Source organism: Enterococcus sp. DIV1224 (assembly GCF_050555455.1).
Taxonomy (GTDB): Bacteria; Bacillota; Bacilli; order Lactobacillales; family Enterococcaceae; genus Enterococcus_B; species Enterococcus_B lactis.
Window position 1 is genome coordinate 2117844 of the sequence record NZ_CP187859.1, and the last position, 115343, is coordinate 2233186.

Below are 115343 nucleotides of genomic sequence, written 5' to 3' on the forward strand. Positions count from 1 at the left end.
GCCAGACACACCTTTTATTACTAATGATAAGATTCCCCAAGCAATAAACAGACTTAGGTTGGGCATGATCATCTCATTCAAGTGGTGTCCGGCTTTTCTCAGTTGTTTCGTAAACACTCGACTGCTGCCGTTTGCTTTCCATTTGTATTCCATCTTTTTCACCATACTTCTATTTATTGATAGACGGATTTTATGTAGAAAAAGCAGCAAACGAAAACCGTCTGCCGCTTTCAGCTATCTGGGAACTATTTGCCTGGTTCAGACGCAATGATTGCTAGTTCACCTTGGACCGTCCACTCAGAAACGCCACTTGGAATGATACAGCTTGTTCCTTTTTCTAATGGATATGTTTTTCCGTCAACAACAAGGTCTCCTGCTCCTTCAATCACTGTCATCAACGTATAAGGGGCTTGTTTTTTGAAAGATGTGATTCCTTTAATATCCCACTCATATACATTGAAAAACTCAGTTTCTAAATAAGTGACGATCGATGAATTCCCTTTTCGGACTTCTTTGATTTGTAATTCTGGTGTTTTGGCAGGGACAGTTGTTACATCAATCGATTGTTGGATATGCAGCTCTCTTGTTTGTCCTTGCGCATCTTTTCTGTCATAGTCATACACGCGATAAGTCGTATCGGAGCTTTGTTGTGTTTCTAAAATCATGATCCCTTTACCAATAGCATGGATCGTTCCGCTTGGTACATAAAAGAAATCACCTTTTTTAACTGGTACTTTCTTCAAAAGGTCATCCCAGCGCCCCTCTTTGATCATCTCAGCTAGTTCTTCTCTTGTCTTTGCATGATGACCGTAGATAATTTCTGCACCAGGTTCAGCATCGATGATATACCAGCATTCAGTTTTTCCTAATTCACCTTCATGTTTCATCCCATAGGCATCATCTGGATGTACTTGTACAGATAGATCATCTTCTGCATCTAAGATCTTGATCAACAATGGAAACACTGGTTCTGAAGGATGGCCAAACAATTCCTTGTGTTCTGACCATAGTTCATCTAATCTTTTCCCTTTGAATTCGCCATTTTCTACTACACTGACACCATGAGGATGCGCGCTGATCGCCCAATCTTCTCCGATTTTATCGTTAGGGATATCAAAACCGAAGACTGAACGTAAACGGCTTCCTCCCCAAATTTTTTCTTGAAAAACTGGTTTTAAAAACATAGGTTCCTGCATAATTCAAACTCCTCTCATTTTTCATAGCTATTATAGCATTATTTCTGTAATACCGCTTTCTCTTTCAAAAAATTTTCAACAATTTCATCTCGACATATGAGATACTCCGCACGATGATCGACAGGATGTACGCGATTGGACAGAAATATCAACGCTTCTTGTGTTTTTATATCAATCAAGAAAAACGTACCTGTATAACCAGTATGAAAAAGAATCGCATGACCGTCTCCTACATCTTTTTTTAGATCCCACCCTAGAGAACGATAGCCATTTCTTTCTGGAGTTTGATCTTGTAGCAAAGAATCAATCGTTTCTTCTTCTAAAAACCGACCATTACTGATTTTTCCCTTGTTCAAATACATTTGGACAAAAGTAATGCTGTCGTTCAAATCGATAAAGAGCCCAGCATTTCCTGCATGTTCAGCTAAAACTCTTGCTTTCGGATCATGAGTTTGTCCACACAAAACCTCACCCGAAGGCAGTTGTTCTGTGGGAACGATTTTTTTGGAAGGAAAAGGAAGAAATAAGCTGTTCATCATTCCTAATGGTTCCAATACTTGTTCTTGAAAGATTTCCACTGCAGTTTCTTGGTAAATTTTTTCCAGCATCAATCCAAGAAGAATCGTTCCGGCATCTGTATATTTCACTTCTTTTCCTAGTTGCTCACCTGGTTCTAGCTTCAAATAAGCGGCAATCAATTCTTCCTGAGATAGCTCATCTCTGTTTGGTATCCATGTTTTGATATCAGAAGTATGTGTCAGTAAATGACGCAAAGTGATTGTCTGATTTTCAAATTCAGAAAGATATTTATGCAGTGGTTGATCGAGTTCTATTTTTCCATCTTCTAATAGACGCAAAACTAATGAAGTGGTTGCAACGACTTTCGTCAGTGATGCTGCATCAAACAACAGATCTTCTGTCATCGGCTGTTTTTCAGGAACGACTTGGGCAAAGCCAGCTGTAAATGATTCTACTTGATTTTCTTTGATGAAGGCGGCTGCTACACCTGGATAAAATCCTTCTTCCATTTTTTTCAAAATAAGCTGTTTCGTTTGTGGGTACATCTTCTTCTCCTGCTTTTCTGTCAAATTCTTACAGTCCAAGCTTAAAGCTTAATCTATGAGGAATCAACCTTTTTACACAAAAAAAACTGCGCGGAAAACCACGCAGTTTCATTCGGTATACCGTTTGCTCTTTCTATCTCTAGAACAAGTAATAGTATGACCGTTCATAAAATGACGAGACATGCGACAATCGTTAAGAAATAAAAAGTTAAGCGTCGCATCGAATGTCAGTTTTATTCTTTTCTTTTGGCTCACTGACGAACCACCATTCGATTCCTATGGCATCATAGATTGTGAGTACTGTATGCTTTTTGTCCAAGAAGAAATTGACTGATAATTGCTGCAAGTGAGCAATCAGTCCTTCCATGCTTTCAGTATCAATCATGAATTTCAGAAAATCAAGGCCAATCACTTCATCTGTAGGCAAATCGATGGCACCACCACTTGCTTCTGTCAATCCAACATGGAAGTCTCCTTCATTCAATACATGGATGCCCTCTTCTTCATTATGTACCTTTAAACCAAGGACACGATTAAGAAATTGGCGTTCTTTTGCTAAATCAGTAACATTTAAATGGATTTTCTCAAAAAAAGATCCTGCTGATAGTTTACTGAATTTTTCTTCAGATTTTCTTAACAACGCTTCTTGATCCATCGTCTCTGGAACTTCTCTTTGGTCACTCTTATTCTCTTCATGGTAAATTTCTAATTCATTCTCTTCTGGGTCTACGAGTAAAATCCCCATACGACCATGATCTTCTAAAGCTTCTTTGATTGGATAATTCATTTTACGAATACGGCAAAGAATATCTGCCATTTCTTCTGTGCTAGGGATAATCAATGAGAAACGGTTCAGCTTTTTGATCTCCCCCATGTGATCATTCGCTCTAGGACTTTCTTCCAGCAGCAACATTTCACTTCCAGCTTCTTCTGTTCCTAAAATGGCTAATTCGTTTTCTTCTCTTTTCAAATCAAAGCCAACAACGTTCTTGTAAAAATCAATCATTTTATCTCGGTCTTTCACCCGAATGGCTACACTTTTTAAATAGGTGGCAGCCCCCAATTGAAAATCTCTCATATTTCTTGCTCCCCTCTACGTCAAGCTTTATTTTAACGATGGATTCTTCTTCTTTCAAGCAATAACTTTGATTTTGTTAAAAAAAGTGTGAGAAACTTCGCATTTTACTTGTTTTTTATAAATAAATGAGTAAAAAACCACATGAAACTCATTTTCTTGAAATGTGCTTCATGCGGTAAAGAAAAATAATAAATTTGTACGTTTCTATGAAGCTTCTTCTTCAGAAAACTGACTGTTATAAAGATCTGCATAGAATCCGTCTTTTTCCATCAATGTATCGTGGTTTCCAGTTTCTACGATCGAACCATGATTCATCACAATAATGTTGTCTGCATCGCGTATTGTAGACAAGCGGTGAGCGACAACAAAACTTGTTCGGTTTTCCAATAGGCGATTCATCGCTTTTTGAATCAGTATTTCTGTTCGTGTATCTACACTAGATGTTGCTTCATCAAGGATCAGGACATCCGGATTTGCTAAGAATGCTCGCGCAATAGTGATCAGCTGACGCTGCCCTTGCGAAATATTGCTTGCATCCTCGTTTAATACAGTGTTATATCCTTCTGGCAATTTACGAACAAAATCATCTACGTGAGCGGCTTTAGCAGCTTCAATGACTTGTTCATCTGTTGCATCGTCGTTCCCATATTTGATATTGTCATAGATACTTCCTGTAAACAGCCAAGTATCTTGCAGTACCATTGAAAACTGTGCGCGCAATTCATCACGTGAAAGGTCACGGGTATCTACACCATCGTAACGAATACTGCCTCCAGAAACATCGTAAAACCGTTCAAGAAGGTTGATCAGTGTCGTCTTTCCTGCACCGGTTGGCCCTACAATAGCGACCATCTCACCAGGTTTGACATCCAAGTTGAAATCAGTCATTAGCAAGTTATCTGGTGTGTAGCCGAATTGAACATTTTCAAAACGAACTTTGTATGGTGTATCTTTTTCTTCTGGAAGGCCAGATTTTTCATTGGACATCTCTTCTTCATCCAACACTTCAAATACCCGTTCGGCTGAAGCAACTGTTGATTGGATAGTGTTCATCAAACTTGCAAGTTGAGTGATTGGTTGAGAGAACTGTGTCGTATATTGTAAGAATGCTTGAACATCCCCTAATGTCATGTTCCCATTTGCAACTTTTACTCCGCCTAGTACAGCGACGAACACATAGCCTAGATTTTTAACGAAATTCATCAACGGCATGATGATTGCCGAAATAAATTGAGCTTTCCAACCAGCGGCATACAGATTCTGATTTTCTTTTTCAAATACTTCCTGATCTTTTTCAGTATGATTGAATGTTTTAACAATCGTATGACCACCATATGTTTCTTCTACTTGGTTATTCAATAAACCTAAACTTTTTTGCTGATCTGCGAAAAACACTTGTGATTTTGGCGCAACGACCATAACGATGATCAAGCTTAAAGGAATCATCAATAACGCGACTAACGTTAATTGCCAGCTGATTGAAAGCATCATCACGATGACCCCGATCAATGTGACTGCACTAGTTACAAATTGAGTCAAATTTTGTTGCAGCGTGCTTGCGATGTTATCCATATCATTGATTGCTCGAGACATGATATCGCCATTTGTATGTGTATCATAATAGGAAATCGGTACACGATTCATTTTGGCTTCCAAGTCATGACGCAACTCATAAACTGTCCGCTGTGAAACACGTGTCATAATAAACTGCTGTAAAAAGTTGAATACAGCTGAGATCAAATACATCACGATTACTGTTGCAATGATTTGCGCAATTTTATCAAAATCTATCGGAAATTTTGTTACTTGTTGCCCTTGTTGCATCTGTTGCGCGCCAGCCATTACACCTTTGAATATTTCTGTAGTTGCTTTCCCCAAAACTTTTGGTGTTTGGATTTGGAAAATCACGGCTGCTATTGCTAGTACAAATACAGCGATGATTGCAACCATACGTTTAGACATATAGCCAAACAATCGGCGTACTGTTCCCCAGAAATTTTTAGGCTTTTCCCCTTTTACACCGAGATTCCTGCCAGGTCCGCCGTGTCCTGGACCGCCTGCTGGTCCGTGAGAGGGACGTGTGTTTGTTTTACTCATGCTAAGTCCTCCTCTCTTAGTTGTGAATGAACGATTTCTTGATAAGTTTCATTTGTTGCCAATAGTTCTTCATGTGTTCCTTTGCCAACTAGTTTTCCTTCATCTAGTACAAGGATCATATCTGCATCCATTACTGTACTTACTCGTTGAGCAACTAAAACCGTGATACTTTCTTTCATATTCGTTTTCAACGCTTGGCGAAGATTGGCATCCGTTTTGAAATCCAATGCTGAGAAGGAATCATCAAACACATAAATGTCTGCTGTTTTGACTAATGCCCGTGCAATTGCTAGACGCTGTCTTTGTCCGCCGGAGAAGTTTCCTCCTCCTTGTTCCACATGGCTGTCTAAGCCATCTTCCATCTCTGAAACAAAATCTTTAGCTTGTGCGATTTCTAATGCTTCCCAAATCATTTCATCTGTTGCATCCGGCTTACCATACTGCATATTGTCTCGGATCGTTCCAGAGAAAAGAACTGCTTTTTGAGGAACAAAGCCCATTAGCTCCCGCAAATTATATTGAGTCATTTCACTGACGTCCGTTCCGTTTATTTGGATCGAACCAGATTCGATGTCATATAATCGGGGGATCAAATTGACTAAGGTCGTTTTACCTGAACCAGTTCCTCCTATGATTGCGACAATCTCGCCCGACTTAGCTTGAAAATCAATATCTTCCAATGCAAGTTTTTCTGCTCCATGATATCGATAATTGACATGATTGAAGGCCAATGTTGCTTCTTTTCCAGCAAAAGAAACGGTTTTAGGATTTTCAGGGTCATGGATACCGATTTTTTCATCCAACACCTCATTGATACGGTCAGCTGAAGCTTGTGCACGAGGTACCATGATGAAAATAGCGGAAAGCATCATAAAGCTGATCAAGATCTGCATCGCATAAGTCATAAATGCAATCAGATTACCGACTTCTAAGGTCATATCTGCTATGTAGTGTCCACCAAACCAAGTGATTGCTACGTTTGTACCGCTCATGATCAATGTCATCATCGGCATCATCAATGCGACGATCGTATTCACTTTGATTGCCGTATTTGTATAGTCTTTATTCACTAAATCAAAACGATTTTCTTCAAAGCGCGTCTTATCGAATGCGCGGATGACTCTGACACCTGTCAACCCTTCTCGAAATACCAGGTTCAAACGGTCAGTTTTCTTTTGCATGCTTTTGAATAATGGAACAGCAAAATACATGATTCCGCCAATCAAAATAATCATTACTGGGATGACGACTAAGAAGATTTTTGTCAACTGATGATCTTTTTGATAAGCAAGTATACTCGCGCCAATCAACGTGATTGGTGCATTGATCATCATACGTAAAAACATTTGTGTGACCATTTGGATTTGAGTCACATCATTGGTTGTTCTTGTGATCAAAGAGGCCGTTCCGTATTTGTCAAACGCATCTTTTGTCAGGCTCTCTGATTTTTTATAGACATCCGTACGCAATTGCTTACCCAGTTTCTGTGATTCTCGAGTAGCAAAAAATGTATTTGCAATAGCGGCTAAGATACTGATCAAAGAAAAACCGATCATCACAAAACCTGTATGCCAAATATAATCGACATCTCCTTGCGCTACCCCTTTATCAATGATATTGGAGGTAAGTGTCGGCAAATATAAATCTGCCAGTACTTGGATCACCATGAAAACTGCAGCTGCAATTGCTGAAGTCAAGGAGATCCGTTTTACGATTTTTAGCATCTAGTTCCCTTCTTTCTATTTATATACTCCGTTTTTCAGCCAAGAAAGTTTCAAATTGAATTCACTGATTGCTTGCTCTGCTGAGTAATCTTCGGATGTTGAAAATAAGCGATACGAATGCGCAATTGTTGTAAATACAGTATTCATGACTAATTGGATCAGTAACTCCAATTCATGATCATTTTTTACTTTCAACTTCGTCCGATCAATCAATTCAAGCAACTCTTTTGCATCTTGTTTGTGTTCTTTATGTGGATCATGAGGCGTTTTTTGGCGACTCGTATGAGGAGCGACTTTTCTTGAGGCACGGTAATCCATGTTCATAAACAAGTTACGATAAAAAGAAGCATTCTCACCTTCCAAAATCTCATAAATCATTTTAGAAAAATAGGATTCGAATCCTTTGAATAGATCACCATCGGATTCTTTTATTAGTTGCAACATATCTTTAGAGCTGTCACGTCTCATTGTCTCAAAGTAATAAAAATAAAGATCCTCTTTATCTTCAAAATACTGATAGAAACTGCCTCTAGGGATATCCGCTAATTTGACGATATTAGCAATCGAGGCTTCTTTCAAAGGTACTCTAGAAAACTCGATTCTCGCCGCTTCAATTAACCTTTTTTGTTTTTCTTTCGGCAAATGGAAAAATGTCTGTGTCGGCATATGGTTCCTCCTTTCTTCTAAGATGACACATTGTCATATGACGCTATGTCATTATAACACCTCCCACCTGTTTTGCAAGACATTTGCATAGTTTTTTTCATTATTATCCGATACATAAAAAAAATGATAAGAGGAATCCTTCCATTTGAATTAATGAGAGCTGCCCATTAAAATAGCCACATACTAAACAAAGGATGAGATAAATGGCCCAATCAATTAGTGTCCAAGACTTCAATAAATTGCCTCTCGATGCTGACAGCATCGTTTTAGATACAAGAAATACTTTAGATTACACAAAAAAACACTTAAGCCACTCGCTTTCTATCCCCGCTGCTATCTTGCCAAGACAATTAAAAAATCTAGATCCAAAAAAACTTTATTATATTCTAAGCTACACAGGCAGACGATCAGAAGCATTAGCCGATCAACTTACTGCTAGCGGATTTCGTGCTGTTTATATCATTGGTGGGATGGAAGCTCTTCAGTCAAGCGTTGCTTGAACATTGCTTGTTAGATTCAAAGGGGGCTGTGACAAAAATCGTGTCACAGCTTCTTTTATATCCTGTCTTTTTTTAGTTATTTATTTTTCAACCTTATCAATATGACTTGATAGCCTTTTCTTTTTCGAGTAAACTGATTTTGTTAGTCATAGTTATAACAATCATAGCAAAAAAAGGAGAAGGTAAGCATATGGCATCTGTTTTAGTAGTCAAAGGTCATCCCCTAACTGCAGAAGAATCACGTACAGTTAAGGCATTGACGTCTTTTTTAACAAGTTATAAAGAAAATCATCCAGATGATGAAGTGACTGTTTTGGAACTTTATCGCGATGATATTCCAGAAATCGATGAAGAATTATTATCAGGTTGGGAGGCATTACGTGCTGGTGCAGAATTCACTTCCTTATCAGAAAGTCAACAACAAAAAATCGCTCGTTTCAATGAATTGACTGAGCAGTTCCTTGCTGCTGATAAAATCGTTATCGCAAACGCCTTATGGAATCTAAATATCCCAACAAAATTAAAAGCTTGGTTCGATACTGTCAATGTAGCTGGAAAAACGTTCCGCTATACAGAAAACGGGCCAGAAGGATTAGTGACAGGTAAAAAAGCACTGCACATCCAATCTAATGGCGGTGTATACAACGGACAAGACTTTGCCTCTCAATATGTAAAAGGTATTTTGAACTTTGTAGGCATCGATCAAGTAGAACAGCTATTCATCGAAGGAATCGATTATGACCCTGACCGTGCAGATGAGTTGATGCAAAATGCATTAGATAAAGCTACTGCTTTAGGTAAATCATTTTAAAATTGAGGTAAATGTATATAAAAGAGACAGAGGGAAAAATCTTCAAAGTAACATTTGTGCTTTGGATATTTTCCTCTGTCTCTTTTTGTTATTCTTTCTGCTTTTTCAACGGATTTTCTTCATAAAGAGAAGAAATCGTTGTATACCATTCAAAAACATGAGTGATCACTACTTTAGCTGCTGCATAAACAGGAATCCCCAAGATCACACCAACGATCCCGAACAATTTCCCTGACGTCAGCAGCACTAATAAGATCGTTACTGGATGAATTGCTAACTGATTTCCCAATACTAACGGAGAGATCAAGCGTCCTTCTATTGTCTGTTCTACTGCAAAAACGATCAGTACCTTGATGATCATGAATGGACCTGCCACAATAGCTAAAAAGATGGCTGGAATCATTGCTAAAAATGAGCCTAAGTATGGGATCAGATTCAAGAACCCTGCAATGATTCCCAACGTGACAGCATATTCTAAACCAATGATTGCAAAACCAATCATAAACATGATTGCCACAGCAAAAGCCACAGTTAATTGCCCTCTTATATATGAGGAAACTTGACTATTCATTTCACTCAGCACATTCAACGTCGGTTTTTGCATGCGTGTTGGTAAAAACTTGACGAAATAAGGGGCTAATCGCTTACCATCTTTCAATAAATAAAATAAGATAAACGGCATCGTCAGCAAAGCTACTAAAATAGTCGCTACCGCACCAACAAAACTCCCAAGACTCTGAACTGTACTCTTAGATATGTCTTGGATCATATCACCTGCTGAATTCATGAACTTATCACCTGCTGTTTCCAACTGTTCTCGAAATTGGTTGAACAGCGGGTCTCTCAAGATCTCGGTCAATTTATTATCGATCGTATCAACGTATTGAGGAAAGTTACTGATAAAGCTGACTGTTTGTTCCTGGATCTTAGGTATGATCACTACGCTTCCCCATACGATTAATGCAACGACCAAAACAAACAGCCCAATGATACTATAGAGCCTTGGTACTTTTCGCTTCTCAAAGTAATCAACTACTGGATTCATCAAGTAATACAAGATGCCTGCTAGAATGATAGGTAGTCCTACGATTGCTAAAAATTGCCAGATCGGTGCAAACAAATAAGAAACTTTTGTAAATAAAAAGACGATCAGCAATATTAACAATACAACAAGTAAAGCTGTGACCACTTGATTATTTAAAAACCAGCGCCAAAACCAAGACACCGGTCTGTTCTTCTTATTTTTCCCTTCCATAAGTCCTCCCGTTAGTTATAAATAATTTGGCTTCCCAAACCAATAGCAGGCAGTTCATGCGGATGGAGATAGATTCCGTTTGCAATTTGTCCTTCTTCTGGACAGGTATCAAAAATCAATGATACGTGAGCTACCGTCTCTAAATTTCCATTGGCCATCGGACCGACATAATCGATCGTATACGACTGATCATCAAAAGTAATCGTTCCGCCTGCTTTCAAAGAAAAAGGTTCATCTTTCGACACCTCTTGAATCACCGAATATTTTCGCAAGGCAGCTGTTGCTGTTTTATCGAACAAAATCAGCATCGGTTCTTCCTTGTTTATTGCTTCTGTTCCAATTTCTGTAATCGTTGCCTGAATCATCGCACTCTCTCCTTTACTTGCTTTCAAAAACAGTATAACACATTCTCATTCTTTAGCCGTGGGGAATAATTATGTGATAGAATAAAAACGAAAACTATTTCATTACCATTAGGAGGAATCAGCTCATATGATCGAAAAGATAATTTTAGGAACCTATACGCGTCGCGAAAGCAAAGGAATCTATACGATCGATCTTGATACAGAAAAAGAAGAATTATCCAGTCTTTCATTGGCTGTTGAAGAGAACAGCCCTACCTACCTAGCAAAAAGCAAAGCTGGCAATCTTTACACGGTTACCAGTGTAGACGGATTAGGTGGTGCCGGTGCGTACGATAAGGATTTTCATTTTTTGAATGCGGTAACAGAGTCTGGGGCTCCTTTATGTTATGTAGCGGTTGATGAAACACGGCAATTGCTCTATGGGGCCAACTACCATAAAGGCGAAGTAAATGTCTATCACATATTAGGAGATGGCGAGCTGAAAGCAGCGGATTCAGTATTCCATCAAGAAGCGACAGGCCCTCATAAAAACCAAGATCATGCGCATGTCCATTATACGGATCTGACTCCTGACCAACGATTAGTCGTATGTGATCTTGGTACAGATCGTGTGTATACTTATGATGTGTCCGAAAACGGCAAATTGAATCTTGTAACTACCTTCACTGCAGAGCCAGGAACAGGCCCTCGCCATCTCGTCTTTCATCCGAATGGACAATTCGCCTATTTATTTGGTGAATTAGACAGCACAGTCCGAGTGCTTTCTTATGATAAAGAAACAGGTGATTTTGAAGAATTACAGAAAATATCGACCTTGCCAGAAGAATTCGACGGTGAAAATGGAGGGGCTGCTATTCGCATTTCCAATGATGGCAAGTTCCTTTACGCTTCTAATCGGGGACACAACTCGATTGCCGTATTCGCAGTTTCCGAAGATGGTTCTCACATCCAAAATAAACAAATCATCTCAACAGAAGGCGATTTTCCTCGCGATTTCGCACTAGATCCAAGCAATGATTTTGTCGTATGTGCTAATCAGAATACCGATAATCTGACATTATACCGCCGTCATCCTGAAACAGGATTACTGGAATTATTGCAAAAAGATGTCTATGCACCAGAATGTGTCTGTGTTTATTTTGATCGTTAGCAAGAAAAGGAGAATAAAATGAATCAGCAAGACGTATTAGACAGGCTGCGGGAAGAACTGAATATTCCTTTCTTTGATGGAAAAATCGAAGATAAAGAGTATAGCGAAGAGGAATATCAGAAACTCAAAGCCGATTTACAGAACTACTTTGAACAATATGTACGGAATGTAGAAAACTAATCAACCTTCCATACTATCTGAAAAGGACATCAGCGCAAGACTTTTTCATCTGTTCTGATGTCCTTTTCTATAAATAAAAAAACCGCCGAGTTGGTTAGACTCTGCGGAAAAGGAGTATTTACTCAATTTTGAGTAAGTACAAGGTTGTTGGTTATAGGTATGTTCTTATCATAAAGGATTTTGTTCACTCTATCATAAAGACAATATTACATTTATATTAGATAACTCTAGTTTTTATTATCATCAAATTTTTCTTTTATTTTTTCAATAACAAATTAGTCATTTTTTGGATGGCAGCTGTCAATTGGTCAGTCGCTTGGTCTTGTTTTGCTTCAGATGTATTGAATAAATCTTTATCTACTCCTGACTCAAGATCAATACTTTGAATCATTTCTTCACAGCCTGCTACATATGAAAGATAAGCTTTTTCAAAATTTTTATGAATGCCCATTGCTTTTGCTGGTGGGCGCAATGTACTGACTTTCTTAAGCATTGCCCGATATTTTTTTGTTCCTTCTTCAAATAACTGGACGGTCTCTTCAAGGATCGATCTGTCCAGTTCACTTGTTTTTCCTTCATCGATTGCGTTTCTGATCACTTCATATTTCGGATGCATTCCTTCTCCGATTGCTTCGGTTTCCTTGACGATTTGATCGATGGACTGCACATAATAGCCAATATTCGGTAACATGTTTGTTTTCCTACTTTCTCCATTATTGTTATTATTTATTCTACTTGTTTTTATCCTCAAATGACAAGTACTTGAAAAAATTTAATGGTTTCTATACAGCTCGCCATTTTTATTCGTGCTCAAAGAAACCATCTGCTAAACTATATTGTTTCCCTGCGACAATGTCATATTGAATCAATTGATATTCGTCGTAAATCTCTTGTTGCGAGCGATTGAATTGCGCTTCTTTATACCACTGTCCGTTTTGATAGTACAGTTCTCGTTCAAACGCCGGAAGTTCTTGTTCTAATGATAAAAGCAGCTGATAAAAACCATTCGTTGTCTGATTCGTCTGTTCCATTAGATTCGCTGCAAAATAAAAAGGACTGGTGATTGCATCTTGAGTCGTTTGCTTTTCTAATTTCCCTTTACTGTCGAACATCAAGAATTGTGTTTCATGTAATGTTTGTTTATCATTTTTGGCTTGGATGGTATCTGAATAGATTCCTGGCAGATGATCCCCCCAAAAAACAACTAGAGTCCTTCTAGAAAGATTCTTCAATTCTTCCGTGAACTGCTTCAGTGCCGCGCTGCTATAGGAAATATCTTGCAGATAATTCTCTAAGTCAAGCGTCCCACTTCCATCTGAAATTTCTGCAGAATAGCCCAGTCTATCATACTTTCCATTGTAAGGCATATGTGTCTGCATCGTGACTAAATGAATGAACTGAGGTGCTTTTTCTTCCTTGAGAAGTGTCATTACTTCTTTGTAAGCTGACTCATCAGAAATATATGGATTATTCTCTATCGTATCCGTATAGGTCATCGTACGCTCGCTGATGAACTGGTCAAATCCTAATGTCTGATAAACATCCTCTCTTTTATACATCGAAGTATTGTATGGATGGATCGCTGTCGTCTGGTATGATTGTGCGTTTAACGCTGAAACGATAGAAGGAAGCTGATCCATTTTTGGTACAAGCATCGTGTAAGGGGTGGTGAGTTGCGCATTAAATAACGCCATAGAAAAACCAGTCAATGCTTCGAATTCGATATTTGCTGTTCCACCGCCATAGTTTTGAGAAAGCATATTGCCACTATATGTTTGATCAGCTACTTCATAATAATCTGCCAATGGCTCACCAGATACTTCTACGCCGTTTAATCGACTAGGATCTGAGAAACTTTCACTCATCACGAACACGATGTTCGGCGACTCTTCCTCTACAGCTTTATTTTTTTCATCTGCTAGCTTCTGGTATTTTTCAGTGATTTCTTTGATCTTTGCTTTCGAATATCCTTCAGGTTCATCCATTGGTTCTACCTTCAGATTGTACAAAAACCCACCGATAAAACCAGTGTTATAGTAGTTCATTTTCTGACTGTAAGGTATCCATAGTGCCGTTTTATTATATGCTTTTCGCAACAAATTATCGGGATTGTTGAAATTACTGATATATCCTAGTAGTCCAATTGCCACAAGCAGTGTCGTTAATCGGATCAATTGGAATCGCCTTCCTTTTTTCAGGCTTCGAAACATGTACCAGCAAAACAATCCTAGCACTGTTCCTGCGGCAGCTAAGATCACTGTAAACAGCATAGTGCCGGTCATATCTTTCAGCAATCCGATTTCAGTGATCATCTTCAAATCGTCTGGATAAATCGGTTCTTGCCGATAACTCATTTTCATATAATTTGCAAAACCTAACACACCGATGGTTACGACATACGTAAGGGAACCTAAAGGGACAGATCCTGCTAGTGCAATCAGAAAAATAAGAATGATCAGCAAGACGAGACAGGCTAAGAAGAATTTTTCCGTATGCCAAGAAAAAGCAAATTTCAACGCAAGGTCTACGGATAGATCATTTTGACACCATTGCAAAAACAAATTACTAAAAACAACAAGAAAAAAGATACTGATGATCGTTGCTGTTCCTTTTAAAATCTTTTTCTGTTTGGTTGAAAGTCTGCTTATATATCTTTTCAAATGCTTGCTCCTTCATTTCTATCAACAAAAGAATGTTGTTTCTCTTATTTTAGTTGTACGAAATTCGAAAGTAAAGAACGGAAAGAAGAATTAATGAAATCCAAATATTCTCTTGCTTTATGACCTTTCTGGTTTCTTTAATAAGCGGACTTTTCGTACTCCAGAAATTTTTTCTAGCTGTTGTTTCACTTGATTGAGCTGTTCAAAATCAGTACTGTCTATGTCAATCAATATGTAGACATGCTCATTCTTATGGTTACGCGATATATCTGCGATCGCTAGCTCATTCTCATTCAGCAGAGAAAATATCTCTGCTAATATATTGGTTTTCTTTTGATAAAATATAGTGAATCGAAACGGCGCTTGGAAAAACATTCGTGCGGATGGATAATTGACCGCTTCTCTAACCGTACCGAACAAAAGATAATCTTTTAAGGCTTCAACTGCCAAACGTCCGCTGTCTGCCAAAGCTTCCTGAGTCGATCCCCCTAGATGAGGCAACATAAGTATACGGTCATTTTCTAAGAACTCTTCTTCTGGGAAATCAGTCACGTATTTGGCCAGATGTTGTTTTTCCAATGCTTGCATAACAGCATATTTATCAACGATTTCACTTCTTCCTACATTGATAAGTACAGCATCTTTTTTCATTTTTTCTATATTCACCTGATCGATCAATCCTTTTGTATCTTCTGTCAATGGCAGCATGACTACGATGTAATCCGAGGCAGAAAGAACTGTTTCTAAATCTGCTTGCCGAACATAATCCAACTGGGCATCGCGGATAGAATAACCCAAGACATCCATCCCTAAGCCATAGCAACTTAGCGCTACTTTTGTACCTACCGCGCCAAGACCAAGAAGGCCAATGGTTTTGCCTTGCAACTCTCGTCCCACATAAGCACTTCTTTTGTTTTCTGCCTGTTCTAAAATATTAGGACCTGTTAGTGTTTGTACCATACGACTTGCTTCGATTATCGGACGGGAAGATAAGAGCAAACAGCACAAAACAAGCTCTTTTACTGCATTAGCATTTACACCTGGTGTATTCATGACGATCGTTCCGTTTTCAGAAGCTTTTTCAACGTTGATCGTGTTCACCCCAACACCAGCTCTTGAAATTGCTAGCAAATCTGGTGTAAGCCATTCGTCTTTCACTTTCGTACTACGAATGACTATTCCTTCGGCTGGCAAATCATCTATTATTTTGAAATATTCCCCTTGTAACTTTTCTATCTCTTGTTCTGGAATAGCATCAATCAAATGAACGTGATACATAAAACCCCCTCCTTACTAACAAGTATCTCGAAATTTTTGCAATTAGACAACTGTTTACCATTTGACTTCCTAGAAGCAAAAATAGCAGTTAGAGCAGAGTAGGCTTAGTGATAAAAATAAGGCCATGACAAGTTACTGCCATAAGCCTTATTTTTGAGAGCAAAATATTGTGGGTGAGATTTCTTGATAAATGGTGTTCAGTTAGCTGACATTGATGATAAGCCAAAATTTCAAAAATAGTTGAAAAGCAAATTTCGTCAATCTCTACTTATTTCTTAAAACTAAGTGGCTTTTTCACAACCTCTTTTTGTCTAATAACAACTGTTTCCAACTCAACTAATTTTGCCCATGTTTCAATTTGATCTGTTGTTAGATTTAGCGAGACAACGGTATGATGACCGCCACCTGCCTGAATCCATGAATGGACACCTTCATGGAAATTCGGTTTAGTTTTCCATAACACACGTGCAACAGGCAAATTAGGTGCTTCAGTCGTTGGTTCAAAGGCTTCTACTTCATTGATCAGCAGTTTATAATGCGTACCGAAATCTGCCATTGATACGACTACCCCTTCTCCTGCTTTCCCATCAAATACAAGACGCGCCGGATCTTCTCTATCTCCCATTGATAAAGGAGAAACAACGATTCTTGGTTTCGTCGCAGCAAGCGTCGGATCTACTTCCATCATATGGGATTCCAAGATTGCTTCTTGGCCACTAGCTAGCTCGTAAGTATAATCTTCCATGAATCCTGTATCTTTTCCTCGAGCCATGATTTTCAGCAACCGATCAATCGCTGCAGTTTTCCAGTCGCCTTCCCCAGCAAAACCGTATCCTTCTGCCATCAAACGTTGTACAGCTAGTCCAGGCAGTTGTTTCATTCCATAAAGGTCTTCAAAATTAGTCGTAAAAGCGTTATAGCCTCCTTCTTCTAAGAAACGGCGAATACCGATTTCCTGCTGAGCTTGTACTTTTACATGTTCTTCCCATGTCTTTTCTTCATAATCACCATAGTCGAAGGTATACAATTCCTTGTACTCTTCAAATAATTGTTCGACTTCTTCGTCTGACACGCGATCGATTACTTGTACAAGATCTCCGATACCAAAATAATCAACAGTCCAACCAAATTGAATCTGTGCTTCCACTTTGTCTCCTTCTGTGACACCCACGTTTCTCATGTTGTCACCAAAACGAGCCACTTTTATTCCAAAACTTTCATTATAGGCTACTGCAACATCCATCCAATCAGCAATCTCTTTTTGGATCTCAGGTCGTTTCCAGTAGCCAACGACGATTTTATTTTGTTTATTTAATCGAGCATTGATGAACCCATATTCGCGGTCGCCATGAGCGGATTGATTTAAATTCATGAAATCCATATCGATCGTTTTCCAAGGAATGCTTTCGTTATATTGCGTAGCTAAATGAAGCAATGGTTTTTGTAGAATCTTTGTCCCACGGATCCACATTTTTGCTGGTGAGAAAGTATGCATCCAAGTGATCACACCTGCTACTTCTTCTCGATAATTGACCTCTTTCATGATTTTTGTGATTGTATCAGCAGTAACTGCTAATTCTTGAAGGCGGATAGGATAAGGCAATTGGCCATTTTCATTCAGTTCATCGACCATTTCTTGTGCATGTTTCTTTACTTCTCGCAGTGCTTCTTCCCCATATAAATGCTGTGATCCTACAACAAACCAAAATTCTTTTTCTCCAATATTCAACATAATTAGCCACTCCTTTTATTTGTTTTGTCCGTAATACGCATTTTTTCCGTGTTTTCGTAAATAATGTTTATCTAAAATCCGTTGAGGCAGCTCTTCTGAAAATGAATTGAGCTGTCTGGTAAATAAATTCATCTTGCATACTTCATCTAGTACGACTGCGTTCATTACCGCACTTTGCGCATCTTTCCCCCAAGTAAATGGACCGTGTCCGTGTAAAAGTACCCCTGGAATTGCTAAGGGATCAATTTTGCGTTCTTTGAATGTTTCTATGATAACTTTTCCTGTTTCATATTCGTATCCGCTGTCGATTTCCTGTTGTGTCAAAAATCGAGCACAAGGTACCGATCCATAAAAAGTATCTGCATGCGTCGTCCCCATCGCAGGAACATCCAATCCTGCTTGTGCCCAGATCGTCGCCCATGTCGAGTGAGTATGGACGATTCCTCCGATTTGAGGAAATGAACGATATAAAACAGCATGAGTAGGCGTATCCGAAGAGGGATTGAGTTTGCCTTCAATGATATGATTGTCCAAGTCCACAACGACCATGTCGTCTGCTGTCATCTCTTCATAGCTGACCCCGCTAGGTTTGATAACGAAATATTGTGTATCAGGATCAAAAGCGCTCACATTTCCCCATGTATATTTGACAAGTCCGTGTTTAGGCAAGTCAAGATTTGCTTGATACACTTCTTCTTTCAGTTGTTCCAGCATTTTCTATCACTCCTTTTTCTTGCAATTGATGAATCGCTGTTTTTTCAATGTCGATCCCCTCACGGTAACGACTCATAAATATCTGATAGCCTGCTATTTCTTCTGCTGAAGGTGTGATGGTGATTCCTTGGTCTTGTCCAAACACGTCTTCTGCCAAGAAGTTTTCTAAAGATTTCCCATGTCGATCCATCATATAGGCTGCTAATAACGCGATCCCCCACGCTCCACCTTCTCCGGCTGTGTCCATCACTGTAACTGGCGCCTCCATAGCAGATGCTAGAATCCGCTGGCCAACTTCTGGTGTTTTAAAAATCCCCCCATGCCCCACTAAACGATCAATTTGGACATCCTCAGATTTCAATATATCCATTCCGATTCTCATTGCGCCAAAAGCACTGGCTAAATGGATCCGCATGAAATTCGCTAAATCAAAACGGCTACCTGGTGTACGTACAAATAATGGCCTTCCTTCATTTACTCCTGTAATGTTTTCACCGGAAAAATAACCATAAGAAAGTAATCCCCCGCAATCCGTATCGCCTTCTAGCGCTTTGTTGAATAATACCGTGAATAATTTATCTCTGCTTATCTCCATACCCAAAGAATTGGTAAATTCTTCAAAAATATTGACCCAAGCATTGATATCCGAAGAGCAGTTATTCGTATGAACCATACCTACTAGTTCTCCTGAAGGTGTAGTGACCATGTCGATTTCCGGATGGACATTTTCTAGTTCTTTTTCTAATACGATCATAGCGAAGGCGGAAGTACCAGCCGAAATGTTCCCTGTCCGTTTGGCTACACTGTTCGTAGCGACCATACCGGTTCCTGCATCTCCTTCTGGCGGACAAATCGGGATTCCTGGCTTCAGGTTTCCCGTAGGGTCGATCAGATAAGCCCCTGATTCGCTCAACTTGCCAGCTTCTTCTCCTGCTACTAGAACTTTAGGCAAAATGTGATCCAAATCAATCGCTATACGCTCTTTTTCGATTAATTGACCAAAAATATTTTTCATTTCTTGATGGTAGGTTTTCGTTGAAGGATCGATAGGAAACATGCCTGATGCATCTCCTACGCCTAGTACTTTCTCACCAGTAAGCTGCCAATGAACATACCCTGCAAGCGTTGTCAAAAAATCAATTTCTCTCACATGTTCTTCTTTATTCAAGATAGCTTGATACAAATGAGCGATACTCCATCTCTGCGGAATATTGTATTGAAATTTTTCCGTTAATATTCGTTCTGCTTCTTCAGTGATTGTATTTCGCCAAGTACGAAATGGTACTAGTAACTGTTCCTTGCTATCAAATGCTAGATAACCGTGCATCATTGCACTGAACCCAATCGACCCGATCGTTGTAAGATTCTCGCCATAGATTTCGAATACTTCTGCTGCCATTTTTCGGTAACTGACGCGCAGTCCTTTCCAAATATCTTCTAATGAATAGGTCCAGATACCATTTTCTAGTTTGTTTTCCCACTCATAACTACCAGCGGCAATAGGAGTAAAAGATGAATCAATCAATACAGCTTTGATCCTAGTTGATCCAAACTCAATTCCTAAAGATGTACGACCATCTATGACATCTAACATACTTTGCGCATTTACTTCCTTCATAATGATCTAACTCCCTCCTTCTCGTCAAACCTGATCAAACCGTCTTTTTTAGTAGCGCTTACAATGATTATTGTATACTTTTGTACGTACATGTCAAGTGGTTATTTTCAAGAATATAATAAAAAACACTTGTTTTGTACGTACATAAGTTATAGAATGAAATTGCTTACAAAATCTGATCAACCGCCTTCTCGAAATTCTAGAAGGAGAGAATACTTATGAAAAAAGAAAAAAAAGTTTCCTCATCGTTTATTTATTTTTTTGGCGCATTTGGCGGCATTCTATTTGGATATGATATTGGTGTTATGACCGGCGCTTTACCTTTTTTACAACATGATTGGGGTTTGGCAGGTAAGGCTTCTTTGATAGGATGGATCACGTCTTCGGTCATGTTAGGTGCGATCCTTGGTGGCTCTTTATCTGGTCTTCTTTCTGATAAGCTTGGACGACGAAAAATGATTCTTCTTTCTGCACTTATTTTTATGGCTGGTTCTGTCCTTTCTGCATCTGCCCCTCACAATGGTTCTTATTTTCTGATTGCAGCAAGGATTCTTCTAGGTTTAGCTGTTGGCGCTGCATCTGCCCTAGTTCCTGCTTATATGTCTGAAATGGCTCCTGCTAGACTAAGGGGAAGATTGTCAGGGATCAATCAAGTGATGATTGCTTCTGGCATGCTCCTTTCCTATGTTGCAGATTATTTGCTAAAAGGGTTACCTGAAACGATGGCTTGGCGCGTGATGTTAGGACTCGCTGCTGTCCCTGCACTGATTTTATTTTTCGGCGTTTTAGCTCTACCAGAGTCACCGCGTTTTCTTGTGCAATCTGGTCGCTTGGAAGAGGCAAAAAGAGTATTGAACTATATTCGGACACCAAACGAAGCTGAACAGGAATTTGAACAAATCCAGCTGAATGTCAAACAAGAAAAGACAACCGTAACTTCTTGGCATACTTTATTTTTAGAAAAGTATCGTTCGTTAGTTATTGCCGGTATTGGTGTAGCAGTATTCCAGCAATTTCAAGGAGCTAATGCTATTTTTTACTATATTCCACTGATCGTAGAAAAAGCGACTGGGCATGCAGCGAGCGATGCATTGATGTGGCCGATCATCCAAGGAATCATTTTAGTTGCTGGTTCTTTGCTCTTTTTGGTTATTGCAGACAAGTTCAATCGGCGAACTTTATTGAAAATAGGCGGTAGCGTGATGGGACTTTCTTTCATCCTACCAGCTGTTTTAGGAACTGTACTGGATGCTCATACAAATTCGTTGTTGATTCTCTTGTTTTTATGTATTTATGTCGCATTTTATTCTTGCACATGGGCTCCACTGACATGGGTAATCGTAGGCGAAATATTCCCACTAGCTGTCCGCGGGCGAGCATCTGGCCTGGCCTCTTCTTTCAATTGGATTGGTTCTTTCCTAGTCGGCTTGCTTTTTCCTGTGATGACTGCTTCTATGTCTCAAGAAATCGTTTTCGGTATTTTTGGGATCATCTGCTTTTTAGGGGTTTTATTTATTCAAGAGATCGTACCAGAGACTCGTGGGAAATCTTTAGAGGAAATCGAACAAAGTGCATCTAAAAAAACTTATCCTAAACGTATTTCTATCCATCATTCTTAAAGAGGTTGTGACAGAAGTAGGCAACTTCAAGAAACAAGAGGAGCCGCTTAGTTCCGAGTCACAAGGAACAAGTTCAAAACACAGTTTCTCATGTTTGATGATTTTTGCCACAGTCTCAAATTGATATAAAAAATAAGAGGCGGTAAAAACCCGTCTCTTATTTTTCGTTTTCTTTTACTGTTTCCCGTTCAACTAGTACAGGCTCATAAAGAATATTCGGCTGTGCCTGTCCTTTTTCAATCGTTGTGACGATCCACCGTGCGGCATCTTGTCCCAACTTTTCTTTTGGATGCGTCAATGTTGTCAATTTTTTATTTCCTAAATGGCTTAAAGAAGAATCGTCTGTTCCTACGATCGATAGGTCATCTGGAATTTGATAGCCATTTTCTGTCAGCTTATCTAGCAATAAACTAGCTATTTGATCGTTATAGCAAATGATGCCATCTAAAGCTTGTTCTTCTTTCAACCGTTGTACTGTTTTTTCAGCAATCGTTTCTCGTGTTTCCGTGGTGAAAGTAATGATATCTTCTGTCAAAAATCGCACATTATACTGTTCACACGCGCTGATAAAACCTTTCATCCTGTATTTTCCTTGAAGATCGTCGATTTTTGTAATGAACAACAGACGCTGATGTCCTTTTTTTATCAAATATTCTGCTGCCATAAAACCGACTTTCACATCATCTAAACAAATATAAGAGGCATTTAACTCTTCATAAGCAGCATTGATCATCACCATCGGAATACCTTGTTCTCTTAAAGCAACATAAAGTGCTAAGTTTGGATTATACTGATTACTTTTCGTAGGCTCAACGATCAAACCATCTACCCCATAAGCAATCATTTTCTTCAAACACTCTTTCTCCAATTCGTGATCGTTATTCGTACTGGCTAAAAGCAATGAATACCCAGATTTTCGTAATTCATTTTCGATTCCTCGGATAATCGACGGAAAAATATAATCAGAGAGATATGTGGTGATGACACCGATCGTTTTTGTTCTGTTCAATGGTGCTTTTTCTGTCTTATAGCTGTCATCTACATATGTGCCCGATCCTTTTTCTTTACGCAGATAGCCCTCATTTACCAACACAGCGATTGCTTGCCGAATCGTATGTCTGCTGACGTCATATATTTCTTGCAGCTTGAATTCTGAGGGAATGGTTGTATTTACTTCGTATTCCTCATGAAGGATCTTTTGTTTTATCTCTTCTGCAATATCTTGATATTTTGCCATTTACCTTGCCCCTTTTTATTTGTACGTACATATGTATCCATTATACACAAGAAAGAGACAACTTGGAAATATCCAGTTGTCTCTTTCTAATTATTTCTTTCTCCTGTTTTTAGGAAACTATATTCCTTTTTCTAAACCAACTGGTGTTATTCTTTTATCTGGATTCTTTAGTCCAATCGCACCAACAACCGTCACTACGAGCACCAATACTGCTAGAAAAATATATGTTTCTTTAAATCCTATGCTATCATACATTTTTCCAGCAATAGTAGAGAATGCAAAAACTGAGATTTGCTTGGAAAAATTAAACCCTAGAAGATAAACAGTTGCTGACAATCGCCAATCGAATGCGCCAGAAATATATTTCATAACGGAAACAAGAAGCAGTGGCATTTCTACGGCTGCAATCAATCGGGCACCTGACAATACGATCCAGTTGGGAGCCAATGCACTAAGCATCACTCTTATAAAAATCAAACAGCCAAACAGGATCATCCCTTTTTTCGCACCGATTTTATTGATAAGGCTCGGCATTGGGATCATGATCATCGCCTCCAATGCTACTTGGATTGAAAGCAATCGACTGTAGATGATTGTTCCCTGAGATACCTCATGGAAAAAAGTCCGATAGTAGATAGCAAATTGCTGATCTACTACATCATAGATAGCGGCTGTCCCAACAAAGAATAGACACAAGAGCCAAAAGTTTTTATTTTTAAACAAAGTGAAAATCTCTTTTCTGGTCACTTCATTTTTTTCCTCTACTGGTACTTCACTGCTTTTAAGATTTACTTTATCTCCAAAAATCACTAATCCAGTTAAGATTGTCGCCATAAATGAGCAAAGCCAAAAAATAGAATTAGGATTTTGCGTAAAGATAATTCCGCCTACGAATGCCGCAACAGCGCCAGCAATCGAACCGCCTAAACGCGAATGTCCGTATTCGAATTTATTCACTAAACTTGCCCGTTCAACGTAAGTCTCAACTACTCCTACGCCACCATTTAAAACAAAAGCTAGATAAATACTGCCGATGATCGCTCCAAAAAAAGTATTGATTGATAAAAGAGGAATAAAGAGCCATTGGAAAAATGGGCCAATGAACATTCCAGCTATCGTGATAGTTATCAATAGATTCTTTTTGAATGCTAATTTATCCGACAATATCCCAAATATCGGCTGGTAAAACAAAGAAACGAATGCCATGAACGAAAAGATGATACCTGCTTGCGTTCCGTCAAGATCTGCTACTTGCTGCAGCCATAACGACAAAAATCCGAAAACTGTTGCCCAGATAAAGAAATACGTAAAATGGGTTCCCGCAAAGCTCCAAAAATGATTCGATTCGTTTTTCATGATTCTCCCTCTTTCTCTTAGTCATTCAAATATGGAAGCGGCTTGCCAAAAATTGGGAAACCATCGTTACCCCAACCAAAAGCTTGTACTTTTGTGTGTCTGTTCGGGTCGTATAGCGGATCACCTTTGATTTCCGTATAGTCCCGACAGTGATAAACCAGGATATCTGTTTCTCCATCTTCTGCAATAGTAAAAGAATTATGTCCAGGTCCGTATTGTTGTGTAGAAAGGTCGCTCTGGAAAACAGGTTCTGTCACCTTTGTCCAATTTTCTCTTTTCAATAAGTCAGATTCCAAATCAGCATAAATCATTCCCATACAATAATTTTCGTCGGTAGCGCTTGCAGAATAAGTGATGAAAATTTTTCCATTCCGCATCAATACTGCAGGCCCCTCATTCACTTTAAAGCCCTTACATTCCCACGCAAATTCTGGTTTTGTCAGCATAACTGGTTCTGTTTTCAATGTCCACGGATTAGTCATTTCTGCTATATATAAATTAGAATTTCCTTCAATAGCATTGTCTTTTTGTGCCCAAACATAATATAAATGATTATTATGTTCAAACACTGTGGCATCTAAACAAAAAGTATCTAAGTGCGACACCACTTGACCCTTTTCGTGCCAATTTTCGTCTACCATCGGATCTTGCGCTTCACACTCTAAACAATACATTCGATGAGTGAACAATCCATCAATAATCTCTTCTGTATGCGTTGCAGCAAAATAGATATACCATTTTCCAGCAATATAATGGATCTCTGGAGCCCAGATTAGTTTGCTCATCTCGCCCGTCTCATGTTTTCGCCAGATTGTACGGGGTGTTGCATAAGCTAGACCAGCAATCGTTCTTGAACGGCGTAATTCAATACGATCGTATGAAGGTACAGAAGCAATGAAATAATAATATCCGTCCTCATGTTTATAGATAAATGGATCTGCCCTTTGAATAATCAGCGGTTTTCGATAATTCTCATTCATCTCTTTGATTTTTACTTCTTCTTGTACTTCAACTGTCATTGTGTCTCCTCCTTAATTAATTTATAAATGAATGTTAACTCTTTGAGAAATCGTTGTCAATAATATTTTTGTTAATTAAAAAATAAAAATTAGATATAATTAATATAAAAGTTAATAATAAAAGCTTTAATTTATAAAACGATTGACTATATTAATGTTAGTGTTAATATATAGTTAACAGAAAAATAAGCGAGGAAAATTATGCAACTACAAATAAACGAGGAATCCTTACCGGTATATGAAGCATTAGCTAGCAAGACAAGAATCAGGATCATTCAGCTGCTTTCCAAAAAGAAGATGAATGTCAAAGATTTGGCAAAAGAACTTGGAGTAAGCAGCGCGATCACGACGATGCACGTGAAAAAGTTAGAAGAAGCGAACATCATCAAAACAGAGAAAATAGGACAACAAAAAATTTCGAGCCTTCGTGTCGATAAAATAGATATCAGTTTCCCAGAAAAAATATTCAATGCTTTTGACACGAAAGAAACATCGATACCTATTGGTCACTATACGAATTATGCAATTGAACCGACATGTGGTTTAGCGACGATCCATGACTTTATTGGAAAAGTGGATGAACCACGCTATTTTGTGGATCCTCGAAGGATGGATGCTCGTATCCTCTGGTTTACCAGCGGGTTTGTCGAGTATCAGTCACCTAATTTTTTGAATGCAGAGGATACATTAGAAATGTTGGAAGTTTCTGTGGAAATTTCTTCTGAATTTCCTTTTTCAAATGACAATTGGCCTTCCGATATCACTTTCAGCCTAAATGGCGTAGAGCTAGGAACATGGACGAGCCCTGGAGATTTTGCTGATATCCGCGGGAAATATACGCCTGATTGGTATCCAGATAATCTTAATCAATACGGCTTGCTGAAGACGATCCGAATCACCAAACATTTGACAAATATGAATGGGGAACCTTTGTCAAACATCACGATCAACGACATTCCTAAAGATCAAGACACTTGGCATTTGCGAATTGAAGTAAAAGAAGATGCCGAACATGTAGGTGGCTGTACTTTATTTGGTAAAGGATTCGGTAATTACGACCAGGATATCAAATTAAAAGTTTACTACAGCTGATAGTTTTCTTTTCTATTTTATAAAGAAAAAACAGCCAATCCCTATGAAGGGACGGCTGTTTTTTTATTTTATTGTTATTTCCAAAAATCATCCAAAACAGAAATTGGCAAATGACGTTTATGCTGCGTCTTGTTCCACCACGCTTCGATTTTTTCTTGTGCTTGAGCGGGAACTTCTTTTCCTTCTAGATAATCATCGATTTCGTTATACGTAACACCTAGTGCGACTTCATCCGCAATCATTGGTTTTCCATCTTCAAGATCTGCAGTCGGAATTTTTGTGTATAGCTTTTCCGGTGCATTCAATGCTTGAAGCAATTGTTTCCCTTGCCGTTTGTTCAAACGGAACAATGGTAAGATATCGGCTCCTCCATCACCAAATTTCGTGAAAAAACCAGTGATGTTTTCTGCAGCATGATCTGTCCCTAATACAGCTCCTGCTCTTTCTCCGGCTACGGCATATTGTGTAATCATTCGTTGTCGTGCTTTGATATTACCTTTGTTAAAATCGCTGATTACCACACCTGCTTCACTTAATACTTGTACTTGTGCATCAACAGCAGGTTTGATATTTACTCGCAGACTGACATCAGGCTGGATAAAGTCAAGGGCAGCTTTTGCATCTTCTTCATCTGCTTGTTCACCATAAGGAAGACGAACAGCGATAAATTGATAGCTTTCATCTTTCGTTTCTTCACGCATTTCTTCCATCGTTAGTTGCGCCAAACGACCGGCTAAAGTAGAATCTTGACCTCCGCTAATACCTAATACGAAGGTTTTAAGAAACGGATATTTTTTCAAATAAGCTTTCATAAAATCAATACTTTTACGAATTTCTTCTGTTGGATCAATTGTTGGTTTGACACCTAATTCATGGATGATTTCTGTTTGCAGGCTCATTTATTCTCCTCCTATGCTTCTGTATGAAGTTCTGCTACGCTTTTTTTCATTCGTTCCATCGTAGCCATTTTATGGTTCCAGCATTCAGTAGATAGATCGACCGGATATTTTTGCGGATTCAAGTCTCGTTTGTACTCTTCCCATAGTGAATCTAGATTTTCTTTTGTATATTCTTTGATTTCGTTTAGCACGGGTAGTTCGTATACTCTTTTTCCTTCGATAAAGATATCTTGTAAAACGGGACGAGCGGTAAAATCCCGAACAGTTTTATTGATAAACGTATGCACTGGATGAAACATAAAGATAGCTTCTTCTTCTCGAGGATCTTCATCCCATAATGTGACATAATCTCCTTCAGATTTCCCATCAGAGTTTCGAGTAATACGCCATACTTGTTTTTTTCCTGGAGTTGTCACTTTTTCCGCATTGCTTGATAACTTGATCGTATCCACCATATTTCCTTCGCTATCTTCAATTGATACTAGTTTGAATACTGCACCAAGGGCTGGCTGATCATAAGCAGTGATCAGTTTTGTTCCGACACCCCATACATCAATTTTAGCTTTTTGCATCTTTAAATTCAAAATCGTTGCTTCATCTAAGTCATTTGAAGCATAGATTTTTGCTTCCGTAAATCCAGCTGCATCTAATTGTTCCCGAACACGCTTAGATATATAGGCCATATCTCCACTGTCGATACGTACGCCTTGGAAGTTGATTTTATCACCTAATTCTTTTGCTACGCGGATTGCACTTGGCACACCTGATTTCAACGTATCATAAGTATCGACTAAGAACACACAGTCTTTATGGGTTTTAGCGTACGCCATAAATGCTTCATAATCATTTCCATAAGATTGGACTAACGAATGCGCATGAGTCCCGCTAGCTGGTATCCCAAATATCTTTCCAGCACGTACATTGCTTGTAGCATCTGCTCCGCCGATATATGCCGCTCTAGTTCCCCAGACTGCCGCATCCAATTCTTGTGCTCGTCTAGTCCCAAATTCCAAGAGCGGATCTTCTCCGATCACAGATTTGATGCGAGCTGCTTTTGTCGCGATCAACGTTTGGAAATTGACCATATTCAACAGTGCTGTTTCTACTAATTGACAATGTGCCAAAGGACCTTCCACTTGGATCAATGGTTCATTTGCAAAAACTAATTCACCTTCACGAGCAGAACGAACCGTTGCTTTAAATTCAAAATTTTGTAAATACTCCAAAAACCCTTCAGGATAGACTTCTAAGCCACGTAAGTAAGCAATATCAGAATCACTAAACGTCAGATTCTCTAAATAATTGACTAACCGTTCCAATCCTGCAAAAACCGCGTACCCGTGGTTAAAAGGCATTTCTCGAAAATAACATTCAAAAACAGCATGTAAATCAGCTCGACCTAATTCCCAGTATGTCTGCATCATATTGATTTGATATAGATCCGTATGCAGCGTCAAACTGTCGTCTGGGTAAGTATTATTCATCTTGTATTACTCCTCTTGGCAAGTTTTCATTTCCTACCTATTATAACAAAAAAAATTGATAGGAAAAGAAATCTTCATTATTTTCTGAAAAAGAGGTTGTGAAAAAGCCGCTTAGTTTCGAGTATTAAGAAAAATTTTGTGAAAATGGCTTTCCACATTTTGCATAAATTGGACTTAATACCGAGAAACTGGCTTTTGAACACCGTTTAAGAAAGAGGTTGTGAAATCAGCGTTTTGACCTGAGTATTAGAGAAACAAACGGAAAAATAGTTCCTCATATTTTGCCGTTTGTTGAGCTAATACCGAAGGACAGCTGATTGAACACCGTTTATCCGGAAAAAAGGGCTGCAACAAGACTTTTGTCACAGCACCTACTCTTATCTTTACTACTTCTTATAAACCAGATTTCACTTAATATTCGATATGAATCACCTTCTGCGGAATTTCTTTCCTCTGCGATATACATAGAAACCACCGACTAAAAGAACTGCTGCTAGGGCCCCGATAATGATATACAACAAAGAATTTGTATTATTTTCTACAGTAAAAACCTCATGATTGACTGAGTTTGCTTGTTCTTTCGTAATCGTAAAGTCTTTTGTCAGCAACCACTTTTGCCCTGTCTCATCTTGTGCTTCGACTAAAAGTTGATAATCCCCCGATTCTAAAGGTTTCGTATTTCCAGCTTCCCCATGATAAATAGGCATAGCAAAAACTGATTCAGGAGCAATACCACCATTTTCGATTTTTCGTGTCATTATCGGTTCTTCCCGTCCTTTTGAATGAACAGTTGCTTCAACGGTCACTCCCTTGATATTGATTGGTTGAGGATTTTCTAGCACAGCAACCACACCAGCATTGTTGGTGATCACTTCGGAACGTACCTCATTCAACTTCAGATCCGGCACAACTTCCTTGTCATTTGCGCTCATCATCAACCCAACCACATAAGCGTATTCGCTAAAAAAAGGCTGATTACTTTCTTCTTTTTCAGCTGAAAAATCTTTTTTCACTTGGATCCCGCCTAATAAGATTCCATCAAAGGAAGTATCAGGTGCTTGTACTTCTAAAGTAACGACTCCTGGTTTATTCCCTGGGATCACTGCTTCTTTTGGATAATCGACCAATGCGCAGATGGGTTGCTGAACGATTGACTCCTCTGGTAATTCATTTTGTCCGTAGTCAATCACTATGTTTCCGTTTGTCTGAGCTGTATTGACATTGATAAAATACGTTTGCTCCTGATCAGAAAAATTATTGATCTGGATCTGTAGTGTCTGTTTTGTTCCAGGTTCTACTCGTAAATCAAAGAATGAACGTCCTTCTCGCTGATTGTCCGGTAAAATAGGATGGACGCTATAGTCTGCTCCATGATTTTCATCAGCAAAAACGACGATTCCAGGAAAAACTAGCGGTATTAACAAAGTTATCAAAACCAATACTAAATGTCGTCTCACTTTTCATCCCTCCATTTTATGTAAAAAGGATGGAGTTAGCTTATCCGCTCCATCCTTTTGCGGTTGTTTTCAAGTAAAACAAATTATTTTACTTGAAATACTGCTGTTAGATCGAATCCACTGCTGTGTAAGTAACTGTCCCAGTATACTCTCCAACCGGTGTATTCGCTTTGATTGTTAGTGTTGGCGCTTCTGATGTGAGTTCATTTATATGATCAAAAGTACCGGAAACATAAGATATCGGAAGAGTTGTTGCAGATTCTAATATATTTTCTCCATTGATCGTAAGAGCAGAAGCAATATCATCTGTTAAGTTTGTTGCACTGACTGTCAATACCCAGTCTCCCGCAACTACAGCATTCTCCCAAGCTGCTGCCAGCTCTGTTGTATCTTCAACACCAGTGTATTCGCTAATCAATTCTAAAGCTTCTGTTTTGCTGGCTTCTAGCGGACGAAAATCGGAAGCTTGCAATGCGCCATCAAAAGTACCATTGACAGTTGTGTTTGCGCTGATTTGCGCAACCGTATGTTCACCAAAATCGATATCAGGAACAGAATCTAGTGTAAAAATCCCTGGATAAGTTGGAAGTCCATCCTCTACTAAAAAGTCAGTAATCTCCACTCTGGTCGTTCCATCCATTGGTTCATCAAATTCTGCTGCCATGACTGTTGGTGCAAAACATGTAAATAACATCGCACTTGTACTTAAAACCCCTGCTAATTTTTTCATTTTTTGTCCTCCTTTTTTTCTCATCAAAATTCTGCATTCACAAATCGCCAATAATGTTTCGAGTAGTAATGACCACTAGATGTCCCCTCAGGAAAAGAGAGTGTTGACTGCTCGCCAGGAATCGTATATGTAACGATTCCACGTTCTTTGTTTCCTGTTGACTGGATGATCGTACGATACTCTTTTCCTGCATCTTGGTGATCATATTCGAAAGCTTCCAATCCTTCGACTGCTTCTTCGTTCTTTCCGCTGAACATTCCTCTGCCTAATTGATAATCGGCAGTCAAAAGATGGCCATCTTTTTTACAACGGAAGTCTTCTGTTTTCAGTTGTAGTTGCCATTTTGTGCTCTCTTTTCGAGAATCAAGAAAGGTAATCGATAAATCGTTGCTCTCTCGATGGATTTGATTGTGTTCATCTGTATAGCGCGATACGAACAGTAAATCATCAATGTATAGCATCCGTGGAAATTGTTCATTCAAAGGAACGATTTTCAGAGAAGTCGTGCCCTCGGTCTGTCCGTGAACAGCAGAAGAACAGCTAAACATTCCTATGAATAATGCACTCCATAACGCTAGCGAAAATCTATTTTTCATGTTTTTCGCCTCCACGTATTTGATGACGATAGACTAAAATAACGCCGATAATCAACAGCGTCCCAACAAATGAAATCAATCCTGCCTTTGCTTCATTTGCCTCTGGAAAACTGCTTTTCTGTTTTTCTTCTCCCTTTTCAGTCTGCTTTCCTATCTCCCGTTCATTGATTTCTATGACTGCATGCGTTTCACCAGCTTGGGTAGCAGCATTCACCACTGGCATCGATAACGAGAACAGGAGTAGAAGAAGAACAGAAATCATCCAGTATCGGGTTTTTGATTTCATTGTTTTCTCCTTTCCACTTTTTTTCTAGTATCTAGCCAGCCATACGATCCCCCCTTTCAAAGCTAGCTTCTTGCTATAACACATCTTCAATTTTCCACGTGATCGTTCCAGAATATACGCCTAACGCCTCTTGATTGTTTAGCCGCAGCAATAGCCCTTCTTCCTCCGAAAATTCATACTTTTTGTCAATCTCAAGCGTTAAAGCAGAAAGTGCGATTTCTCCCCATTCATTTTTGAACACAAGATACTCTTCACTAATCGCATGTTGCATATCCACATGATTTAGTTCTTCAGCGGATACGGTCACTCTATATGAATCCGATGTATTCAACGTGTTTCTAGTAACAACACGCATCCCTTCTTCACGAGCTTGTGCTTGTCTGTTCATTGGCAATTGTGATCGAGCATACTTCCAGCTGTATTCTTCTGTCACGAATTCAAATCCGATAAATCCTTCAACAGTGAAGGTTCCATTTAGCTCTAGATAAGTGATCTCATCATTGATAGGTCGATTATCAGTAAGGGTGAGCTTGATTGTATTTTCTCCTAGTTCGAAAACACCTTCTGAATCTTTTAGATCGATTTTGAACCCTCGTGATTGATGCATTTTGAATTCTTCTTCTGCATCTGTGATTATCTGATTTTCAATCAATAACTCATCATTGATCCATACGCTGTAATACAAACGATCTAAGTCTGGATCAAGATAATCAAATGTAAAATGGAACGGATCTTGAAAATCAATAAATGTATTTTTTTCGCCAAACGTTTCATTTGCCGTTCGTAAGTTGTCAATTTCTGGTGGGTGGTTAGGTTCACGCTGGATCTCGTATTCAACTGCATGTTCGACTTGAGCATGATAATACTCACCGGTTGTAGTGCCTGTTCTCCCAATAAACTCTACCCGCTCATAGACGTTATGATATTCAAGCCCTTGAAACTCTGATTTTACTTTTGTTTTGTAATGCAACGTCACTTCTGTTCCTATAGGAATCTCGATAGCTTCCTCTGGATAAAAGCGCTGGGTGGATGAATCATAAAAAGCATTTACATCTATTCTTGTAGCATTTTCACCGTTACTATCTAGTTCTTGATACGTAAAATATGGTTGATAGCCATCTTCTGATAAGATTAATTCAGTAAACTCAAAAGGATTGGATTTGCTTTCTTCTTCATCAGAAGTCAAGATAGTGATGCCATTATCTTCACTAGGATTAAGGAAGATACTACCATCGCCTTCTTCGTTGTAAAATGTAACTGCGTGTTCCAATTCTGTATTGATAGGGATTTTTTTGCCATTCACATTCACCGTCACGCCTTGCTCTTGCGTTGTAATTTCATGCACCAATTCCCCTTGGACCTCAAATCGTGGATTGGTTAAAAAGATTGCTGCATCTGCACGAGGACTAAGAAGAGAAAATTCAGCAGTCGCAGTGAATCCCCAGTATAGTTTCTTCGATGGAAGATTGGTAAAATAGTCATTGATATTGATGGTGCCTTCTGTTATGCCATATCCTCCTGTTTGGCGCAGATCCTCCATTGTAAAGGTAAGCATCCCTGCTGGGGTAATGTTGATATCCAATTTCCACCAGCTGTTAGTCGAAAATTCACTGTTTATGCCAAAGTCTTTTTTAAAAGATTTAGTAATCGGACTACCTGAAGGCGCTGCTGCAATATGGGCACCAGAGAATTCTCGATCTCCTAATGCATTGATATTTAGAAGAGGGCCAGTAGAAATTTTATTATCGAATTCAAGAATCATTCCATTCGCTATATACTTATCAATAGGAGCTATACCTGTCAAAAGGTCTGGGTGATAATACGCTCCTAATGACTTAGGTGAATGCCCTGCTGTAGGATCATACATATTGTAGATACCCCGTCTGCTGAAAAACAAATTAGTAGGATTCCCATCATGAAGAAAGAACGTGATTCCCTCTGTATCTTCATCAAAATAGAGATAACTTGTAAATCCGATATCCGTAGACATGTTCGTAAAATCAATCCTATTAGAACTTGTTGAAACCATATGCCCTCTGTTATATAGCAATGAACTCAAATTTGAAGGCGTCATATAACTTAATCGGTAGTCTTGATCTAATGTTGCGACATTAGGTGCAAGTGTGAAAATATGACTTGGTCTTGCAAACAAGTGATTTAAAGGAATAGCATCTGCAAAAGCACCATTCAAATTGGGATCTAATATACTGGGAGCGGCATAGTTTTCAACTTCTTCCGCTTCTGTTTGAGCTTCTTCCACTGGTTCTTCTCTTGATGCTTCTGGCTTATCAGAAATCTCAGTAGGCTCCCCATTTATTTCAGGTACGGCAGTATTTTCCGATAAATCGACTGCGACTACGTACTCTGTCTGGTCACCGATGAATATCTCTTCTAATTCATCTCCTGTTTGTTTCATTAGTCTTGGCGTAATTTTTAGATGGTATTGATTGTATTCTTCTACTATGAGGGTTTTAAAAACGTTTTCAATTCTCTCATTCTCTGAAGAAAAATCACCTGCGTAGTACCATTCCTCATCAACTGGTCCTACTTTTCCAAAGGTTCGTTCGATTTCCTGAATGCTTTCTCTCAGTAATAATCCTTCGTGTTCAACTATTTCCAGCTTAAATTGCATTTGATATTCAGCTTCATCTTTTGCATGCTTCTCATATGTCATACTCCATTGTATCTGCTTCAGTTCCTCATCCATTTCGTAATCGATCACAATATTCGCATGTTCATCAGCTACTACTTTTTCAGACTCAGTCTTGGCAAAAGCGATTTGCGACAGTCCCGTAAGTTGCGATAAAAATAGGACAGCAACCATAAAAACTACACTGCCATAATGTGAGACAGTTTTCGTTTTTTTCATTTCCTCTCTTCCCCTTCTTGAATATTAGTGAGATTTTTTCAAAAAGCTCCGATATAGTCGTTCTCATCTTTTATCCGACAACTAAAATTTAACTTAATTAAAATAAGATTGCAGATAGATTAAAAAGAGGTTGTTAAAAAATATAATAACAAAAAAATACCGTAAACAGCCATTAAATCCATAATAAAAGGTAGCAACCAACTTAATAAAAAACATTAACTCATAAAAAATGGAAGTGTTTTCTCAAATAAATTGTATTTATCGATCAAATTTGAGACAATAAAATGGGAATAAAACCAAAAAAATGAGAAAAATATAATTTAAGCGGATATAAAGAAAAATGAAGAGGTATCTAGAAATGATCTGGAGTTGAATAATAGTTTATAAAATATTTGTATTTTTAATTATTTAAAGAAATAAGCAATCAAAAAGGAGGTCCTATGTTTTTCAATATTGTGTTTACCCAGAAAGAACGCCGCAAGTTAGCAATTTTTCATCTATTGGAGGAGCAACATGAATTAACTATCAAAGAAATCAGTAAAAAACTTGATTTATCTTCTAGTGTCGTAAAAAATATATTGAATGAAATGGAGAATGAATTTGATGACTTTTGCTTTTCTGGATTCAAATTATTGTCAAAAAACAAGATCAATCAGAATCTGCCAATCGATTTAAACTATGATTATTATTATTCCTATCTTATCCAGCAGAGCCTCCCTTATCGCGCGATGAAATCTTCTCTTTTCTATCCAGAGAAAAATCTGATGGAATTCTGCCAAGAAAATTTCATTAGTCGTGCTTCTGCTATGCGGCATCTGCAGTCATTAGCCGATTATGTACAGGAATTCGATGTCATTTCAAAATCTGAGTTATTAAAAAAATTGGCTGAACTTACTAAGCATACATCTTTAAATTGGAGTTTCGTAGGAAAAAAAGAAGTTTGTCTTTTTGCTGGGATTACCACTCAGCGGATTGCACAAGGTCACTATGTAGAGGATGACCCTCGCTATAGCGAAGCAGTTTTTAGTAATGATCATCGAATAAAATGCCTTTTTGGTGAACATTTTTCTATTCCCGCCTCTCATCAAGATAGTGAATTTCGTTTTGCACAATTTATGGTGTTTTATGCACCGACCTTTCAATATGAGAATCCTACTCTTAATGAAGCTTTAGACATATTCGACAAAAAAGGACAGCTGCTTTCTTCCTTATTGAAAGAACTTGACAATTATTGGCAAACTGAGATTTTTCCTGATGACCGTGTTTTTCAACACAATCAAATTGTTCACCTCCATTTATTTAATATTCTTTTTTGTTATTATCTTTTTCCAAAGCGTGTACCGACACTCTTCTTTCTAATGAATTACTTTCATAAAAAGAAGTCTTCAAGTTATTACTATTTAAAAGAGCATTTTACCTTTTTCTTGAATAAGTTGGGGCGTCGACATAATTATCAATGGCTTTCTATTTGCTGTAACGATTTAGCTGAAATATTTGCATGGCTGACTTTGCAATGTTGCGAGGACAATGAAAATTCAACTAAGTTACAAGTTTCTTTAGTGATGGAAACAAATTATTTTTTTACCCAAGATATCAAGAATTTTTTAAAAGACTTGTCCTTTATCGAACTGAAGGAATTATCCTATGAAGAAATACAACCCATTGATTTTCTAATCGTCTCTTCTGTACATCTTATGCCCAAAGAAACGGATACAAGTTATTATGTAGTGAATTTTTTGGAAGGAAAGACAGATTATGTCAAGTTATACCTTGAATTGAAAAAAGCTCATGAAAATAAGAAATTTCACTTGCTTTTAAAAAGACCTGAAAGAAAAAAGCTGCCGTCAATTAAACCACAACTGTTCGTATAATTGGACACCAAAAAAAGGGCTGCGACAAAAGTCTGTCACATTCCCTTTTTTCCGAATAAACGGTGTTCTCCTGCCAACTCCTCGGTCACAAGTCACAATATCCATAAAACATAAGAAACTGTTTTTTGAAATTGTTTCTTGTGACTCGGAGCTGAACGGCAGGCTTACGACCTCTTTTTTACTGTATACATCATAAGTATGGAGCGGTTTAGCATAAATTAGGACATCAATCCATCGGATTCTTTTGCTCAACAACTACAATATCTTTATTTGGACGTTTGAATTGTATTCCGGCACGTTCCAGCTCCTGTTTCACTCCTATATGGACTTTGACATCTTCCCGTGTCATTTTTAAAACGTGATGAATCGCATAGTCGATTTCTTGCCTTGTGATTTTTTTCTTCGTATTGATCATCACAACTTGCTTTTTGTCATATGTGTCCACTAGCAGCAACTGTGTCCGATCTAACGAAAATAATTTGTAATAATTAATGGCCGTATTCCCAAAAAAAAATTCTACTACTTTAGGATAAAATGTCTTAATATTTAAATTACTATTCACAGGTGTTTCGATTAGCTTCATCTCATTCCTCTTTTCTATATAGTCGATTTAGATTCAATCCCATATATATTCCCCGTCGTCCCCAACATGAAGGAATCGGTTACAATTGAACCTTAAAAAACAAAAGGATTTACCTTTTATCACTTAATAGTATAACATAATTTTATGAGAAAAAAATACACTTTTTTCTTGACCTTCTCGTTACGTAAAGGATTATGCTTACATTTGTCAGGAGGAAAAATAATGGAATACACAATAAAGAAAATGTCAGAGATATCGGGAGTCAGTCCGAGAACCTTGCGCTTTTATGATGAGATTGGACTGCTAAAGCCAGCTAGGATCAATTCCTCAGGCTATCGGATTTATGGCAAAAAAGAAGTCGATCGTCTGCAACATATCTTATTTTATCGAACGTTGGCATTCAAGTTGGAGGATATTCAAGAAATCTTAGATAATCCGCATTTTGACCACCAGAAAGCTTTAATCGAACATCAGCAGATGCTTCTAGAAAAACGGGCACAAATCGACATCCTCTTGGCAACTGTCCAACAAACACTTGATAGGTACGAAGGAGGAAGAAAAATGAGTGATAAAGAAAAATTTGAAGGGTTCAAACAACAAAAATTGAAAGAAAATGAAGAAACTTATGGACAAGAGATTCGACAAAAATACGGGGAAGAAAAGGTTACAGCATCCAACGAAAAATGGATGAATATGGATAAAGAAACGTATGAAGAAATGCAAACTGTTGAAAAGCATATGTTAGCTGATCTCACTCTTTATTTACAAGCCTCTGCAGATGAAAACTTAGCAGATCGCATCTTTCAAGCTCATAAGAAGTGGTTATCTTACAGCTGGTCTGAATATCAGCCAGAAGCGCATAAAGGATTAGGGATGATGTACGAAGCCGATGAACGATTCACTGCATATTATGACGAACGAAGTGGTCAAGGTGCAGCGAAAGCATTAAATGAAATCATCCAAAAAAAGGCATAATAGTTTACATGATCCGACAAAAACGACCGAACAACAAAACATCAGACACCAAAGTTAGATTTTTTATACTAACATTTGGTGTCTGATTCATTTTTTACAAGTGTTTTGCCAAAATTCAGCGTTGAATAAACGTATAAGGTATTTTCACTTTATCCTTTTTTTCTGTAAGAAACAATTGAAAAGCCATTTCTCCGCAAGCTTCCAGATGGTGATCGATCGTTGGAAAGCCAAGAAGCTCGCTGATCAGCAAATTATCGCGTCCAATCACCACTGGTGTCTTATCTTGCAGATAGCTTTGCAAGATGCCTGCTGCGACCATATCCGAATTTGTAAAGACCCCATCAACTCTATGATCTTTAAAAAAGATACCTGCTTGTTTTCCTTTCTCTGCATCTATGCAATCCCAAAAAACAAGTGACTCATCAAAAAATGGAAAAAGTCGACGACATAGTTGCAAAGTGATCTTTGAATTATAACTCAGCCTGCCACTTCGCCCCAATGTGATGCCCAATCGTTTTACCCCTTGCTGCTTCAAATAAGAAAGACCTTCTGTAATCGATTGTTCTCGATCAATAAAGACGCAACTTGCCTGTTTTTCCTTGATTTCTTCACAAAAAACTAGAGGACCATATTTTTGATAATCCAGCAAATCTTCTAGTGTATTGGCACGAGATGTGATGATCAAACCATCGAACGCTTTAGCTGCAAATTCTTCAAGATAGCTTCGCTCTTTTTCTTTCTGATAACCCGTCGGTAAAAGCGTCACTTTGTAATCATAGTCAAACGCCTCTTCAATGATCCCACTGATCAGCTGATCAAAGTACGGATGGTTGGTATAAGGCAAGATTACTCCGATACTTTTCGTTTTTCCATAACTCAACTGTCTGGCTTTTGCATTAGGGATATAATCGACTTCTTTCATGACCGCAAGTATTTCTTTCCTTTTTTCCTCATCTACATATGGATGTCCATTGATCACACGTGAAATAGTAGAAACTGAATAACCTGTGAGCTTTGCGATATCTCGAATATTTGCCACTGCTGCTTCGCCACCTATACAAAAAGATTTTCTTGTAAATAGTCTACCACAGCTGGACCGCATTCAAAAAACTGATACATTTTTCCATCATGAGAAAAACTGATCCGCTGGCCACCCCAATATATATCTTTTGTCAACGTTTCGATTTCATTCATCGGTATTTCTTTTACTATATTCTTATTCAGCCCTTGAAAACTGTACAACGTTAATATGGAACCCTTAAACTCGACAAACGCATAAAAATAATTGTTCGTTGTGCCATCTGTTATCTCTACATAGGTATTCATTGCAAGCCCTCCTTTTGATACTTTGAGTATAGTGTATGAAACGCGTCTCATATCAAGGAGTTTGTTTTGCAATAGAAAAGTTCTATTCCTCTGGTTCACCTAAATTTGGATCTAAGCGGTTTGCTGCTAAAATAAATGGCGCCCAGATCAAAGCAGCTACTATTAAATTAATGGTTGTTAAAACGATGGCTCGCCAATCTCCCGCAGTAGCTAAAAATCCACTGATGATCGTTGGCATGACCCAGATCACATTTACTACAACCGGACGAACAAGCCCAGCCATCGTGGCAAAATAGGCGATCGTTGCAGTCGCAAGAGGTGCCAAGATGAACGGAATCATCAACAGCGGATTCAACACAACAGGAAGACCAAACATCACTGGTTCATTGATATTGAAGATTCCTGGTGCAAGCCCCAACTTTCCTACCGTTTTATAATCTGCCCGTTTAGATAAAAATAAAATCATAACGATCAACACCAGCGTGACTCCAGCTCCCCCCGGCCAGACAAAAGCTTCAAAAGAACCTGCCACCCATTTGAAAGGAATGGGTTCATTATTTTGAAAGGCATTCGTGTTTTCGACCATCGCGGTACCATATAAGGTCTGCAAAACAGGTGACATGATATTTGTGCCGTGAAGACCAAAAAACCAAAGAACATGCACAAGAAGAACAATGATAAAGACCGCTCCGTAACCTTGTGACAAGTTCATCAAAGGAGATTGGATGGCTTCAGAAATCCAGTCAATCAGCGGCTCACCAGCTGTTTGTCTAAAGATATAATTAATCACTCCAACGACGTATAAAGAAACTAATGCAGGAATAATTGCCGCAAAAGCTCTTGCTACAGCAGGTGGCACAGAATCCGGCATCCGTATGATGATCTTTTTCTTGATCAGAATCGCAAAAATAATGACAGAAATAAATCCAAAGATCATAGCAGTGAACAAACCAGACCCACCCATATATTTACCAAAATTAAAATAGCCCCATGCGCCTACTGATAACGTTTGTCCTCCGTCTGGCGTTCCAGCAATCACACCACCTGCAGAAGTAATCAAATCTGCTGCGTCTTGCGAAAGCTTCTCGGGCAATGTCAACACCGCTGTTGCTGCATCGGGTAAGCCGATAATAAAAGCAACCAGAGAAACAATACTTCCTGAGACAGGATCGACCTCATAGGCTTTCGCTAGATTCGCTCCTAGTGATAAGACAAAGACCACTGCCATAATAGCTAAAGTACCATTCCAGATCAATCCATTTACGCCAATGACTGGGGTAAAAAATGTCGTGATTGCATTCCCTTCACCTAGATACGTATTCGGAAAATCCCGCATAAATGCGTTCAGTAAAACAGCAATTGCTCCTGCCATCGTAGCTGGCATCGTACCAATAAAAGCATCTCTCAATGCAACCAAGTGTTTCTCCGACCCGATTTTCGTTGCAACTGGCAAAATATACTTCTCCATCCAACTCATTAATCCATTCATTTTTTCTCCTCCTGTTTTTATTGTTACCAAAGCTCCTTTTTTGAATACGCATACATTATAATGATATTATAAATATAGCATAGTTATTCCTATCTGGCTATCTGTTTTTATCAGATAAAATAAATAACTATGCGAATGCAAAAAATATGCATAATCCTTTATAAATAGTATAGTTTCCAACTACTCGCAAAAGCAAATGATACCATTTAAATAATACTTATTATGAATAAGTATACAAAAAAAGTAGAAAAGGAAGTATTTCGCTTCCTTTTCTACTTTTTATCTATCTTTCTCAAATAATGGGCTACGCTAGATAAGCAAGGTGCTTTTCTTACATCATACCGCCCATCATTGATGGATCCATTGCAGGAGCTGCTGGTGCTGCTGGTTCTGGTTTATCTGCAACGACTGCTTCTGTTGTTAATAACAAGGCAGAAACGGAAGCGGCATTTTGCAAGGCAGAACGTGTTACTTTAGTTGGGTCTACGATACCTGCTTCAACCATGTTTACCCATTCTCCAGTAGCAGCGTTGAAACCAGTACCTAGTTCTACGTTCTTCAATTTATCAACAATCACTGATCCTTCATAACCAGCGTTTTCAGCGATTTGACGAATTGGTTCTTCTAAAGCACGAACAACAATCTTGATACCTGTTGCCACGTCTCCTTCTGCTTCTACAGCAGAAACTTTGCTGATAACGTTCACTAGAGCTGTACCACCACCTGAGACCATTCCTTCTTCTACTGCGGCACGTGTAGCATTCAATGCATCTTCAATGCGTAATTTCAATTCTTTCAATTCTGTTTCAGTAGCTGCACCGACTTTAACAACAGCTACACCGCCTGCTAATTTAGCTAAGCGTTCTTGTAATTTTTCGCGGTCAAAATCAGAAGTTGTTTCAGCAATTTGGTTTTTGATTAATTGCACACGCGCTTCGATGGCTTCTTTTTCTCCTGAACCTTCTACGATCGTTGTATTGTCTTTATCTACAACGACTTTAGACGCATTTCCTAAGTTTTCGATTGTTGCATCTTTTAATTCTAGACCTAGATCGTCAGTAATTACTGTACCACCTGTCAAAATAGCGATATCTTCAAGCATTGCTTTACGACGATCACCGAAGCCAGGAGCTTTTACAGCTACTACATTGAATGTTCCGCGGATTTTGTTCAAAACAAGCGTTGGTAATGCTTCGCCATCTACATCGTCAGCAATGATCAATAATGGACGTGATTGTTGCAAGATTTGTTCTAACAATGGCAGAATGTCTTGGATGTTAGAGATTTTTTTGTCTGTAATCAAGATATATGGGTTTTCTAGAACAGCTTCCATTTTGTCGTTATCTGTTACCATATATTGTGATAAGTAACCACGATCAAATTGCATACCTTCTACAACATCTAGTTCTGTTTCGATTCCTTTTGATTCTTCAATTGTGATGACACCGTCGTTTCCAACTTTTTCCATTGCATCAGCAATCAAATGTCCAACTTTATCAGAACCTGAAGAAACAGCTGCTACTTGTGCAATGGCTTCTTTTGAATCAACAACAGTTGAGATATTATGCAACTCTTCCACTGCGGCTTTTGTTGCCAATTCGATCCCGCGGCGAATGCCTAGAGGATTAGCACCTGCAGTTACGTTTTTTAAACCTTCGCGAACGATTGCTTGTGTCAAAACAGTTGCTGTCGTTGTTCCGTCACCGGCAATATCATTTGTTTTTGATGCTACTTCTGATACAAGTTTTGCACCCATGTTTTCAAAATGATCTTCTAACTCGATTTCTTTTGCGATCGTCACACCATCATTTGTGATCAATGGAGAGCCGTAAGATTTTTCTAGTACGACATTTCGGCCTTTAGGTCCTAATGTTACTTTCACTGTATCTGCTAATTTATCTACCCCGCGTAACATAGCTGCGCGTGCGTCTTCTGCAAATTTCAATTCTTTTGCCATGATTGATTCACCTCATCGATTATTTTTGATTATTTTTTCTATCTTCAAAATTTACTCAACAATCGCCATGATATCTTTTCCTGCGACGATCAGATATTCTTTTCCTTCGTATTTTACTTCTGTACCGGCGTATTTTTCGAACATAACTTGGTCGCCTGCTTTCACAGCGGCAGGAACTTTTTCACCGTTTTCCAACAAACGGCCCTCACCGACTGCAACAACTGTCCCAGTTTGGGGTTTCTCTTTAGCTGCAGAAGCTAAAACGATTCCTCCGACAGTTTTTTCTTCTTCTTTTGCGACTTCGATAATGACGCGATCACCTAATGGTTTTAACACGATAAATCCCTCCGATAACTCTTTTTTTAATTCGTTAGCACTCTTAACCTTCGAGTGCTAACCTACATTTTTAATAATACTCATTCTCCCTCTTTTTTGCAAGCTTTTAAATCAAAGAAAAGAAATTTTATTCTGACAGTTGCTTATTGAAATTATGATATAATTGAAATCAATCGATAAAAGCTTGCCTTGCATGCTTGTTATCCCTTAAAAGGAGGAATTACATGTCTTTAAAAAAATATAGTTTCCTCAGCATTTTTTGCTATGGTTTAATTTTTATCTCACCCTTGATCCTCGCTTCGATAGGACTTGTAAAATCTACGTCTGAATTGATCACAGCAACTGCAGTCATGTATATATTGGGCGCGGTTGTCCTAGCTATTTTTTATTTTAAGCAACGTGAGCCTTTAGCGATCGAATCAGCAGTAAAAAAAGCTTCTGTTCCAAAGATCGTTATTTATGGATTAGTTGGGATCTTTGTCGCATTGCTTCTGCAAAGCATCGCTGTCATGCTGGAATCTGTATTGTTTGGCGAAGCAACCCCTTCTGAGAATACACAAAATATCATCCAGATGATCATGGAAGCACCTGCTTTTATTTTGGCGACAACTATTGCAGGCCCCATCATGGAAGAGTTCGTATTCCGCCGCAGCATACTGGGGATCATCAGCCGGTATTCAAATTTTTGGGTCGGGGCAGTGATCAGCTCTTTGCTGTTTGCGTTTGCTCATAATGATGGTCATTTGCTGATTTACTTTTTCTTAGGTTTCTTCTTCAGCCTAGAGTACAAAGCTACTGGTCGGATCTGGACATCAATGATCACACACGTAGGAATGAACACATTAGTTGTTCTTGTTCAATTAGCTGTCCAAAAAGGACTGGTATAAACATGATTAGAAATACTCCTGTCATCCTAGATTGGTGATTTTTCCAATCTAAAGCGACAGGAGTATTTTTGTTTTTTTAGTCGATGATCTTTTCTGCTGTTCCAGCATTTTTTGTCTGTCTTTCCTTTTTGAAGTTTGCAGAATCTATTTTTTTCAAAAATGGGAAATAAATAAAAAAACTAATTGCCAGCACGATACCTTGTAAAATCGCTGCAGGCACTCCGCCTACTAAAAAACCCGAGAGGATCGGCGGTGTTGTCCAAGGAACTTGGACCGCTGTAAATAAAGGAACAAATCCAAAATATAAAGCGGAATAGGTAATCAATCCTGAGAGGATCGGCGCGAAAATAAAAGGAACAGCCATCATCGGGTTCATCACAATCGGTGTGGAAAAAATAATCGATTCATTGATATTGAAAAAGGCTGGTAAAAGAGAAAGTTTTCCTAATTCTCGGTATTTCCTCGATTTCGCAAAAAACATCATAAAAAATACAGCCCCTAACGTCAAACCTGCTCCGGTAACAGTCATGAATTGATCAAGAAATTGCTGAGTAACGATATGCCCGCCATTTGCCACAGTCAATTCTTTTCCAGAGGCTAAGATTTCTGCATTTGCTAATGAGTTTGCTTGTAAGATCGGACTAACCAACCCATTGACCATCGCAGATCCATGAAGACCAAATAGCCATAAAAACGGGACAAAAAAACCTAATAAAAGCACACCGAATAACGTGTCTATCAACGATTGGATCGGAAGCTGGACGTACGTCCATATTCCTTGAATAACAGTCATCCCGAACAACTGTTGAAAAACAGCTGAACCTATAAGCGTAAAAATGACTATAGCAAGTATTGGAATCAATGAAGTAAAAGACTGCCAAACATTTTCAGGAATCTTCCCTCTTTGCCTCCACCCTTTCGCAAATCTTGCTAAACGTGCATAGCCCCATCCGATGAGGAGCCCGGTTGCAACTGCTCCTAGTATCCCTTCACCGCCTGTCCAGATATTATCTATCTCTCCCTGAACATTAAGTGGCTGAATAAGTAGTAGGTAAGCAGACAAGGCTGTCATGCCGACTGGCAAGCGATCGATGTTTTCTTCTTTTGCATAAGCATACGCAATAGCAAAAACGATCCAAAAGGCTATCACGTCAAACGTAGCCTGGTATACTTGTGTAAAATACATAGAAAATCCTGTTTTGTCTATCCACTGAGCGATGTAATCTACAGGAAAATGAGCAAATAAGAAAAACAGCGAGCCAGCTATAATTATCGGGATCGTATAAGTCATTCCATTACGCAAAGCAGTTAAGGGTCTAAGATTCACAACAGATGTTATCATTGGTAAAAAGGCACGATCTAACCACTCTTTCATTTCTTATCTCCTTCATCTTCTATTTGATTAACTAGTTTTCTTAATTTAACTATACCTAATGAACACGAACCATGAAAGGAATGCGCACTAAGCTTTTCAAAAAACGGATTCTTTGACGAATATCCAGTAACTGCTTACAATGGACAGGAATAAAAAAGGAGGTTTTTTATGAAAATCGCAATCATTGGCGCTACTGGTCATGCAGGTTCATTTATTTTAGACGAAGCATTGTCCAGAGAGTTAGATGTGACGGCAATCGTGCGTCATCCAGAAAAATTACCATCAGATGTTCCGTTTATACAAAAGGATTTATTTGAGTTGACAGCTACTGACCTTGTATCTTTTGATGTTGTCGTTGATGCTTTCAACGCTCCTAAAGGAAAAGAAGAAATGCATCAAACTTCTTTGTCCCATTTGATTGAGATACTTGAAGGAACCGATACACGCTTAATCGTCGTTGGGGGTGCCTCTTCGTTATTCTTGGATACAGAAAAGACGACTCGTATGATTGACCAAGTACCTAAAAATGCACCCTTCTATCCAACAGCTTTCAATATGTACGAAGGATTGCTAAAATTGAAACAATCTAAAAATCTACAGTGGACTTATATCAGTCCAGCTTCTTTATTTGATCCACACGGCAAGCGTACAGGCACTTATTTATTAAGTGATGATTATCTACAAAGAAACGCTGCTGGCGACAGTACGATCAGCATGGCAGATTACGCGATTGCATTAGTAGATGAGATACTGGATAAACAACATGAAAAACAGCATATCAGTGTAGTCAGCCGATAACACGGTTGTTTTGTCAATGTTCTGAAAAATAAAAACAGAAGATAAAACCAACACTAATTGATTTTATCTTCTGTTTTTATTTTTTTATTGACTGAACTATTTAAATTGAAAATAGCTCAGTTGCTTCATCTGGATCTGTGTCATAGATTTCAAAATCATGTCCAACGCCAAAATCTTTTTCTTTCAAAACATTTTCCATCGTTAAATGAGCAAGTTCTTTCATATTGTTTTCCTTGCTAAGATGACCAAGATAGATCCGTTTGGTCCGATTACCGATCACATCAGTCATGACAAGTGCACCATCTTCGTTGGAAAGATGCCCTCTATCTCCTAAAATACGCTGTTTTAGATTCCACGGATAGGGTCCCATGCGTAACATCTCAAGATCATGGTTACTTTCCATCAAATAACCATCGGCATTTTCAATGACACCTCGCATGTAATCACTGCAGTATCCGGTATCCGTCAACATGACGAATGAACGGTTTTCTTTATGGAAACGATAAAATTGCGGAGCTGCTGCGTCATGGGAGACGCCGAAACTCTCAATATCGATATCGCCGAATGTTCTTACTTTTCCCATCTCAAATAGATGTTTTTGTTCCACTGGTACATTCCCAATCAGCGGCTCCATCGCTTCCCAAGTCTGCTGATTGGCAAAAACATCCAAATGATACTTACGAGCCAAGACACCCACACCATGTATATGGTCTCGATGTTCATGCGTCACAAGTATTCCATCTAATTGGTCCGGTGTCCGATCAATTTGAGCCATCAAGGAAGTGATTTTTTTACCGCTAAGTCCTGCATCGACCAAAAGCCGTTTTTTTTCACTTTCGATATAAAGTGAATTACCCGAACTTCCACTTGCTAGGATACTGATTTTAAAAGCTGGTTTTTCTTCAGCCATTTGACTCCTACTTCCCTTCTTACTTTGTAAACTTTTTTCATTATACTCGCTTTTTTATTGATCTTCCACTTTTGGTACAGTGTTGTTTGTCACGATCGTATTGCTGAAAGCGTTGACACTCTCGATTTGAACCACTTTATCACTTGTTTCGATCGCTACATGCCAAACAGGAACATACACATTTTTTTCCCGGACTTTCAGAATACAGGAATAAGCTAGTTGACGCCATAAGATTTTTGATCCTCTTGGTATTTTGTTATTGATGTACAATGTATTGATTGCTTCCTCTTCTGTATACAGTTCCGTCTTTTCACGCAGCTGCTCGATATCAGATAAATGCGTCTGCATGTATTTCGTGATACTATAATCGTTATCGTTTTTTTCTAAAGAAAGAACGATTTTTGCTGTATCATCATTGAACGGAATACCTTCATACTCTTGGCTTGCTTGGATTTCTAGTGGTTCTTCTTCTAAATGAGAAAAGTTTTTCGTATACACATACTCATTACCGAACAAAATATTGTCTTTGTTAGCTAAAAAATCTTCCAAAGAACTGCTGATCTTATCTGGATCAATCACGTTCTTTTCAGATTCTGAGCTGGATAAGGATTTTGTCAAAACATCGCCGTCTAAAAACACGCCACTTTCCAACAATCCGCTTTTACCAGCCTTGCGATAATTTGCTAATGAAGTGCTAAGATTGGTCTGTTCCGCGCTAAGATAATAGCCTTGCTTGCTCTCAGAAGAAATCTTCCCCGTATAAGTGATATCGTCACTAGCCAGACGTTGTTGGATGGATTCAGTCTGATCAGAACGAATAACATTGTTTTCTTGGTATACCGCATCATGATAACTGCTGAATAAAAACACATTCAACCCTAAAAAAGCGACGAAAAATATCCATTCGATTTTTTTAAAATCCAATTAATTCGCCTCCAATCCAGGTAATTTTTCCAGAAGGTCGTTAGCTGAATACCAGTTATCTTCATATTTCACATACCATTCAGGTAAGAGATCAACGACGCGATTCGTTTCTTTAACATTTTGCCATGTATAGCCAACGATTACTGAACCAATCTTGTTGCTATCTGCTCCCTTAGCTTCCAGCTGCTGGATGATTTCATTCGTACTTGCAAGTTCTACTTCTTCATCTGAAGGTATCGGTACTTGAATCGTATTAAAACTGGTTTGAATATTCACTTGCACCGAACCGTTCGTTTCACCGCCAACTTCCACACCGATCTGTCCTCTGCTGTCCGTCCCAAAAACCGGGAAGCCTTCCACGAAGATCCGGTAATCGATGGTATTGTCACTGCGGTCAAAATATCTAAGATTCCCTAAAGAACTGCCTAATTTGCTAATATAGGGAAAACTTTCAGAAAATACACTAGCATTTTCTTTTTTCTCTGGCAGCTCTCCTCGAAAATCAACTACTTGCGTTTCCGAATGGATAGACATCGTTTCATTCCCACCGTAAAAAATCAATTCATTGCTTTCATCATTATTCTTCACGCTATCTGGTTTCTGGAAAAAAGCATTTCTAAAAAGTGTATAGGGTTGCTGCGAAAGGATATAGCTGTACTTTTTCAACTTGATTGAATGTTTCGTAGCATATTGGGTGTCGATCGTCGACGGTTCTGTTGACATTTCTGTCCATTTCGTGTCGTTTGCTGTTAATTCTTTGTTGATATCCTCCCAATTCAACGAAATATTCGCTTCATATACAAGGTGGTTCGAATAATTCAAAAATCGGATTTTTTTGTTTTCTTGATCGAATTGTATTCTAGTAAAATACATATTTTCGCTTTCTTTTGCCAAATTCGAGACGTCTACATCTAAATCAAATGCTTCCTTATATTCTCTTAGCAAAAAAGGCGCATTATAGGCCAACTCGAAACCAGATGTCAGGTTTTTCACTTGTTCGAATTGTGATTCATCTCCCGAAACGACTTCAGAAAGTTTCCCGAATCTTGCTTTATCGATGATCAATTGCAATCGGTACACGAGATTTTCACTGTTGGTTTCTTGGATCGTTCCCGAATGGTGCCACGTGACATGAAGCGGAAGAAAAACTTCAGAAGTTTTCCGATTGCTTTGAGACTCGATCATTTGAGTGTTTGTCTCATCGACGCTGATCGAACTTTTCCCTGCTGGACTCAGCCAGATGGCATAAGAGAAATATAAACTTAATGCAACCATCAAAATAAGTCCTACGCGAACGACTTTTTCAGAAATTCTCATTCCCACCATTCCTCCTCATAAGGTTCGTATGGCAGCGAGATATAAAAAGTCGATCCTTTTCCTTCCTTGCTCTCTGCCCAAATCGCGCCTCGGTGCGCCTTGATTACTTCTCTAGAAATAGCTAATCCAAGTCCTGTCCCACCTTGTGCTCTAGCACGTGCTTTATCTACTCGATAAAATCGTTCGAACACTCGGTTCAGATCTTTTTTAGGAATCCCCAATCCTTGGTCGGTAATACTTAAAATCACGTTATTATGCGTTTCTAATAAGCGACAGGTGATCGTTCCCCCATCTGGTGAATACTTGATCGCGTTATTCATGATATTATCGACTACTTGGATGATTTTATCTGTATCTACTTCGACCCAAAGATCTCTTTGTGTGAATTCGCGACGGATCTTATAATTTTTTTCTTGGTTTCCCACCATCATATCAAAACGGTCAAGAACAAAATTCACTAACTCGTTAAAATTGACATACTCTAATTGAAGCTGGGTATTTCCTGTATCCATGCGAGATAGATTCAGGAGATCATTGATCATTCGAATCATCCGATCTGTTTCATCCAATGTTACTTTCAAAAAATTTGGTGCTACTTCTTCGTCTTTCCATGCACCTTCGCTCAATGCTTCGATATAACTGCGCATGCTTGTCAGTGGTGTACGAAGCTCATGGGAAACATTAGAAACGAATTCACGGCGTTCCCGTTCTGTTTTTTCTTGTTCTGTCACATCATGCAAGACAGCTACTAATCCGCTGATAAAACCTGATTCGCGACGGATCATGGAAAAGTCTACTCGTAAGATCATCTGATCGCTCTCCAATGTACTGGTTGAACGGTCAAGTACCATTTCGTTTGGATCTTCTAATAATTTCCGCAAGGTATATTCTTCTTCGATATCCAAAAGTGTCAAAATCGATTGTCCAATTGCTTCCTCATTCTTGACATCTAGCAAGGAAACAGCCATATCATTGATCGTAATGACTTTCCCCCTGCGGTCTGTCGCGATGACGCCGTCTGTCATATGAGACAGCACGCTATCCAACCGATTGCGTTCAGCTTCCATTGTATCTTGAGCTTCTTCGATACGTTCAGCTAACTGATTGAAGGTATCAGCCAACTGCCCTAGTTCATCTTGTCCATGCACTTTGACTTTCCGGCTGTAGTCTCCTCTGGCGATTCGAATGGCTTGTTCTCTCATTTCACCGATTGGCTGAGTAATCGAACGAGCAACTAAAACGGAGACGATCATTGAGATAAACGCAGCAATCAGTGAGGCAGTAAAGAAAATGACTGCTGTATTATTGATCTCCGAATATTTTTGTTCGATATTACTTTTGACGTAAAGAGCCCCGATAACGGCATCGCCGGTCGGGGACAGGATCGGTTGAACATTGATATTCACCCGTTTATCGTCGTTATCTAAAGCAACATACCGTTTAGTTGTGAAATCATTGATATCGACATAATCATTTTTCTTTCCCACAGCGCTTTGTTCATTGACATCAGTTGTTCCTCGGATGATCCCTTTTTCGTCAACGACCCGTATTTCGATGATATCACTAGTCGCACTGTTTTCAATGAATCTCTTGATATTCGCATTTACCTCTTCGTCATCTACGTTATCTTTGCGATTTAATTCCGGACTGATTGTCGTCGCTAATGATTCCACCGTTTGATTCATATCTTTAATAAATGTATTGATCGTGGAACGTTCCAATCCACGTATAAAATAGGCGCCAATAATTTCGATTGAGATCAATAAAATCAAAATAAAAGTAATAGCGATCTTAAAATTGACTGATCGAAAAAAGCGGACTTTTCTTTTCATCCAATTACTCCTGTTCTGGGTTACGCAAATAGTAACCGACACCACGACGTGTCACTAAATAATTTGGATGGCTTGGATTATCTTCGATCTTCTCGCGCAACCGACGTACAGTTACATCCACTGTTCGTACATCTCCAAAATAATCATAGCCCCAAACCGTTTGTAATAAATGTTCTCTTGTCATCACTTGCCCAAGGTGCTTCGCCAAGTAAAAGAGTAGTTCGAATTCACGATGTGTCAACTCGATTGTTTCTCCTCGTTTCGTCACCATGTAAGCTTCTGGATGGATGGTCAAATCACCAATCGTCAATTCCGCAGGAGCTGCATCTTCTGGTTCCCTCGTAGCCGTGGCACCACGACGAAGATTCGCTTTGACCCTTGCCACTAATTCTCGATTGGAAAATGGCTTAGTCACGTAGTCATCCGCGCCTAATTCTAAGCCTAGGACTTTATCAATTTCAGAATCTTTGGCTGTTACCATAATGATTGGCATGTCATACGTTTTGCGTACCTCACGAGCCACTTCTAAGCCGTCCATTTTAGGTAGCATCAAATCAAGTAAAATCAAATCAGGTTCTACCTCAGCAACTTTTTCCAAGGCTTCTTCCCCATCATATGCAGTATAAACATCATAGCCTTCTTTGGCTAAATTGAATTTGACGATATCCGAAATCGGCTTCTCATCATCGACAACTAAAACTTTTTTCATAAAGAGCCACCTCTTATATATTATTGTCACACCTTTTCATTATACCGTATTTCTGGTTTTGTTTCATCTTTGCCTATAAAACAAAAGAGAAAATTAACATGGGAGTGCAAAATACTTTCTTTTTTTGTTCTAACTTCAATAAAAAAAGGAAAACACTGATTTTCACCTCATTGTCTTCCTTTTTTTGATTTATCCTTCTAAAGCTTGGACGCCGACACCTAATAATCCCGGACCAGTATGGACTACTAATGCCGGAGAAATTTGACCAAAGTAGATTTGGTTTGCTTGCGGGAACTCTCTTTTGAGCCTCGCTTCCATTTCAATCGCTTCTTCTTTCGCATCACCGTGGGCAACGGCTAAGTTAAAAACCTTAGCATTGCCGATTTTTTCTTTGACATAAGCAACCGTCTTATCCAAACTTTTTTTACGCCCTCTAGCTTTTCCTACTGTGTAATAGATTCCTTCATCATTACAGGAGATGATTGGGTTAAGCTTTAAAGCGGTTCCTAAAATAGAAGCAACCAAACCAATCCGTCCACCTTTTTGGAGATATTCCAATGTCGCAACATTAAAGAAAACTTTTGTTCTTTCGACTAATTCATTCAAATTACTGATCAGCTGATTCCACTCGACACCGTCTTCTAGCCATTTCGCTGCTTGTATTGCAGAAAAACCCGCACCAATACCGATATTTTTCGTATCTAGTACATACGCTTCTAGTTCTTCTTGCTGTTCTGCAATCAAACGAACCACGTTATACGTCCCGCTCAATCCGCTGGAAATCGTTACCGCAAGTACTTTTTCATAACCATCTTTTTTGATTTGCTCAAAGATTTCTGTGATCGACTCACCATCAGGCAAAGATGTACCTGGAATTTCCTCTGGCAAACGTTGATAGATTTCTTCAGGTGTAATATCTATTTTATCTGTATATACCTGATCTTTATAAATAATTTTCAAAGGAATCATGTACATCTCATATTTTTTTATCAATTCTTCTGGCACGTCCGTACCAGAATCTACTAAAATCGCGATTTTATCATTTTTCATTTGTTTTCTCCTCTTTTAAGTATTCGGTTTCTAGAACAATCGTTTTTTCCGCAAGAAGTTTCATTGCAAACGATAAAGTTGCTGCTCTTACAGCAATATATTCTACAGGGGTCGCCTGATCGAATTTTTGGGGATGGGATTTGCCTTGTGCTAATTGGCTGACCATCCATACAGCTGCTTCTTGTTCATCACAGAATAGATTATAAGCTTCACGAATCCCCACTGTTTTTCCTTGGAACAATATTCCTTCTTTGATTTCAGGAATAGTCAATACTTGTTTCAATGTAGTGATTGCAAGTAAAAATGCTACATGTTCTTTGTTGTATCTTTTTTTAACTGGTGCTGGTATCAAACCCAGTTTAACGTAGTTGTTTACCATAGAGGAGGTTAGCAATGGATGCTTTTCTCCTTGTATCACAGGTGAAAGATAACGATCAACTAACGTTCTGACTTGATCCATATAAAGTTCTAGGTCGGGGAGCTCTTCCCAGTGAGGCAGACGGAATGTTTCCAGTTCTTTTCCCCACTCCATTAATTGCTGACGCATTTTTTCCATCGTAATCGCTCCTTTTTTCATTTCATTAACATGATACCAAAGTTACCATAAACATTCAATCTAGTTATTTGAACTAGATGATTTAATTAATGGAATTTTATAAAAGCAAAAAAACAAGAAGGCCAAGCCTTCTTGTCTTTTATCGTTAAGAACAGGAGACCCGCCGGGGAGACGGCGGGAAAGGAGTAAAAAATGAAAAAAGTGTTAGGGTTTGTTCTCTTGCAAGAACTTTGTTTGTTGGTATGCTTATATAATAACGAGCAAATGTGAATAATCTATGAATGATTTCCTATAAGGAAGTAAAGATTTTTCTGATTTTCTTTAAATGTAGTCTTGCATTTTAAAATTCTTAGTGCTACTATTATTAAGTACTTTTTGTATGGGCCGTTAGCTCAGTTGGTAGAGCAGCTGACTCTTAATCAGCGGGTCGCGGGTTCGAGCCCCTCACGGCCCATTGGGTGCCAAACCCACGTCATCAGTACATTCTTGGCTACTTCGGTAGTTTCGAAAAGAGTGTACGTGATGACATTTTTTGTTTTTCGGGTATGAAATTCGGGTATGTATCTTAATATTTTATTTTTTAATAACAACAAAAAAAGCATTCAACCATTTAACAAGTTGAATGCTTTTACTATATATACCCTGTAGGACTCGAACCTACGACCGGACGGTTATGAGCCGTCTGCTCTAACCAACTAAGCTAAGAGTACGGAAAGCCATCACAACTACTGCAAACAAAAAGAATGGACATAGACTAGATAATAATGGGTTTCATTCTTTGTTGTGATGGCATATTTATTATTACACAGTTTCAAATTAAAAACTAGAATATTCAACATGTTAGAAGTCTAAATATGCTAATAAACATATTTAAAATTGTCAAGTGATTTATGTTTACTCTGAGATTCTAAGTTGGTATACTATATGTACATAAAAAATCAATATAGTGAGGAGTGATTTTATGGCTACCACTATTAAAAACACTGAATTAGTTTTCAATTCAGAAAAAGAGTGTAGCAAATTTCTAGACGATATATATAAAAACAAAAAAGTTCCTTCAAACTCAAAAATCGCTAATACATTAGCTGGCATGAAGAAAATAAAAACAATAAATGTTGATGGTGTAAAATACGAGGTATAGAACGAGGCAGATATGTTACTTGATGATAAAGTTGAATTTAAAAAAATATCAAATATCGATGACAAAGAAAGAGCCTTAGTAGAGGCTTTTTCTTCTGGAAAAGCTCATATTGATTCTTACTTAAAAAACGAAGCACTAGAAGATTTACAATATGGAATTACAAAGACTTATTTAATGTTTGTAACCCCAAAAGGTAAAGAAACCTACTTACTAGGTTTTTCTCTTTAACTACTGATCGTGTATTGATTACAAAAAAATCCAAATTACAAGATGTATTAACTAATTGGAAAAACCCAGTTTACCGTAAATCAATTCCTGGTATACAAATACACCACTTTGCCGTTAACGGACCTTATCAAGCGCAACATTTAGGTCAAGAGATGATGTATTATGTCTTTTTATTTATAAAAACTGCGCTACTAAGTAATATAGGAGCTTGTTTGATCACAGTTCAAAGCGAACCTGATGTCCGTGGTTTTTATGAATCTCTTGGTTTCTGCCATACAGGCCAAGTAAGAGATTCAAATGTTAGTATGGCTATACCCACTAATGAATTTTTTATTGATTAGGAAAAGTTACATAATATGTACTGCCCCTCATCGAGGGGCTATTTTTTTATCGTTGCGGAATATTTAAATACCAACGCTTGTCATGAAAATCTTGCGCTCCACCTTTAGTGTTTCCTTCTGGATCATTCGTTGCCCGCATCATTACATAGACTTTCTTATTAGGGAAATCACGCATATTGAAAGATACATGATAACCAACATTTCCAGAAGTATTATAAGCTTGATTTACATCCGGTCTATAAATTCCATCAGCTCTTACTCGAGCTAATTCTTTCCCAGTATTGTAGTCCATAATGAAAATATACTCGTATTTATAATTAGCAATGTGCCATCCAGCTACATGCAAGTTTGCGTTTTCGATTTCTCCGAACTGATCAATGTGGGCGTAATTTGTTCCATCTGTCAGTGTAGGATTTGCAGCACCTGCTCTAGTTGGATCAATGACTGGTTTATCATCTGAAGTTGTCGGATTTTCATCGGTAAATCCATGAGCTAAATCATATGCTAATTTTTCTTTACTTACGCCCATTTCAGAAAGATAACCGTAAGGATCTGTATGATCACCCCAAATATTTTGCGTTACCCATAAATGCGATTTGATTCCTGGTTGGTTATAAGGAGTGTCTAATGTTAATGGAATACCATATTTTATTGCTGAATCTCTAGCCAATTCAACGTATACTTTATAGTTCTTTTCAAAAGTTGCTTTGTCGTGCGTGTGTTGTAACTCAATCTGCACAGGACTGTTAGCATTAGCATACGAACCAGCACCGTACTGTACATAACCAGGTTGACCGACTTGATAAACAATTCCACCGTCTCCCACAATGTAAGCAGTGTAAGCACTAGTCCATGAACGTTGCATATACTGCGCTTCATTTCGTCCTGTCGCAGTTTCGTTTGCTGTTTCATGCAATAGAATATATTGGTTATTTGCTACTTGTGAGCTACCTTCATTTACACCTAAATTAAATTCATTGTTAATCGTATAGGCAAACCCATTAATCGGCAATAAAAAAAGAGCCGTTAATAGGCTCATCGCAGTAATAGTAATTTTCTTTTTCATTTGTTTCCTCCTATTTTTTCAAATTATAAGCCGACACACCAGTGATAACGCCTAAAAACGTCGCTACTGCATTGATAGTGAGTACTGTCATATCTGTTCCATTCCATCCATACGCTTTTCCTAACGTGGCTACTAAAACAGATGCAGCTGGCAATACTGTTAAAACTGTCCATTTAATAACTTGATAATACTTATCAGGTAAGATCATCTTTATTCATCTTCTTTCTATTTTTATCGAGATGTTTCCCTAAATAAAGTTTTAATTTGTTGTGTGTGTTCTACCAATTTTTCTGCATGTGAATCTAATCTTTCATCGTGTTTCTTTAGTTCTTCATGAATCATCAATCGATCTGATTTGCTCGATTCTAAATCTTTTGTTAATAGTTCCAAGTTGTAACTCACTTGTGATAGTGTTTTCGTAATTTTTGTAAACGATGCAACAATCGGTCTAATTACTAATAAAATCAAAGAAACGATAGCGGTTATTGATCCTGCTATCGCTCCCCATTCCCCTAAATTAATCATGTGACAACTCCTTGAATCAAAATAAAAAGCACATCAATTAAGATGCGCTCTCTTCTTTGCTAATAATTTTATCTGCTTCTTCGTCTGTAATGCATAGTGGAACGAATAGTCGAACTTGATCGTCAGTAAAACAGCCCCAATCATACATCATTTTCACATCGCTAAAACTAAACATACTACTCACCTCCCTTTGAAGCTGGATTTAGTTGCTCTTTAATTTCTGAAATGTCTTTGCTATTTTGTAACGAAGCAAGCATCATTTTTGAATTGATTTGTGCTAAACTATCCGCTTTTTCTTTCAATGCAGTATTTTCCTGTTTAATTGCTACATCATTTAGCATGAGTTTGGCATTGAACTGTTTTAGATTGCCGTTTTCATGTTCCAGAGCCTCGTACATCGCTTTGAGATTGTTTAAATCGTTGTGATCCAGTGTGTTCGCTAAAACAATCCATTGGTTCAATTTAGGATCAAACATCTGATCAGCGATCGTTAGCGGTTCGCCATCAACACGAATCCCTTCAAGCGGCGGCTGATCTGTGTAAGGAACGGATACAAGCATGTCGTCCAATACTTTTCCTGCATATTCTCCGCCAGTACGTCCATATTTCCAAATGTTTTTCATTTATTTCACTCCTTTATTTTTTTGTTTGCGTGTACCGTAAAGGACTAATGGAACAATAAGTACCATCTGAATCGCCAGGTATGAATACAAAATTTGGCGTTGTGGTTACAGCTAGCCGACCACCGACACCTGTACTTGTTGCGCCGTAACCAAAGGCGGTTCGGTCAGGTTTCAACTCATTTGGTATATTTGTAGCTTGATTAGCACGTCCGAATGGATAATAACTCGTATCCTTTGTAAATTTTGTCCCTCCGGTCAGTTGGAACTCACCTCTAAACTCAATTTCATTATCACCATTTGCTTGATATGTGATTTTATATTGAGGTGGATTATTCTCAGCTACTTCGAAACCGTCCACAAGTGTAAGAGCAAGCCAACCTGTACTTTCTGCAACTGTCGCAACTTCTTCACCTGCAATCTGCAACCCATCCTCAAAGTTTTTTAAACCTTCAACTGACTGTGGCTCGGTCAAACTAACCGTATTATTCAAGCCTTTTTCAGCATATTCAGGCGTGATGTCCCAGCTGTAGTCGTTCGGATTGTTGCTGTCTTTCAATCCTTCACCAAAGTATTTATATTCACTAATATTCGGGGTTCGTGTGTCGCCTTTTTCAATTTTCAACCATTTTATGGTACATGAACCTAAAGAAGTATTTGGCGTTTGAAAAAGGTATACCCCTTTTGTGTTTTCCCCTAGCTGAGTTATTGACACAGTGGCGACCCATGTATCAACCAATCCTTCAACTGGTTTAAAGTCACTGAATTGTTTTTGAGCTAAATAAACCCGAATAGTTTGTGAGGCAGGCTTAGTCGCTCCTATCGTCACAGTATAAGTTTCACCTAAAACAAAATCCTCTAGTGCATTTTTTGAATAGATTCCCTCGCTGCTACTTGAGATTGGAAATTTAACTGCAGGATCAGCAATATTCTCACCCAAAGCCACCTTGCTCAAATAATACGGTGCATCGAGTAGATTTGGCTGGTATGGTGTGGCTGTGTCACTTGGTGAGTTCACTTTCTCAATCTTAATATCATAACCAACGTATAATTTGCCGTTGCCTTCTATAGGTTGCCAAAGTTGTAAGTAAGTGTTATCAAATTTAAGATTGCTTGGTACAGTGAACACTTTTGTCACGTTTTGCCATGTCCCTACATTTTCACGTGGTGGGTTTACTGTTCCTAATGCAGTTCCATCTCTAGTTTTTAATACAAAAGCCGTTCTGAAATCGTCAAAATCTGCGTTTATCATAATTGGTACTGTCATAATATACGTATTATTAGGAAGCAACGCTGAACAATTTGGTACATATATAGTTCTACTTGTATTGACCGCTGAAGGATCACTACTGTCTAGTTCTAAATAAGTTTCGTGATCTTTGAAACAAGCTAATGGTTTTGTCATTGTTATTCCATTACCGCTAAACTTGCTAAAATCTAGGTTAGGTGCTAAGTTAGCTCTTCCAGAATAATCATAGTCCCCGAAGTCGATGCTGTTACTGTACATCTTTTTCAGCTTACCGAGGTCGCCGATTTGCTGATTGGTTTGATTCATCTTGTCTTCAACTGCTTTAAGATTGTTTTGTGCCGATGTAACGTTTTGAGAAACAGTATCAATCTTAGTTTGAGTAGCTTGTAGTTGCTCTGTTACCTCGTCAACAGTTTGATCAATTGCTTGTGTGGCTCCCTCTACAAATTCATTTATTTGTTGGTTTGCCTTTTCAATCGTAGAATCCACATTTGTTAATGCTGCGTTAACAGCATCTGTCGCCTCTTGTTTGACCCCATCAAGTAGTTGTTGAAAGTCCTTAAAATAATATTCTCCATTCAATTGAACATCGCCATCAATGATAGATTTCTCAATATTAAAAGTAAACGCCAAATTGTCCGTATGACTACCATCTGGAAAATCAATGTAAACATTGGCATCAACTTTACCCTCGTAAGAAAGTAACATGTCAGGAATCCGGTATTTTACAATCCCTTGCATGTAGCTTTCAGTAATGATCTGATTATCAAAAATTGGGAACTCCTTTTTCTCTTCCCCTTTATAGATGTGCATAAAAAGACGAACAGTCGCATCGATTAAATCGGTCGGACTTCCGTCTTGATTTTCAATATTAAATTGTAATACGCCAGCATTTTTATCATAGGATTTAAAAGTAAAGCCTGTAATCTTGGTGGCACGACTAACTGGTTCTGTAGGTACGGTGATCTCACCAACTTTTCTGTCTGCCAAATCAATCCCTCCTTCCTACTTAACACCTTCAATTTTCGTGATTTTTATCCCTGCATTTTCGTCTTGGTGGTAGTTCATTGCGCTAGTGATAGATGCCGTAGCCGAACGCGCAATTTTATAGCGTGTATCTGTCACGCGTTCTAGTTTCAACTCATACAATTCTAACCCGCCAGCATCGTCATATAAGTTGCTGAACATAATAACTGGGCCTTCCACGTTATTTGCTTCGTACACTTGCCCACCCCACCCTTGAATGTGAATGCGCATGGAACTATAGTGTTTCATGCTATCTTTTAAGTCTATTGTTGTACCTACGCCGTGCTTTTCGCCTTTGAATAGCTCAAAAGTTGTTACAACTTTACGGAAACCTGGGCTATTATATCCGTTATCATCGTTATGCGTGCGCGCGATGTAGATATTACCGCCATAACCATCCGATATCCATATCAATTTGCGTTGGTTATGTTCTTGCATGACACCAAGCATCATAATTGAACCGCTACTAAACATTGTAACTTGTCCATTGTCGTACCATTGATTAGTGGTTGCATAAAAACCAGGTGGCACATCGTAAATGCTAGGGTATTCTTTATTCAATTCATTTTCTTTTAGAGCAATCCCACGCGCGTTCATCGCAATCTCTGGTGTACAAAATCCGGCATTCATGGATGTAGCGTCTACGTGCGCTTGTTGCGGTGTTCCATCAAAATGAATTTCTAGTTGCTGTAAAATCCAGTTGACTGAATTTTGTAATTTTTTTATTTCTTTGTCCACTGCTTAAACCTCCTTAGTACGTGAAATCCCTACTTGTGTAGTGCCCTACACCTTGCAATTTAATGGTCCGTTTTATGGTATCAATTTGCACATTCGCAAAGCCTGCTTCTTTGTCCGTATCGTAATTTTCCGGCTCGCAATAACCTGTCGTACAAACGATGATTTGCGTTGTTCCTAATTGTTTCACTGTCTCGTAGTGCCAATGACCAGCGAAGATTGCCACGACTGTTCCACTTCCTTTAGTCGCGAAGTTATAAGTACATGGTCCTATTGGATTAGGGTTGTGACCGATCAACGTGTTATAGTCAATCGTTACGCTTATACCTTGTTTGAATCCGTCTAGTAAAGTAGCGAATTTCGTCACGTTGGCTACATCATTTTCTCTTTCCATTGGTACATGACCCACAATAACTACATGATAGTTTCTGTCTAGTTGTTCTAACCAACGTCCGAACTCATCTAGTTGCGTTTGCCCTAGTTTACCCGCAGAAAAGCTTTCGCCTTTATTGTAACCAGAGTACTCTAAAAACTTACCCTGAGAGTCTACAGCATTACTGAAATCGTCCGTGTTGATTCGATAGATAGCGATTTTCTTTTCTGGGAACAATGTAGCGCCGTAACTGCCGTTATTGATTTCGCTAAGGTCTGCGCCTGTCAACGAATCTTGCGGCGTACGTCCGTCGTCCGAAAATGGAATTTTACCAGTCTCGTGATTGCCTTGACACAAAATGACAGGAACTTTTGCACCGGCTGTTGCCACGCTAGCGAATCGTTTTGCTACATGTAAGTTTTTCGCGCGTCTTTCTTTAGCTGTGTAAGGATAAATACCTTGCGCTGTCGCACCGCTGTATCCGTCGATATTATCGCCACCATACACCATCACGTCTGTAAATGCTTCTAGCGATCGGAATTGTCCGACTATATTCCATCGACGCTCGTGTTTTATCTTGGTGTTAAATGGTTCTGTATACATGTTGTGAGCGTCGGTGTGAATATCCGTCATAAATCCCATATTAAACTTCGTTTTGTCCGCTTGTGCGATAACTTCATCTAGGTTTAACGGAACGATTGTTTTGTATGATCCGTTATCGTAGAAATGTTTATCCTTACGAATTGGCACTTGCTCCGCGCCTATAGGAATGCTGAAAGTTTTATTTTGCATATCGTTTAAGCGATCGGCTAAACTGTCATAATCTCCTTTGGCTTCATTCAAAATGTTGATAATCGTACCACCTGGATCGATATTTTCCAGTATTTCACGATTATCTTCTAACCACTGCTCCCAGTCATTTTTGCCCTGATCCATGTAATCTTTGAATTTTCTTAGCAAATCCTCAAAGGTCCACACATAGCCAGAATCACGTAACTGGCTTCTAGATATTCCAGAAATGACTCGATAGGTAAAATCTTGTGTGCTAAATTGTTCACTCCAAGTTCCATCACCATTAAGTGATCGGAAACTGAAATGTGCGATGTTTTCACCGCCCCATTGCCAGTCAGGCTCGCTTAACGTGTAAACAAGCCTTGCTTGTGCTGGACTGTATTCTTGTACTTTTTGTTCAACAGGTTGGTTTTCGCCAAATTTTGTTGTATTAATAAAAAATGGCACTAGGCCATCGAATGTTTTTAGTTTGCCATGTTCCACCACTTCAACAACGAACTTTTGGGTTAAAACATCCCCTTGCCGAATTCGAACCAAATTTATTCCGTTATTTGGTTCGGTGGTGGATAGGACCATTTTATGCTGCGTTTCTGCCACGACTATCCCTCCTTTAGAAATCGATGTAGTCTCTTGCATTATGGAAATGACCAGAAGAAGATGGATAAAATTCATCCATAAATTGGAAATGAAGATGTTCTCCAGTTGATGGTCCCGTTGTCCCCATCAGTCCAATTTGCTGACCAGCAGTTACTTTTTGACCTTTTGAGACATCCACACGGCTTTGATGTGCATAGCCTGTATACATTCCATCAGCGTGTTTGATCACTGTCCAATTTCCATACCAGTCAAAGTAATTTGCATCACCTGCAACAATCACTTCGCCGTCTGCTGATGCAAAAATAGGTGTATTAGGATTTCCATTTACAAGGTCAATACCGTTATGAAATTCTTGCGCGCCTGTAATTGGAGAAGTGCGCCAGCCAAATTCGCTCGTCACTGTGATTGGATCCGCAATTGGTTTTATATACCCTTTCGATGCAGGAATTTCTAAATCTTTGAACTTGTCATACCATTCTTGTGCCCATGTCGTCCGTTCTGGATGTGGATCACGTGGACGTTCAAAGTTAGCCACGAATGCTTGTGCTGCGATGTTGATATCGGTCAGATTCATGAATTGTGTCCATGTATAAGGATAAGCGCTAGTTGCGATCCATTGACCATTTGGTGCATGCCACATCAACAATTTGAACTGCGCCGCGATCGTGTCTGGATCATCACTGATGCCAGCCTTTGTCATTAAATTGATCATGTAAACACGTCCGCTAGTTGCGCCTGTGGAATCCGTCCATTGCCATACACCATAACCGAATCCTGGTGCGCCATTGCCCTCATCTGCTTTAGGGTCTGCATCTGATTCTCCTTGTGCATTTCCAAGTAAGGCTGCAGCAGCTTGTTTAGTAAAGCCAGCACCTATTGCCATTGCCCAAATCTGCCAATAACGTTTATCCCGATCAGTAGTTACTTCTGGTGGATATTGTCCATTCCAACCGTTATCGTTTCCTCCAGTATTGTCTCCTCCATTATTGTCTCCACCGTTTGTATCGATTTTAACGCCATTCACATATAATTCTTTGACATCTAGACGGCCATCCATGGTTATATTCCCTTCTGAAAATTTACCATCACCGTAAAGATTATATTTACGCTTATCAGCAGTAACATCTGCTGGAATTTGAAAAACAGGATTTCCTCGATCGCCGCCGTCCCCAGCGTTAATGGAAAAAATATAGTTTGGTTCTTTCCATACAGCAAACCCATTTATTTTTCCGCCACCATAAGTTGCTACGATGGATCCAAGCGATTCTCCGTGAACATCGTCAAGCCCAGTTGAAATGACCTTTTTTTCAAAAGAAAGTTGTCCTCCTTCTGCCACTAATTGGAAATCTTTATCATCCAATGTCTTTAAAGCTACCCCTTGCACGAGAATGCCGGAAAGAATTCCTGCTTTAATAAAATTAGCATTGAAAGTTCCATCCAACGTCCACGCAGTCGTACTATCGCCATTGTGTACATCTTGGATTGTTTTCCATTCACCTTTCTTACACTGTTTGAAAGATATTCCTGAGTTATTTTGGACCATAAAAAAGCGTGATCCATGAATGTTAGGTCCATCCATATAAACAGTTTCATAGATTTCTCTACTATCACTAACACCAGCTTCAATTCCATTTACCCAATAAATAGAACCGCCATTATCTCCTGCGCCTCGCATAATGTCATCTTGATATTTTCCAATCTCTGTCGATTCGTAAAATGTCATTTTGCTAGATTCTAAACTATTAATATTATTGACAATAGAAGCCGTTTGTTTTCTAACATCTTGTGTTAAATTATCCCCTAGTTCGATATTCGTTTGACCGGTAAGCCGATTGAATGTAGTTTTATAAATACGAGTTTTATAGTGATAACCTTTATCGTATCTGTGAATAGTCACTGTATTTCCTATCACATCTCCTCCAGTGACTTCAGCTTTGAATTGTACTAACGGTCTAGCAGAATCGATTAAGGTTGAATAAGTATTTTTAAGTAATTCTGTTGGATCATCTATATCATCAAACACTACTACGGTTTCTCGTTTTCTCATTGATCCATCTTTTTGTGGTATCCCATACTTTTGAGTTGCTTCCGGATCTTCAAGCCAATTTTGGCCTTTAGGCTTATCTAAAGGATCACCATTCGACTTTTTCCATTCAACATCAGTGAATTCAATTCTTCTACCGTATCCGTCACCAACCTCTTCGCCTCGCCCACGACCTATCATTGAAGTTGAGATTGAGCTTCTATCTATCTCTCTTACAACTGTTAATGCTTTACTACCATATACAAAACGTGTATTCGATTCTTCACCAATTTGTTCATATACTTCGATCCATTTATCCTTTATTCCATCAGAATTCAAAGAACACCTAAAGACAAATTCCATACCTAAGGTTTGCAATTCTTTCAACGCTTCTTTTACAGAGACATAGTAAAAAGTTGCAGTTACTGTTGGTAACATTGCTTCTACGTGACCAACGCGCCAATTTCCTTCAGTAAATTCAATCAATCGATCAAGGACATTTTTTAAGGGCTGCCCACTCGGTCTAATATCTTTGATGATGTAAGCATCTAATTCATTCGTTGCAAATCCTAACCCTGTAAACTCTAATGTTTCAGATGGGTCGCTCACTTTAGTAATTCGATACAACGAAAAAGACGACTCGTTTTCACGAATCGCCATATATCTTGCATCTTCTATTTCTTTATCATATTTTGTCGTAACGTAAAGAGTATCTTTCATTAGATCGCTCTTATCAGAACTAATTTCTTTTTCTTGGGAGACTTCAATCAAACTTCTTGTATTTTTTCTTTTAATAAGTTTTTGCAAGTGATCAAAGAAATAAACTGTCTCACTCAAATTGTCGCCCCCCTATAGAATATTTTAAGCTTCCCATTATTGCTAGTTATCTTCTGACCTTGCTTAAGATAAAAGTTCTCAAAATCACTTTCTAAATCAATCATAGAAGTACAATCTTCTCCGTTTACAGTTACCTGCTCATCGGAAAAATCAAAAACCAACACGTCTCCTGTTTTTATTGCCGCATCAGTTATCGTGATATTTTGTTCTCCGTTTGTAATTTTGATTGAATTATTCATAGATAAAGTGACTTCAATTTTTCTTGGTGTTATAGGAAACTGTATCGGATTTCCAATATAGCCATCACTAACACATTCTTTTGTATACTTTAGTGGGTCCGCACAGAATACATTAAAACTTGAAATAATAGAGTTGGAGTCTCCTGGAACAGTATCAGTTGATGTATAGCGACCGTAGTAATAAAAATCTAATTCATCATGAAACCTAATTTCCACGTCTTCATTCCGGTATAAATAATTCAACAGCTCTTTGAATTTAAACTGTAGTTTTTCTGGATCTCTGTCTTCCAACTTGTATGTTATTTTTAGTGTTCTTGAAGGTATTTTCTGATTTGTAATGATTGAACCAATTTGTATCTCTTGCTGTTCAACTTCTATAGAAAGCATTTCTCTACCTTCCACCGTAAGTGTTTGATAACCCTCAATCAAATCTTCTAAATACATTCCATCGTACATCATGGCAGACGTCGGAAGGAATCGTTTAGAACTATTGAGATTAATAGTTGTATCTTTGAATGAGTACATTTTATTTTCTCGCTGATCCAAAATATTCCCTCCTAAAATTCTAGATTAATGTCTGCACCTTCGCCCATAGCTTGTGAAATATCGTCCACAAACAATCTAAACGATTGTGTTCCAAGATTGAATTTAAATACAGCTGGTTTAGTAGAGCCGCCCATATTTACTTTATGTTCAACTTGTGCACCAATGTTTTTATTTGCATTTTTCAGATTTGCAGCTATATCTACATCAGGATTTGCATTGAAAAGTTCCGCAATAAAGTCCGCCATACCTCCAACAGTATTCTGTACATCATTGAATCCTCCCATCAGACCTTTATGCAGACCATTCATAATAGCCTGACCAGCTGGAATCAATAGCTTTCTATCGTATTGGATAGGTCCTTTGTGTTCACGAATCCAATCACCAATACCTCCAACAAAATCTTGCACAGATTTCCATGCATTTTGTAACCCTTCTAGAAAACTATCCATGATGGCTTTTCCGGCTGCTAATAAGTCGATATTTTTCAAGTTATCAAACCAGTCAGTTACTCTATCCACCGTATCACTAACAGCATTTACTAAATTATCCCATGCCTCTTGAGCACCATTTACTAAATTGTTGAAAGTATCTATAGTACCTTGTTTTAGGTTTTCCCATCCCTGAATGATGTTGTCCTTAGTTCCAATAACTAGATTAATAAACCAAGCTTTGAAAGAATTCCATAAATCTTTCGCTCCTTGAATCATATTATTAAACAGATCGATTGTCCCTTGTTTTAGGTTGCTCCATCCCTGTTTAATACTATTTACAATATTGTTAGTTGTCTCTTTGATCCATGTAGTAAAAGAATTCCACACATCTTTGATAGTAGAAGTTAACACATTCCAGATATTTATAACAGTATCCTTTAAGGATGTGTAATAACCTACAACTATATCTACAAATGTTGTGATAATGTTTTGGATATTTGTGGTTAATGTAGTCCACAGCATCGAAGCATCTTCTTTTAGCTGATTAAAATTGCCTGTTATCAAATCAATCAAAAGTAGAATTGGACCCATTACAGCAGTTTTTATAATTTCCCATGCAGATCCTGCGATTGATCCAATTTGAGACCATAGGTTCGTAAAGAAATCAATCATTGGCTGAAAGACATTTTTTATGGCAATAACATACGGTGCTAGAATGTTTACAATTCCTTCCCAAGCGGAACTGGCAGCTTCTTTGATGCCATCCCATATACTCGAAAAGAACTCTTTTGTTTCAGTCCATTTATTCTTGATCCAATCTGCCGCTTTTCCAGGGGCTTCTTGAATTGTAGTCCAAACATTGTCTGCACCTTCTTTGATGGACTTCCATAAATTGTTAAACCATTCTCCTGTAGATTTCCATGCGTTCTGAATCCATTCTACTGCCGAGCTTACAGCAGACTTGATTCCCTCCCATAAGCCAATCCAAAAGTTTCTAAAATCTTCACTCGTATTCCAAAGATAGATGAAACCTACAACGAGTAGTGCTACCGCAGCTATAACCAGAAAAACCGGATTTGTAAGAAGACCCATTGCTTTACTTAATCCACTAAACAATTTTGAACTTTCACTTAAAGCTTTAAAAGCTACTTTTACCCTATTGATCCATATAATTACTGAACCAATCATAAAAATTAACGGTCCTATAGCAGCGACAATTGCTCCTATGGCCACTACTAATTTTTGAGTTGATTCTGGAGCACTTACAAATTTTTCTACTAAGCCGGATATGGCATCTGCTACTTTTTTGATGGATGGTGCTAGAATCTTTTGAATTACAATAGCTGCTGACTCAAAAGCTCCAAACATTTGCTCGATGGAAGAATTCATATTATCTTGCATGGTCCGAGCCATATCGTCAGCTGCACCATCAGAATCTTTCAGAGATTTTGTTAATTTGCCCAATGAATCAGGTCCTTTATCAATCAAAGCCATCATCCCTGATAATGATTCTTGCCCATATAGTGTTACTAAAGCATTTTGTTGTTGTTCAGGCGTCAGGCCTTCAAAAGCTTTTTTAAGTAATTCTACTTGAGTTTTTAAAGGTTTCATTTTACCGTCAGCATCATAAAACGAAACACCTAAATTATCCATTGTATCTTGCATAGCCTTTGTTGGCCTTGCTAACCTAGACAATGCTCCTCGCAACGTTGTACCTGCTTGAGAACCCTTAATACCTGCGTCACTCATAATACCAATAGCTGCTGCAGTTTCTTCCAAAGAAATACCCATTGAATTGGCTACAGGAGCAACATACTTCAATGCCTCTCCCATGTCTCTAACTTCAGCATTGGTATCCGCAGCAGCACGAGCAAATACATCAGCGACATGTCCTGCTTCACTTGCTTCTAAACCAAATCCTCTCAAAGCAGTAGCAGTATTTTCAGAAGCTAGAGCCACATCCCCTCCAGATACAGCTGCTAAGTCTAAAAGACCCGGCATTGCTTTCATGATTTCTTGTGCGCTAAATCCAGCAGAAGCAAGATTTTCCATGCCGGCAGCCGATTCTTTTGCGCTAAAAGCAGTTTTTGCTCCTAGATCAATCGCTTGCTGTTTCATCTGTTCAAATGTGTCGCCTGTTGCTCCTGATATAGCTTTTACACGACTCATTTGTTCTTCGAAGTCGCCACCAACTTTAGCAGCTGCTACGCCTACTCCTATAAGAGGAGTGGTAATATACTTTGTCATTGCGGCACCAGTACCTTGCATCACTTTACCTACAGCGGTTGTCATACTATTTGATTTCTCTTCAAAAGTCTTAACAGCATCTTGCGCATCTTTAAAAGTCTTTACAAATCCACTATCTGTGGCTTTTAATAAGGCTTCAACAGAAAATTGTTCCATGATTTTCCTCCTTTCCTCAAGAGTTAGCTTTAGTTAGTAAGCTTTGGAATTTTTTATCTTGTTTTGAAAGTTCGGAAACTCCCATGATTGAATCTTCGATTTTTTGATAATTGAAGAATTCTTCAAAGGATCGATATACAGGAACTGTCTTTTTGCCTACTTTTTTCTCCGCTTGGACTTGCTGATTTGCCCACGCTAATTCGTGAATCAACTTTTCTTTGTCAAGCCAAGATAACTGGGCTGCAGTCATACGAATGTTGTATTCATATAACGTCATTCTTTCGATATCTGAGATATTGGTCATTCCCAAATATCGAAAAGAATTGATAAGAATTTGTTCGTATGCCAGTGCAGAATCTATTCCGCTTGTTGTTTTTCCGCTTCTTTCAATTTCTGATTCAGGTTTCGGACCGCTAACTTTCCCGCGTTCGACTCCGCCAATTCTTTTAGGACTTCATCAAACAATTTTTCGATGTCTTTAACTTCATCGATGTAATCATCCATTTCATCCAACGTAATAGTTTCTTCTTCTGTTCTATTTGCTATTTCTAAGACTCGTGACAACGTGTTGACATTATAAGAACGTAATTCCGGTAAGACTTTTGCTGAGAGTCCCATTCCGAATTCCATATTTCCATCGATGAAAGGCATCACTTTGTCTAATTCACGTACAAATTTAGTGCCAAATTTAAACGAATATTCTTTACCTTTAATTTTTAATTTCAATGTTTTTCATCCTCCTAAAATAAAAAAGAGAGCATCTAAGCCCTCTTATGCTCCTGTCGAAGTTGCTTTCACGGTATCTTTGAATGCATATTGAACAACATCGGCTTGATCTTCTGTCAAGGTTGCATAACCATCTTGACCAACACCATTTACTGCAAATGATAAACTTAATTCAACGTTATCCTCTGCAGCAGCCGATGGAGTAAATTCAGACACATATGCTTGGTAATAAGTAGCTTTGTACTTATTTGCATTATCATCTGTTCCCTGTTCTGCTTTGTTGATTTCCCAAATTTCAATGATATCGCCATTTAATAAGGCTTGTTTCATTTCATCTACATGAGAATCTCCTTTAGCAACTATTGAAGTAGCCGAAAAATCATATTCAACCGGGCTTAAACTTTGAACGTTTCCGTCTTTTGTCACTGTAGAGTCTGAATCTCTTGATAATCCATTTTCATGTTCTGTTTGAAATGCCATTTTCCAAGCAGCTTCCTGAGTTTCTTTTTTCAATAAGCGATAAAGCAAAATGACATCAATACCTTTTAATGCTTCCATGTTCTTCCTCCTATCTAATTCTAAATTCAAGTGTGACAACCGCTCGTTTTAGGGGCGTATTGGTTGTTGTGTCGTCCATCACTTGAATTCCACTTGCTTGATAATTTAAAGCCCAATAATAGCCTTCTGTGGCTTCTATCAATCTAGCTTCATTAAAAAGAGCAGATGCCATATCTGACACCTGCTTTCGTTTCTTCTGTAATCCCCAGACGGAAATTGTCAAATTGACTGTTCCTTTGATGTCGGTTTTATTCGGATTGTGGACTGTTTGGGAGCTTTCCAACTCAACAAACGGATAACCTACATCGTCTAATGGTTTGTAGTCGTAAGTTTGGTATCCAAGAGCTAGGCTCCTAGCAAACATTTCATCAAATAATGATTGATCTCTTGTTTTAATCATTTGAATAACCTCTGCATGTCTTTCATAAAGATTGCTTTCTGCACATTAAATGCGGGACCAACGAAAGGTTGAGCGCTCATGAATCGAGTTCCATATTCTAAGTACGGACTGTAATCACTCTGCGGTCCAACTTGTGCAACAAAACCGCCTTCCAACAACCACATTCGAATTGATCGTCTAGTGAAGCCTGTCGGGTGCACAAACACATCCCCTTCCCAATGTCCATTAAAGCGGGCTTTTTCTTGCATGCGCTTAGTAAGCTCGGCTCCATTTGTTTTAACTACCATTTGCACATCTCTAAGCGTGACAGCTTCTTCCAAGTGTTTAAGCAGCTCATCCACACCTTTGTAACCCAATGAAACTTTCACTTTGCAATCACCTCCTGGACGATAATGCTATTCGTTGATAACAGGCTGCGTTGAGCGACATCTTTGTATGTCTTTCCATTAAAAATAATGCGGTCATATTTTGGAACAACAAAAAGAGGCATGGTTCTGATAACCTTCGCCCCTTGTCGTATATCCCCAAAAATCGCCACACTTCTATCTGTTCCTAAGTCCGTTACATTTGCGTTTGTTGTTACCGTAATTGGTGCTTCTTCTATCCACTCGCCTAATTCTGGATCGTAACGATTTCCTTCTCCATCTTTTTCAAAGATAACCTCATCTAAAAATCTCATAAGAACCGCACGCTCCCTTTTCTAGGTTTGTACAATTCTTCGTCATCTTTCCGTTTGAAATCATCAATTTCCGATGCGTATTCTGAAAAATCGGAATCAGGGAAAGCCATCGATAAACCCTCTTGAGCGTATGAAGTCATGCCCTCTTGCCCAATTCGGTTAAAACGTTTGTTCGTTACGTCAAAAACGATGTATTCTAGTGATTCTGGTGTAACAGAAACGCCTAGCAATGACGCTAAGCGCTCTCTAGTTCGTCTCTCGATAACTTCTAGCTTATCATCTGTAGAACCGCTTAGAAGCTTCTTAACGTCATCTTTAATTTCCATTCGTACCTATCCTTCCTACGGCTCAGTCAGTGTCAAAACGTGAGTATCTGTGTGTGATCCATCTTCCGTTTTTATTGTTGTCGTGTATTTACCGGCTGGTACTGTGTCAGTCCAAGTGATATTACCGCTAGAAGAAACCGTCAATCCGCTTGTTACTGGCGCAATTGAATACGTCACTGTTTTATTTGTTGCGTTTTGTGGCGCAACGGTGGCTGTTAATTGTCTATTGCCAGCAGTCCCCGCAACTGCGCTTGAGGTTTTAGGCGTTACAGTAACGCCTATAACGGGGATTGTTACTCCCCCGCCGGTTCAATTTTACCGAACGCAGCATCTTTGACGATCATAAAGCCGACATCCATTGTTGCACGCAACGCAACCAGCTCTTGTTCAAACAAGTTTACAGGAGTGCCATCTTCGTTTTTAAGCGTAGATAATTGCGCATCTTCTGAAATCTTGAACGAAATGTTGAATGGGATACCATAGAACATATAGTTAAAGTCACCAGCGTACAATTCACCTTTACCCAATGCTTTCAAGTCAACCACAGGAAGACCATCAATCGTATTCGCCGAGCGGTCATAGATAAATTCAACGTTTGTACCGACTGTTTGAGCGGCAGAACGCAATTCTGTGCGGTTTTTACGATTTGAGATGAACGCATTTGGTTCAAATTCATTTTTGCCTAAAGCATCTTCTAATGCCAAAATGTTGTCATAAGTCAAAGGACCTTTGATAACATTAGCCGCTGCAACGACAGATTCTTCTAAAGACTGTGGAAACGGATTGTCAGTGTTTAGTAATGCAGCCGCATCAAACTTTTTGTAGAAAGCTTCAGCAATTTTAGGTTGCATAACAGTGAAGAAATCTGACATTTTGTAGTGCAAGTATTCACGAGACACAGGAATAATCACGCCTAGCTTTTTAGCTACCATTGTCGCTTGCAACCATTTAGGTTTAGATGTTTGAATCTTCTCACCTTCACCAACCCAGTATGCGCCAGGACCTTCAGCAAAGTATTCAAATTTCTTTTCCTTATCTGTCATTTCTTCGTATTTCGCCAATTGCATTACTTTCGAGTTTTCCATAATGTCGTTGATAATCAAAGTATTATACTTGTCAGGGATTTTACCCTCTTTAGTTTCATAAACTGTTACGTTATCTGGATTCCATGTTTGTGCCATATTGTTTATTCCTCCTATTTGATAATTCGATTTTTAGCAGCTAGTTTAGCCACTGTTTCTTTAGTATTTTTCGATGCTGTAAATTGTCCACCTTCATTTGGTGGTGTTTGTCTTGCGTTTTCTCTCTTAATCAAAGAAGCAAAGTTAGTGATGACTGCTACAGCTTGTTTTGTGGCATCTGCATCATCAGAAACAATCAGACCAAGTAAATCATCATCGTGTGGTAAATTTGCATCTGTCAGCATTTTAGAAGCTTCTTTCGTCATTTCAGATAGTGCCTGTCCACGCTTTAATTCAGCGATTTCAGCTTCTTTTTGTTCCAACTCATGCTGTAGTTTTTCTTCCGCATTCATTTTTGCCAGCTTTTTAGCTTCTTCTTTTTTTGCTTCTAGTTCTTTTTCCCACGCTGCTTTTGCTTTGTTCGTCTCAGCAGCAATCATTTTCGCTACTTCATCACGAGAAAATGTTTTGCCAGTATTGTTTTCTTCTTTTGCTTCGGTCGGTGTCTCTTGTGAGCCAGCTGGTAGGTTTCCTTGTTGTCCCTCATCACCAGATCCACCATCTCCTGGTTCAGAAAAAAATTGTAAGTTCATTGGCATAAATAAACGTTTTTTCATGATTAATCCTCCACGGTTACGCCGCTACCCGATAAATTTGACCAGTTACGCCAGTCAGCCGGAACAGCTCAATTTATATTGCCCCGAGCAGTAGAGGGCATAATAAAAAGCCCGTTATTCGGCTTCACTTACATCTCCTGAAGGTAAATATTTCACGCTGATATCAATCGATTGAATACCGTCTTCCCATTCACTATCAGTTTCAACGGATACTCTTAGCACTTTATCGTTTTGTAGAATCTTATTTAAACTTGCGATAGCTCTAACAATTGCTTCTTCATTTTCCATATGCGTACTCTCCTCTACATAGAAGCGCTTTGGAACACGCTTTGATTCATATTGTTTTGCAAAGCTTTGAAGTACTCTGGGTTAGACTGAACCAATTCGGTTATTGATTGCACGACAGGTTCAATAACCTTTCTAGCCGTTTCATACACTTCTTTTACGATTGGTTCTAAGACATCAATTAAATGCTGTTTAACGGCATCATAGTCTTCTTTAAATTGAGCATCATTTTGATACAAATGCAAAATTTCCTCTTTGCTTTTCCCATATGCCGTTTCTAAAAATCTGTCAGATATAACTTGAAATGAATCTTTCTTCATTGTTATAACCTTCTTTCTTTAAGTGACTTCTCAAAAGCATCACGATCAACAATCGGATAAGTAGAACATCTATCAAAAGGATGTACTGGCATCATATTCTTACCTACTTCCATTTCACTCACTAAATATGGACCGTCAGCGGCAATGCTCTTACATAATCGGCAAGCATTAGGTTCAGTTACCCATCCATATTTCTCAATATTCGCATCTAAGTAACTTTCCCTCTGTATACCGCTTTGAACTCTTGTTGTTTCAGTTACCATTAAACGTTGCGTATTAAACTTAGTATTTTCTCGTCCTTCTTCTGTTAGAAACTTACTTAATTCTGGAGCGAGCTGTTTAGGATTACGTCCCATCGTCACACTTCGAACAAGCAACTTATCCAAATCTGCTTTCAACTCTGCTTGGTACATCCATAGCCTTTCGCTGAACGTTGCAAATCCATCCGCTCGAAACGAGCTGTTTATCACTTGCTCCACTAATTTTGCATAACCGCTTTTAGCAATCGCCATTTCTAAGATGCCAGCTTGCCGCTTAAGCTCGTCTAGCCCTGCTTTTGTAAGTTCATTCGAGAAATACTTATCTAGCTCGTTAAACGTAGCTATAAGCTCTAAACCAATATTGGCTTTTAACAATTCCAGTCGATTGACACGCATCGTTAGATTGTATAGCTTCAATTCTTTGTTCGCTGTAGGTGAGAAGTCTTTCTCTTTAACATACTTCTTAGCCTTTCTAGCAAATGCTTTTACATCCATTTCATTAGCACGCTTCATTGCTTCGCTACGAGTGATTTTCTGACCATTGGAGAAACCGTCCCACTGCGCGTCTATTTCTTTTTGTATCGCATCTTGTGCATATTGCATGCGACTTTTAATTTCTGCCATGCGCTTTTTATCATCTTTAATTTGTTGCTTTTGCCATTCTTTTTCCCGTTTGATCCAATATTCTTGGGAGTTCATTTAATCACTCCCCTGTTTCATCTTTTTTGTTGTTAATTACTTCTTCAACATCTGAATCAAAAATGCCAATCTGCTTTTGCGTTTCTTTATTTACTCGTTTCAACTCTGCCTGTACATCTGGAACAAAAGAAGCGAGTCCTAAGATCGTCTCTTGACTGAGTTCAGCTCCAGCATCAACCAAAGATTTCAACTCTTCCAGAATGGCTTTAGGTAGATTAGGCGTAAATATTACACGTAAGCCTTTCAAATCGGAGTTATCCATTTCAGAAATACTTGATTTTAGGCTAAATAAAAGACGATAACGCCGCATAAGGCCTTTTTTGAATAGCCTTTGCTTTGTTGCCGTCATTTGTTCAAATCCAAATAATTTATATTTCATTGCTTCTCCTGATTGCACTCCGGAAAAATTGTCATCAGTAAGATCAGGAACCATTGAGATTTCGTGGATATCCTTGCGCACTCTGTCTTTGTATGCTTCTACACCGTTCACATCATATTGTTTGTAAATATATCCTGCAGTCACACTTGTTTTATTACCGTTCACATCAGTTCCAGACTCAAGCAAAAGCATATTCGCTTCTTTCTGCTTGATGGCGTCCTCTGTGGATAGTCCTGCTGCTTCAATATCGCCACTAATAACTAGAAGAGCATCGTTTAGATCAGTCATATAGTTGGCGGTATCAGACTGCCCTGCATCGTATAGATCAATCAAAGATAGTACATCTTCATACAAGCCCATCCGAAAACGATTAGGAGAATACTCTGTAATAGGTACCTCTTTATATTCATGCGGTTCATCCTGGGGATTTTTTAACTCAATTGCTGTTAGTGTCGTCTCATCATAAGTGATACTTTTTTCTTTTGTGTATACGATTGGTTGAATGTACTGTTTATCAGCATCCTTGTTGAATCTTGTCTTAGGATACCGTACAGCCAAAATAGGCTCTCGTTTTACTGTAGTATCATATACAACAAACGTTTCAAATACATTAGCCAAATCAACATAATCTGTATCATCTGAATCTCGATAGATAATCTCATAGGCTCTCCCATACTTATCCATATCAAGCCAGAGTTCAGCATTTAACCCATCTATGTCATTATTAGTATTAAACTCTTCGATTTCTTTTTGTTGATTTGTGTCCTCGATTTGCACTTTTATAGGATTGCCTGTGTTGTACCCAACATCAAACGTACAAAGAACTTTTCCAAAGTTATGTGCTGATCGGTGATCCGCTTTTTCCTTTTCTCTACGTCTACGGTTATCCATGATATTTGTATTTCTAGCTTTGTAATAATCATCTAATACACTAAGCCGCTTTACCTGATATTCATGATGATGTTTTATCATTGCTGCTAAAGTATCTGAATCGTTTAGTAAATCTTCTGCTGAGCTAAATCTATAGTGAAGATTTGAGTCTACGCTAAACTTTACATAGTTTGTATTCACGTCGTTAGAATAATGTATATCAGTACCGTATTCAAATTCGTTTACCTTATCCATTTCTCACACTCCTTAAAACATTCTTCTGATTTTGTTCCGCTGCTCTTTAGTAACGGTTGATTTCTTTTTGGCCCACATGTCTTCGTTGAAGGCGTATCTTGTCGCATCAATCGTATGGTTATCTTTATCCTCTAACCTTGGCTTAGGATTTCCATCACGATCTGTTTGATAGTCGATGTTCTCGAATTCCTTAGCAATATTCGGAGTGCGTAGTGGATCAATACAAATAAAAGCCAAATCATCTAGCCACTGTTCACCGTACTCAACAGAATCAGGTCCTTTTTTCACGCCTTTTATTCCTTTCATACCATGTTCATTAACTAATTCAGCATTACTCTTTGGCTCTGCGCTATCTGAAAATATCTCCTCATTTTGGTAACCTTTAGATTTAGCTTTGTTTGCAAATTCTCGATTGCTGATCTTCACGCCGTAAATTTCATCGATTGCATAAATACCGTTTTTCTTTTTGTCATAATGCCATCTGACGAACGCTAAAGGATCCGTTGCATATCCATAGTCCAAACCGTTGCGGATGTTATCAAAGTTAGCAACCATATCATCTGTAATAGAACCTTTCTTAACTTGTAGATTATCAAAAGGTACAACTCCTGACCCCACAGCTTTTCCATCATATTCCCACTCAGCCCTTCTTGGATTCCTTTCTCTAGTTGCCTCAACCTCTTTCAGAAATTCCTTAGAGATGAATGGATTATCTCGATAGGTCGAGTGATGAATAAAAGTATTGTCCGGTTGAAAAGAAGTCTCATATTTTTTATTTACCCAAGATTGTTTTCTCTTAGGTGGATTGTAGCTGTAAAAAAACTTATAAAAAAGACCATCATCTAATTCTCCACGTAAAAGGGAGTTCGTGATAGTCGTGACTTCATCTTCTGTTTTAAATTCTGCTAATTCTTCAATCCAACCTATAGCAAATGGAAACTTGCTATCTTTTAAAGACTTGATTCGTTCTGGGTTTTGAGCACCGCGAAATATCATATAATTTCCTCTTGGAAGATAGGTAATTTTAAGTGGTGACTTATTAAACTTAAATAGGCGCGATACTCCCTGCTTCTCAATTGCCCATTTCATTTGCTCGTAAATGGATTGCTCAAGTGTATTATCAACATAACGTATACCTACAGCATTCACTGCATATCTCATAAGTAACTGAGTAACGATATGCGCTATATCCGATGATTTTCCTGAACCACGCCCACCTTTACAAACTATATTAAGAATGTCTTGATTTAAAGTTGCTCTCCATACTGAATGAAACTTCGGCGGAAGAAATTCAGATAGTTTTTTAGCCATCATCATCACTACTTATATCATCAATGAAAGTAGGTATTTCAGAAATTTCAACTTTCTGCTTATCTACAAATGCTGCGTTTATTTTATAATAGTGCTCAAGTGCTTGGTTACGTTCTTTGAAACCTGCTGAATATTCACTCACTTCACGTTCTATGATTTCGTTTGTATAAGGATCTCTCTTAACAACTTCAAAGCGTTGTGGTTCTCCTTTTGCGATAGAAGCAGTAATAGCCAAAGCTTCTTCCATTGTTAAATGCCTCTTAGTTTGAACTTCTTTTAGCTTCTCTTGAATGTAGTCGGATACTTTTCCACCTTTTTCCACCAATTTTTCTTGTGCGTTCTTAGCGTAGTTTTCTTTATAGCCAGCTTTCAGCGCTGACTGATAAGCATTGCCTGTGATGATGTACTCATCAGCAAAGGCTTGTTGCTTAGGATTCAACTTACTCATTTTCCATCACCACCTTTGTTATATGTTAATGATATTTTTTTATATTTGTCTGTATGTTCTGCTCACTAAAATATCCATGGCCACAGTAACGAAGATTGTACTTATCAACCTCTTTTGGTGTGGCTTCCCTGGTCATTTCAATGATGGAGTACTTCTTTTTTATTTGGACTGATTGGACAACCCTCACTGGATCATCAGTGTTCGGTTGCGGATATCGGTTTGTTAGTGATACATACCAGTAGTTTCTCATGTCGTTACCACTCCATTCCGTTGGCGGATGAGTCTTCTTAACTTATCTAGTAGTTTTCTCATTATGCAGCCTCCTTTATGTAAAATAAAAAGACCACTCAAAGAGTGATCTAATATGTAATGCACAGGCAGGGACGTTTCCGATCCTGTGCTTGAGTCATTTGACGATTCATTTGTACCGAATCCCAAATCTCAATCTAACCTAACCAGTTATGTAATAGCAACCTACACCGATTCCATCGATTACTATCGACCTCGCCTTGCTCGTGTACTTTGAGCGCCCATTTCCAACCCTCAGTTGCTAAAGTCACTGGCAATGAATCGAACATTGCATGGTTGCCGAAGCATTGACCTAGCACGCATGCTTAGCGTCTACCCTTTCCGCCACAGTGACAAATTAATATTGTGAAAATAAATACTAAGCGTATAATTTTAGTTATCAGCGAGTGGTCCGCTGAAATAAATTAAAAGGTGGTGAAAAATTTGTACTTTGTTATAAGAGAAGCAACTAATGGCCAATATTACTTCGTTATTAAGTCCGATAACAATGAAGTAGTAGCAACTAGCGAAACATACTTGACTAAATATTCCGCTGAACAAACCATTAATTCTATAAAAAACGGAATCACCAAAGACTCTCAAGTTATCGATATGACTAAATAAGACGACTAACTTCATTTGCTAGGGAGTTCATTTCAGCTGCTTTTTCTACCAAAGCAGTTGAGATACTTTCTAGCTTTTCTGATTTAACAGAATTAAATACTGGCGTCTTGATACCAATCGATACATCTTGACGAGGATCAGGACTCGTTGCTCTATTTTTTTGCGCCACTGATCTGTACTTTTCTACTGAATGATACTCAATTACTTGTTCTAAATGTTTTTTGTACTCTTTACATACAGCTTCTTTTTGGATCAATTCTAAACGTTGTTGCTCAATAATATCAATCAACCGTTCCCGATCCATACCTTGATACTTTATTTGCTCGACTTGGTCACTAGCCTTGTTGAGCAGTTCTTTTAGTTCAGTCAAATCTAATTTGAAATTTGCTTTGATTTCTTTATCCATTCGTTTTCCCTCCAATACATAAATTAATAGACAGCAACGGATGATAGATAATAAGAACAATTTAGAAGGAGTTGAAATTCACATCCTTATTCTTAATATTTCCGCTGCTGTCTATCGAAGCTTAATTGTGAAACAATAATAAAACGATGTTCCTTTTATTATTATTTTGTCTCAGACCTATCACTAATCTTTCGACACTATCATAATATCACGTTAAAACACTCAAAAACCCTACATTATCCCTACAAAAACCCTACAAAATCAACGATACTGAACTAACACGCCTTTTTTGTATGCTTCAGCAAATTCGATCAGCGCGATAGATTTCAGCTTCTCTACATTCTTCTCTCCGTATCCTCGTATCAATTGACCTATTTCATAATTAGAGTGCTTATTTACGTCACAGAAGCTGTAGTAGAGTATCTGACGACTAATCAGACTAAGAGCCATCAAAGCCGCTAAAATCGCATCTCTCTCTGCTTCTATATCCATCATTTGAATGATCGCGTCTTCTGCCTTATTGACGTGCTTTGGTGCCTTCGGCATATCGGTTATGATAGGCGACTTAATGTCTATCAAAGAGCGACCTGCCATCCGCTCCAAGCGCCGAAAGTTCTTCAGCACATCTCTCGCATTACATCTTGTCTGTTTGAAATCTACCTCTCGTAACAATTGCATCAAGTCAAACCGCTCCTTTATGTGATATAATAAACTTGTGGAATTTATTAGATCAGTCGGAGCGATCCGGCTTTTTTATTTGTCATCAGATAATAGATCGACAATTTCAGCATATTTTGTGTCTTTCAGCATGATTTTTAGTTTATGATTTTCTTTTTTGATAGTTGTTTCATTGCTTAGAGAAACAACTATCAAAAATAGAATAACTATTGCTGTGATACTTATGATATTTGTAATCATGATTTAATTACCTCCATATCCACCAATCTCACCACTGCTAAATTATCTTTGCTTTTCGCTAATAACTTATCGCATTCCATCGTGTTTTCAATACGAATGATTGCTGAGTGATTATAGACGTGTTCTACATATCCACGAAATGGATAGATGAATCCTTCTGCTTCACATCGGACCATGTCGCCGACTTTGAATTTTGGTTTCTTACGTGTTTTAGGGTTCTTTGTCGGCATATCTAGCATTAAACCGCCGATACCATGACTACTAGCGTAAAATCCGTCTTTTAGTTTCATTATGCTTCCTCCTGTTTTAATTTTCACCATTTCTTTGTTGAAAACCCGCAACGTCTATACTGTTTAATTCGTTTCTTAGGTCTTTCTAGATCAACCAGAATAAATCTGTCGGATATATGATAATCTTCTATTACAGCCGTATACATTGGATTCGAAACCGAGTACCATGATCTTTTTTTATCAAACTCATCCGCATCATCTCTTGTAATTTCTATCATGTTAGCAGACATTAGATAGCTCTCTTCTTCTGCCTCGAATGGGCAGGAATATTCATCCCAGCTTCGAGGAAACCTGGCCAAATCTCTTTTTAAATAGACTTGAACATTCATTCCGCTTCCTCCTCATCGATCTCTATCTCGATATCTCTGCCTTCTAAAATCTGTTTGGTATCAATACCTTTTGTTTTCAACGCCAAACCGCCATCTTTTTGTTCAGCAACAATGCTAATTGCAATTGCCTTTGTTCCGTCTGGTATATGGAGCATTAGATGTCTGCTCATCCTTCCGCCACCTCTTCCACTGGCACAGCAATCAACCACAGGTTCTCATCTGCTGATTTTATTTCTTTTTCTGTTAAAAAGTAACGATACCCCAATACACCATGGCTAGTTGTCAACGTTGTACTAATTTCATCATTACCATCTCCCTCGTCAACGACTAGATGGTACTTACGGTCAAGATTAATTGTAACTGTATACAACGGCTCTTTCTCGACCTCGTAGCCATATAACCATGCTCGAGCAAACGTTTCTTGATTATCTTCAATCCATCTATCAACCTTGCTATACTCAACACCATAGAGGTTCCACGGCTTGAACGAAATAGCTAGACTATCACCTTTCTTTTTAGCGTATTCTATCCACTCCGCCACAAACTTCGGTACCACTGGCTTCTGCGGTTCGTCTAGTTTTAACACCGTATTAACCATATGAACGACTTGAGAATAAGCCATCACCATGCCCTCATAGTAATTTTTGCTTTCTGGATGCGTCAGGGCTTTATGCTGTTTTTCTAGTGAAATTCTCTTTAGTTCATTAATCAATTCCTGTTTATTCATCGCTGTTCCTCCATATATTCGTCTAGTATCTCTCTATGCTTTTCTACAAATTTGAAACGATCTTGATGAAGTTTCTTGCTCCAATTTGTTTGCCGATCCAGCTCACGCATCTGATCGAACCCTTTTTGAATTTCGTTGTAATAAAATTCAATGTTTGCTGCTGCTTTCCAATGCCTGCTACTTCGCACTCCTGCTCCTGTTTCAGCCATTTCCAACTTAACTAATTCCGCTCGTTCTTTTGATTTTTTGTCTTTCTGAATCTTCATCATAATTTTCTTGAGGATGATATCACTGTATTGTGTAATGAGATCCATTTTTTCTCCTCCTCAATCCCACATGCCTGTTCAAACTGTCTAGTGATGTTTTCTAACGCTTTTTTGTACTCGATAATACTTTTTATCGTTCTTTCTTCACTTAACACGTAATCGCGTTGTATTGCCTTTAAACACGATGAGACAGTTTGAAAGTATCCGATATCTGCTCGTGATTCTGCTATTTCTTCGGATAGTGGACTAAATTCCTGCCCGTTTAAAGTTTCCGCCATTCTCGAAAATATCAGTTAGATGGTTTTCCATCTCCTCATCAGACAAATATCCAAATGGTTCCCAGTCAAAGGTGTAATCACAAGATCCATCAAAACTGATAGGCATTAATTCCAAACCGTATGATCCAAAACCGCAAATCACACTTGCTCCCCAACCGTTTGGGAATTTATAAATCCGATGGTTAGCAATCGTATTATGACCAGTAGTCATATAATCTCGATATCTATTGCATTCTGTTCTCATTTTTTCTCCTCCACATACCTAAATTGTCGTCCTTTTGAATCAATCCATAAGCTCCTAGCTCTATCCCAGATAATGTTTTTGCTTAATCCAGTAATTTCAGATAACTGTTCAGCAGTCCTGTTACTAGAATTCGGTCACCATGCCAGATTGCAATTTTTCTCGGTTTTCTCCGTTTAGGCTTTTCAGTCCACATTGATTTGCCGAGCTTTTGGACTTCTGCAACTATTTCTTTGTATTCTTGCCAATTCTCAGAATGTGTCAGTTCGATGATTCGTTTCATTGCTGCTTTCTTATCCACGCTCATTCCTCCAATCTACGAATTTCCCTTTTTAAGTTCTCTATGTGCAAATCGATTGCCTTTCTAGCCGTTTCATTGACCATCACTGCCTTTGCCCGCTCCAGATCGTCAATTTCACGTTGAATGCTTCGAATACGCATTTGAATCACTTCTTCTGTTGTCATGATGATTCCTCCACGTACCTAAACGTTCTCTTCTTAACGTCTGTGTATCCACACCTAGCTCTCTTTCTCACGATTTTCTCGTGCAATCCTGTGAGAGTTGCTAACTGCTGGGCAGTTCCTGTGACTAGAATTTTGTCGCCATGCCAGATTGCGATTTTTCGCGGTCTTGGCTTGTTGCTCTTGTCTGCCCACATCTCTCTTCCAAGTCTCATCACTTCCGAAGCAGCTTCTTTGTCATTTTGCCAATCTTCTGAATAAGTCAATTCGATAATTCGCTGCATTGCCGCTTTCTTATCCATCCCGACGTTCCCCTTTCAATAATTTGAGTACTTGATCAAGTGCGCTCTCACGTCCACCATGGAACGTGTTGAGCCACTTGTCTTCGTACGAGGCGCTTTGTCTTAAAGCTTCTTGATGCATTAGTTCGATCTGTACTGTAAATGTTTTTAGATCCATCTGATTACACCTGCTCAAGTTCACTAAGATGTTTTTGCAATCCTTTAACGCAATCAACAAATAGTAATTTTGTATAAGCTAAATTTCTTAATTGTGTTGCATCGATATAAAGTGCGAAATAGTATCTGAGTTTACTCCAACTTGAACGATCATTCTTAATTCGTTCGATTCCAGCTTCTTCGAGTTGATCATATACGTCTCTCAGGATTTCTATTTCCTCACCAGTTTTATACTTTGCTATTTCATTAATTAGTTCTAGATAATCGATTTTCAATTTTCCACCTCTTAGAATGGTGCTTTTGATTGTCTATTAGCTCGTTCTAGCGCTTTTTTCTTAAGATAGGCTTCTTGGTCGATTGCCCATTCAGGAAGCTTCTCTCGTCTTCCTGTGCGCTTGTATGCACCACTTGCATTCTTAGGCTCACTTTTTTCTTTCCTTGCCCAACTTCGAATAGTTGCCAAATAGTTTTTATAAGTCTTACCTGATGATTCACAATACTCAGATAGCCGTTCTATTCGTTCTTGATAGTCATTAGGGAATTCTATTTTGAGTTTCTCCATCTGCTCATCTGACAAAAGAACATTTTTATACTCTCCGTATTTGTGACGGATGGGCTTAGCCTTCGATTTTTTCGAAGGCGGTAACTCTCTTATATATTCTTTTGTATTATTAAATGTATTATTAATAGATGTATTATTATCTTGATAGATTTCTGGGTGACCCCCCACCCATTTTTCTGGGTGACCCCCACCCAAAATTCTGATATACCTAGCCTCGATTTCTCTACTACCCTCTTTGTACTTCACTTCTCGATAGATATAGCCTTTTTCTTCAAGAGATTTCAGCCAATTTTGAATCGTTGATTTCCCTACACCGTACTGATTGGCAAAGTACTCATTGCTAGCCCAGCAATAACCTTTCTCATTACATAGAGCTGTGATTTCTCCATAAAGAAGTTTTGCACTAGGTATCAAAGAATCGTCATACCTAACATTTGCAGGTATGATAGCGTAATAACTTCTGTGGTCCACTTTTCATCCTCCGATTCTTAATTTCTTGATTGTTTCCTGGTTTAACTTGATCCCTTTGATTTGATACTTATTTTTGAAATTGATCACACCTATCTTGTGCTTCTCTGTGTGATGAATTCTGCAGAGTGCTGCAAATGTGTACTCTGAATGATCAACTTCTTTGCGCTTTCGTCTTCCTAACGCTTTATCAAAGTGATCGATATCAGCTCCTGTTTTGCCACAGATGCAGCAGACTCTTTTTGTGATGCATTTGTAGAAGTAATATTCTTGATTCGCTGGTAAAATCTCATAGCCTTCTTTGAAAGGAATATGATGTTCAAAGATAAAATCTAGGATGATATTTGCTAAGACATTAGCATCACTCACAGTTGTATTCGATTCGTCTTTCAGGCTTATTTTGCGCCCTGTGACACCTTCAAAACGAAAGTAGAAGAATTCCTTCCAGAAGTCCGTTGGCATGCCTGTATCGATAAAAATATCGCCTATCAGCGCATAGATGAAGTTTCGTTGCTGTACGGTGAAACGTCTAGGATCAATAAAACGAATTTCAATGACTCGATCGCCATCGTAGCCGTCATACATCGTCTTTAGTCGATCAATGTTCACTTCTTCATTGATCGTTGCACCTATGTCTTTTCCTTTGAACTTTTTCAGAACCGCTGAATATGAATCGATTAATGGTTTAAACACTCATATCACTTCTCTTTTGTTTCTTCTCTGTACTGATCTTCAAGCCAATTAACGCCTCGTTTTAGAATGCCCAAGTCTCTCTTGGTCCATTTACTGTCATCAGCGGTTATAGAAGCCGCATCAGTCAATGCAACAATTGCTTCATCAATTGATTTTTCGTACTTATTAGCAACCAGTTGTAAAGCATCCAAGAATAGCTTTTTGCTTCTTTGAGTAGCTGGTTCAAGCATCGAGACATCTTCTGGCATATCTTCGCCAGCAAATATATATAGCCCTAGCCCAAACATTGCTAGATTTTTTACAAGACAGCGCATGATCGTCTTATTGATATCGAACATAGTTGCTGCTTCAACTCGTTTTTCGATTTTTCCAACAATCTCTTTTTTCTTCGTTTCGTTATTCCACTGATAATCATTGACTTCGTAGGTATATGGCTCATCTTTCATTGCCTTGTTTGCACCATCCATGACTGGTAACCACATGTCACGCTTTACTCCGTTGACTGTGATACTGGTAAAAACCATATAGCCTGTTTTTTCATCAAAGAGGTATGGACGATGCGTTTCTGGATCACGATAGATTTCGTAGTCTACTTCTTCGCAGATTTTGCTGACTTCTGCCCATGCCCATGCCCAGGACAGATAAGTTAGTTTGTTTCTTTTTTCAACAACATCATTGACGGTTATCTTGTACAGACTATTGAATAATTTGTTATCGTTGCGTTTCGTTCCTTCACTCATCAAATTCTGCCTCCATTTCAGCAATGTATTTCTTACCTGGTCCGTAATAAGAGATATCAATCAAGTTATCCCTTTCGTACTCTTCTAATGCATCAGTCAAGCCATCTTCGATGACATAGATGTATTCAGGTTTTCTGGACCGCTTCGATAGATGAATAAGATAGACATGATCCCAAATACTCACAAAATTCCCCAAATCATCTTGATCACATGCTAGTTCTTCGTTCGTCAAAAGATTTCGTCTGATTTTTCGATTATTTGTTTCCTTGATATTCGACTTGCCCCATTCAGAATCAGTCAAATATTGATCTAGAGTGGAAAGTTCTTTATTCATAAGACTGCACATCCAATTCACCGGGAAAATACTTTGCTCTTTCCTCATTATTAACTAGCGCGAAGAAAGTAAAGCCGCTGAATTTTACAGAAGCTTGAATATGATCTTTATCGAATTCGCTAAACTTGAAACCGACCGATTTCGCGAAAGGCAACTTAACAATATTTTCAGGGCGCATATGGCACTCAATGTCTCCTCTCCAGTTGGGATCAATACTGAATACTCCTAACGCCTCTAATTCTTTAACGACCGAAGCATATCCTGTTAATTTGTCGGCAATTTTCTTGCTGTTCTTTTTGATTTGTCTTTTTTTCATGATATAATCTCCTCAGATATATTTTGTTTTGTGACTCTATGCTTGCCGGCTGAGTCACTTTTTTATTTGTTGCCAAGCTTTTTGCTTATCAATATGTTGTTGGCTTAGGATGCTTGGTTTATTGTGTCTCCACCAGCGATTAGCAATTACCGTCCCTATTCTTAGCGCTTCAGCTCTATTCATTTTCATCACCGAAAAGTCTTTGTTGTCTGTTCAGTTGATCGATTTCCATGCGGATCGCAGTTTCTGGTAACCACATTTCAATAAATGAAACAGCATCATCGAATCTCTTACGAGGTAACTCGCCATATCTTGGGATTGAAAAGGTACGTTTAAATTCAGACCAAAATTTTGAGAATACTTTTTTGCTGATTTCTTCATAAGCTCGGCTTTCTTTACCTCCTAAAACTTCCATAACTTTCATATTTCCTTTTTGCTTAATTTCAAACTCTTGTTGTCCGCTAATTCGCATAGTATCTTTAAGCATGGAGACATCTTTTTTTACATCTTTCATTTCTTCTAATTGGTAGATCATCATGTCTTCAATCGTTTGAGGAACAGTATTTTTACGAATGACATCTTCCATCTCGTTGAATGCTTCAATAAATTTGAGTTTGAAACTTATTGCTTTACTTCCAGTGAATCCCATAGCTAACAAGGAAAATCCATCTCTATTCATGAAAAAAACTCTCCGACTTCTCCCATACGTGTCCGGCTCGTTTCCTTCTACAAACATCTGCTCAAAATTGAGCACATCTTCAACATTGGCCGAATTTTCGACCGATCTTTTTACTGATTCAATTGCTTCTAGCACATGCTTATGTTTCTTTTCGAAAGCTTCAGCTACTTGCAAGCTCGTAGTCACAGCTTCTTTATTTTTCAAAATTACTAATTCTTGCATTATTTCTTCTCTCCTTTTTGATATAATTCTGGTGGGGTGAAAACATGAGCAGAAAAATTGATAATATAATATTGTTAACAACTATTTTTTATTTAGTAATCGGAGCAACTCTTTCCTTACTGTCATTTTTGTCCAACAGTAGTTTGATTGTGTTAAATCAAAAAAGCATATTAACAGAATTTGCCCACATAGATTACTTCTCTTTTTTAAAAACTGGACTAATATGTTTATTTCTATCTTCATTTATCCTCTATATAGGAACTACATTTTGTCTAATGGTGCTTAATTTAAAAATGTTTATAATTGAAAAATGGATAGTTATTATCGCAAAGATTTTCTCATCGATATCAATTATCATTCCAATGACATTGACGTTTTCTAAAGAGCAATTTAACGTAGCTACTACATTCGTATCTTTTATAGCTCTATTTTCGTTTGCTGTTCCTAAAACTTTTCAAAGCAAATCTAGCAACGCAAAGGTTAATGTAGAAAACACTGATAGAAAAAATGATGAAAGTTATTAAAAAAAATAATTCTTTCATTTATTGTCAAACCTTCCTTATAGACATTAGACTTTTTTAGTCAGTCCCTCCCGACTGGCTTTTTTGTTTGTACTCAGCTTCATCAAGCCCCATAAAAATCCAGACCATGTAAACGATTGTCCCTATCAACGCTTGTTTACTTCCCCAAAGTCCTAAAGCGTAGATAATTAGTGGTGCGCTGAATACTAATGCTCTGTCGAATTTACCCATGTTGTCCTCCTTTTAGATACTGATACAAAGCGATACTACTAAACCTCCACTCTCTGCCAACTTTCGCTGCTGGAATCTTTCCAGATTCGGCATCTTTAGTCAGCGTGCGTGTTGTGGTTTTTAAATATTCCGCAGCTTGCTTTGTATCCCACACTTCATTTGCAATCTCAGATTCTGCCAAAGAAGCTTTGAGGTCTGAGAGGTTAACTAAAGCTAGTTGCTCCATTGGTTGTTTCCTCCTACCGAATTCGATAATCGCGAATGATTTCTAAGATAGTCTTATTAGCTTTCGGCCCACTCCAATGACCATCAATAATTTGCTGCATTCGAACACGCGTATATCCATATGCAGTAGCTAAATCTTCCATAGTTACTCCGTTTTCTCGCATAAACTTCTTGATTGCAGCACGGCCGTTATCTAGATTTGACATCTATTCACTCCCCTTACATATAGATTTGTAAGTCAAAATGATAGAAAAAAACGTATAAAGCTATTGACTAACAGTATACAATCGTATACTATATAAACATAGTTAAATAAGCCTACAACAAACCCTTTATTATGCAATCGGTCGCCAAACTTAATGCTATAAGGTGTGTTTTTTAGTTTGCTTTTTTTCTATCAAATTAACTTACAAACAAATAATAATACAAACTTATACTTATGTCAACAGTATAATTTACATTTTGTATACTTTTATTTGTTTAGGATTGGAGAACATTATTATGACACTGTTTGAAAGGATAAAATCATTAGCTAGTCAAAGAGATAAAAGCATGAAAGAAGTCGCTTTAGAATTAGGATTTAGCGAAAATCTTTTCTATCGATGGAAAACAACAGAACCCAAAGCAAGAGATTTGCAAAAGGTAGCTGACTATTTCGATGTCTCTGTAGACTATCTTCTGGGGCGCGAAGAAAAAGAGACCCCTAAACATGTGGATTTATCAGAAGACGATACTGTATTTTCTTTTGACGGAAAAGAAATATCTAAGGAGACAATGCGTAAAGCGATTGCAATTGCTAAAGCTTTAGAAGAAAATGAATAGTTGGAGTGATGGTTTGTATGTATTTAAAGTTGAAAGAAATGCTGAGTGAGTATAATTTAAAATTAATCTATATGGAAATGGAAGAACCAGGTTTTTATTATCCAAAACCAAGAATAGTATTTTTAAACGAAAAACTACACGAAGATAGTTCTGAAGCTTTTCATTTAGCCCACGAGCTCGGTCATTTCATTGCCTCACATTTTGAATATTCAGTACTGTACGATAACTCTACAACTTTTCATTCAAAATTCGAAACTGAAGCTGATAGAATTGCAATTATGATTTTACTAAATATCTTTATTGAGAACGAACTGACTGATGAATCTCAGTTCAAATTAGAAAATTTCATGGAGTTCTACTCTATCAATAATAAGTTAAGAACAGAATGTTTTAATGTTTGCCAGTCTTATTTCAAGAAAAAATACTCTTATGCACAATAAAAAGCCCGTGCTGGCACACGGACTCATGAGAGCGACTTCATTTAAAAAGTCAAATCTATTTTACCATAGAAATGGAGAGTTAGGATGGAAAAAAATTTAGGTCAACATATTATTACATGTAAAAATTGTGGCAGTAACAGAGTTTCTGTAACGTCCCCTAGATCAAATGGTTGTATGCTTTTTTTTATAGGACTAATGCTTCTAAGTTTCGGCTTTTGGATTCCTATAATTGGATGGTTAATAATGATTCCTTTAGGAGGAATAATGATGCTATTATCTTTTTTTGTTCCTTTATTAAAAAAAAATTATAGCGTGACGTGTAAAGCCTGTGATAATAAGTTTGAAGTTTCTAAAAAACAATACCAAAAATACATTAAAGAAATTAAGTAATAATAAAACACGCCCCACCGACCAAAGCGAGCGCGTTCTATGAAAAAACAAACCTATACGATAGGCTTCTTTATAGTGTCTATTGTATCAGAGAAAGAGAGCTGATTCAATTATGTCAGAAGTAACAGGATACTTAGAACAAGTAGACAATGAAACATATAGACTAAGAGCTGTATTAGGGTACAAACCTGACGGCTCGGCAAAAAGAAAAAGCAAAACTATAAAAGCGAATAGTAAAAGAGCGGCATATAAAGAATTGAACATCTGGTTAGAGCAATTCGAAGGAATGACCGATGATTCGTTGGATTTATTCAATATAACTTTTGGTGAATTTTATAGAAAAATATGGCTTTCAGAGGCCGAAAAAAATTTAGAGCCAAAGTCTTATCATAACTATAAGCGAATGATTGAGAATAGATTTCTTGATAAATTCGATTTTATTCCTCTAATTGACATCAAACCATACATGATAAAACAAATTGTTGTTAATGCTCAAAGAATCAATACAAAAGATCCTGGGAGAAACTCTGATAAACCTTTATCAAGAAATACAAAGCTTCGTATGTTATACGCCGTTAACAACTTATTTTTGATGGCTAAAAATGAGTACGGTGCCATTAAAGAAAATCCTGTGGAAAATGTAAAAATACCAAAAGAAAAAGGCGTAAAAAAGAATATCGAAGAACCTTATTCGGAAGAAGAAATTCATGCAATGCTAAAAGCAGCGTTTGAGGAAAGCATAGAAATTAAAACTTTAATTGTTCTAGCATTTATTACAGGAGCAAGACAAGGAGAAATTGCAGCTTTAGAAGAACAAGATATTGACTTTGATAAACAAGAAATAAGATTTCATCAGCGGATTTCAGAAGTAGATGGAAAATCAGATATTCGGTTGCTTCCAGGTTTGAAAAATGATGATGATGAAAAAATAGTAACCGGTCCTGCTTATCTATTTGATATGCTAGATGAATTAATCAAAGATAATAAAAAGATTCGTTGGAAATTAAACGTAAAGAAATTAAAACACTATTTTATATTCGACACAAAACAAGATGGAACTTTGCCACGTGGAAGTTATCTATATAAGAAGTTCAAACGATTCACCAAACGTCACAATTTGCGTCACATTCGTTTTCACGACATTAGACATACATCAGCTACCTATTTGCTTAGTGACCCTAATATGACCCCAAAAGAGCTTCAAAAACGATTAGGACACCGAGATTTTAATACTACAATGAATGTTTATGGCCATGTCTTACGCAAAGAAAAAGATACAGCAACTACAGCGTTTGAAAACCTATTAAAAAAAGATATAAAATAACACTGAAAAATTATATTTTCGGGTATAAACTCGGGTAGGATATATAAAAACTTGGGATAATTTGCGGTATATAAGCATTTAAAAATGCTGTAAATTCGCTTATCTTCATTTAAAATACCATTAAATAACGAACTCTTAATCAGCGGGTCGCGGGTTCGAGCCCCTCACGGCCCATTGGGTGCCAAACCCACGAGAATGGTAGTTTGTCGGCGTCTTCGGACGTTTCGAAGACGAACTGCGCATTCTCTTTTTTATAGGCAAAAAAAGAGACAGACGAATATGGAGCTTCCAAAACTGGATTTTTGATCCAATTTTGGAAGCTCCATTTATTTTGTTTCCGTCTTTTTTATTTTTTCCAGCTTTCGACTAATTCTTGGTTCTCTTTGATCCATTCTTTTGCCGCTTGCTGTGGATCTTTTCCATTGTTGATTTCCAACATGACTTTTTCCATATCTTTTTCTGACCAATGGAAATTGTCTAATACTTTATAAGCTTCTGGCTGGTCTTCTTTCAATCCTTTTCGAACCATCGTATGGATCTGCTCTTCGCTTCCCATTCCGTTTTCAGGATCTTCCAAGTATTTCAGATCATATTTGGCAAACATCCAATGAGGTGTCCATCCTGTAACTACAATTGGTTCGTGTTTTTTGATTGCTTGTCCTAGTGCAACGGTCATTGCTCCTGAAGAAGATGTCTCGACTTTCCAGTCTTTCAAGTTGTCATATTTTTGGATCGTGTTTTCAGCAGCCGTAACTACACCAGCTCCTGGCTCAATTCCTATAATTTTCTTACCTGCCTGATCGGTTAACTCATCGATCGAATTTACATCCATGTAGGCTGGTACTGCTAAACCGACTTTTGCTCCTGTCAAATTGGCACCTAGGTCTTCGACTTGATCTTTATATTGTGCATACTGTGAACCATGAGTTTTAGGTAGCCAAGCTGAAACCATGGCATCTGACTCGCCATTTGAAACAGATTTCCACATGATTGAATTATCTAGCGGTGTCATCGTTACATCATAGCCCATTTGTTTCAATACTTCACCGACTACATTTGTTGAAGCAACTTCTGTATCCCATTCGACATAAGACAAGTTGATACGTTTTGTTTCTTTGGCAGAAGAAAAACTTCCTATACCAATCGCACCTAAGATCACTACTACTACAGCACCAATGATCAATCCTTGACGTTTTTTACTTTTTTGTGTTGCAGCTCCTGCAACTTTCTTATTGTTCGGCTGATTCAAATGCTGGGTAAAACGGTCAATGATGATTGCTAAGATAACTAATGCAACCCCGTTGACAAATCCATTCCCGACTTGTGCTCTTTGTAAAGCGGACAATACTCCCCGTCCTAAGCCGGGTGCACCGATCATAGAGGCAATAACGACCATTGAAAGTGACAGCATCGTTGTTTGATTGATCCCTGCCATGATCGTACTTTTAGCTAAAGGCAATTCTAGTTTGAATAGTTTTTGACGACTTGTGCTCCCGAATGAATCAGAAGCTTCTACTAACTCTTTCGGTACTTGTCGAATCCCTAAATTCGTAAAACGAACGGTTGGTGGCAAAGCAAAGATGACTGAGGCAAATACCCCTGGCACCATCCCGATACCGAAAAATGCAACTGCTGGAATCAAATAAACGAATCCTGGCATCGTCTGCATAAAGTCAAGAATTGGCTTGATGATGCTTTGAGCTTTACTGCTTTTTGCCATCAAGATCCCTAACGGTACACCTATGATGATGGAGATCACACTAGATAAAAGAACAAGTGTGACAGTATTCATCAAGTCATTCCATAGACCTTGGTTATAAATAAACCATAGACCAATCAATGTGAACAACGTAAGTCCTGGACGTTTCTTAGAAATAAAGAAAGCTGCTATCGTCAATAACAAGATAAACAAAGGCGCTGGGATCACTAACAGTAAATTTGTAATCCCCGACATCACTGCCTGTCCGATCGTTTGTAAAAATGAAAATAGGCCAGAAAAAGTTGTCGTAAACCATTCTGTGATATTTTCTACCCAGTTTGCCACTGGTAATTGATAGTTTAATAGATTATTCATGTTCACTCACCTCGCTTGTTTCTGCTAATGCTTCAATCACACTACCTCGGATGACGACACCTTTTAATTTTCCATCCTCTACAACTGCAAGCGGAGTCGGTGAATCATAAATAATATTGAAAATATCACTTACAACCATGTCTTTTCCGATCACCGTCACATTTTCATCTAAGAAGTCGATCAATGGACGTTTTTGCTTCCTAGCTTCTAACGCCTGATCTGCAGTAATGATTCCTTTCAGGTTTCTCTTTCGGTCAACAGCCATCAGCATGCTGACTTCTTCATTACGCATCCTTGTCAATGCGACATTTGGTCCATCAGATTCGATATTCGTCGTCAATGCAGGTACCATGATGTTTTGAGCAGTAAGCACTTTGGAACGATCGACTTCTTCCACAAATTCACGTACGTAATCATTTGCTGGATTGGTCAATATTTCTTCACCTGTTCCGATCTGCATGATTTCGCCGTCTTTCATTAATGCGATTCTGTCCCCGATCCGTAAAGCTTCATTCAAATCATGGGTAATGAAAATAATCGTTTTTTGAACATTGGCTTGCAGGTCCAGTAATTCGTCTTGCATTTCTCGTCGGATCAGCGGATCAAGAGCCGAGAACGCTTCGTCCATCAGCAAGATCTCAGGATCATTCGCTAAAGCTCTGGCTAAGCCGACCCGTTGCTGCATCCCACCAGATAACTGACTAGGATATTGGTCTTTAAATGAAAGCAGACTAGAATTTTCTAATGCTTTTTCTGCTTTTTCTTGTCGTTCTTCTTTAGGTACACCACGGACTTCTAACCCGTATTCTGTATTTTCCAAGATCGTTCGGTGTGGAAACAGACCGAAGTTTTGGAAAACCATATTGATTTTATGACGACGGACTTCTCGCAATTCTTCTTTGCTTAACTTCGATACATCTTCTCCATCAATATAGATACTGCCTGAAGTTGGCTCGATCAGACGATTCAATAGACGGATCAATGTGGATTTCCCGCTCCCGGAAAGCCCCATGATCACGAAGATTTCTCCTTCTTTTACGTCAAAATTCACGTCATACACACCAACCGTCGCACCGGTTTTCTTTAAAATCTCCGTTTTCGGCTGGTGATCATTCATCATATCTAAAGCGGCTTGTGTCTTTTTACCAAATATCTTTGTTAAATGTTTTACTTCTACTTTTACCAAACAAATTCTCCTTTTTTATGTAAATTCATTTTTCTTTCTGAAAAAAAGTGACCACACTATGTTAACATCATGTAGTCACTTTGTCAAAAATGAAAGAAATTTGCTTGTCCAAACAGAAAAAAACTTGGTTAAATCTTTATAAATAAAAGGTTTAGCCAAGTTAATATTTTTATAATATTTCACACAATCATTCTGCAAGCTGATGTTCCGGGTAAAAAAAGTTTGTCATACGCTGTAGCGTATACTCATTTCCAATAAAATGAACGATATCCCCTGCCGTAAATTTAGCATAAGGTCCAGGTGAAACAAGTAGTTCTTCGTTATGAGAAATTGCGATAACTGTAGCACCAGTCGCCTGCCAGATATTCAACTCGCTAATCGAACGGTCCAGATGCATTGCTTTTTCTGATAAAGACAATTCAAACGGAAGTAAAGGGTTCATCTTATGTATTCGCTTCGTTTGATTGACCAGCTGATCCAATAATTGAGAAAAATGATTCAGCTCATCTTGTTGCTTCTCCACACTCGCCATGATTTCTGCTTTTGTATCTTGGATAGATTGTACATCTTGATACTGCAATAGGAAATCTTTTGCTTTTTCTTTCGAAGCAACAAATGCCCCACTCCCATGCCGTACTTCCATGATCCCAAGATCTACCAGCACATTGATAGCCTTTCGGGTAGTCTCAGGAGAAGCATTGTACGTACTGGCAAGCGTTGAGCGAGCATGGATCTTCTCACCCACTTTATATCGGTTTTCAACGATACGTTCGGCTAAATCAACAGCAATCTGCTGATAGCGCGGGCGGACGATTTTTTTCTTTCCAGACATTTTCTTTCCTCTTTCTTTTTTTACTTTCCCTCATCTTACTATGCTCTAGCAAAATAAGCAAAAAAGGGGAGAACAGACTCTTGCAACGACTGATCATCGCTTGATCTGTTCCTTTTTTACTGGGCAAGCTGTTTGACAGTCATCACAATTCTTTCCGGATTTTAAACGAGTATAGACAATCGCCCCTGCACTTCCAAAGATTAATACACTTAATAAGAATGTCGCCATCCTATTCCTCTCCTTCTAATGACAATATAGCATAAAACTGGTTCTTGGATTTTGGCTGACGGAACAAAACATAAACGAGTCCTATCATCAATAAAATAGCAAGATACGTCCCTAACGCTACCTGTCCACCTTCCAATAAGTGTCCCAACTGATAGATCACAAAACTAACTAAATAAGCTAAACCGCATTGATAGCCTATGGCGATCCAAGTCCATTTCTTGGCATTCATTTCCCGATGGATAGCCCCAATTGCCGCAAAACAAGGCGCACAAAGTAAATTGAAGGCTAACAATGAATAAGCTGCTGCGGGAGTATATGTGTGTTGTAGCACTTGCCAGATTTCTCTGCCATTTTCGGATACTTCCGCATGTCCAAACAAAATACCGAATGTGCCAATAATATTTTCTTTAGCAACTAATCCTGTAATCGCTGCGACAGTTCCTTGCCAATTCCCCCAACCAAGCGGCTGAAAAACAACAGCTAGGATTCGTCCGAAAAAGGCTAGGATACTTTGGTCTTCAGGAACAGGTTGAGCATAAAAATTATAAGAAGAGCTAAACCAGATCACGATACTAGAAACAAAGATAATCGTTCCTGCTTTTTTTACAAAAGACTTGCTGCGGTCATAGGTTTGTCTTAGGATCGTCGACCATTGAGGAAAATGATATGCGGGCAATTCCATGATAAACGGAGCTGTTTCTCCAGCAAACAAACGCGTTTTTTTCAAGCTGATTCCAGAGAAAATAATTGCAGTCATACCAAGAAAATAGGCAGAAGGAGCTACCCAAGATTGGTGAGGAAAAAAGGCCCCTGCCACTAAGGCAATAATCGGCAATTTTGCAGAACAAGGCATGAATGTCGTGACCATGATCGTCAACCGACGATCTTGCTCGTTTTCAATCGTGCGAGTAGCCATGACGCCTGGTACGCCACATCCTGTGGCAATCAGCATAGGAATAAAGGATTTTCCTGAAAGCCCGAATTTCCGGAAAAGTCGATCCATGACAAAAGCGATCCTCGCCATATATCCGCAGTCTTCTAGAAAGCTCAAGCATAAAAACAATACGATCAATTGCGGTAAAAATCCTAATACTGCTCCCACGCCTGCGATGATGCCGTTCAAGATCAGCTCCTGCATCCATCCGGCTACTTGCCATTCAGCTAGCAGTCTGCCAACATGTTCTGGTAGCCACGTTCCAAACAATGTATCATTGATCCAATCTGTCCCCATTGTTCCTACTGTTTGAATAGCCAAGTAATAAATCAGCCACATCACAAATGCAAAGATTGGCAAGGCTAACCAACGATTCGTTGCAATCTGATCGATTTTGTCACTCATCGATAATTGGAAAGAATCATTTGACACGACAGATAGTGCACATAATTGGGTAATAAATTCATAACGTTCATTGACTAGAATCGTTTCACTATCGTCATCCAATAGTTTCTCTGTCAACTGGATCAGTTGTTCGATTTCTTTTTGCTGAGAAATTGTTATCTCATCATCCTCATTCACCTTCTGATCTCTTTCAAAATATTTCATTGCATACCAGCGTTTCTTGCTGCTTTTTTCTCCTAGTACATCTTCAATTTCATGTAAAGCTGCTTCTAAACGCGGATCGTATGTACAGGGAACAGGAATAGAAGGCCGTTTTTTTGCAGACTCCTGAATCTTTTCGATTAATTTTTCGATTCCTTGCTTTTTCAATACGCTGATTGGTAAAACTGGTACACCAAGACCATAGGAAAGCTTTTCTAGGTTGATTTTTTTTCCTTCTTTTTTGATGACATCCATCATATTCAGACCAATGATCATAGGAATGTCTAAGTCCAATAACTGCGTAGTTAAATATAGATTCCGCTCTAAATTGGTAGCATCAATGATGTTGATGATCAGTTCAGGCTGTTCATGAACCAAATAATCTCTTGCAATCACTTCTTCGGGTGTATAAGGAGACAAAGAATAGATACCGGGTAGGTCTTGAATGTGAATGTTCGGATTTTTTTTCAACGATCCTTCTTTTTTTTCTACTGTTACACCCGGCCAATTCCCTACATATTGATTCGAACCAGTCAAGAGATTGAACAAGCTCGTTTTCCCGCTGTTTGGATTTCCGACTAACGCGATATTCATTCGTTTTCCTCCCTTTGTACCAAGATTAGTTCAGCCTCTGACTTTCGTAACGTCAATTCATATCCTCGCACTGTCAGTTCGATTGGATCTCCTAGAGGGGCTAGTTTTCGGATGACTATTTTTACATTTCGCGTCAATCCCATATCCATCAACCGCCGCTTCACTGCGCCTTGTCCGTGGATGGCTACGACGATCCCCGTCTCTCCTGCTTTTAATTGATCAAGAGAAGTCCAGCTTTCAGAGGAAGCAGTCTTTTTATTGACAAAGATCTGACTTAGTATTTCCCGACTTACTGCCACTCGATGACTTTTTATCAGTAAAATGGCATTGTTGCCTGATAAATTGACGACGACGATTTTACTTCCGACAACGACCCCAATATTTTGCAAATGGCGTTTTGTTTTTTCTTCTGTTTCAATTCGTTCGACTTGATAAACGAAGTTTTGCTTTGCCTGCGCTAAGGTCTGCATATTGATTCCTCTCTTGTGAAATAAATCATGTGTTGAAACCATTCATTCTATGTTCTAGTTTTCTTACGTATTACGCAAATAAATGAGAATCATTCTCACATAGAATACTCTCGGTAATTGAGAATGTCAATTACACTTGTGATATTATGAGCGAATCTTTAGTATTGATAGATAAAAATGAGAAAAAAATATTTTTTCATAGTTTTCCACAATTTTTTCTCTATTAGATTTGCTATTTTCCCACACGATACTTGTTTTCAGCTCTTTTTTCAAAAACACAAAACTTAGTATTCCACAGTTTCCACAACACAATATGTAGTGTTTGTTGTTTGACTTTTTTACTAAGAGTTTTATACTATCTATTATAGATAATAAGAATGTGTTTAGAGGAGGCACTCATCATGAACGTAAAAATCTTTTCTAAAAATAATTGTATGCAATGCAAGATGGTCAAGCGTTTTTTAACAGAAAATCAAATCGCTTTTGAAGAAGTCAATATCGATGAACAACCGGAAGCAGTAGACTGGTTGAAAGCACAAGGATTCCAAAGTGTTCCTGTCATTACTTCCGATGCAGAAACAGTTATCGGATTCCGTCCTGATCAGTTGCGTAAACTTGCCAGCTAACATGACTAAAAGAATCAAAACAAGATACATGGATTTGAAGGGCTTGAGACAGCACCAGTTTTTGTCGCAAACTTCCAAATCCTTTTTTAAAGCTTAAAAACAATGCAATGATTTGCAATCAAGCATCATCAAATACGAAATGAAGGTTGGGCGTACGTATGAGTCTTAAAAATTTACAAGATGTCAGTTATTTCAAGCTGAATAATGAAATCAATCGACCAGTCAATGGTCAAATCCCTTTGAATAAGGATAAAGAAGCTTTGGCTGCCTTTTTTGAAGAAAATGTCAAACCAAATACGATGACTTTTCCATCTATTATGGAAAAAATCAATTACTTGATCGATCAAGAATATATAGAAGCAGAATTCATCCAATTATATTCACCATCATTTATTGAAAAGCTATATCAATTTTTGGACGAACAACATTTTTCTTTCAAATCTTTTATGGCTGCTTACAAATTTTATTCTCAATATGCGTTGAAAACCAACGACGGTTCCGCTTATCTGGAAACTTATGAAGATCGAGTAGCCTTCAATGCGCTTTACTTTGCGAACGGAGATGAAGAATTAGCACTTGCTCTTGCAGATGAAATGATCCATCAACGTTATCAGCCAGCTACACCTTCTTTCTTGAATGCTGGACGTAAACGTCGGGGCGAATTGGTGTCTTGTTTCTTGACTCAAGTCACTGACGATATGAACTCTATCGGGCGCTCAATCAACTCTGCTTTGCAATTGTCCCGTATTGGCGGCGGCGTGGGGATTACTTTATCAAATCTTCGTGAAGCCGGCGCTCCTATCAAAGGATACGAGGGTGCTGCGAGTGGTGTCGTTCCAGTCATGAAATTATTCGAAGATAGTTTCAGCTATTCTAATCAATTAGGTCAGCGTCAAGGAGCTGGTGTGGTTTATTTGAATGTGTTCCATCCAGACATTATTGCTTTCCTTTCAGCAAAAAAAGAAAATGCAGATGAAAAGATTCGCGTAAAAACTCTTTCTCTTGGTGTGATTGTACCTGATAAATTTTATGAATTGACACGTAAAAACGAAGACATGTATTTATTTAGTCCGTATAGTGTCGAAAAAGAATATGGTGTCCCATTCTCTTATGTAGATATTACAGCTGAGTATGATCATCTAGTTGCAAATCCAAACATTCGCAAACAAAAAATCAAAGCGCGTGATCTTGAAAATGAAATCTCAAAATTACAACAAGAATCTGGCTATCCTTACGTAATCAATATTGATACAGCGAACCGCGAGAATCCAATCGACGGCAAGATTATCATGAGTAATTTATGCTCAGAGATTTTACAAGTTCAAACGCCTTCTGTGATCAACGGTAAACAGGAGTATGAAGTATTAGGAACAGATATCTCATGTAACTTAGGTTCGACAAATATCGTGAATTTGATGCAAAGCCCTAACTTTGGTCAATCTGTGCGTACGATGACTCGTGCATTGACATTTATTACAGATGCATCTGATATCGATGTCGTACCGCCGATCCAAAACGGAAATAAGCTGAATCATACGATTGGATTAGGTGCCATGGGCTTACACACTTATCTTGCAAAAGAACAAATGGAATATGGCTCAGAGGATTCATTAGACTTTACAAATATTTATTTCATGCTGTTGAATTATTGGACACTTGTTGAAAGCAATAATATCGCTCGTGAAAGAAAACAAGTTTTCCATAATTTTGAAAAATCAGCTTATGCTGATGGCACTTATTTCGAAAAATACGTAACTGGAGAATTCCAGCCAAAATCAGAAAAAGTCAAAGCATTGTTTGAAGGGATTTTTATTCCAACTGCTGAAGATTGGAATGCCTTGAAACAAGCAGTAATGAAAGATGGGCTATATCACCAAAATCGCTTGGCAGTAGCACCCAATGGCTCAATTTCATATATCAATGATACGAGTGCAAGCATTCATCCTATCACTCGCATGATTGAAGAACGCCAAGAGAAGAAAATCGGTAAAATTTATTACCCAGCGCCTTATTTATCCAATGAGACGATTCCATATTACACTTCTGCTTATGATATGGACATGCGTAAAGTGATCGATGTTTATGCAACAGCACAACAACACGTCGATCAAGGCATGAGTTTGACTTTATTCATGCGTTCTGAAATCCCAGAAGGTATTTATGAATGGAAGACAACAACGAAGCAAACGACACGTGATTTGAATATTTTAAGACATTACGCTTTCCATAAAGGAATCAAATCCATTTATTATGTACGTACCTTTACTGATGATGCAGAAGAAATCGGAAGCAATCAATGTGAAAGCTGCGTGATCTAATATCATAGATAGATTCGCTTATTCATATTTTAATTAAAGGAGCATTCTCATGTCAGAAACATATTATGAAGCAATAAACTGGAATGAAATTGAAGATATCATTGATAAATCCACTTGGGAGAAGCTGACGGAGCAATTTTGGCTAGATACACGTATCCCACTTTCAAATGACCTAGATGATTGGCGCACATTGTCTCAATTGGAAAAAGATACAGTAGGACATGTATTCGGCGGTTTGACACTGCTGGATACTGTCCAATCTGAAAGCGGCATGGATCAGTTGCGTAAAGATGTCCGCACTCCCCATGAAGAAGCCGTTTTGAACAATATCCAATTCATGGAATCCGTTCATGCCAAAAGTTATTCTTCTATTTTTAGTACACTGAACACGAAAAAAGAAATCGAAGAAATTTTTGACTGGACGAATACGAATCCTTATCTGCAAAAAAAAGCTGAGCGTATCAATGAAATCTACAAACACGGTACACCGCTAGAAAAGAAAATTGCCAGCGTCTTTTTAGAAACATTCTTGTTCTATTCAGGTTTTTATACTCCTCTTTATTATTTAGGAAACAACAAATTGGCAAACGTAGCAGAGATCATCAAACTGATCATCCGAGATGAATCGGTACATGGAACCTACATCGGTTACAAGTTCCAATTAGGTTTCAACGAATTGCCTGAAGCAGAACAAGAAACGTTGAAAGACTGGATGTACAACCTGCTTTATGAACTTTATGAAAACGAAGAACGTTATACAGAAGAATTATACGATCCAATCGGTTGGACAGAAGAAGTCAAAACATTCCTACGCTATAATGCCAACAAAGCATTGATGAACCTAGGGATGGATCCACTCTTCCCAGATACTGCCAATGATGTCAACCCAATCGTAATGAACGGGATTTCAACAGGCACAAGCAACCATGACTTCTTCTCACAAGTCGGAAACGGCTATTTGTTAGGTCATGTAGAAGCGATGAAAGATGACGATTATTTGATTGGATTGGAATAAGGAAAAAAAATTACGCACAAGAATATTCTATTCTTGTGCGCTTTTTTTATTCCACAACAATTTGTTTTTGTGTATCCGATGTTTGCGAAAAATCAATAGTAAAGCGACCCATCTGCTCATCATAGGTAATTCCTTCACTCATGCTTCGAACAGCTTCAAAATCATTTGGTAATTCAATCGTTATTTTCGTCTTTGTATGAGCAAGATCAGCAAACGTATAACTTTTTTCTTGTTCGTTTATTTTCTTTAATACAGAAAGTGGTTTATCTGTTTTTAATCCATCTAATTCTCCACCAGTATTATCCCAAAAATTGATACCCAAATAACCGGATTCTTTTACTTTTACCGCTTGAATTTTTGGAGTATTTTGAAGAATAGTAACTGGTTCTTTTTCTGCATATTCTTTTAATCCTTTTTCGTTCACTCCTGGTAATATCACATATGCATAAGCTTCATTGATTGGATGTTTTCCATGATTGATCAAAAACTTCCGATAACTTCCATGATAAACTTCATCACTGGGAAATGATTCGTTGATTTCCCTATAAGTACCTTGCCGTTCTTCACTTATCACTTTTACTGTTTCTTTCTCAGGAAAATAATAACCGATCGATGTTTCTGGTTGACTTGATTGTAACAATAACCATTCTTTTTCACTTTGTTCGGTTGGCTGGGTAACTTCTCCTGTTTCTGTTACAACTTTATAAGTAAACTGATCGTTTAATAAACGATTATCTATAACCGTTTCAATAGACGCATTTGTGTTACCGGTAATTCCCGAACCAAGCGCAATCAATTGATCGTCAAGCACAAACCACGATTTTTTCCCTTTGACATCCATTGGCAAAACTGCTCCATTATTCTTTGTTCCAGTTTTATTTAGAGCCATACCTACCACTGCCTGACCTTCATTTGATACACCGCCAACGGCTTTTTCATTTGATCGCACAGTCGTAAAAGAAGAGATTTCATCTTTTAAAGGGACTGTATCGACCGTTGTTCCTGGCAATCGATAAGGATCGACAGTCGGCCAATAGCTTTTACCGAATTGTACATCATCCTCATTATATAAGTAGACCATCCCATCCGATGTATGCCAGCCACGTTTGTTTTCTTTATTTCCTGCTTCAAAGAAGAGATACGGTTCGAATACATACTGATTCCTACCATATACTTACTGGTACGCTGAACAAAACGATCCATTTTATGATACATTTTTGTCCCTATGAATGGTAAATCCTTCCCTAAAATCGTCTGGTCTTCTAATAAGGATAGTGTCATGACCAGGTCATTATAATCTCTTACATTCGTTATATAATACGAAGGGTTCAATTGCATCCAATATTTGACTGCTTCTTTTAATTCCTTTTGCTTATCTTCTGGTGCAAATTTTGAAACAATCAATAAATTATACATCGTTGAAGACCCGTATCCTACCTTCGTCTTTGAAGGCGCACGTGAAATAGCGCGTCCATTCACCATGGGAAGCATTTCACCTTGGTAAATCAAAGGAATAAAGGCCTTCTCTACATTTTCTACGAAAGCGTGAATGGCATCAGAAGCTGCTGTATAAGAAGTCCCATCCACAATCGTAAAAATCTGTCCGACTCCTTTGATTAGTACATTCCCGTAAGAACCTGTATAAGGAATATCATTATGCTGGATAAAGGAACCATCTGCGTAAAACCCATCTCCACTTGTCACGAGTTGAAAAACATCTTTGATCCCATTCACTGCTTGATGGATTTTTGTGGCATCTTTTTGTAAAATACCTACTCCTAAAACAGTCAATGATAAGTCTGTTCGATTAGCACCGGTCGTTGAAAAGTTAGGGATAAATGCAAGGTCTACAAATGAATCTTGTGGTTTAGTATATAATTGCTGGAATGGATCAGGTACATATTGACTCAAAATAGCTGTATATTGTTGGATTTTTTCACTGGATAGCTCTTGGTGCAACAGTAGAAGGATATTCACAAATTTTTGTGGGATACCAATTTGCCAATCCCACCAATTTCCATAATACTTTTTCCCATCATATCCTTTTTTGGTAATCATAAAATCGATTCCCTCTTTAATTGCTGCAGCAACCTCTGGCTGTTGATAAAGTGTTGTCCCTTTTGTTTTATAGGCATAAGTAAGTTTTTGGAGTTTCGTAAATTGTGTCGTCAAATCTGCTGAAGAAGTATTTCCCGATTCAAGTGGCCATAGATAGGTCCGGTCAGGTGATTGATCCAATGTTTGATATAAATTTTCCGCTTCTTTTGATAACGCTTCTATATATGCTCTTAATGACTCATTTTCCGGACTTTCTTTTTCAAAGACAAGTTGACTTTTCCATCGTTCTTCCATCTTTTGAAATTCATCTTCCTCGGCAAAGGTTGATATACTCATTCCAAATAAACTAATTAAACTAAGCATACTCATCAAAAGAAGCCTTTTACCCAAACCTTTTTTCTCCATCTTTGCTCCCTCTTTCTCATCAGATTGTATGAATATACAGAGGCTAAAATCACATTTATCTTAGTGAATGAGAAAACCGCTTAGCCTCTACTTTTTAGACAAATGTGTGAACGGACGTATCTCACTTTTCCTTTTTTAAGCTAAAATACCAAACGCACTTAATGCAATGGAAAGAATCAAAATGATCCAGATTACTCGTGTGGAATTCAATTTCTTTTGTCCCAACATCCAATAAGTTAATAAAACAAGTAACACTGGAACAAGAGAGGGTAAAATAGCGTCTAATGTATCTTGGATAACTAATTCCACCCCATCTTTTTTATAAACAAATGGGACCGCTGCCTTTACCACGGAAGGAATCAAAGCACCAATTACCGTGACACCTAAAACTGTTGCGGCATTAGTGAATGCAGATAATTTGTTTTTCAAAGTTGTGACAAGTTTGACTCCTTGTTTGTATCCTAATGGTAATAATGCAGCCCGTCCAAATAATAAAGCGATATTCGCGATGACCCAAATCACACACCCAACAATTGAGCCACTTTGAGCTAATGTTCCTGCGATCGATCCAAAAATCGTTCCCCAAATCACATGGAACAATGAATCACCTACGCCAGCAAGAGAACCCATTAAAGCTGTTTTTAAGGCAATGATTGTGTCTTTTGCTTTGTAACCATCTTCTTCTTCGATTGCCACATCAATCCCCATGATCAAATTTCCGAAAATCGCGTTGATATTGAAGAATTGATTATGTGTACGCATCATATCCTGTAATTGTGATTCGTCATTACCATAGAATTTTTTCAATACTGGTAATATCCCATATAAATAGCCAGAACTCATCATTCGTTCATAGTTCCAGTTCAGCTGACTTCCTAAAATATAGCGCCAACTAATCGCATTCAGCTCTTGCTTTGTTAATTTCTGGTTATTCATCCCCATCATATCCTCCTTCAAATGTTCCATTATTTGTGGCTGTCACTGTCGGATGTTCTGCTTTTTCACTATCTTTTTTAAATACAATAATTGCAGCAATCACACTGACGATTGAGATACCAAGCATTGGCACTTGTAAATAAGCGGCTAAAAAGAAACCCAATAGTAAATAAGGAATATATTGTTTTGTTGGAAGGTAATGCAACAAGATTCCTACACCAACGACTGGTAACACCCCACCAGCAGTTTTTAGTCCATTCATCAACCATTCTGGTGTATTTTCTGTGATCGTTGAAACAGCAGCATCACCGACTAAAAGCATCAATAAAATCGGAATGGCTCGTGATAATCCCCAAAGAAAAGAGCCAGATAAGACTAATCGCGGTATACGATTGATTTTCATATCATCAATTGCTCTATCTACACGATGCAAGAGATAAACATTACAAAAGCGAGCGACTACATCAAGTTGCAACATCAATAAAGATACTGGAACAGCCAATCCTATACCATACTCTGCACCTTTCCCAGAGATAACCGCAAATACTGTTCCCAAGACGGCTCCTGTGAAATAATCAGGAACTGATGCCCCACCGAAAGCCGCAATCCCTAGTCTCATTAGTTGCAATGTACCTCCAACCATCAAGCCTGTTTTCAAGTCTCCCATGATCATTCCAGAAATCATACCTGCGATGGCTGGTTGTGTTAATGTATTTGAAATAAGCGAATCATTGATTGCAATAAAAGCATAAACCGTAATAAGAATAATTTGATACGCTGCTAAGTGCATACTTTCTTCCTCCTCATTTTTGTTTAATTTCTCAGTTTATCCATGAAGTCAATAACTGGATCATTTGGTACCAATTGAGCGGTTACATTTATATCCATTGCTGCAATTGATTCGAACACATCAATTTCTTCATCTAATACTTTGATACTTTTTGTTATATCTTTTGATCCCTCTTTATAACTCATATTTCCAACATTTACGTGTGTTAGCTTTCCTCCGGCTTTCAAATAACGTAAGACATCTGTTGGATTTTTGAATACTAGGAATAGACGCTGTTTTCCATACTTTCCTGAACGTATATTTTTCGCAGCAGATTCAACCGGCAAAACTGAAAGTCTCATCGATGTAGGCGCTGCCATTCTTAAGGAAGATTTTTGTAACGTATCTGCTGCTGCTTCATCGTTGATCACAATGATTCGCTGTGTGTGCAAACTGGGCGCCCAGATGCCCGCAACTTGTCCATGGATCAAACGCTCGTCCATCCTGACATTCACGATATTTTCTTTTCCTTTATATGCCTCATACAATTGGCTATTATCCATTGGAAGGCTTGGTTCTTTTTCGATTTCTGTTTGTTTCATTTTTTGCTTCACATCAACAATGCCAGTTGTTGCTGCTTGGATCAATTCTTTTACCGTAGCAGTTGAATTCAACGTTGCTTCTATAACTAATGGTAAAGACATCCCTGCAATAATTTCTACATTTTCTGATTCTAGATAGTTGCTTAATGCTACATTACATGGCGTACCACCTAAAAGATCTGCAATAATCAAAGATGAGCCGTTAAGGGCTTTCATTTTTTTTAATAATTCTTCTTCGAATTGCCGATTGTCTCCATCAGGCGTCAACGCAACGACATGAACATGATCTTGCTTTCCGACGATCATTTCTAGACTTGCCTTAACACCTTCAGCCATACTGCCATGACTAATCAATATAATATTCTGCATCACTTTTCCTCCCTAAAAATAAAATTCTACTTAACATATTATCTTTTGTACAAACACACTATAACATAGTTTATCTCATTCGCAAACCTAACATCTTAACATGTTATGTTTTTTTATTTCTGTACAATTATCTAAAAAGTATCAGCATACAAAAAAGGTGAGAGGCAAAAGTAGCTCTTAAACTTTTGCCTCTCACCTTTTTAACTATTTCCTTATTCTATACTTTTTCCAGTTGTTTCCTCATAGTCTCTTTTCATGATGGCCCATGATTTCTCAATGTCTTCGTCTAAACCAAATAATCCACTACGGCCGATGATATAGATATCTGGCCCGGCATGATCAATTCGCTTAAATGATTTTCGATTCGAAGATCCGTCCATTTCGATCAAATAATGATATCCCTTTTCTTGACGAAGTTTTCTTAAATCAACGATTTTATCTAATGTGCTTTCGATGAAGCGCTGTCCAGCAAAACCGGGATCGACTGTCATGATAGTGATTTTATCCACTAAATCAATATAAGGGAAAATAGTTTCAATAGGTGTTTCAGGATTTAATACGACTCCTGCTTTTAGCCCTGCAGCATGGATCTGATCGATCAATCGAAAGGCTAGCCCGTCTAAACATTCGACATGCATACAAATCCATTCGCATTTTTGTGCAATCAATTGATTCACCCAAAAACTTTGGTCTGTGACCATTAAATGGGCAGACATTGGTAAATGACTGATTTTTCGTACTTCCTCAATGAACCATGGAGACAATGTCAGATTAGGTACATAATGTCCATCCATGATATCGATATGATAAGAATCGACATGCTGATTCAAAAACTCAATTTGTTCCTTAAATTTATCTAGATCCATCGTCATTAAAGATGGTGAGAACAAAACTTTACTCATATATAAGACTCCTTTATTTAAAAATCAATGATTGAATCCCCGACTAAATGAAGGACTTAGAAAATCTGAATGTCTCCCAAGTCAATATCTTCTTCTTCCTTTTCCACTACGGATTCGACTTCTTTCCCCACATCTTTTTTGATAATTGCCAAAACAACGGCTGTCACAAGAACATTCACTAAGATTGCTATCACGCCTGCCCAAGGTCTGGACATCGTCGGAATCATCAATACGCCGCCAAAGGGTACTGTTGCATCGGCGCCTAGGATCATTGTCGTTGCACCACCAGCAAATCCGCCAATAGCCGTAGCAACCACACCTCGGACGATATCATTCATCACTAGTGGGATCACACCTTCGACGATATTGATCACACCCATTGGAACAGCTGATTTCAATGTTTCGACTTCCACTTTTGTATAGATGTTTTTCCGAAATATTTTTGCGACAAAGTAAGCTAATCCAAAACCAATAGGCGTCGCCGTATTTACCAATTGGAGGGCTGTAATTGGCCCATTGATTCCTTCTGCTTGCATTGTGAGAACAAAGGCAAAAACAGTTTTGTTAATTGGTCCACCATAATCAACGCCACTTAGTAAGCCGATTACACCGCCAAAAATCAACAAGGACGAATTACCTAATCCATCTAAGAAATTCGTAAGAAAAGACGTAAACAAGGCAACAGGTGTTCCAATGATATAGACCATGATTAACCCACCTAGGATAGAAGCAACAAATGGAATAATCAATGTTGGCATCAGTCCTTTTGCCCAATTTGGGACTTTCACATGGTTTAAAATAGCTAACACGAGGAATCCAGAAAGATAGCCACCTAATATCCCCCCAATAAAACCAGCCCCAATAGCATTCGCTGTCAATCCGATGATGAACCCTGGAGCAATCCCTGGTTTTGCTGCAATAGAATAAGAAATCCCTGTTGCAATGACTACAGGAAGTAACCCTAAACCAGCGCCTCCCATTGTTGCTAAAGCATCAAAAAAAGAAAATTTACCTTGTACCAGTGTCCCTTGACTTGTTCCACCGAACGCCATCCCGATAGCAATCAAGAACCCTGCTCCACAAACGATTGGAATCAAATAAGAAATCGCTGTCAATAAATGTCCCTTTAAATTTAACTTTTTTATCTTTTCCATCTTTTTTCCCTCCTTATGATCAAACAAGTTGTTTTTCAATTATTTCTTGTGCTTTTTCGATCAGTTTATTGGGTGACTTTACGGCTATTTCACTGGGGACTTGAATGATACGTTTTCCTTCAAATCGTTCTCTGCCGCTTATTTTCACATCAATCGCCAGAATCACGAGATCTGCTTCTTTTATTTGCTCTGGGGTTAATTCATTCTCGATTCCAATCGTTCCTTGCGTTTCGATATGCATCTCGTGTCCTGCTTTTTTGGCTGCATTTTCTAATTTTTCTTGTGCAATATACGTATGGGCAATCCCAACTGTACATGCAGCTACTCCTATGATCTTCATGTTTTCTTCCTCCTTTTTATGATGCAAATGCTGCGATAACCTCTTTTGTCTCTTTTGCTTTGATCAATTGCTCAACAACTTCATCATTTCCTAGTTTCCTTGCAAATAAAGATAACAACTTCAAGTGAGTTTTAGCCCCTTCATTATCATTGCCCACAGCAAACAAAATAATTCCTTTTACCCCTTTACCATCTAATGTTTCCCAAGGGATTTCTCGAGCTGTCACTCCAATTGCTACCCCGATCTTTTTGACAGATGCACTTTTTCCATGAGGAATTGCAATGTAGTTCCCAATACCTGTCTGCCCTTCTTTCTCACGAGCATATATATCTTTCATAAATTCTTTTACATCGGTGATATACGCATTTTCCAACAATATAGTTGCTAATTCTTCAAGTACTTCTTCTTTTGTCGTTCCTGCTAAGTTTGTTTTGATCGTATTCGGATCGATAATGTTTGTTACTTCCATGGCATTTCCACTCCTTCACGCTTGTTTTACGACTTCAACGCCTTTTTCGATTAGTTTATTGGGTGATTTGATGGCGATTTCTGTTGGTACTTGAATGATACGTTTTCCTTCAAATCGTTCTCTGCCACTTATTTTTACATCAATTGCCAGAATCACGAAATCTGCTTCTTTTATTTGTTCTGGGGTTAATTCATTTTCGATACCAATCGTTCCTTGCGTTTCGATATGCATCTCGTATCCTGCTTTTTTGGCTGCATTTTCTAATTTTTCTTGTGCAATATACGTATGGGCAATCCCAACTGTGCATGCGGCTACTCCTACGATTTTCATCTTTTATCTCTCCTTATTTTCTTTAATGTTTGCATAAATGTTTCGTCCGCTAAACATCTCATAAAATTTGCTATTTTCTTCTTTTTTTCCGTATTTTCGTTTGGTGAAAGCAATACAAAAAGAATCAAATCGACTTGTTCGATTGCTTCGTTCCATTGAATAATGGTTTTTTTGGGATACAAAATGATGATTTTTGATTCAGTGATCAACTCATGTTCAATATGAGGAAGAATGATCCCCTCTTCGATTTGAATATTTCCATTTTGTTCACGCATAAGAAAAGCTTCCATCAATATGCTTATTTTCTCTTCTTCTCCAGGGTAAAGTGAACTTGCTAACCAATGATATGCCTCTCGTTGAGAAGTAACGGATACTTCGATTCTTTCGATGAACTCATCTTTCATTATAGATTTCCCCAATCTTTTTCTGGATTCGTGATTGATCATCTGCTGTTAGCATCGCACTAACAAGTAATGTATGGACTCCTAATCGTGAGCGGATTCCAACAGTTGTCAAAATCAATTCGATGTTCGGATTTTTTTCTAAAGCCGTACGATAGTTTTTTGTCGCAATGACATCTACTATATTTAAGTCTGGAAATTTTTTGATGATTTTTGCTTTCAACAATTCAGAAGTTCCAATACCTGTCGTACACATAATCAATGTCTGAATCGGTAATTGTTGTGTTTCTAACATCCGTGCGAAATACAACGTTATGAAGCCAATCTCATCTGCATTGATTAGAGGTAATTTGAAGTGTTGACTGACTTCTTTAGATACTTCAGACACACTGTTATAGATTTTTTCATAGGTCAGCTGAATTTGGTCTAACAAGCCATTTTTTACGTGGATACGATTTTTTAAGCGATTGATCATTGGTTTGATATGATTGGCTAGATCAATAAAAATACTTTCATTTGTCACTTTCATATTGATTCGTTTGCCTACTTCTTCTAAATAGTAAGTAGTGATTTTTTCTACCTCTTCTGGAAATTTTTTTATTTCTTTTGTTGTTTTTTCCATTCTTGAGGAAACTAGATACTGATAGAGATAGTAAGATTCATTCACAGATAACGAAGTTGCCAGATATTTTTCAACATTTTGTATAACGATTTCGGCTGTTTTTTTAATTTGGTTATCTTTTTCAAAGAATTCAATTTGTTGCGTGGTTAGTTCCTCTTCTCTGGCGGGAGCACTCCTTTTCCTTGAGCGACTGATCAAGATATACAGATGTGAAAAAATATTGACATTGTAAGGATAAGGAAGTCCACCTTCTAATATTTTTTCGATTAGCTTTAATTGATCTGAAACGAACAAGACATCGTAACGATTGAAGTTGAACGTTTTCGAAGCATTTATTTCATCGATATCAAGGATATTTATGCGCCAAATAACTTCTGCAAGCCCTCTACGTATATCTTCTTCTAAACCTTTGATGGCTAATGTCCGATTTTTTCGAATCAATTGAAGATCAAACTTCCTCAACTTTTGTGCGATACTTTTCTCATCATTGGAAATTGCCGAATCACCCACCTCGTAGGCATTAAAAAGCTCAGATATCCTGATTGCTCTTGGTGAAGACAGTAAAAGTTCCTCCATTACACGATTCTGACGTTCATTTGGCGATAGACTAATCGATAGATTATTTGTTTCTTTGTTTCGTTCAATAAATTTTTCGTAGTCTAATTTATACCCTTTCCCCTTTTCTGATAAAATCAAGTGACCATTTTGAAATTCTGTATTTATTTTTTTTACTAAGCGGTAGACCGTTTTAGTCGAGGTATCTAATAAATCAGCTAATTCTTCTGAAGTCATGTAATGATTTTGTTTTGACAAGAGCAACACTAATTTATTTTCTCGATTCATTTGACTAGTCATGATCCTTCCCCCTTTGCATCTTTATCATAACCATTTTTATTCCATCTGTTTCACTGAAATTTGTCCATTGCATCAGACATTTTTGTATCCGCTTTCTAAAGTGTGATGTTTTATCCCAATTTTACTTCTATTATTTTTATAAAGTTCCACTAATTTCATCTACCATCATAATTTTATTTACTTCTGCAATAGCAGAATTCATGGGTTTTAATTGATTTGGATATGTTAACATGTTATCCTATTAGATAATGATGTTGTAAGAAAGGAAGACTTCTAGTATGATTCCTAAATACGAGCAAATCAAGCAAGACTTACTTGAAGAAATCAAAAACCACCACTTTATTCCTGGTGATAAATTTTACTCAGAAGCAGATATCAAACGGAAATATTCTGTTAGTTCAATTACTGCAGTCAAGGCTCTCAATGAACTAACTGCTGCAGGCTATCTCTATCGTATCCAAGGAAAAGGAACATTCGTTTCAAAATCAAAAGTTTCTCAAAGTGTGAAATTCTCTGATATCGAACTACATTCTTTAGATAAAGAAAAAGTTAAAGTACTCTCGATTGAGGAAGAAAATGAAATGGATATTTTAAAGGAATTAGGCTTACCAGCAAGTGCTTCTTACTATAAAATTAAACGTGTTCGTTTCTTTGAAGACACACCCTTTTTGGTCCACATCACTCACTTACCAAAAAAATTAGTGAAAGAACCAATAGCAAAAGATATTTCTGTCTATTCAAGTATATACGAAAAAGTTCGTAAAGATTTTGGGATTGATCTTTTTTCCCTTGCTTCTGTGGAAACAAATGAAATTGTTTTCCCAGAGCATGCAGAACTACTTAATCTATTAAATCTAAGTTTCCGAGAACCTGTTGTCCAACAAATCAAACACTCTTACTTAGCAGATCAAAGTGTAGCAGAATATATCATCAGTTATAAACATTGGAAATACTTTAAAACAAAAATTGAAGTGGAAGCGGAATAGCTTTCACTTTTTTGTTTGCTCTCTTCTAATAAACTTTTTTAAATCCTCTTCAATACTCGCTTTTTTTCTAAATACGGTATACTACTTTTAAGTTAATATGTTAACATTTTAAGAGGAGGTAACTATGAATATTCAACAAAAAAAGGAAATGTTGATTGAATTGGGAACATTTGTAGATAAAAATTGGTTGGATGAACAATTTGAATGGTGCATGATGCGTATCAAAAAAAATATGGTTCGTTTCGGGTTAGATTTCCCTTCAGCTTGTGCAACAAACGGAAAATATCGAATCAAAAAAAATGATGATTGGACAAATGGTTTTTGGACGGGAATGCTTTGGTTATCTTATGAATGGACAAAAGAAGAGAAATTTCTAGTACGTGCAATGGAAAATATCCATAGCTTTCAAAAACGCTTAGACCAACACTTCGTCCTTGATCATCATGATATCGGTTTTCTTTATAGTTTATCTGCTGGAGCCGGGTATAAAGTCGTGGATAGTCAGTTGTGTAAAGAATCGTTTTTACAAGCTGCAAATATTTTAGTGGCAAGATTTCAGAACAAAGGGAATTTTATCCAAGCTTGGGGAGCATACGGTGATCCTCTCGAATACCGTTTGATTATTGATTCTTTGATCAATCTTCCTTTGTTGTTCCAAGCATGTACGCTTTCTAATGACCCACATTATAAAGAAGTGGCTTTCAAGCATTACCAGACATTGTTGCATACCGTGATTCGTGAAGATGCCACCACTTTCCATACCTATTACTTTGACTCAAACACAGGAGTTCCAACACATGGTGCAACGCATCAAGGTCATAGTGATGAGTCGATCTGGGCTAGAGGGCAAAGTTGGGCGATTTTAGGGATTCCACTAAACGAGCGATACTTGCATTCTGTTCCTTTTCCATTGAACTACAAAGCGATCGTCGATGTTTTCTTAGAACATTTACCTCAAGATCTTGTACCTTACTGGGATTTTGATTTCAATGATGATTTTCCATCAGATAAAGACAGTTCTTCTCTAGCGATTGCTGCATGTGGATTATTAGAAGCAGAAAAAATGGAAGCGTATCCTAAAGCAAAAGAAATAGCAAAAGGAATGATTTATCAATTAGGAACACACTATACTGCTAAAAATGATCCAGAAAATGAAGGATTGCTTTTACATGGCGTTTATGCTCATGCGGAAGGAAAAGGAGTCGATGAGCCAAATCTATGGGGCGACTACTTTTATTTAGAAGCACTTATGCGTTTAGCAAAACCTGAATGGAACACTTACTGGTAAGGAGAATGAATAGACATGCAAACATTTAAAATAAAAGACGAATTTTTAGTCGACGGTATTCCTACAAAAATCATTAGTGGGGCAATCCATTATTTCAGAATACCCCCTTCTCAATGGGAGCACAGTTTATATAATTTAAAAGCACTAGGAGCAAATACGGTTGAAACTTATATTCCGTGGAATCTTCACGAACCACAAGAAGGTTCCTTTGATTTTTCCGGATTCAAAAATGTCGTTCGCTTTGTAAAAATTGCACAAGAATTAGACTTGATGGTAATTTTACGTCCTTGCGCCTACATTTGCGCTGAATGGGAATTTGGTGGATTACCTGCTTGGTTATTGAAAGAACCTGATATAAGAGTACGTTCTACCGATCCTCGATTTATGGAAAAATTGAAAAATTATTATCAAGTACTTCTACCAAAACTTGCACCTCTTCAGATCACACAAGGTGGTCCAGTCATCATGATGCAGCTCGAAAATGAATACGGTTCTTACGGAATGGAAAAATCTTATTTACGCCAAACAAAAGAATTGATGCTTGCACATTCGATTGATGTTCCTTTATTTACCTCCGATGGTGCTTGGCTAGAGGTGTTAGATGCTG

General features: G+C 38.1%; 131 protein-coding genes, 2 tRNA genes and 3 pseudogenes (2 of these 136 cut by a window edge). 27 read left to right on the top strand and 109 right to left on the bottom strand.

Annotated features, from left to right (window positions below; genetic code table 11):
* The 7 genes from IGK53_RS10355 to IGK53_RS10385 form a co-directional block, all read right to left on the bottom strand.
* On the bottom strand, positions 1–153 hold the beginning of the coding sequence (locus tag IGK53_RS10355; RefSeq protein ID WP_002291490.1) for a PTS transporter subunit EIIC. Its footprint begins 1551 nt before the window's first position; the window shows 153 of its 1704 coding nt (coding positions 1–153); it begins with the start codon at positions 151–153; its stop codon lies beyond the left edge, outside the window.
* Positions 154–245: 92 nt separating this feature from the next.
* Entirely contained in the window at positions 246–1196 is a 951-nt protein-coding gene (manA, locus tag IGK53_RS10360) for a mannose-6-phosphate isomerase, class I (RefSeq protein WP_002291489.1), read from the bottom strand.
* A 38-nt stretch (positions 1197–1234) separates the two neighbouring features.
* On the bottom strand, positions 1235–2260 hold the full coding sequence (locus IGK53_RS10365) for a serine hydrolase domain-containing protein (protein WP_002291488.1): 1026 nt from the start codon (positions 2258–2260) through the stop codon (positions 1235–1237).
* 208 nt (positions 2261–2468) lie between these two features.
* Positions 2469–3338 (bottom strand): VOC family protein, encoded by an 870-nt coding sequence (locus IGK53_RS10370; RefSeq protein ID WP_002291486.1) that lies wholly within the window; start codon positions 3336–3338, stop codon positions 2469–2471.
* A 204-nt stretch (positions 3339–3542) separates the two neighbouring features.
* Positions 3543–5435, bottom strand: a complete 1893-nt coding sequence (locus tag IGK53_RS10375) for an ABC transporter ATP-binding protein (protein WP_002291484.1) — start codon at positions 5433–5435, stop codon at positions 3543–3545.
* Positions 5432–7159: an ABC transporter ATP-binding protein gene (locus IGK53_RS10380; protein WP_002291482.1), complete on the bottom strand. Its 1728-nt coding sequence runs from the start codon at positions 7157–7159 to the stop codon at positions 5432–5434. Before IGK53_RS10380 ends, IGK53_RS10375 begins: the two co-directional genes overlap by 4 nt.
* 15 nt (positions 7160–7174) lie before the next feature.
* Positions 7175–7825 carry a TetR/AcrR family transcriptional regulator gene (locus tag IGK53_RS10385; RefSeq protein ID WP_002291481.1) on the bottom strand — a complete coding sequence of 217 codons (651 nt, stop codon included), beginning with the start codon at positions 7823–7825 and terminating at the stop codon, positions 7175–7177.
* A gap of 203 nt (positions 7826–8028) precedes the next feature.
* Here IGK53_RS10385 and IGK53_RS10390 point away from each other — a divergent pair, with 203 nt between their 5' ends.
* Positions 8029–8325, top strand: a complete 297-nt coding sequence (locus IGK53_RS10390; RefSeq protein ID WP_002291478.1) for a rhodanese-like domain-containing protein — start codon at positions 8029–8031, stop codon at positions 8323–8325.
* Between the two features lie 190 nt (positions 8326–8515).
* Positions 8516–9136, top strand: a complete 621-nt coding sequence (locus IGK53_RS10395) for an NAD(P)H-dependent oxidoreductase (RefSeq protein ID WP_002291477.1) — start codon at positions 8516–8518, stop codon at positions 9134–9136.
* A gap of 88 nt (positions 9137–9224) precedes the next feature.
* Here IGK53_RS10395 and IGK53_RS10400 read toward each other — a convergent pair whose 3' ends face one another.
* Together IGK53_RS10400 and IGK53_RS10405 are read right to left on the bottom strand one after the other, a co-directional pair.
* Positions 9225–10391 carry an AI-2E family transporter gene (locus IGK53_RS10400; RefSeq protein WP_002291475.1) on the bottom strand — a complete coding sequence of 389 codons (1167 nt, stop codon included), beginning with the start codon at positions 10389–10391 and terminating at the stop codon, positions 9225–9227.
* An 11-nt stretch (positions 10392–10402) separates the two neighbouring features.
* A complete protein-coding gene (locus IGK53_RS10405) occupies positions 10403–10756 on the bottom strand; it encodes a PTS glucitol/sorbitol transporter subunit IIA (protein ID WP_002291472.1) in 354 nt (117 codons plus the stop codon).
* Positions 10757–10883: 127 nt separating this feature from the next.
* On the opposite strand from IGK53_RS10405, the gene IGK53_RS10410 reads away from it, so the two are divergent.
* Positions 10884–11906, top strand: a complete 1023-nt coding sequence (locus IGK53_RS10410; protein WP_002335468.1) for a lactonase family protein — start codon at positions 10884–10886, stop codon at positions 11904–11906.
* An 18-nt stretch (positions 11907–11924) separates the two neighbouring features.
* Complete coding sequence (locus tag IGK53_RS10415; RefSeq protein ID WP_002310079.1) at positions 11925–12086, top strand: hypothetical protein; 162 nt, start codon at positions 11925–11927, stop codon at positions 12084–12086.
* A 256-nt stretch (positions 12087–12342) separates the two neighbouring features.
* Here IGK53_RS10415 and IGK53_RS10420 read toward each other — a convergent pair whose 3' ends face one another.
* Together IGK53_RS10420 and IGK53_RS10425 are read right to left on the bottom strand one after the other, a co-directional pair.
* Positions 12343–12777, bottom strand: coding sequence for a hypothetical protein (locus IGK53_RS10420; RefSeq protein WP_002291466.1), 435 nt, complete (start codon positions 12775–12777; stop codon positions 12343–12345).
* Positions 12778–12886: 109 nt separating this feature from the next.
* Positions 12887–14746: an LTA synthase family protein gene (locus tag IGK53_RS10425; protein ID WP_002291465.1), complete on the bottom strand. Its 1860-nt coding sequence runs from the start codon at positions 14744–14746 to the stop codon at positions 12887–12889.
* Here IGK53_RS10425 and IGK53_RS10430 point away from each other — a divergent pair, their 5' ends adjacent.
* A complete protein-coding gene (locus tag IGK53_RS10430; RefSeq protein ID WP_002291464.1) occupies positions 14747–14869 on the top strand; it encodes a hypothetical protein in 123 nt (40 codons plus the stop codon).
* Here IGK53_RS10430 and IGK53_RS10435 read toward each other — a convergent pair.
* The 4 genes from IGK53_RS10435 to IGK53_RS10450 all read right to left on the bottom strand — a co-directional run bounded on the left by IGK53_RS10435 (position 14864) and on the right by IGK53_RS10450 (position 20088).
* Positions 14864–16024 carry an NAD(P)-dependent oxidoreductase gene (locus tag IGK53_RS10435; RefSeq protein WP_002291463.1) on the bottom strand — a complete coding sequence of 387 codons (1161 nt, stop codon included), beginning with the start codon at positions 16022–16024 and terminating at the stop codon, positions 14864–14866. The genes IGK53_RS10430 and IGK53_RS10435 overlap by 6 nt on opposite strands.
* A gap of 268 nt (positions 16025–16292) precedes the next feature.
* Positions 16293–17756, bottom strand: a complete 1464-nt coding sequence (gene araA, locus IGK53_RS10440; protein ID WP_430604728.1) for an L-arabinose isomerase — start codon at positions 17754–17756, stop codon at positions 16293–16295.
* A gap of 15 nt (positions 17757–17771) precedes the next feature.
* The gene (locus IGK53_RS10445) at positions 17772–18470 is read right to left on the bottom strand and encodes an L-ribulose-5-phosphate 4-epimerase (protein WP_002291461.1); all 699 of its coding nucleotides are present in this window, start codon (positions 18468–18470) and stop codon (positions 17772–17774) included.
* Complete coding sequence (locus IGK53_RS10450) at positions 18427–20088, bottom strand: xylulokinase (RefSeq protein WP_002291460.1); 1662 nt, start codon at positions 20086–20088, stop codon at positions 18427–18429. Before IGK53_RS10450 ends, IGK53_RS10445 begins: the two co-directional genes overlap by 44 nt.
* A 218-nt stretch (positions 20089–20306) precedes the next feature.
* Between IGK53_RS10450 and IGK53_RS10455 the strand changes: the two genes are divergently transcribed.
* A complete protein-coding gene (locus IGK53_RS10455; protein ID WP_002291459.1) occupies positions 20307–21707 on the top strand; it encodes a sugar porter family MFS transporter in 1401 nt (466 codons plus the stop codon).
* A gap of 157 nt (positions 21708–21864) precedes the next feature.
* Here IGK53_RS10455 and IGK53_RS10460 read toward each other — a convergent pair whose 3' ends face one another.
* From IGK53_RS10460 to IGK53_RS10470, 3 genes are all read right to left on the bottom strand, one after another.
* Entirely contained in the window at positions 21865–22944 is a 1080-nt protein-coding gene (locus IGK53_RS10460; RefSeq protein ID WP_002291458.1) for a GntR family transcriptional regulator, read from the bottom strand.
* A gap of 117 nt (positions 22945–23061) precedes the next feature.
* Positions 23062–24300 (bottom strand): oligosaccharide MFS transporter, encoded by a 1239-nt coding sequence (locus IGK53_RS10465; RefSeq protein WP_002328937.1) that lies wholly within the window; start codon positions 24298–24300, stop codon positions 23062–23064.
* A 17-nt stretch (positions 24301–24317) separates the two neighbouring features.
* Positions 24318–25319, bottom strand: a complete 1002-nt coding sequence (locus IGK53_RS10470) for a glycoside hydrolase family 43 protein (protein WP_002291456.1) — start codon at positions 25317–25319, stop codon at positions 24318–24320.
* Positions 25320–25520: 201 nt separating this feature from the next.
* Here IGK53_RS10470 and IGK53_RS10475 point away from each other — a divergent pair, with 201 nt between their 5' ends.
* Entirely contained in the window at positions 25521–26411 is an 891-nt protein-coding gene (locus IGK53_RS10475) for an ArsR/SmtB family transcription factor (RefSeq protein WP_002291455.1), read from the top strand.
* Positions 26412–26485: 74 nt separating this feature from the next.
* On the opposite strand, the gene nadE is transcribed toward IGK53_RS10475, so the two are convergent.
* From nadE to IGK53_RS10510, 7 genes are all read right to left on the bottom strand, one after another.
* Positions 26486–27310: an ammonia-dependent NAD(+) synthetase gene (nadE, locus tag IGK53_RS10480; RefSeq protein WP_002291454.1), complete on the bottom strand. Its 825-nt coding sequence runs from the start codon at positions 27308–27310 to the stop codon at positions 26486–26488.
* 11 nt (positions 27311–27321) lie between these two features.
* Positions 27322–28794, bottom strand: a complete 1473-nt coding sequence (locus IGK53_RS10485) for a nicotinate phosphoribosyltransferase (RefSeq protein WP_002291453.1) — start codon at positions 28792–28794, stop codon at positions 27322–27324.
* Positions 28795–29222: 428 nt separating this feature from the next.
* Complete coding sequence (locus IGK53_RS10490; protein ID WP_430604730.1) at positions 29223–30251, bottom strand: DUF916 and DUF3324 domain-containing protein; 1029 nt, start codon at positions 30249–30251, stop codon at positions 29223–29225.
* A 106-nt stretch (positions 30252–30357) separates the two neighbouring features.
* A complete protein-coding gene (locus tag IGK53_RS10495; protein WP_002328935.1) occupies positions 30358–30981 on the bottom strand; it encodes a hypothetical protein in 624 nt (207 codons plus the stop codon).
* Between the two features lie 23 nt (positions 30982–31004).
* Positions 31005–31577 carry a hypothetical protein gene (locus IGK53_RS10500; RefSeq protein ID WP_002293635.1) on the bottom strand — a complete coding sequence of 191 codons (573 nt, stop codon included), beginning with the start codon at positions 31575–31577 and terminating at the stop codon, positions 31005–31007.
* Entirely contained in the window at positions 31567–31863 is a 297-nt protein-coding gene (locus IGK53_RS10505) for a hypothetical protein (RefSeq protein ID WP_002293634.1), read from the bottom strand. Before IGK53_RS10505 ends, IGK53_RS10500 begins: the two co-directional genes overlap by 11 nt.
* Positions 31864–31936: 73 nt before the next feature.
* Positions 31937–34732, bottom strand: a complete 2796-nt coding sequence (locus IGK53_RS10510) for a hypothetical protein (protein ID WP_047928256.1) — start codon at positions 34730–34732, stop codon at positions 31937–31939.
* 440 nt (positions 34733–35172) lie between these two features.
* On the opposite strand from IGK53_RS10510, the gene IGK53_RS10515 reads away from it, so the two are divergent.
* Positions 35173–36603 (top strand): helix-turn-helix domain-containing protein, encoded by a 1431-nt coding sequence (locus IGK53_RS10515; RefSeq protein ID WP_002328933.1) that lies wholly within the window; start codon positions 35173–35175, stop codon positions 36601–36603.
* Between the two features lie 226 nt (positions 36604–36829).
* Here IGK53_RS10515 and IGK53_RS10520 read toward each other — a convergent pair whose 3' ends face one another.
* A complete protein-coding gene (locus tag IGK53_RS10520; RefSeq protein ID WP_002293629.1) occupies positions 36830–37186 on the bottom strand; it encodes a DUF1827 family protein in 357 nt (118 codons plus the stop codon).
* A 222-nt stretch (positions 37187–37408) separates the two neighbouring features.
* On the opposite strand from IGK53_RS10520, the gene IGK53_RS10525 reads away from it, so the two are divergent.
* Positions 37409–38161, top strand: coding sequence for a MerR family transcriptional regulator (locus IGK53_RS10525; protein ID WP_002293628.1), 753 nt, complete (start codon positions 37409–37411; stop codon positions 38159–38161).
* Positions 38162–38276: 115 nt separating this feature from the next.
* Here the strand turns inward: IGK53_RS10525 and IGK53_RS10530 are convergent, their stop codons facing one another.
* The 5 genes from IGK53_RS10530 to groES form a co-directional block, all read right to left on the bottom strand.
* Entirely contained in the window at positions 38277–39200 is a 924-nt protein-coding gene (locus IGK53_RS10530) for a LacI family DNA-binding transcriptional regulator (RefSeq protein ID WP_002293627.1), read from the bottom strand.
* 14 nt (positions 39201–39214) lie between these two features.
* The gene (locus tag IGK53_RS10535; protein ID WP_002293626.1) at positions 39215–39487 is read right to left on the bottom strand and encodes a hypothetical protein; all 273 of its coding nucleotides are present in this window, start codon (positions 39485–39487) and stop codon (positions 39215–39217) included.
* Positions 39488–39569: 82 nt separating this feature from the next.
* On the bottom strand, positions 39570–40976 hold the full coding sequence (locus tag IGK53_RS10540; RefSeq protein ID WP_002328932.1) for a PTS sugar transporter subunit IIC: 1407 nt from the start codon (positions 40974–40976) through the stop codon (positions 39570–39572).
* 331 nt (positions 40977–41307) lie between these two features.
* The gene (groL, locus tag IGK53_RS10545; protein ID WP_002290607.1) at positions 41308–42933 is read right to left on the bottom strand and encodes a chaperonin GroEL; all 1626 of its coding nucleotides are present in this window, start codon (positions 42931–42933) and stop codon (positions 41308–41310) included.
* Between the two features lie 51 nt (positions 42934–42984).
* A complete protein-coding gene (gene groES, locus IGK53_RS10550) occupies positions 42985–43269 on the bottom strand; it encodes a co-chaperone GroES (RefSeq protein ID WP_002288862.1) in 285 nt (94 codons plus the stop codon).
* Between the two features lie 224 nt (positions 43270–43493).
* Between groES and IGK53_RS10555 the strand changes: the two genes are divergently transcribed.
* Positions 43494–44156, top strand: a complete 663-nt coding sequence (locus IGK53_RS10555) for a CPBP family intramembrane glutamic endopeptidase (RefSeq protein WP_002290604.1) — start codon at positions 43494–43496, stop codon at positions 44154–44156.
* Positions 44157–44232: 76 nt separating this feature from the next.
* Here the strand turns inward: IGK53_RS10555 and IGK53_RS10560 are convergent, their stop codons facing one another.
* A complete protein-coding gene (locus IGK53_RS10560) occupies positions 44233–45531 on the bottom strand; it encodes a PTS sugar transporter subunit IIC (RefSeq protein ID WP_002328931.1) in 1299 nt (432 codons plus the stop codon).
* Positions 45532–45699: 168 nt separating this feature from the next.
* Between IGK53_RS10560 and IGK53_RS10565 the strand changes: the two genes are divergently transcribed.
* Positions 45700–46329: an NAD(P)-dependent oxidoreductase gene (locus tag IGK53_RS10565; RefSeq protein WP_002290597.1), complete on the top strand. Its 630-nt coding sequence runs from the start codon at positions 45700–45702 to the stop codon at positions 46327–46329.
* Positions 46330–46429: 100 nt separating this feature from the next.
* Here the strand turns inward: IGK53_RS10565 and IGK53_RS10570 are convergent, their stop codons facing one another.
* The 7 genes from IGK53_RS10570 to IGK53_RS10600 all read right to left on the bottom strand — a co-directional run bounded on the left by IGK53_RS10570 (position 46430) and on the right by IGK53_RS10600 (position 53627).
* Entirely contained in the window at positions 46430–47239 is an 810-nt protein-coding gene (locus tag IGK53_RS10570; protein ID WP_002288854.1) for an MBL fold metallo-hydrolase, read from the bottom strand.
* 54 nt (positions 47240–47293) lie between these two features.
* Positions 47294–48163: a two-component system regulatory protein YycI gene (locus IGK53_RS10575; RefSeq protein ID WP_002290596.1), complete on the bottom strand. Its 870-nt coding sequence runs from the start codon at positions 48161–48163 to the stop codon at positions 47294–47296.
* On the bottom strand, positions 48164–49480 hold the full coding sequence (locus tag IGK53_RS10580) for a YycH family regulatory protein (protein ID WP_430604737.1): 1317 nt from the start codon (positions 49478–49480) through the stop codon (positions 48164–48166).
* Entirely contained in the window at positions 49477–51312 is a 1836-nt protein-coding gene (gene walK / locus IGK53_RS10585; RefSeq protein ID WP_002290593.1) for a cell wall metabolism sensor histidine kinase WalK, read from the bottom strand. Before walK ends, IGK53_RS10580 begins: the two co-directional genes overlap by 4 nt.
* A gap of 4 nt (positions 51313–51316) precedes the next feature.
* Positions 51317–52021 carry a response regulator YycF gene (gene yycF / locus IGK53_RS10590; protein ID WP_002290592.1) on the bottom strand — a complete coding sequence of 235 codons (705 nt, stop codon included), beginning with the start codon at positions 52019–52021 and terminating at the stop codon, positions 51317–51319.
* Positions 52022–52210: 189 nt separating this feature from the next.
* Complete coding sequence (locus tag IGK53_RS10595; RefSeq protein WP_002290591.1) at positions 52211–53071, bottom strand: DegV family protein; 861 nt, start codon at positions 53069–53071, stop codon at positions 52211–52213.
* On the bottom strand, positions 53061–53627 hold the full coding sequence (locus tag IGK53_RS10600; protein ID WP_002290590.1) for a DUF1836 domain-containing protein: 567 nt from the start codon (positions 53625–53627) through the stop codon (positions 53061–53063). The genes IGK53_RS10595 and IGK53_RS10600 overlap by 11 nt, the downstream gene beginning before the upstream one ends.
* Before the next feature lie 381 nt (positions 53628–54008).
* Here IGK53_RS10600 and IGK53_RS10605 point away from each other — a divergent pair.
* Positions 54009–54081 (top strand) — tRNA-Lys (locus IGK53_RS10605).
* A 182-nt stretch (positions 54082–54263) separates the two neighbouring features.
* Here the strand turns inward: IGK53_RS10605 and IGK53_RS10610 are convergent.
* Positions 54264–54337 (bottom strand) — tRNA-Ile (locus IGK53_RS10610).
* A 251-nt stretch (positions 54338–54588) separates the two neighbouring features.
* On the opposite strand from IGK53_RS10610, the gene IGK53_RS10615 reads away from it, so the two are divergent.
* The 3 genes from IGK53_RS10615 to IGK53_RS10625 are packed head-to-tail and all read left to right on the top strand — an operon-like array spanning position 54589 to position 55337.
* Positions 54589–54768, top strand: coding sequence for a hypothetical protein (locus IGK53_RS10615; protein WP_002336352.1), 180 nt, complete (start codon positions 54589–54591; stop codon positions 54766–54768).
* Between the two features lie 12 nt (positions 54769–54780).
* A complete protein-coding gene (locus tag IGK53_RS10620; protein WP_430604739.1) occupies positions 54781–54996 on the top strand; it encodes a hypothetical protein in 216 nt (71 codons plus the stop codon).
* Positions 54997–55010: 14 nt separating this feature from the next.
* The gene (locus IGK53_RS10625) at positions 55011–55337 is read left to right on the top strand and encodes a GNAT family N-acetyltransferase (protein WP_430604740.1); all 327 of its coding nucleotides are present in this window, start codon (positions 55011–55013) and stop codon (positions 55335–55337) included.
* 46 nt (positions 55338–55383) lie between these two features.
* Here IGK53_RS10625 and IGK53_RS10630 read toward each other — a convergent pair whose 3' ends face one another.
* The 28 genes from IGK53_RS10630 to IGK53_RS10765 form a co-directional block, all read right to left on the bottom strand.
* A complete protein-coding gene (locus IGK53_RS10630; RefSeq protein WP_430604741.1) occupies positions 55384–56403 on the bottom strand; it encodes a peptidoglycan recognition protein family protein in 1020 nt (339 codons plus the stop codon).
* A gap of 10 nt (positions 56404–56413) precedes the next feature.
* Complete coding sequence (locus IGK53_RS10635) at positions 56414–56611, bottom strand: phage holin (RefSeq protein ID WP_002302122.1); 198 nt, start codon at positions 56609–56611, stop codon at positions 56414–56416.
* Positions 56612–56634: 23 nt separating this feature from the next.
* Entirely contained in the window at positions 56635–56928 is a 294-nt protein-coding gene (locus IGK53_RS10640) for a hypothetical protein (RefSeq protein ID WP_087663816.1), read from the bottom strand.
* 37 nt (positions 56929–56965) lie between these two features.
* Positions 56966–57103, bottom strand: a complete 138-nt coding sequence (locus tag IGK53_RS10645) for an XkdX family protein (RefSeq protein WP_002290625.1) — start codon at positions 57101–57103, stop codon at positions 56966–56968.
* A 1-nt stretch (position 57104) separates the two neighbouring features.
* Positions 57105–57551, bottom strand: a complete 447-nt coding sequence (locus IGK53_RS10650) for a hypothetical protein (RefSeq protein ID WP_430604743.1) — start codon at positions 57549–57551, stop codon at positions 57105–57107.
* Between the two features lie 13 nt (positions 57552–57564).
* The gene (locus tag IGK53_RS10655; RefSeq protein ID WP_430604744.1) at positions 57565–59787 is read right to left on the bottom strand and encodes a BppU family phage baseplate upper protein; all 2223 of its coding nucleotides are present in this window, start codon (positions 59785–59787) and stop codon (positions 57565–57567) included.
* Positions 59788–59802: 15 nt separating this feature from the next.
* Positions 59803–60561 (bottom strand): hypothetical protein, encoded by a 759-nt coding sequence (locus tag IGK53_RS10660; RefSeq protein WP_430604746.1) that lies wholly within the window; start codon positions 60559–60561, stop codon positions 59803–59805.
* Between the two features lie 13 nt (positions 60562–60574).
* The gene (locus tag IGK53_RS10665; protein WP_430604747.1) at positions 60575–62320 is read right to left on the bottom strand and encodes a BppU family phage baseplate upper protein; all 1746 of its coding nucleotides are present in this window, start codon (positions 62318–62320) and stop codon (positions 60575–60577) included.
* A 13-nt stretch (positions 62321–62333) separates the two neighbouring features.
* Positions 62334–65180 carry a phage tail spike protein gene (locus IGK53_RS10670; protein ID WP_430604749.1) on the bottom strand — a complete coding sequence of 949 codons (2847 nt, stop codon included), beginning with the start codon at positions 65178–65180 and terminating at the stop codon, positions 62334–62336.
* Positions 65177–65965, bottom strand: a complete 789-nt coding sequence (locus IGK53_RS10675; protein WP_256664611.1) for a distal tail protein Dit — start codon at positions 65963–65965, stop codon at positions 65177–65179. The genes IGK53_RS10670 and IGK53_RS10675 overlap by 4 nt, the downstream gene beginning before the upstream one ends.
* An 11-nt stretch (positions 65966–65976) precedes the next feature.
* On the bottom strand, positions 65977–68799 hold the full coding sequence (locus tag IGK53_RS10680) for a phage tail tape measure protein (RefSeq protein WP_430604750.1): 2823 nt from the start codon (positions 68797–68799) through the stop codon (positions 65977–65979).
* Positions 68800–68815: 16 nt separating this feature from the next.
* Entirely contained in the window at positions 68816–69103 is a 288-nt protein-coding gene (locus IGK53_RS10685) for a hypothetical protein (protein WP_002318903.1), read from the bottom strand.
* Positions 69104–69156: 53 nt separating this feature from the next.
* Positions 69157–69525: a tail assembly chaperone gene (locus IGK53_RS10690; RefSeq protein ID WP_002293018.1), complete on the bottom strand. Its 369-nt coding sequence runs from the start codon at positions 69523–69525 to the stop codon at positions 69157–69159.
* Between the two features lie 45 nt (positions 69526–69570).
* Positions 69571–70083 (bottom strand): phage major tail protein, TP901-1 family, encoded by a 513-nt coding sequence (locus IGK53_RS10695; protein ID WP_002323702.1) that lies wholly within the window; start codon positions 70081–70083, stop codon positions 69571–69573.
* 10 nt (positions 70084–70093) lie between these two features.
* On the bottom strand, positions 70094–70483 hold the full coding sequence (locus IGK53_RS10700; RefSeq protein WP_223493773.1) for a phage capsid protein: 390 nt from the start codon (positions 70481–70483) through the stop codon (positions 70094–70096).
* The gene (locus IGK53_RS10705) at positions 70480–70851 is read right to left on the bottom strand and encodes an HK97-gp10 family putative phage morphogenesis protein (protein ID WP_002311461.1); all 372 of its coding nucleotides are present in this window, start codon (positions 70849–70851) and stop codon (positions 70480–70482) included. Before IGK53_RS10705 ends, IGK53_RS10700 begins: the two co-directional genes overlap by 4 nt.
* Complete coding sequence (locus IGK53_RS10710; protein ID WP_002321075.1) at positions 70848–71162, bottom strand: hypothetical protein; 315 nt, start codon at positions 71160–71162, stop codon at positions 70848–70850. Before IGK53_RS10710 ends, IGK53_RS10705 begins: the two co-directional genes overlap by 4 nt.
* Positions 71159–71488 carry a phage head-tail connector protein gene (locus IGK53_RS10715; protein WP_002321076.1) on the bottom strand — a complete coding sequence of 110 codons (330 nt, stop codon included), beginning with the start codon at positions 71486–71488 and terminating at the stop codon, positions 71159–71161. The genes IGK53_RS10710 and IGK53_RS10715 overlap by 4 nt, the downstream gene beginning before the upstream one ends.
* A gap of 15 nt (positions 71489–71503) precedes the next feature.
* Positions 71504–71779 (bottom strand): putative Ig domain-containing protein, encoded by a 276-nt coding sequence (locus IGK53_RS10720; protein WP_324249355.1) that lies wholly within the window; start codon positions 71777–71779, stop codon positions 71504–71506.
* A gap of 2 nt (positions 71780–71781) precedes the next feature.
* Entirely contained in the window at positions 71782–72669 is an 888-nt protein-coding gene (locus tag IGK53_RS10725; RefSeq protein ID WP_073490201.1) for a phage major capsid protein, read from the bottom strand.
* A 14-nt stretch (positions 72670–72683) separates the two neighbouring features.
* Positions 72684–73286, bottom strand: a complete 603-nt coding sequence (locus IGK53_RS10730) for a DUF4355 domain-containing protein (protein WP_002322712.1) — start codon at positions 73284–73286, stop codon at positions 72684–72686.
* A 114-nt stretch (positions 73287–73400) separates the two neighbouring features.
* On the bottom strand, positions 73401–73574 hold the full coding sequence (locus tag IGK53_RS10735; protein ID WP_194178608.1) for a hypothetical protein: 174 nt from the start codon (positions 73572–73574) through the stop codon (positions 73401–73403).
* 14 nt (positions 73575–73588) lie between these two features.
* Positions 73589–73891 (bottom strand): hypothetical protein, encoded by a 303-nt coding sequence (locus tag IGK53_RS10740; RefSeq protein ID WP_223493775.1) that lies wholly within the window; start codon positions 73889–73891, stop codon positions 73589–73591.
* A 2-nt stretch (positions 73892–73893) separates the two neighbouring features.
* The gene (locus IGK53_RS10745; protein WP_223493777.1) at positions 73894–74850 is read right to left on the bottom strand and encodes a minor capsid protein; all 957 of its coding nucleotides are present in this window, start codon (positions 74848–74850) and stop codon (positions 73894–73896) included.
* A 4-nt stretch (positions 74851–74854) separates the two neighbouring features.
* Positions 74855–76354, bottom strand: a complete 1500-nt coding sequence (locus tag IGK53_RS10750) for a phage portal protein (RefSeq protein WP_430604755.1) — start codon at positions 76352–76354, stop codon at positions 74855–74857.
* 12 nt (positions 76355–76366) lie between these two features.
* A complete protein-coding gene (locus IGK53_RS10755; protein ID WP_033624375.1) occupies positions 76367–77665 on the bottom strand; it encodes a PBSX family phage terminase large subunit in 1299 nt (432 codons plus the stop codon).
* On the bottom strand, positions 77658–78113 hold the full coding sequence (locus tag IGK53_RS10760) for a terminase small subunit (RefSeq protein ID WP_002311445.1): 456 nt from the start codon (positions 78111–78113) through the stop codon (positions 77658–77660). The genes IGK53_RS10755 and IGK53_RS10760 overlap by 8 nt, the downstream gene beginning before the upstream one ends.
* A gap of 25 nt (positions 78114–78138) precedes the next feature.
* Positions 78139–78363, bottom strand: a complete 225-nt coding sequence (locus IGK53_RS10765) for a hypothetical protein (RefSeq protein ID WP_010725231.1) — start codon at positions 78361–78363, stop codon at positions 78139–78141.
* Between the two features lie 470 nt (positions 78364–78833).
* Between IGK53_RS10765 and IGK53_RS10770 the strand changes: the two genes are divergently transcribed.
* The gene (locus IGK53_RS10770; RefSeq protein WP_174124187.1) at positions 78834–79025 is read left to right on the top strand and encodes a YegP family protein; all 192 of its coding nucleotides are present in this window, start codon (positions 78834–78836) and stop codon (positions 79023–79025) included.
* Here the strand turns inward: IGK53_RS10770 and IGK53_RS10775 are convergent.
* From IGK53_RS10775 to IGK53_RS10870, 20 genes and pseudogenes are all read right to left on the bottom strand, one after another.
* The gene (locus IGK53_RS10775) at positions 79018–79329 is read right to left on the bottom strand and encodes a hypothetical protein (protein WP_373420523.1); all 312 of its coding nucleotides are present in this window, start codon (positions 79327–79329) and stop codon (positions 79018–79020) included. The genes IGK53_RS10770 and IGK53_RS10775 overlap by 8 nt on opposite strands.
* Positions 79330–79692: 363 nt before the next feature.
* Positions 79693–80109, bottom strand: a complete 417-nt coding sequence (locus tag IGK53_RS10780) for an ArpU family phage packaging/lysis transcriptional regulator (RefSeq protein ID WP_104835704.1) — start codon at positions 80107–80109, stop codon at positions 79693–79695.
* Between the two features lie 75 nt (positions 80110–80184).
* Entirely contained in the window at positions 80185–80349 is a 165-nt protein-coding gene (locus IGK53_RS10785) for a hypothetical protein (protein ID WP_430604757.1), read from the bottom strand.
* Positions 80346–80639: a hypothetical protein gene (locus IGK53_RS10790; RefSeq protein WP_430604758.1), complete on the bottom strand. Its 294-nt coding sequence runs from the start codon at positions 80637–80639 to the stop codon at positions 80346–80348. The genes IGK53_RS10785 and IGK53_RS10790 overlap by 4 nt, the downstream gene beginning before the upstream one ends.
* A gap of 23 nt (positions 80640–80662) precedes the next feature.
* Positions 80663–80968, bottom strand: coding sequence for a hypothetical protein (locus IGK53_RS10795; protein WP_033704824.1), 306 nt, complete (start codon positions 80966–80968; stop codon positions 80663–80665).
* Positions 80965–81138, bottom strand: coding sequence for a hypothetical protein (locus tag IGK53_RS10800; protein WP_430604760.1), 174 nt, complete (start codon positions 81136–81138; stop codon positions 80965–80967). Before IGK53_RS10800 ends, IGK53_RS10795 begins: the two co-directional genes overlap by 4 nt.
* A complete protein-coding gene (locus IGK53_RS10805) occupies positions 81135–81695 on the bottom strand; it encodes a DUF1642 domain-containing protein (RefSeq protein WP_430604762.1) in 561 nt (186 codons plus the stop codon). Before IGK53_RS10805 ends, IGK53_RS10800 begins: the two co-directional genes overlap by 4 nt.
* Positions 81692–82009 carry a DUF1140 family protein gene (locus tag IGK53_RS10810; protein WP_194178601.1) on the bottom strand — a complete coding sequence of 106 codons (318 nt, stop codon included), beginning with the start codon at positions 82007–82009 and terminating at the stop codon, positions 81692–81694. Before IGK53_RS10810 ends, IGK53_RS10805 begins: the two co-directional genes overlap by 4 nt.
* A pseudogene (locus tag IGK53_RS10815) lies at positions 81961–82200 on the bottom strand (hypothetical protein); the annotation flags it as partial. The gene IGK53_RS10810 and the pseudogene IGK53_RS10815, both read right to left, overlap by 49 nt.
* Positions 82201–82207: 7 nt before the next feature.
* Positions 82208–82483 (bottom strand): hypothetical protein, encoded by a 276-nt coding sequence (locus tag IGK53_RS10820; RefSeq protein WP_002333651.1) that lies wholly within the window; start codon positions 82481–82483, stop codon positions 82208–82210.
* Positions 82480–82781, bottom strand: a pseudogene (locus IGK53_RS10825) (hypothetical protein). The gene IGK53_RS10820 and the pseudogene IGK53_RS10825 overlap by 4 nt, the downstream one beginning before the upstream one ends.
* 2 nt (positions 82782–82783) lie before the next feature.
* A complete protein-coding gene (locus IGK53_RS10830; RefSeq protein WP_430604764.1) occupies positions 82784–82945 on the bottom strand; it encodes an antitoxin in 162 nt (53 codons plus the stop codon).
* Entirely contained in the window at positions 82942–83244 is a 303-nt protein-coding gene (locus IGK53_RS10835) for a hypothetical protein (RefSeq protein ID WP_002292987.1), read from the bottom strand. The genes IGK53_RS10830 and IGK53_RS10835 overlap by 4 nt, the downstream gene beginning before the upstream one ends.
* A gap of 161 nt (positions 83245–83405) precedes the next feature.
* Positions 83406–83675, bottom strand: a complete 270-nt coding sequence (locus IGK53_RS10840) for a hypothetical protein (protein WP_024635667.1) — start codon at positions 83673–83675, stop codon at positions 83406–83408.
* An 11-nt stretch (positions 83676–83686) separates the two neighbouring features.
* Positions 83687–84433 (bottom strand): helix-turn-helix domain-containing protein, encoded by a 747-nt coding sequence (locus tag IGK53_RS10845; protein WP_430604765.1) that lies wholly within the window; start codon positions 84431–84433, stop codon positions 83687–83689.
* A gap of 3 nt (positions 84434–84436) precedes the next feature.
* Entirely contained in the window at positions 84437–85123 is a 687-nt protein-coding gene (locus tag IGK53_RS10850) for a putative HNHc nuclease (protein ID WP_002335419.1), read from the bottom strand.
* A 5-nt stretch (positions 85124–85128) separates the two neighbouring features.
* Positions 85129–85863: a DUF1071 domain-containing protein gene (locus IGK53_RS10855; protein ID WP_002322006.1), complete on the bottom strand. Its 735-nt coding sequence runs from the start codon at positions 85861–85863 to the stop codon at positions 85129–85131.
* Positions 85856–86197, bottom strand: a complete 342-nt coding sequence (locus IGK53_RS10860) for a hypothetical protein (protein WP_002336320.1) — start codon at positions 86195–86197, stop codon at positions 85856–85858. The genes IGK53_RS10855 and IGK53_RS10860 overlap by 8 nt, the downstream gene beginning before the upstream one ends.
* A complete protein-coding gene (locus tag IGK53_RS10865) occupies positions 86190–86513 on the bottom strand; it encodes a hypothetical protein (RefSeq protein ID WP_104885822.1) in 324 nt (107 codons plus the stop codon). The genes IGK53_RS10860 and IGK53_RS10865 overlap by 8 nt, the downstream gene beginning before the upstream one ends.
* A gap of 175 nt (positions 86514–86688) precedes the next feature.
* Entirely contained in the window at positions 86689–87414 is a 726-nt protein-coding gene (locus IGK53_RS10870; RefSeq protein WP_002347913.1) for a Rha family transcriptional regulator, read from the bottom strand.
* 44 nt (positions 87415–87458) lie between these two features.
* Here IGK53_RS10870 and IGK53_RS10875 point away from each other — a divergent pair, with 44 nt between their 5' ends.
* On the top strand, positions 87459–87938 hold the full coding sequence (locus IGK53_RS10875; RefSeq protein ID WP_430604766.1) for a hypothetical protein: 480 nt from the start codon (positions 87459–87461) through the stop codon (positions 87936–87938).
* A 54-nt stretch (positions 87939–87992) separates the two neighbouring features.
* Here the strand turns inward: IGK53_RS10875 and IGK53_RS10880 are convergent, their stop codons facing one another.
* From IGK53_RS10880 to IGK53_RS10890, 3 genes are read right to left on the bottom strand one after another with little or no spacing between them, the layout of a single operon-like run.
* Entirely contained in the window at positions 87993–88166 is a 174-nt protein-coding gene (locus IGK53_RS10880) for a hypothetical protein (protein WP_430604767.1), read from the bottom strand.
* On the bottom strand, positions 88159–88392 hold the full coding sequence (locus IGK53_RS10885; protein WP_430604768.1) for an excisionase family DNA-binding protein: 234 nt from the start codon (positions 88390–88392) through the stop codon (positions 88159–88161). Before IGK53_RS10885 ends, IGK53_RS10880 begins: the two co-directional genes overlap by 8 nt.
* 13 nt (positions 88393–88405) lie before the next feature.
* The gene (locus IGK53_RS10890; RefSeq protein WP_002323901.1) at positions 88406–88597 is read right to left on the bottom strand and encodes a hypothetical protein; all 192 of its coding nucleotides are present in this window, start codon (positions 88595–88597) and stop codon (positions 88406–88408) included.
* A 295-nt stretch (positions 88598–88892) separates the two neighbouring features.
* On the opposite strand from IGK53_RS10890, the gene IGK53_RS10895 reads away from it, so the two are divergent.
* The 4 genes from IGK53_RS10895 (at position 88893) to IGK53_RS10910 (ending at position 91367) form a co-directional block, all read left to right on the top strand.
* Positions 88893–89213, top strand: coding sequence for a helix-turn-helix domain-containing protein (locus IGK53_RS10895; RefSeq protein ID WP_430604769.1), 321 nt, complete (start codon positions 88893–88895; stop codon positions 89211–89213).
* A gap of 17 nt (positions 89214–89230) precedes the next feature.
* Positions 89231–89653 (top strand): ImmA/IrrE family metallo-endopeptidase, encoded by a 423-nt coding sequence (locus tag IGK53_RS10900; protein ID WP_010729101.1) that lies wholly within the window; start codon positions 89231–89233, stop codon positions 89651–89653.
* An 84-nt stretch (positions 89654–89737) separates the two neighbouring features.
* Entirely contained in the window at positions 89738–90043 is a 306-nt protein-coding gene (locus tag IGK53_RS10905) for a hypothetical protein (protein WP_002346879.1), read from the top strand.
* Positions 90044–90155: 112 nt separating this feature from the next.
* A complete protein-coding gene (locus IGK53_RS10910) occupies positions 90156–91367 on the top strand; it encodes a tyrosine-type recombinase/integrase (RefSeq protein ID WP_430604772.1) in 1212 nt (403 codons plus the stop codon).
* 346 nt (positions 91368–91713) lie between these two features.
* Here the strand turns inward: IGK53_RS10910 and IGK53_RS10915 are convergent, their stop codons facing one another.
* From IGK53_RS10915 to IGK53_RS10940, 6 genes are all read right to left on the bottom strand, one after another.
* Complete coding sequence (locus IGK53_RS10915; RefSeq protein WP_002290589.1) at positions 91714–93441, bottom strand: ABC transporter permease/substrate binding protein; 1728 nt, start codon at positions 93439–93441, stop codon at positions 91714–91716.
* Positions 93434–94627 (bottom strand): quaternary amine ABC transporter ATP-binding protein, encoded by a 1194-nt coding sequence (locus IGK53_RS10920; protein WP_002290588.1) that lies wholly within the window; start codon positions 94625–94627, stop codon positions 93434–93436. The genes IGK53_RS10915 and IGK53_RS10920 overlap by 8 nt, the downstream gene beginning before the upstream one ends.
* Before the next feature lie 187 nt (positions 94628–94814).
* On the bottom strand, positions 94815–95459 hold the full coding sequence (locus IGK53_RS10925; RefSeq protein ID WP_002287801.1) for a GntR family transcriptional regulator: 645 nt from the start codon (positions 95457–95459) through the stop codon (positions 94815–94817).
* 93 nt (positions 95460–95552) lie between these two features.
* Positions 95553–95687, bottom strand: coding sequence for a hypothetical protein (locus IGK53_RS10930; protein ID WP_002290587.1), 135 nt, complete (start codon positions 95685–95687; stop codon positions 95553–95555).
* Between the two features lies 1 nt (position 95688).
* The gene (gene feoB, locus IGK53_RS10935; protein ID WP_002336685.1) at positions 95689–97821 is read right to left on the bottom strand and encodes a ferrous iron transport protein B; all 2133 of its coding nucleotides are present in this window, start codon (positions 97819–97821) and stop codon (positions 95689–95691) included.
* Positions 97818–98291 (bottom strand): FeoA family protein, encoded by a 474-nt coding sequence (locus IGK53_RS10940; RefSeq protein WP_002290585.1) that lies wholly within the window; start codon positions 98289–98291, stop codon positions 97818–97820. Before IGK53_RS10940 ends, feoB begins: the two co-directional genes overlap by 4 nt.
* Before the next feature lie 401 nt (positions 98292–98692).
* On the opposite strand from IGK53_RS10940, the gene nrdH reads away from it, so the two are divergent.
* From nrdH to nrdF, 3 genes are all read left to right on the top strand, one after another.
* The gene (gene nrdH / locus IGK53_RS10945; RefSeq protein ID WP_002287795.1) at positions 98693–98917 is read left to right on the top strand and encodes a glutaredoxin-like protein NrdH; all 225 of its coding nucleotides are present in this window, start codon (positions 98693–98695) and stop codon (positions 98915–98917) included.
* A gap of 158 nt (positions 98918–99075) precedes the next feature.
* The gene (gene nrdE / locus IGK53_RS10950; protein WP_002290582.1) at positions 99076–101235 is read left to right on the top strand and encodes a class 1b ribonucleoside-diphosphate reductase subunit alpha; all 2160 of its coding nucleotides are present in this window, start codon (positions 99076–99078) and stop codon (positions 101233–101235) included.
* A gap of 49 nt (positions 101236–101284) precedes the next feature.
* A complete protein-coding gene (gene nrdF / locus IGK53_RS10955) occupies positions 101285–102250 on the top strand; it encodes a class 1b ribonucleoside-diphosphate reductase subunit beta (protein WP_002287792.1) in 966 nt (321 codons plus the stop codon).
* Between the two features lie 46 nt (positions 102251–102296).
* Here nrdF and IGK53_RS10960 read toward each other — a convergent pair whose 3' ends face one another.
* From IGK53_RS10960 to IGK53_RS11015, 12 genes and pseudogenes are all read right to left on the bottom strand, one after another.
* Positions 102297–102689 (bottom strand): polysaccharide lyase beta-sandwich domain-containing protein, encoded by a 393-nt coding sequence (locus tag IGK53_RS10960; RefSeq protein ID WP_223493890.1) that lies wholly within the window; start codon positions 102687–102689, stop codon positions 102297–102299.
* A gap of 42 nt (positions 102690–102731) precedes the next feature.
* Positions 102732–104713, bottom strand: a pseudogene (locus tag IGK53_RS10965) (polysaccharide lyase 8 family protein); the annotation flags it as partial.
* A gap of 135 nt (positions 104714–104848) precedes the next feature.
* On the bottom strand, positions 104849–105655 hold the full coding sequence (locus IGK53_RS10970; protein ID WP_002290579.1) for a PTS system mannose/fructose/sorbose family transporter subunit IID: 807 nt from the start codon (positions 105653–105655) through the stop codon (positions 104849–104851).
* The gene (locus IGK53_RS10975; RefSeq protein ID WP_002290577.1) at positions 105642–106439 is read right to left on the bottom strand and encodes a PTS mannose/fructose/sorbose/N-acetylgalactosamine transporter subunit IIC; all 798 of its coding nucleotides are present in this window, start codon (positions 106437–106439) and stop codon (positions 105642–105644) included. Before IGK53_RS10975 ends, IGK53_RS10970 begins: the two co-directional genes overlap by 14 nt.
* Positions 106440–106462: 23 nt before the next feature.
* On the bottom strand, positions 106463–107389 hold the full coding sequence (locus IGK53_RS10980) for a PTS mannose/fructose/sorbose transporter subunit IIAB (protein WP_002290575.1): 927 nt from the start codon (positions 107387–107389) through the stop codon (positions 106463–106465).
* A 212-nt stretch (positions 107390–107601) separates the two neighbouring features.
* The gene (alsE, locus tag IGK53_RS10985; protein ID WP_002290574.1) at positions 107602–108291 is read right to left on the bottom strand and encodes a D-allulose 6-phosphate 3-epimerase; all 690 of its coding nucleotides are present in this window, start codon (positions 108289–108291) and stop codon (positions 107602–107604) included.
* A 56-nt stretch (positions 108292–108347) separates the two neighbouring features.
* Positions 108348–109445 (bottom strand): PTS fructose transporter subunit IIC, encoded by a 1098-nt coding sequence (locus IGK53_RS10990; protein ID WP_002315682.1) that lies wholly within the window; start codon positions 109443–109445, stop codon positions 108348–108350.
* Between the two features lie 19 nt (positions 109446–109464).
* A complete protein-coding gene (locus tag IGK53_RS10995; protein WP_002290572.1) occupies positions 109465–109785 on the bottom strand; it encodes a PTS fructose transporter subunit IIB in 321 nt (106 codons plus the stop codon).
* A 16-nt stretch (positions 109786–109801) separates the two neighbouring features.
* Positions 109802–110254 (bottom strand): fructose PTS transporter subunit IIA, encoded by a 453-nt coding sequence (locus tag IGK53_RS11000; RefSeq protein WP_002290571.1) that lies wholly within the window; start codon positions 110252–110254, stop codon positions 109802–109804.
* Positions 110255–110269: 15 nt separating this feature from the next.
* On the bottom strand, positions 110270–110584 hold the full coding sequence (locus IGK53_RS11005; RefSeq protein ID WP_002290570.1) for a PTS fructose transporter subunit IIB: 315 nt from the start codon (positions 110582–110584) through the stop codon (positions 110270–110272).
* Complete coding sequence (locus IGK53_RS11010; RefSeq protein WP_002290569.1) at positions 110581–110988, bottom strand: PTS sugar transporter subunit IIA; 408 nt, start codon at positions 110986–110988, stop codon at positions 110581–110583. Before IGK53_RS11010 ends, IGK53_RS11005 begins: the two co-directional genes overlap by 4 nt.
* The gene (locus IGK53_RS11015) at positions 110978–112462 is read right to left on the bottom strand and encodes a BglG family transcription antiterminator (RefSeq protein ID WP_047928248.1); all 1485 of its coding nucleotides are present in this window, start codon (positions 112460–112462) and stop codon (positions 110978–110980) included. Before IGK53_RS11015 ends, IGK53_RS11010 begins: the two co-directional genes overlap by 11 nt.
* Before the next feature lie 278 nt (positions 112463–112740).
* On the opposite strand from IGK53_RS11015, the gene IGK53_RS11020 reads away from it, so the two are divergent.
* From IGK53_RS11020 to IGK53_RS11030, 3 genes are all read left to right on the top strand, one after another.
* Positions 112741–113448: a GntR family transcriptional regulator gene (locus tag IGK53_RS11020; protein WP_002328925.1), complete on the top strand. Its 708-nt coding sequence runs from the start codon at positions 112741–112743 to the stop codon at positions 113446–113448.
* A gap of 124 nt (positions 113449–113572) precedes the next feature.
* Positions 113573–114736, top strand: a complete 1164-nt coding sequence (locus tag IGK53_RS11025; protein WP_002290564.1) for a glycoside hydrolase family 88 protein — start codon at positions 113573–113575, stop codon at positions 114734–114736.
* A gap of 15 nt (positions 114737–114751) precedes the next feature.
* A protein-coding gene (locus tag IGK53_RS11030) for a glycoside hydrolase family 35 protein (RefSeq protein WP_002290563.1) crosses the window boundary here: on the top strand, positions 114752–115343 show its 5' portion. The gene runs 1196 nt beyond the window's last position; 592 of the gene's 1788 nt are visible here — the first part of the coding sequence; its start codon is at positions 114752–114754; its stop codon lies off the right edge, out of view.

Bases quoted from the DNA above. Each gene is read 5' to 3' on its own strand.
- IGK53_RS10890 (WP_002323901.1), bottom strand. From the start codon at position 88,597: ATGTCAAATCTAGATAACGGCCGTGCTGCAATCAAGAAGTTTATGCGA.
- IGK53_RS10900 (WP_010729101.1), top strand. From the start codon at position 89,231: ATGTATTTAAAGTTGAAAGAAATGCTGAGTGAGTATAATTTAAAATTA.
- IGK53_RS10475 (WP_002291455.1), top strand. From the start codon at position 25,521: ATGCAACTACAAATAAACGAGGAATCCTTACCGGTATATGAAGCATTA.
- IGK53_RS10820 (WP_002333651.1), bottom strand. From the start codon at position 82,483: ATGAGAACAGAATGCAATAGATATCGAGATTATATGACTACTGGTCAT.
- IGK53_RS10780 (WP_104835704.1), bottom strand. From the start codon at position 80,109: ATGCAATTGTTACGAGAGGTAGATTTCAAACAGACAAGATGTAATGCG.
- nadE (WP_002291454.1), bottom strand. From the start codon at position 27,310: ATGAGCCTGCAAACAGAAATCATCCATGAATTAGGTGTCAAACCAACA.
- IGK53_RS11025 (WP_002290564.1), top strand. From the start codon at position 113,573: ATGAATATTCAACAAAAAAAGGAAATGTTGATTGAATTGGGAACATTT.
- IGK53_RS10835 (WP_002292987.1), bottom strand. From the start codon at position 83,244: ATGGATAAGAAAGCGGCAATGCAGCGAATTATCGAATTGACTTATTCA.
- IGK53_RS10395 (WP_002291477.1), top strand. From the start codon at position 8,516: ATGGCATCTGTTTTAGTAGTCAAAGGTCATCCCCTAACTGCAGAAGAA.
- IGK53_RS10400 (WP_002291475.1), bottom strand. From the start codon at position 10,391: ATGGAAGGGAAAAATAAGAAGAACAGACCGGTGTCTTGGTTTTGGCGC.
- IGK53_RS10465 (WP_002328937.1), bottom strand. From the start codon at position 24,300: ATGAAAAACGAATCGAATCATTTTTGGAGCTTTGCGGGAACCCATTTT.
- IGK53_RS10760 (WP_002311445.1), bottom strand. From the start codon at position 78,113: ATGAGTAAGTTGAATCCTAAGCAACAAGCCTTTGCTGATGAGTACATC.
- IGK53_RS10980 (WP_002290575.1), bottom strand. From the start codon at position 107,389: ATGCAGAATATTATATTGATTAGTCATGGCAGTATGGCTGAAGGTGTT.
- IGK53_RS10740 (WP_223493775.1), bottom strand. From the start codon at position 73,891: ATGAAGAAAGATTCATTTCAAGTTATATCTGACAGATTTTTAGAAACG.
- IGK53_RS10430 (WP_002291464.1), top strand. From the start codon at position 14,747: ATGCTTGCTCCTTCATTTCTATCAACAAAAGAATGTTGTTTCTCTTAT.
- IGK53_RS10505 (WP_002293634.1), bottom strand. From the start codon at position 31,863: ATGAAATCAAAAACCCGATACTGGATGATTTCTGTTCTTCTTCTACTC.
- IGK53_RS10635 (WP_002302122.1), bottom strand. From the start codon at position 56,611: ATGATCTTACCTGATAAGTATTATCAAGTTATTAAATGGACAGTTTTA.
- IGK53_RS10765 (WP_010725231.1), bottom strand. From the start codon at position 78,363: ATGAGAAACTACTGGTATGTATCACTAACAAACCGATATCCGCAACCG.
- IGK53_RS10380 (WP_002291482.1), bottom strand. From the start codon at position 7,159: ATGCTAAAAATCGTAAAACGGATCTCCTTGACTTCAGCAATTGCAGCT.
- feoB (WP_002336685.1), bottom strand. From the start codon at position 97,821: ATGAATATCGCGTTAGTCGGAAATCCAAACAGCGGGAAAACGAGCTTG.
- IGK53_RS10570 (WP_002288854.1), bottom strand. From the start codon at position 47,239: ATGGCTGAAGAAAAACCAGCTTTTAAAATCAGTATCCTAGCAAGTGGA.
- IGK53_RS10775 (WP_373420523.1), bottom strand. From the start codon at position 79,329: ATGGATCGGGAACGGTTGATTGATATTATTGAGCAACAACGTTTAGAA.
- IGK53_RS10520 (WP_002293629.1), bottom strand. From the start codon at position 37,186: ATGAAGCTAATCGAAACACCTGTGAATAGTAATTTAAATATTAAGACA.
- IGK53_RS10710 (WP_002321075.1), bottom strand. From the start codon at position 71,162: ATGAGATTTTTAGATGAGGTTATCTTTGAAAAAGATGGAGAAGGAAAT.
- IGK53_RS10470 (WP_002291456.1), bottom strand. From the start codon at position 25,319: ATGACAGTTGAAGTACAAGAAGAAGTAAAAATCAAAGAGATGAATGAG.
- IGK53_RS10795 (WP_033704824.1), bottom strand. From the start codon at position 80,968: ATGAATGTTCAAGTCTATTTAAAAAGAGATTTGGCCAGGTTTCCTCGA.
- IGK53_RS10375 (WP_002291484.1), bottom strand. From the start codon at position 5,435: ATGAGTAAAACAAACACACGTCCCTCTCACGGACCAGCAGGCGGTCCA.
- IGK53_RS10800 (WP_430604760.1), bottom strand. From the start codon at position 81,138: ATGAGCAGACATCTAATGCTCCATATACCAGACGGAACAAAGGCAATT.
- IGK53_RS10405 (WP_002291472.1), bottom strand. From the start codon at position 10,756: ATGATTCAGGCAACGATTACAGAAATTGGAACAGAAGCAATAAACAAG.
- IGK53_RS10715 (WP_002321076.1), bottom strand. From the start codon at position 71,488: ATGGAAATTAAAGATGACGTTAAGAAGCTTCTAAGCGGTTCTACAGAT.
- IGK53_RS10855 (WP_002322006.1), bottom strand. From the start codon at position 85,863: ATGAGTGAAGGAACGAAACGCAACGATAACAAATTATTCAATAGTCTG.
- IGK53_RS10485 (WP_002291453.1), bottom strand. From the start codon at position 28,794: ATGAATAATACTTACCCAGACGACAGTTTGACGCTGCATACGGATCTA.
- IGK53_RS10435 (WP_002291463.1), bottom strand. From the start codon at position 16,024: ATGTATCACGTTCATTTGATTGATGCTATTCCAGAACAAGAGATAGAA.
- IGK53_RS10805 (WP_430604762.1), bottom strand. From the start codon at position 81,695: ATGAATAAACAGGAATTGATTAATGAACTAAAGAGAATTTCACTAGAA.
- IGK53_RS10580 (WP_430604737.1), bottom strand. From the start codon at position 49,480: ATGAGAATTTCTGAAAAAGTCGTTCGCGTAGGACTTATTTTGATGGTT.
- IGK53_RS10555 (WP_002290604.1), top strand. From the start codon at position 43,494: ATGTCTTTAAAAAAATATAGTTTCCTCAGCATTTTTTGCTATGGTTTA.
- IGK53_RS10915 (WP_002290589.1), bottom strand. From the start codon at position 93,441: ATGAATAATCTATTAAACTATCAATTACCAGTGGCAAACTGGGTAGAA.
- IGK53_RS10595 (WP_002290591.1), bottom strand. From the start codon at position 53,071: ATGAAAAATGATAAAATCGCGATTTTAGTAGATTCTGGTACGGACGTG.
- IGK53_RS10415 (WP_002310079.1), top strand. From the start codon at position 11,925: ATGAATCAGCAAGACGTATTAGACAGGCTGCGGGAAGAACTGAATATT.
- IGK53_RS10930 (WP_002290587.1), bottom strand. From the start codon at position 95,687: ATGGCGACATTCTTATTAAGTGTATTAATCTTTGGAAGTGCAGGGGCG.
- IGK53_RS10880 (WP_430604767.1), bottom strand. From the start codon at position 88,166: ATGGGTAAATTCGACAGAGCATTAGTATTCAGCGCACCACTAATTATC.
- IGK53_RS10600 (WP_002290590.1), bottom strand. From the start codon at position 53,627: ATGGAAAAAATGCGTCAGCAATTAATGGAGTGGGGAAAAGAACTGGAA.
- IGK53_RS10885 (WP_430604768.1), bottom strand. From the start codon at position 88,392: ATGGAGCAACTAGCTTTAGTTAACCTCTCAGACCTCAAAGCTTCTTTG.
- walK (WP_002290593.1), bottom strand. From the start codon at position 51,312: ATGAAAAGAAAAGTCCGCTTTTTTCGATCAGTCAATTTTAAGATCGCT.
- IGK53_RS10785 (WP_430604757.1), bottom strand. From the start codon at position 80,349: ATGATTACAAATATCATAAGTATCACAGCAATAGTTATTCTATTTTTG.
- IGK53_RS10455 (WP_002291459.1), top strand. From the start codon at position 20,307: ATGAAAAAAGAAAAAAAAGTTTCCTCATCGTTTATTTATTTTTTTGGC.
- IGK53_RS10410 (WP_002335468.1), top strand. From the start codon at position 10,884: ATGATCGAAAAGATAATTTTAGGAACCTATACGCGTCGCGAAAGCAAA.
- IGK53_RS10685 (WP_002318903.1), bottom strand. From the start codon at position 69,103: ATGACCAATATCTCAGATATCGAAAGAATGACGTTATATGAATACAAC.
- IGK53_RS10540 (WP_002328932.1), bottom strand. From the start codon at position 40,976: ATGAATGGATTAATGAGTTGGATGGAGAAGTATATTTTGCCAGTTGCA.
- IGK53_RS10640 (WP_087663816.1), bottom strand. From the start codon at position 56,928: ATGATTAATTTAGGGGAATGGGGAGCGATAGCAGGATCAATAACCGCT.
- IGK53_RS10420 (WP_002291466.1), bottom strand. From the start codon at position 12,777: ATGTTACCGAATATTGGCTATTATGTGCAGTCCATCGATCAAATCGTC.
- IGK53_RS10700 (WP_223493773.1), bottom strand. From the start codon at position 70,483: ATGATTAAAACAAGAGATCAATCATTATTTGATGAAATGTTTGCTAGG.
- IGK53_RS10870 (WP_002347913.1), bottom strand. From the start codon at position 87,414: ATGCAAGAATTAGTAATTTTGAAAAATAAAGAAGCTGTGACTACGAGC.
- manA (WP_002291489.1), bottom strand. From the start codon at position 1,196: ATGCAGGAACCTATGTTTTTAAAACCAGTTTTTCAAGAAAAAATTTGG.
- IGK53_RS10970 (WP_002290579.1), bottom strand. From the start codon at position 105,655: ATGGGGATGAATAACCAGAAATTAACAAAGCAAGAGCTGAATGCGATT.
- IGK53_RS10630 (WP_430604741.1), bottom strand. From the start codon at position 56,403: ATGAAAAAGAAAATTACTATTACTGCGATGAGCCTATTAACGGCTCTT.
- nrdE (WP_002290582.1), top strand. From the start codon at position 99,076: ATGAGTCTTAAAAATTTACAAGATGTCAGTTATTTCAAGCTGAATAAT.
- IGK53_RS11020 (WP_002328925.1), top strand. From the start codon at position 112,741: ATGATTCCTAAATACGAGCAAATCAAGCAAGACTTACTTGAAGAAATC.
- IGK53_RS10615 (WP_002336352.1), top strand. From the start codon at position 54,589: ATGGCTACCACTATTAAAAACACTGAATTAGTTTTCAATTCAGAAAAA.
- IGK53_RS10735 (WP_194178608.1), bottom strand. From the start codon at position 73,574: ATGGAAAATGAAGAAGCAATTGTTAGAGCTATCGCAAGTTTAAATAAG.
- IGK53_RS10755 (WP_033624375.1), bottom strand. From the start codon at position 77,665: ATGGCTAAAAAACTATCTGAATTTCTTCCGCCGAAGTTTCATTCAGTA.
- araA (WP_430604728.1), bottom strand. From the start codon at position 17,756: ATGTTGAATATTGGAGAAAAAGAATTTTGGTTTGTTGTAGGATCACAG.
- IGK53_RS10750 (WP_430604755.1), bottom strand. From the start codon at position 76,354: ATGGATAAGGTAAACGAATTTGAATACGGTACTGATATACATTATTCT.
- IGK53_RS10940 (WP_002290585.1), bottom strand. From the start codon at position 98,291: ATGCAGACCTTAGCGCAGGCAAAGCAAAACTTCGTTTATCAAGTCGAA.
- IGK53_RS10990 (WP_002315682.1), bottom strand. From the start codon at position 109,445: ATGGAAAAGATAAAAAAGTTAAATTTAAAGGGACATTTATTGACAGCG.
- IGK53_RS10680 (WP_430604750.1), bottom strand. From the start codon at position 68,799: ATGGAACAATTTTCTGTTGAAGCCTTATTAAAAGCCACAGATAGTGGA.
- IGK53_RS10565 (WP_002290597.1), top strand. From the start codon at position 45,700: ATGAAAATCGCAATCATTGGCGCTACTGGTCATGCAGGTTCATTTATT.
- IGK53_RS10370 (WP_002291486.1), bottom strand. From the start codon at position 3,338: ATGAGAGATTTTCAATTGGGGGCTGCCACCTATTTAAAAAGTGTAGCC.
- IGK53_RS10695 (WP_002323702.1), bottom strand. From the start codon at position 70,083: ATGGAAGCATTAAAAGGTATTGATGTCATTTTGCTTTATCGCTTATTG.
- IGK53_RS10975 (WP_002290577.1), bottom strand. From the start codon at position 106,439: ATGCACTTAGCAGCGTATCAAATTATTCTTATTACGGTTTATGCTTTT.
- IGK53_RS11005 (WP_002290570.1), bottom strand. From the start codon at position 110,584: ATGAAAATCGTAGGAGTAGCCGCATGCACAGTTGGGATTGCCCATACG.
- groL (WP_002290607.1), bottom strand. From the start codon at position 42,933: ATGGCAAAAGAATTGAAATTTGCAGAAGACGCACGCGCAGCTATGTTA.
- IGK53_RS10860 (WP_002336320.1), bottom strand. From the start codon at position 86,197: ATGAATAAAGAACTTTCCACTCTAGATCAATATTTGACTGATTCTGAA.
- IGK53_RS10535 (WP_002293626.1), bottom strand. From the start codon at position 39,487: ATGAATACCTATGTAGAGATAACAGATGGCACAACGAACAATTATTTT.
- IGK53_RS10460 (WP_002291458.1), bottom strand. From the start codon at position 22,944: ATGGCAAAATATCAAGATATTGCAGAAGAGATAAAACAAAAGATCCTT.
- IGK53_RS10620 (WP_430604739.1), top strand. From the start codon at position 54,781: ATGTTACTTGATGATAAAGTTGAATTTAAAAAAATATCAAATATCGAT.
- nrdF (WP_002287792.1), top strand. From the start codon at position 101,285: ATGTCAGAAACATATTATGAAGCAATAAACTGGAATGAAATTGAAGAT.
- alsE (WP_002290574.1), bottom strand. From the start codon at position 108,291: ATGAGTAAAGTTTTGTTCTCACCATCTTTAATGACGATGGATCTAGAT.
- IGK53_RS11010 (WP_002290569.1), bottom strand. From the start codon at position 110,988: ATGAAAGATGAGTTCATCGAAAGAATCGAAGTATCCGTTACTTCTCAA.
- IGK53_RS10560 (WP_002328931.1), bottom strand. From the start codon at position 45,531: ATGAAAGAGTGGTTAGATCGTGCCTTTTTACCAATGATAACATCTGTT.
- IGK53_RS10865 (WP_104885822.1), bottom strand. From the start codon at position 86,513: ATGAAAAAAAGACAAATCAAAAAGAACAGCAAGAAAATTGCCGACAAA.
- IGK53_RS10995 (WP_002290572.1), bottom strand. From the start codon at position 109,785: ATGAAGATCATAGGAGTAGCTGCATGTACAGTTGGGATTGCCCATACG.
- IGK53_RS10895 (WP_430604769.1), top strand. From the start codon at position 88,893: ATGACACTGTTTGAAAGGATAAAATCATTAGCTAGTCAAAGAGATAAA.
- IGK53_RS10910 (WP_430604772.1), top strand. From the start codon at position 90,156: ATGTCAGAAGTAACAGGATACTTAGAACAAGTAGACAATGAAACATAT.
- IGK53_RS10925 (WP_002287801.1), bottom strand. From the start codon at position 95,459: ATGTCTGGAAAGAAAAAAATCGTCCGCCCGCGCTATCAGCAGATTGCT.
- IGK53_RS10830 (WP_430604764.1), bottom strand. From the start codon at position 82,945: ATGACAACAGAAGAAGTGATTCAAATGCGTATTCGAAGCATTCAACGT.
- IGK53_RS10905 (WP_002346879.1), top strand. From the start codon at position 89,738: ATGGAAAAAAATTTAGGTCAACATATTATTACATGTAAAAATTGTGGC.
- IGK53_RS10745 (WP_223493777.1), bottom strand. From the start codon at position 74,850: ATGAACTCCCAAGAATATTGGATCAAACGGGAAAAAGAATGGCAAAAG.
- IGK53_RS10495 (WP_002328935.1), bottom strand. From the start codon at position 30,981: ATGAAAAAATTAGCAGGGGTTTTAAGTACAAGTGCGATGTTATTTACA.
- IGK53_RS10500 (WP_002293635.1), bottom strand. From the start codon at position 31,577: ATGAAAAATAGATTTTCGCTAGCGTTATGGAGTGCATTATTCATAGGA.
- IGK53_RS10790 (WP_430604758.1), bottom strand. From the start codon at position 80,639: ATGAAACTAAAAGACGGATTTTACGCTAGTAGTCATGGTATCGGCGGT.
- IGK53_RS10525 (WP_002293628.1), top strand. From the start codon at position 37,409: ATGGAATACACAATAAAGAAAATGTCAGAGATATCGGGAGTCAGTCCG.
- IGK53_RS10875 (WP_430604766.1), top strand. From the start codon at position 87,459: ATGAGCAGAAAAATTGATAATATAATATTGTTAACAACTATTTTTTAT.
- IGK53_RS10650 (WP_430604743.1), bottom strand. From the start codon at position 57,551: ATGAAAAACATTTGGAAATATGGACGTACTGGCGGAGAATATGCAGGA.
- IGK53_RS11000 (WP_002290571.1), bottom strand. From the start codon at position 110,254: ATGGAAGTAACAAACATTATCGATCCGAATACGATCAAAACAAACTTA.
- IGK53_RS11015 (WP_047928248.1), bottom strand. From the start codon at position 112,462: ATGACTAGTCAAATGAATCGAGAAAATAAATTAGTGTTGCTCTTGTCA.
- IGK53_RS10445 (WP_002291461.1), bottom strand. From the start codon at position 18,470: ATGCTGGAACAACTGAAAGAAGAAGTGTATCAAGCAAATCTTGACTTG.
- IGK53_RS10725 (WP_073490201.1), bottom strand. From the start codon at position 72,669: ATGGCACAAACATGGAATCCAGATAACGTAACAGTTTATGAAACTAAA.
- IGK53_RS10385 (WP_002291481.1), bottom strand. From the start codon at position 7,825: ATGCCGACACAGACATTTTTCCATTTGCCGAAAGAAAAACAAAAAAGG.
- nrdH (WP_002287795.1), top strand. From the start codon at position 98,693: ATGAACGTAAAAATCTTTTCTAAAAATAATTGTATGCAATGCAAGATG.
- IGK53_RS10645 (WP_002290625.1), bottom strand. From the start codon at position 57,103: ATGTTTAGTTTTAGCGATGTGAAAATGATGTATGATTGGGGCTGTTTT.
- IGK53_RS10450 (WP_002291460.1), bottom strand. From the start codon at position 20,088: ATGAAGGAAGTAAATGCGCAAAGTATGTTAGATGTCATAGATGGTCGT.
- IGK53_RS10810 (WP_194178601.1), bottom strand. From the start codon at position 82,009: ATGGATCTCATTACACAATACAGTGATATCATCCTCAAGAAAATTATG.
- IGK53_RS10365 (WP_002291488.1), bottom strand. From the start codon at position 2,260: ATGTACCCACAAACGAAACAGCTTATTTTGAAAAAAATGGAAGAAGGA.
- IGK53_RS10515 (WP_002328933.1), top strand. From the start codon at position 35,173: ATGTTTTTCAATATTGTGTTTACCCAGAAAGAACGCCGCAAGTTAGCA.
- IGK53_RS10390 (WP_002291478.1), top strand. From the start codon at position 8,029: ATGGCCCAATCAATTAGTGTCCAAGACTTCAATAAATTGCCTCTCGAT.
- IGK53_RS10730 (WP_002322712.1), bottom strand. From the start codon at position 73,286: ATGAAAAAACGTTTATTTATGCCAATGAACTTACAATTTTTTTCTGAA.
- yycF (WP_002290592.1), bottom strand. From the start codon at position 52,021: ATGAAAAAAGTTTTAGTTGTCGATGATGAGAAGCCGATTTCGGATATC.
- IGK53_RS10510 (WP_047928256.1), bottom strand. From the start codon at position 34,732: ATGAAAAAAACGAAAACTGTCTCACATTATGGCAGTGTAGTTTTTATG.